We start from the raw sequence: 112,669 nt of genomic DNA, 5'->3' as shown, positions 1-112,669 counted from the left end.
AATCTGGCCTATCTTTCTGTTTTTCGAGCACAATTGACGTCATGACCGCGCCGATCGCCATCATCATGGGAAGCCAGTCGGACTGGGAGACGATGCGGCACGCCGCCGACACACTCACAGCGCTTGGCGTCACCTCCGACACCCGCATCGTTTCGGCACACCGCACCCCCGACCGGCTGTTTAGTTTCGCCAGGGGCGCCAAGGCCGCCGGGTTCAAGGTCATCATCGCCGGTGCCGGCGGCGCCGCGCATCTGCCCGGCATGGCCGCGGCGCTGACGGAACTGCCGGTGTTCGGCGTGCCCGTCGAGTCCAGGACACTCAAGGGCATCGATTCGCTCTATTCGATTGTTCAGATGCCCGCCGGCATTCCGGTCGGGACGCTCGCGATCGGCAAGGCGGGCGCGATCAACGCGGCGCTGCTCGCGGCATCCGTGCTGGCGCTGTCCGATCCGGCGCTGTCCGACCGCCTCGCCGCCTGGCGCAAGGCGCAGACCGAGGCGGTCGCCGAGCGCCCGGAGGACAAGGCGTGACTGACGCGAAGCAGGTGAAGCTGAAGCCCGGCGACACCATCGGAATCCTCGGCGGCGGACAACTCGGTCGGATGCTGGCCATGGCCGCGGCACGGCTCGGCCTGCGCTGCCAGGTGTTCTCGCCCGATCCGGATTCGCCGGCCTTCGACGTCGTGCTGAACGCGACCTGCGCAGAATATGCCGATGTCGAGGCGCTCGAGCTGTTCGCCCACGACGTCGACGTGATCACCTACGAATTCGAGAACGTGCCGGCCGCTGCCGCCATGGTGCTGGACGCACGCCGCCCGGTGCTGCCCAATCGCAAGATCCTCGAGACCACCCAGGACCGCCTCGCCGAGAAGGACTTCGTGAGCCGGCTCGGCATCGGCACCGCCGCTTACGCCGACGTCACCTCGGTCGCATCGTTGCGCGAGGCGATCGCCAGGATCGGCCTTCCCGCCGTGCTGAAGACCCGCCGCTTCGGCTATGACGGCAAGGGCCAGGCCATCATCCGCGAGGGCGACGACATCGCGAAGGTCTGGACCAGCCTCGCCACCAAATCGGCGATCCTGGAAGCCTTCGTGCCGTTCGAGCGCGAGATCTCCGTGATTGCGGCACGCTCGGTCGCAGGTCAGGTCGAATGCTTCGACGTCACCGAGAACGAGCATCGCGACCACATCCTGAAGATTTCCCGCGCGCCCGCGCTGATCCCGGATGCGCTGGCCGAAGAGGCGCGCAGCATCGCCGGCAAGATCGCGACCGCGCTCGACTATGTCGGCGTGCTCGCCGTGGAGATGTTCGTGCTCGCGAACGGCGGCGGATCGAAGGTGCTGGTCAACGAGATCGCTCCGCGCGTGCACAATTCAGGACACTGGACGCTCGACGGCGCGTCGGTCTCCCAGTTCGAGCAGCATATCCGCGCCATTGCCGGCTGGCCGCTCGGCAAGCCCGTACGTCACGGTGACGTCGTCACCATGACCAATCTGATCGGCGACGAGATCAGCGATTACGAGACCTGGCTGAGCGTGCCCGGCGCGACCGTGCACATTTACGGCAAGGGCGCGCCGCGCCCCGGCCGCAAGATGGGCCACGTCACCGAAGTCAGGCCTTCAAAAAGCAAGTGAGGGGACCGCAGCAAAAGCTGCGATCCGCTTTTTGGAGTTTTTGTTTTGACGCGTTTTCTTTACGCGAACCGGTATCCACTTCGCTCGAAACCGCTCTAAGCCGTCTTCACGCCCGCGACGACGCCAGAGGGCTCCTCGCTGAGCCAGCGATAGATCACCCCGCCCAGCGTGCCGCCGATCAACGGTGCGACCCAGAACAGCCAGAGCTGCGACAGCGCCCAGCTGCCGACGAACAGCGCGGGACCGGTGCTGCGCGCCGGGTTCACCGAGGTGTTGGTGACGGGGATGCTGACGAGATGGATCATCACCAGCGCGAGTCCGATCGCAAGTGGCGCAAAGCCCGCGGGCGCACGGCCATGAGTCGAGCCCATGATGACGAACAGGAACATCATGGTCATCACCACCTCGGTGACGAAGCAGACGACCATGCTGTACTGGCCGGGCGAATGCGCGGCATAGCCGTTGGAGGCAAAGCCCTTGGTGACGTCGAATCCGGGCGCGCCGCTGGCGATCACATAGAGCAGTTCGGCTGCGACGATCGCACCGCAGACCTGCGCGATCACGTAAGGCAGGATCTGGCCTGCCGGAAAGCGCCCGCCGGCGGCAAGGCCGACCGTGACGGCCGGGTTGAGATGGCAGCCCGAGATATGGCCGATCGCGTAGGCCATGGTGACCACGCTCAAGCCGAAGGCCAGGGACACGCCGACCAGACCGATGCCGACCTGCGGAAAGCCGGCCGCGATGACCGCGCTGCCGCAGCCTGCGAATGTGAGCCAGAACGTGCCGATGGCCTCGGCAGCATATTTCTTCATGTCCATGTGGCGTCTCCCCTGATTTCAAAGATTCCGGAACTATGTCCGTCGCGACCCCCGTCTTGGCGCCAAATCTCCCAAATCGCGGCCGCGAGATAACATTTTCGCCGCATTTAATGGCTGAACTTGGCCCGCGACCCCACTTGGCAGGTGGACATACCGGGTTTTGTCTGATACATCCGCGCCCTCAAGGTTAAGGGCCGGGCGTTTCGCCATCCCCTTAGACTTACCAGAATTCAAATCCGATCCACTGAAGAGGATGCCGCGTGCAGGTTCTCGTTCGCGATAACAATGTCGACCAAGCCCTTAAGGCGCTGAAGAAGAAGATGCAGCGCGAGGGGATTTTCCGCGAGATGAAGCTCCGCGGTCACTACGAGAAGCCCTCCGAGAAGAAGGCCCGCGAAAAGGCCGAAGCAGTGCGCCGTGCGCGCAAGCTGGCCCGCAAGAAGCTGCAGCGCGAAGGCCTGCTGCCGATGAAGCCGAAGCCGGTGTTCGGCGCAGGTCCCGGTGGTGATCGTGGCGGCCGCGGCGGCCCAGGCGCTGGTGCTGGTGCAGGTCCGCGCGGACCGCGCTGATCTTGCCGACATTGCAAGACTGAGGTTTCGATGACGCGGGCCCCGGGCCCGCGTTATTATTTTGTGAGCGGTGCCTTTCTGGGACGGGGCACTACAGATGCGGCACCAGCGCGCGAGCGAACCGTAGATGGCCTCCCCTTTCCCCGAGCCCGGCTTGGCGCGGCTACGCCAGATCTGGCGCCAGCCGCTCGCGCTGACCTTGATGGGGATCGCACTGTGCGGCTGCTCCTTCGATCTGGGCTCTCTGATGCCCGAGAAGGAGAAGCCGCAGGAAGCGCCCAAGGCGGTTGCCGCCCCGGATAGCGCAGTCAGCGCCGGCAATGTCACCGAGGCCCAGACCCGCACGGCAAAAGCCCAGGCCCTGGCCAAGTCGGGCGAGACGCAGGCAGCGCTCGACGAGTTCAATCGCGCCGTCGCGCTCGATCCCTACAATGCGCAGGCGCTCTACGGCCGCGCCCTGCTCTACCAAGGCAATAACGAGCACGACTTCGCGATCGCCGATTTCGGGGCCGCGAGCGGGCTCAATCCGCAAAAGGCCGAACCGCTGCTCGGCCGCGCCGTCAGCTATCTCGCCATCGGCAAGGTCAAGGAAGCTGCGGCCGACCTCGACGAGGCCGCAGAGGCCGATCCGCACAACGCTCAGGTCTGGACGACACGAGGACAGGCCTATGAGCGGCTGGGGGACAAGACCAAGGCGGCGGCGTCCTACAACAAGGCCGTCGCGTTGCGCCCACGCGATGACGCAGCCCGCAGCGGCCTGGCCCGCGTCGGCGGTTAACGGTCTCGGGACGACGGCGCAGGCGCCGTCTTAATCGGGGGTGGCGCTCTTCGGCAGAACCGCGTGGAACATCGACTTCATGCCCGACAGCATTTCGTCGGCGACATTGGTCTTGGGCCGCGGCAAGGGTCCGGTCGCGCCGGCATCGGCGCGCAGATCGAGCGGCGGCGCGATCACAGGTACCGGAATATCGGCGGGCGGCGTCAGCCGATTCGGATTATCGCTGCCGACCGAGGCCGTGTAGGGGGGATTTGCCTGCGACGAGCCGCCATTTCCATAGGCGTCGGGTGACGGCGTCGACACATTGATCGGCGGCGGCAACGGGCGCAGCCCCGACGGCACCGCAGTGACGATTCGGGGCGCCTCGGGCATCCGGGATGCTTCCTGCACCGCAGGCTCCGGCGTCCTCTCGGCCGCCTTGGCCTCGGCAGGCTTGGCCTCGGCAGGCTTGATTTCGGAAGGCCTGATTTCGGAAGGCTTGGTTTCAGTAGATTTCGCCTCGGCTGCCTTCTCAGCGGCCTTGCCCTCAGGCGACTTGCGCAAGCGCTCGATGGCGGCTCGCGCCAGATCGTTGGCGTCGGGGGTCACGATCGGGGAAGCCGCAGCCGGCGCCGAATTGGCCTCCACCACCGGGGCGGCGGCGGTGGGCGCTGCCGGGGTCGACTTGGCAACCGCCTTCTCGTGCGCCGGGGTACGGCCGCGCGAAGCAGCCTCGTCCGCAGCCTTGGTCTCCGTAGCCTTGGTCTCCGTAGCCTTGGTCTCGGCAGGCTTGGTCTCGGCAGCCTTGGTCTCGGCAGGCTTCTCGGCCGCCCGCTTGTCCGACGCGCTCTTCTCGGAAAGACTCTTCTCGGAGACGCCCTTGGCCTTGACGCCGGGGGCCGGGAGATTGGCGACATCGGCCGGCTTGCCGTTCTTGCCGGCATCGGCAGGCGCCACCACCGCGGCTGGCGTATCCGCCGCCGGCCTGGCGTTGATGTAGTGGTTAACGATGTAGGCCCCGATGATCGTCGCGAGCACCGAGGGGAAAATATCCATCGAAATTTTAGCGAGGTATTTCAGCATTTCTCGGCCACTCCCCGCGCGATCTGATGCGGGAACTTTAGGGCATTGTAAGGGATCAACTGCGACAGATCGATGGCAAAGGTTACGCGTGCATTACGGCTTCAGCTCGATCTCAAGGAACACGATCTCGGTTGAGGTTTCGTTAAGTACGTCGTGTTGGACACCGGCTTTGCGGAAGTAGGATTTTCCGGCCGCAAGCTGCGCCTTGGAACGCTCCCCGCTGGGCGCCACGATGGTCATTTCGCCGGCCACGACGGGAACGATGACATAGTCCATTCCGTGGGTGTGATGCCCGGTCGCGCTGCCCGAGGCAAGCCGCCATTCGGTCACCCGGACCTGCTCGTTGTCGACCTGAACCTCGGACTTGGCGGCAAGCATCGGAACTCTCCTGGGGGAATCGGTTCAGGGTATGAAAACCATGAACACGTAGACGGCAAATACCACCATATGGACCAGTCCGAACAGGACATTGGTCCTGCCGGTGCCGAAGGTCAGCATGCTCAGCAAGAATGTCAGGAACAGCAGCGCCGTGTTCTGGGGATTGAGGCCCAGCACCAGGGGCTGGTCGAGCGCATAGGTGGCGAGCCCGACCGCCGGGATGGTCAGGCCGATGGTTGCCAGCGAGGAACCGAGCGCCAGGTTGATGCTCTTCTGGAGATCGTTCTTGCGGGCTGCCGTGATCGCGGAGACGCCCTCCGGCATCAGGATCAGGAGCGCGACCAGGAGACCCGCAAACGCCGGCGGGGCGCCGATCCGATCGGCGACGGCGTCCACCACCAGCGAGAATTTCTTGGCGAGGAGAACCACGGCCAGGAGCGAGATCAGGAGCAGCGCGATGCTCAGCGCCAGCATCTTGCCCGACATATAGGCCTCCCCGCCCTCGCCGTCCGCCCGCTCGTGGACGAAATAGTCCTTGTGCAGGACGGTCTGGGTGTAGAGGAACACGCCGTAGAGCACGATCGTCACGAGGTCGACGAAGCCGAGCTGAAGCGTCGAATAGATCGGCCCCGGCGTCGTCATGGTGTAATTGGGCATGATCAGCGTAATGGTAGCCATCGCCGTCAGCACGCTGAGATAGACGTTGGCGCCCGAGACCTGAAAGCCCTGCTCGCGGTAGCGCATGCCGCCGATGAATACGCACAGGCCGACGAGGCCGTTGCAGACGATCATCACGACCGCAAAGACAGTGTCGCGCGCCAGCGTCGGCGCGGGCTTGTCGCCGAGCATGATCGTGGTGATCAGCGCGACCTCGATGATGGTCACCGCCAGCGTGAGCAGCAGCGTGCCGTAGGGCTCGCCGATCCGCTCCGCGATCACCTCGGAATGATGCACAGCGGCGAATACGGTGCCGAACAGGATCACCAGCAGGACGACCGCGAACAGGCCGCCGCCGGCCGACAGGGTGAAGCCGTAGCCGGTCACGCTGACGATCAGGAACAGCAGCACCGCCAGAGCGGGGAAGATCCAGGACGACCGCGGTATCGGTCCGTGTGCACTCATGCCAACAATTCCTTCAAGCGAGCGAAAAGGCGATTATGCGCGAGAACATCGCGCCCGTCAGCCCTCAGGCACCATTGATGAATTGTCGCGCGATCTCGATGGCACCGAAGCTGGCGAGGTCGTCGTGGCCACCGCCGGGAATACGAACGAACCGCTTCGGCTCGTGAGCCAGTGCGAACAGCCGCTCGCCGAGGGCGAAGGGAATCACGGGGTCGTTTGTGCCATGCATGATCAGCAGCGGCGCTGTGACGTGCGCGATGCGCCGGTCGGAATGAAATGGGTCGCGCATCAGGAGGCGGACCGGGGCAAACCAGTAACGCGGAGCCACGACATCGGCGATCGATGTATAGGGAGCTTCAAGAACGAGCTTCCCTATCTCGTGCTCCGATGCGATTGCGACCGCAACGCCCGTCCCGAGCGAGAAGCCCCATGCGACGATGCGTTGCGGCTCGTAGTGGGCCGTCGTGAATGAATAGGCCGCGGCGGCGTCACGCAGCAGGCCATCCTCGCTCGGCGCGCCGGTCGAACCGGCATAACCGCGATAAGACAGCGCGACGAGACCAGTGCCGTCAGCCGTCATGGCCTTGAAGCGACCGACCAGGCCGGCGAGAGAATCGCCATTGCCGTGGAAATAAAGGATCACCGGGCGGCCGGGTCGCGCCGGCGCGTGCCAGACGATGACCTTTTCGCCGTCGGACGCCGCCAGGACGTGCTCTTCGGCTTCCGGAAAGCCGGCGGCAGCGGGCGCCGTGCGCTCGATGGTCGGGATCGGAAACAGCATATCGCGCTGCCTGAGAAAGAGCAGCACGAGGCCGGCGAGATAGCCGGCCGCAAGTATGATGGCGATCCACCTGATGACGGTCATGCCGGCCGGAATCTCGCGTCAGCCGTCAACCGCCGCATGGACGGCGCGCCGATTGACGCGCCGTTCCCGCGCAATGCTACATCGCCTTGACGATGTTCTCGGTGACCTTCTTGGCGTCGCCGAGCAGCATCATGGTGTTGTCGCGGTAGAACAGCGGATTGTCGATACCGGCATAACCCGACGCCAGTGACCGCTTGATGAACATCACCGTGCCGGCCTTCCAGACCTGAAGCACCGGCATGCCATAGATCGGCGAGGTCTTGTCTTCTTCGGCCGCCGGGTTGGTGACGTCGTTGGCGCCGATCACGAAGGCGATGTCGGCCTGCGCGAATTCGGAGTTGATGTCCTCGAGCTCGAACACCTCGTCGTAAGGCACGTTGGCCTCGGCGAGCAGCACGTTCATGTGGCCGGGCATGCGGCCCGCGACCGGGTGAATGGCGTACTTCACCTCGACGCCTTCCTTCTTCAGGATATCGCCCATTTCACGCAGCGCGTGCTGCGCCTGCGCCACCGCCATGCCGTAGCCCGGCACGATGATGACCTTGGAGGCGTTCTTCATGATGAAGGCCGCATCGTCCGCCGAGCCGAGCTTGGCCGGCTTCTGCTCGCCGCCCGCTCCGCCGGCGGCTGCCGCGGTCTCGCCGCCGAAGCCGCCAAGGATGACCGAGATGAAGGACCGGTTCATCGCGTGGCACATGATGTAGGACAGGATCGCGCCGGAGGAACCGACCAGCGCGCCGGTGATGATCAGCGCGGAGTTGCCCAGCGTGAAGCCGATGCCGGCCGCGGCCCAGCCCGAGTAGGAGTTCAGCATCGAGATCACGACCGGCATGTCGGCGCCGCCGATCGGGATGATCATGAGCACGCCGAGCGCCAGAGCCACGATGACGATCATCCAGAAGTTAAACGCGCTGCCCGACATCACCAGCCCGACGATGAAGACGACGAGCGCGATCGCCAGCGCGATGTTGATGACGTGGCGGAACGGCAGGATGATCGGGGCGCCACTCATGCGCGCCGACAGCTTCAGGAACGCGATCACCGAGCCGGTGAAGGTCAGCGCGCCGATGGCGACGCCGAGCGACATTTCGACCAGGCTCTGCGCGTGGATGTTGCCGGGAGTGCCGATGTCGAAGGCCTCGGGCGCGTAGAACGCGCCGGCGGCGACCAGCACCGCGGCCATGCCGACCAGCGAGTGGAAGGCGGCGACCAGTTCCGGCATCGACGTCATCGGCACGCGACGCGCGATCACCGCGCCGATGCCGCCGCCGATCGCGATCGCGAGGATGACCAGCAGCCAGGCCACGCCGTCAGCCGGCGGATGGCTCGCCAGCGTGGTGGCGACCGCGATGGCCATGCCGATCATGCCGAACAGATTGCCCTGGCGCGACGACGCCGGGCTGGAAAGTCCGCGCAGCGACAGGATGAACAGCACCCCCGCCACGAGATACAAGAATGCAGAGAGGTTAGCGCTCATCTCAGGTCCCCATTGATCCCATCAGCCCGAGGTGGCCGCTTACTTCGACTTCTTCTTGTACATCGCCAGCATGCGCTGGGTGACAAGGAAGCCGCCAAAGATGTTGACGCAGGCGAAGATGAGCGCGACGAAGCCGAAGCCGCGCGCCCAGCCCGAACCGCTCGATACGTTGGCGACGCCGACCGCAAGCAGCGCACCGACCACGATCACCGAGGAGATCGCGTTGGTCACGCTCATCAGCGGCGTGTGCAGCGCAGGCGTCACCGACCACACCACGAAATAGCCGACAAAGACGGCGAGGACGAAGATCGACAGCCGGAAGATAAAGGGGTCGACAAGTTGTGCAGCATGCTCCATGGCGGCTCTCCTTTGGCCCAATCAAGCCGACTTGGGCTGGAAGTTCGGGTGGATCACTGCGCCATCCCTGGTCAGCGCGGTGGCCTTGACGAGCTCGTCGTCCCAGTTGACGGCGAGCTTCTTGTTGGCCTTGTCGACCATCGTTTCGATGAAGTTGAACAGGTTACGCGCGTAAAGGTTCGACGCCGAGGCCGCGACGCGGCCGGCGACATTGGTGTAGCCGACGATCTTGATGCCATCGACCTCAGCGACTTCACCGGCCCTGGCGCCCTCGACATTGCCGCCGCGCTCGACCGCGAGGTCGACCAGCACCGAACCGGGCTTCATCGACTTGACCATCTCGGCCGAAATGAGCTTTGGCGCCGGCCGGCCCGGGATCAGCGCGGTCGTGATCACGATGTCCTGCTTCTTGATGTGCTCGGCGGTGAGCGCGGCCTGCTTGGCCTGGTACTCCCTGGACATTTCCTTGGCGTAGCCACCGGCGGTCTGGGCGTTCTTGAACTCCTCGTCCTCGACGGCGAGGAATTTCGCACCGAGCGATTCGACCTGCTCCTTGGTCGCGGGCCGCACGTCGGTCGCGGTGACGATGGCGCCGAGACGGCGCGCGGTCGCGATCGCCTGGAGGCCGGCGACGCCGACGCCCATCACGAACACTTTTGCGGCGGGCACGGTGCCGGCGGCGGTCATCATCATCGGGAAGGCGCGGCCGAAAGCCTCGGCGCCTTCGATCACGGCGCGGTAGCCGGCGAGGTTGGCCTGCGACGACAGCACGTCCATCACCTGCGCGCGGGTGATGCGCGGCATCAATTCCATCGCGAAGGCGGAGACGCCGGCATCGGCGATCGTCTGCAGCGAGGCCTCGTTGCCGTAGGGATCCATGATGGCGATGACGAGCGCGCCGCGCTTGTATTGCGAAAGCTCGGACGCCTCGGGGCGCTTCACCTTGATGATGATGTCGGCGTCCTTCAGCGCGTCGGCACTGACCGTGGCGCCCACGGCGGTGAACTCGGAATCCGGCAGGCCCGATTTCAGGCCGGCGCCCGGCTCGACGGCGATCTCGGCGCCCAACGCCTTGAACTTCTTCACCGTATCAGGCGAAGCGGCGACACGCGGCTCCGACGGATCGATTTCCTTGGCAACGGCGATCTTCATAGGCCCTCCGGCGACGCGGGAAAAAGCGCGCGAACAAACTTAGCGTTACTCCCGCAACGTTGCATACCGGCTTTGGAACCGGCTTGTTTGCAAATTTCGTGGGCAGCTGCCGCCGCAGATGTAGGCAGCCGCCGAAGACGATTTAGGTGAGGAAGATCGCCATCAGAATGACGATGAGCGCGACCGAGGCCGTGCCGTACTTCACGAGCTTGATGAAGCCCTCATAGGTCTGCTCGTGGGCAACGTAGTCGTTGCCGTCGGCGGTGGTGTACGCCACTTCGCTATGGTCAGCCATGGAATGTCCCCAGTCGGAAGTCGAATTCTTCGGCTGGGATACCTTAAACCTTCGGGCAGGGCAACGGCACGAAAGCGCGGTTTTCCGGCAAATCAGGTCATTTGGAATCCAGATTATCGCGGATCCAGCGGGCGAGGCTCTGCTCGCTGACTTCACCGGGGGCGAGGGAGAGGATAATGGTCGTTGCTTCTGCTGGATCAGGACTAAAAGCCACAGCATTTCGGTGCAGAAAGACCATCATCGCCATGAAAGCGATGCGCTTGTTTCCATCAACGAATGCGTGATTTTTGGCGAGCCCGAATGCATAAGCAGCAGCCAGTTCGTCGAGCTGCGCCTGCTCATAGCGCCATTTGTTGATGGGCCGCTCCAACGCTGAACGCAACATGCCTTCGTCGCGCAATCCCGGCGCACCACCGAAACGGCGGAGTTGTCGGCCATGAATTGCGACAGCCTGCTCGTAGGTGATCCAGAGCGGCTCTTCGGGCTCGCTCATTGGAACAAGCCCCTACTTCGCTAGCGCAGCGAGAGTGTCGCGATATTTGTCCATGATCTCGTCGGCGATTTCCATCGTCCGCTCGAAATCGGGATCGTACGGCAGAAGCTGGAAACCGCCGCCAGGCAATTCCACGATGTGGAGTTGCTGGCCGCGCTTGAGGTCGAGCCGCTGCATCAACTCGCGCGGCAGCAACAGACCATCCGAATTACCGATCTTCTTGATCTCGATCTTCATGGCCTTCCTGCCATCTCGATGTGTTATACATGTGTATAACATCAGCGGGGCGGAGGTTCAACAGATGTTTTACGTGACCTCCGCTCGCGCCGAGCCCGTCCCCGCTCAGCCCATTGCCTCCAGCTCGTCGATCATCCCGGCGATCACCGAGAGCCCGCCGTCCCAGAACTTCGGGTCCTTGGCATCGAGACCGAACGGCCGCAGCAGCTCGGAATAATGCTTGGTGCCGCCGGCAGCGAGCATGTCGAGATAGCGCTCGGCAAAGCCTTCGGCCGCGTTCTCGTAGACGGCATAGAGCGAGTTCACGAGGCAATCGCCGAAGGCATAGGCATAGACGTAAAACGGCGAATGGATGAAGTGCGGGATATACATCCAGTAGTTCTCGTAGCCCGCCTTGATCTCGATCGCCGGCCCCAGGCTCTCGCCCTGCACCGACAGCCAGAGCTCGCCGAGCCGCGTCGCGGTGAGTTCGCCGTTCTTGCGCTCGGTGTGGACGGCTCGCTCGAACGAATAGAATGCGATTTGCCGCACCACGGTATTGATCATGTCCTCGACCTTGCCGGCGAGCAGCGCCTGGCGCTGCCTTGCGCTCTTGGTCTGGGCCAGCAGCCGCTGGAAGGTCAGCATCTCGCCGAACACGCTGGCGGTCTCGGCCAGCGTCAGCGGCGTCGGCGCCATCAGCGCGCCGTTCTTCGCGGCCAGCACCTGGTGCACGCCGTGGCCGAGCTCATGCGCAAGCGTCATCACGTCGCGCGGCTTGCCCTGGTAGTTCATAAGCACGTAGGGATGCGCCGACGGCGTGGTCGGATGCGAGAAGGCGCCGGGCGCCTTGCCCGGACGTACCGGCGCATCGATCCAGCGATCGGTGAAGAAGCGCTCGGCGATATCGGCCATTCTTGGCGAGAAGCCGCGATAGGCCGTCAGCACCATGTTGCGCGCATCGGGCCAGCCGATGACGTCAGTCGCGGCGAAGGGCAGCGGGGCGTTGCGGTCCCAATAAGCCAGCCGCTTCCTGCCGAACCACTTCGCCTTCAGCGCGTAATAGCGATGCGACAATTTTGGATAGGCCGCACGCACGGAGGTGACCAGCGCATCCACCACCTCGCGCTCGACGCGGTTGTTCAGATGGCGTGAATCCGCGACATCCTTGAAACCGCGCCAGCGGTCGGAGATGTCCTTGTCCTTGGCGAGCGTGTTGGTGATCAGCGCGAAGGTGCGCTCATTGGCCTTGAAGGTCTTCGCCAGAGCCTCCGCCGCAGCTTTGCGCTTGGCGCCGTCGCGGTCCTGCAGGAAATTCAGCGTCGGCTCGATCGCGAGCTCCTTGGGCCCGACCTTGAAGCGCAGGCCGGAGATAGTCTGGTCGAACAGCCGGTTGAACGCGGAATAGCCGGTCTGTGCTTTCTCCAGGAAGAGCTGCTCGAGCTTGTCGTCGAGCTGATACGGCTTCTCCTTGCGCAGATCCTCGATCCACGGACGGTAGTGTGCAAGTTCGGCGGCTTGCATCGCGCGGTTCAAAATATCGTCATCGACGCGATTGAGTTCGAGCGCGAAGAACAGAAGATGCGTCGACGCGGCCGTCAGCCGCTCCGAGACGTCGCCGTAAAACTTTGAAATCGCAGGGTCCACGCTGTCGCCGGCGTGGACGAGGCCGGCATAGGAGCCGAGACGGCCGGCGAGATCGTCGATCGCTTCATAGCGCCGCACGGCTTCCGCGAGCCATTTTCCGCCATCTTCGTTTGCTGTGCCTGTTGCGAGCTTGCCCTTGTAGTCCGTCTCGAACGCGACGCAATCGGCATCCATGGTTTCGAGATCGCGCGCCACTTCCGGCGCATCGATCCCGGAATAGAGATCGGCAAGGTTCCACTCCGGAAGCTTGCTAGTCTTGCTCGCAGGCTTGGCGAGTGAAGGCTTGGCGAGTGAAGGCTTGGCGGAGGATTTTGCCTTGGCGGCGGATTTCCTGGTGCTTGGCTTGCGGAGAGCGGGCTTACGAAGAGCGGGCTTTTTGAGAGCAGTCTTCTTTTTGAGAGCAGTCTTGGAGCGCGAAGTCATTGTGTGGGAAACCTGTGTTCAACAAACGCTGCGGCGGGCGGGGGCATCAAGGTTTAAGAGTGCGTTAATCGGCTTCGGCCAGAGTGACCCGATTCGAGACAGATAGTAGTAGCGTGCGGGGAGCACCATGGCTGCCAGTATTTTGATTGCCGATGACGACGCCGTGGCACGCCGCCTGGTCGAGAACATGGTGCAGAAATGCGGCTATGACACGATCGTCGTCGAGTCCGGCGACGCTGCGATCGCCGCCCTCACCGCCCCCGACGCACAGGCGATCGACGCCGTGATCCTCGATCTCGTGATGCCCGGCCTGGATGGCATGGGCGTGCTGGCGAAAATCCGCGAAGCCGGCCTCAGCGTCCCCGTCATCGTGCAGACCGCCCATGGCGGCATCGACAACGTGATCTCGGCGATGCGCGCGGGCGCTGCCGACTTCGTAGTCAAGCCGGTCGGTGTGGAGCGGCTCCAGGTCAGCTTACGCAACGCGCTCAACGCCTCCGCGCTGAAGGGCGAGTTGCAGCGGATCCGTCACAGCCGCGAGGGCCGGCTGACCTTCGCCGACATCATCACGCGCGCTGAGGCCATGGCAACGGTGATGCGCGCGGCGCAGAAGGCGGCGAACTCATCGATTCCCGTCCTGATCGAAGGCGAGTCCGGCGTCGGCAAGGAGATGTTCGCACGCGCCATCCACGGCAGCGGCGAGCGCAAGGCTAAGCCGTTCGTCGCAGTCAATTGCGGCGCGATCCCCGACAACCTCGTCGAGTCCATTCTGTTCGGCCACGAGAAGGGCGCCTTCACCGGCGCGACCGAGCGGCATACCGGCAAGTTCGTCGAGGCCAATGGCGGCACGCTGTTTCTGGACGAGGTCAGCGAGCTGCCGCTGACTGCGCAGGTCAAGCTGTTGCGCGCGCTTCAGGAGGGTGCAGTCGAAGCCGTCGGCGGCCGCAAGCCGGTGAAGGTTGACGTCCGCATCATCTCCGCGACCAATCGCAAGCTGCTCGAACGGGTGAAGCAGGGGCATTTCCGCGAGGACTTGTTTTACCGCCTGCATGTGCTGCCGCTGACGATTCCTTCGCTCAGGGCCCGGCGCGAGGACATCCCGCATCTCCTCCGGCATTTCCTGGCGCGCTTTGCCGCCGAGGAGAACCGCCCGATCTCCGGCGTCAGCGGCGAAGCCATGGCACATCTCGCTCAGCTCGACTGGCCCGGCAACATCCGCCAGCTCGAAAACGCGGTCTACCGCGCGGTGGTGATGAGCGAGGGCGACCAGCTCGGTCTCGACGATTTCCCGCTGCTGGCGTCGCATCCGCATTCCACGTTGGACATTCCGACCGCGCCGCTGATGATCGAGCCGATGGCGGCGCCCTCGGTGGTGTCGGGTAGTGAAATACCAATCGCTCCGCTGCCCCTGGCAGGGTCTCTCTCGATGCTGACCCCCACCGGCGATGTCCGATCGTTGGAGGACATGGAGAACGAGATCATCCGCTTCGCGATCTCGCACTACCGCGGACAGATGTCCGAGGTGGCGCGTCGTCTCAAGATCGGCAGGTCCACGCTCTACCGCAAACTCGACGAAGCCGGTGTTCCCGGCCATGGCGGGAAAAGCGGTGAGGAGACGCACTGAACCTCATGCGAACGAAGGTTCGCGCGAATGGACATTGCGTCCGCAACCCATTGAATTACGGCAAAATTCGGCTGCGGCTGAAACCGTGACTTGGAAGTGACAGACACCGGGAAAAGCCGCGGTGAAACCGCACAATCCGTTGCAAACGGGCTTTCTTGAAGTCAGTTTGTCGTGAGTTGTCCCGGGTAGCGCTGGCTGCAAAATCGGGGCCTGTATATCGTCTGCGTAAGAATCGTTGCGTGCAGGCGTGCAACTTTCGAGAGGCCGGCGCGGTTTAGCCGAAACTCAATCAATTAGGCGATAACGAAAGCTGTTCCACGAGGGACAGTTCACCCGAGGGGTGCGACACAATGCGTGACTGTTTGAACCACCGTGCAGGCTTTGACCGTGTCTTGATGACGGTCGCGGCGACCTTCTTCACGGTATCGGCCAGCTCGGCGCTGGCGCAGGATCAGGCGCGCAGCAGCGCCGCGGAGCTCGCGATCGAAGCCGCGATCCCTCGCCCCGAGCCTGCAAACGTCCCGCCTCCGACCGCATCCGACATCAAGCTCGACACCACCGCCACGGTGCAGGACGCGCCGAAGGAAGCGGCCAAGGAAACTGCGAAGGAGCCCGTGAAGGCCGAGGCAGCGCCGGCCCCCGACAAGGTCGAGACCAAGCCCTCCGACGTCGCCACGACGCCCACAGTTGAAGCGCCGAAGAGCGAGACGGCCAACACCGAGCCTGCGAAGACCGAACCCGCCAAATCCGAGCCTGCAAAGGCTGACGCCGCAGCGGCGCCGGCCCCGGCTGCGGCCGCCGAGCCGGTGAAGGCCGCGAGCAACATTCCCGCCGCCGACCAGCCGGTCGCCGACAGGCTCAAGGACATCATCGGCGCCAAGACGTCGCGCCATTTCGACCGCAAGAACGAGCGTGCGGCGATCGAGAAATTCTACGGTGCCCGCGACTTCGCGCCAGTCTGGACGCAAGCCGGCAGCCTGACTGCCGCAGCCAAGGGCGTGATCGCACGGCTGAAGGATGCGGCCTCCGACGGTCTCAATCCCGCCGACTATCCGGTGCCGGATTTCGCCGCCGCCACCACGCCCGACGCGCTCGCCGACGCCGAGCTGAAGCTGACCGCCAGCATGTTCGACTATGCGCGCCAGGCGCAGAGCGGCCGCGTGCATTGGTCCCAGGTCAGTGCCGACATCCTCTATCCCGAGCATCCGGTCGATCCGAACGAGGTGCTCACCAAGGTCACCACGGCGGCCGACGCCTCCGCCGCGCTCGACAGCTACAACCCGCCGCAGAAGCTTTACAAGGAGCTGAAGGCAAAGCTCGCCCAGCTGCGCGGCCAGGGCGACGGCCCGGTGATCGAGATCACCGACGGCCCGGCGCTGAAATACACGCCCGCCAAGGGCAAGAAGCAGGCTGAGATCGTGGTGCAGGATCCGCGCGTGCCGCAGCTCCGCACCAAGCTCGGCATGACCGAGAACGCCAGCGACGACCACTATGACGCAGCAGTCGCGGAAGCGGTGCGCAAATTCCAGGACGGCGCCGAGATCAAGGCGACCGGCATCCTCGACGACAAGACGGTCAAGGCGCTGAATAGCCCGAAGCGCGACAAGCAGATCGACGCCGTGCTGGTGAACATGGAGCGCTGGCGCTGGCTGCCGCGCGACCTCGGCGTGCCCTCGCTGGGCGATGCCTATGTCATCCTCAACATTCCCGACTACACGCTGAAGGTGATGCAGCGCGGCCAGCAGGTCTGGAGCACCCGCGTCGTCACCGGCAAGCCGGGCCAGCACGCCACGCCACTGCTGACCGAAACGATGAAATACATCACAGTCAACCCGACCTGGAACGTGCCGCCGTCGATCGTCTATGGCGAATATCTGCCGGCGCTGCAGCAGGACCCGACCGTGCTTCAGCGCATGGGCCTGAAGCTCGAGCAGAACCGCGACGGCTCGGTTCACATCTCGCAGCCGCCCGGCGAAGCCAACGCGCTCGGCCGCATCCGCTTCAACTTCCCGAACAAGTTCCTGGTCTATCAGCACGACACGCCGGACAAGAACCTGTTCGCACGGGAAGATCGCGCCTTCAGCCACGGCTGCATGCGCGTCCAATATCCGGATCAGTATGCATCGGTGCTGCTCAACATCGCCCTGCCGAACGAGAAGTACACGCCGGAGCGCGTGCGCAGCATGTACGGTTCGGGTGAGGTCGACCTGAAATTCCCGACGCCGATCCCGGTCAACATCACCTACCAGACCGCGTTCGTTGACGACGGCGGCAGGCTGCAATTCCGCAAGGACGTCTATGGCCGCGACGCGACCATGATCAACATCCTGAAGAACGGCCGCGGCAAGGACCTCGAGACCGTCGTCGCTCACTCGCAACCAAGCTACTCGCGCCCGGCAACGACGCTGCCGTCCGGCGTGGCGATCGCCAATAATGGCGGCGGCTTTGGCTCCTCGGGGCCGAACTTCTTCGAGCGGCTGTTCGGGGCCCCGACCCCGCCGCCGGCCCCGGTCGGCCGCCGGCCCCAGCAACAGCGGGTATTCACCCGCTGAGCCTCGGCCCAGCGCCTGAACTTCTAAAATTCTTCAATGAAATCAGCGACCCCGCCTCATGGACGGGGTCGCTTAACGTTAACCATTCTCCATCCGGATTCGGGTAGCGGGCGTTTTTTCGCCACACTAAGCCGCTTAGGATCGTAATCTGACTTGGTTTGGGGGCGGGAAGGTCAACCTCGAATTAACCTTCTCGCTTTAACAAAGCGTTCACCCTCTTTCGCGCGCTAACGGGGTTGGCGGGAGAGTCCATTTTGAACGCTCGTCGACTGGGTGGGCTCATACGTGCTGGCTGGTTTCGCACGCCAATTCGCTGCGGTGTCGTTGTCCCATGCGGGAGTGAAGGTCGGATCTCGGATCGGCCTCGCCTCGCTGATGCTGCTTGCGGCTGCCGGTTCGGTTCATAACGCCGCCGCGCTGAACGAAACCAAGACGCTCTCCTTCCACCACACCCATTCCGGCGAAGACCTCACCGTCACCTTCAAGCGCGATGGCCGCTACGACGAAGCCGCGCTGAAGACGCTCAACCACTTTCTGCGCGACTGGCGCACCCAGGACGAGACGGTCATGGACCGTCACCTCTTCGACATCCTCTGGGAAGTCTATCGCGACGTCGACGGCAAGCAGCCGATCCAGATCATCTCCTCCTATCGCTCCCCCGCCACCAACGCCATGCTCCGCCGCCGCTCCTCGGGCGTGGCGCGCTTCAGCCAGCACATGCTGGGCCATGCGATGGACTTCTACATCCCGAACGTGCCGCTGGAGCAGATCCGCTTCGCCGGCCTGCGCCTGCAGCGCGGCGGCGTCGGCTTCTACCCGACCTCCGGCTCGCCCTTCGTGCATCTCGACACCGGCAGCATCCGGCACTGGCCGCGCATGACGCATGACCAGCTCGCCCGCGTCTTCCCGAACGGTCGCACGGTCCACGTCCCGACGGACGGCACGCCGCTGAAAGGTTACGAGCTCGCCAAGGCCGACATCGAGCGGCGTGGCAATGGCGACGACGCTGCCACGATCGGCAAGCCGAGCTTCCTCGCCGCTTTGTTCAAGGGCAAGTCGGCTCCCGCCAGCAACGACGAGGACGACGAGGGTGCGCCCGCCGCATCCGAGAAGCCGGCAGCGCCGACCGTGGTCGCGGCCGCCGCGAAACCGGCCGATCCGGTGCCGACGCCGCGGGCCAAGCCGCAGATCGCCGCCGCGATCCAGCTCGCTTCGGCCGATGCCCAGCTCGTTGCGCCGCCCAAGCCGAAGCCCGCCCCTGTGGCTGACAAGCCGCCGGCCGGAAAGCCCGAGACCCCCGCCGACATCATCAATGCCCGCGGCTTCTGGGATGCACCCGCCACGCCGCAGCAGGCGACGCCGGCCCAGGTCGCAGCGCTGAGGGCGCGCCAGGCGCTTGCCGCGGCTACCGACCCGCAACCGACCGCGAGCGTCTCCAACGCAACCCTTCAGGCGCTGGCTTACGCGCCGGCCGCCTCCCCGGTCGATCGCGCCAAGGTCGTCGCCGCCTCCGCGCCGATCCCGCGTGGCGTGCGTCCGGCGGCCGCGGCCCGCAACGCCGCGCCGGCCACCGAGATCAACACCGTCGTCAGCAAGAGCACCGACGGCATGATCGCAACCGCAACCCGGCTCTCCGCGGCCAAGGGCGAGAGCATCTGGCTCAAGATCGTGATGCTGTCGCCAAGCGCCAGCCGCGCGATGTCGGTGACGCTGATGGGCGAGCTCGATACGGTTGCGTTGCGCGGCTATTTCGTCAAGCCGCAGGCCGTGATCGCAATGGGCTTCACCGACGATCCGATGCAGGGCCTGTCCTGCGACAGTTTCTCGGGCAGCGCCACCGCCAAGCTCGAGACGACGTCGTTCGTCATGCGCACTGCCGCGCTGCGCTGAGGCTGATCGCCTAACGCGCCTTCTTGCCTCGCCGATCCAGATGATAGGTCAGTGCCAGCGACAGGCAGACCGACAGCTCCTGCTTCGGCAGCTTGCCGGCCACCGGCAGCAACAACGCCCTTGTCTGCCGATATTCGAACTGATCGGGAAAGCGCTCACGAAACGTGTCGACGAGTGTCGTCTTGCAGTTGAACAGAATGGCGGCGTGGTCTGAATCCTTGAGGCGGCCGAGCCGGATCGTCGAGCCGCTGCCGGTCTCGTCGGTCAGATAAGCAGGCTCGCCCCATTTGAGCGTTTCGGTGAGCCGGCCGACGTTGTCATAGGCCGCGGCAGTCGCGAAGATCAGATCGCGCACCTGAAGCAGCCGCTTGCCGATCGGCGCCGGGAAGGCGTCGAAGGCACGGTTCACGTCACGCGGCAGCGTTGGCGCAGTCACTGATGTCTCCCTCGATGCTTCCACAATACCGGTGTCGTCCTGGCGAAAGCCAGGACCCATACCGCGGAAACTATCGATGAAGCGCGGTGCCAGTCCCGCACAAGGGTAATGAAACTGCTGGCCTTCGCAAATAACCACGGCTTGTGGTTATGGATCCTGGCCTTCGCCAGGACGACAGCGAGGCCTCAGAGCATCCCCAAGGCCTGCATGTAGGTCTCGAGAATCGTCTCGGCCTCGGCGCGCTCGTTCGGGTCCTGCTTGCGCATCCGCACGATGGTGCGCAGCGCCTTGACGTCGTAGCCGTTGCCCTTGCTCTCGGCATAGACGTCGCGGATGTCGTCGGAGATCGCCTTCTTCTCTTCCTCCAGCCGCTCGATGCGCTCGATGATGGATTTGAGCTGGTCCTTGGCAAATTTCGTCGCGGGCTCGTCGTCGCGGACGGCGGCGGAGGTGGCCATCTTGGTACTCCCAATGAAACTGGCAAAACGAGGTGACGCCGGCATCCTCACCGCGCGTGCTACGAGAACCCTTAGGGTTGGCGTCGACTGCGTTCAAGCAAGCATCGCGCTCGTCCACAGCGCGCCCACACCTTCCTGCCGGGAAGCAAAGAAAGCCGTTGAGTGGTTGCGACTCAGCGTGCCCCGGACAGTGCCTCAGTGATTGTGGGGATGGACTTTCTTCATCGCCTCGATCTGCTCGGGCGCGGCCGTGCCCTGGTATTTCGACTTCCAGGTCTCGTAGGGCATGCCGTAGACGGCCTCCCGGCTTTCGTCCTTGCTGAGAGCGACGCCTTGCGCGTCGGCCGCGTCCTTGAGCCAATTGGACAGGCAGTTGCGGCAGAAGCCGGCCAGATTCATCAGATCGATGTTCTGGACGTCGGTCCGCGTCCTCAGATGATCGACGAGGCGCCGGAAAGCGGCTGCCTCGAGCTCCGTTCTGGTTTTGTCGTCGATTGCCATGGCTGGACCCCTCGGCTGTAACTCGGCTCTGACCTTGATGGCGGTCACCCTTACGGGATCAGGTGGGGTTCTGTCACAGATTTTGCCATATCGCGGCGCAAACGGCCGCTGAGCAACCATCGGGCAGTTCCCCGGCCCTACGCCAAATCGTCAATCATCTGGTATACGTTCCGCGACAATGATCGCCGAATCTCCCCGCTCCCCCCTTCGCCTGCTCGCCCGGTTGGTCCCGGTGCTGGTGGTTGGCCTGTTGTGCATCTGGGCCAGCCCGGCCTCGGCCGATTTCCGGCTTTGCAACAACACGTCAAGCCGGGTCGGCATTGCGCTCGGCTACAAGGACGCCGACGGCTGGACCACCGAAGGCTGGTGGAACATCTCGTCCCGCTCCTGCGAGACCCTGCTGCGGGGGACGCTGGTCGCCCGTTACTATTACATCTACGCGATCGACTATGACCGCGGCGGCGAGTGGTCGGGGCAGGCCTTCATGTGCTCGCGCGACAAGGAATTCACCATCCGCGGCACCGAGGACTGCCTGGCGCGCGGCTACGACCGGACCGGCTATTTCGAGGTCGATACGGGCGAGCAGCGAGCCTGGACGGTGCAGCTCACCGACGCCAACGAGCAGCCTGCCCAGCAACGTGTCCCCGGGATGCCCGGCCCTGTCGGCCCCGGTGGCGGCGTTCCGGGTTTGCCCAATAGTCCGCCCGGTGGTACGCCCCCCGCCGCACCTGGCCTCCCGCCAGCCCCCTCGCCACCGTCTGGGAATAAGCCATGAGGCGTCTTCGCCGTATCAAGATTCTCGCGACCCTGGGACCTGCCTCTTCGGATCTCGCGATGATCCGCCGCCTGTTCGAGGCCGGCGCCGACGTGTTCCGCATCAATATGAGCCACACCCCGCATGACAAGATGCGGGAGCTGGTGGCGACGATCCGCAATGTCGAATCGAGCTACGGCCGCCCGATCGGCATCCTGGTCGATCTCCAGGGCCCAAAACTCCGGCTCGGCGCCTTCGCCGAAGGCTCGGTCCAGCTCCAGAACGGGCAGACCTTTACGCTGGATTCCGACAAGACCCCAGGCGACGCCAACCGCGTCAATCTTCCTCACCCGGAGATTCTTGCTGCGCTGCGGCCCGGTCATGCCCTGCTGCTTGACGACGGCAAGGTGCGGCTGATCGCGGAGGAGACCACGAAGGAGCACGCGGTGACGCGCGTCGTGGTCGGCGGCAAGATGTCCGACCGCAAGGGCGTCAGCCTGCCCGACACCGATTTGCCGGTCTCGGCGATGACGTCGAAGGACCGCGCCGACCTCGAGGCCGCGCTCGTCACCGGCATCGACTGGATTGCGCTGTCCTTCGTGCAGCGCGCCGATGACGTGCTCGAAGCCAAGAAGATGATCCGCGGCCGCGCCGCTGTGATGGCCAAGATCGAGAAGCCGCAGGCGATCGACCGCCTCGCCGACATCATCGAGGCCTCCGACGCGCTGATGGTGGCGCGCGGCGACCTCGGCGTGGAGCTGCCGCTGGAGCGCGTGCCGGGCCTGCAAAAGCAAATGACGCGCATGGCACGCCGTGCCGGCAAGCCGGTGGTGATCGCAACGCAGATGCTGGAATCGATGATCCAGTCGCCGGTGCCGACTCGCGCCGAAGTCTCCGACGTCGCCACCGCCGTCTATGAGGGCGCCGACGCCATCATGCTGTCGGCGGAATCGGCGGCCGGCAAATTCCCGGTCGAGGCGGTCTCGACCATGAACCGCATCGGCGAGGAGGTCGAGCGCGACCCGATCTACCGGTCAGTGATCACGGCCCAGCGCCCCGCGCCGGAATCCACCGCGGGCGACGCCATCGCCGACGCTGCGCGGCAGATCGCCGAGACGCTCGACCTGCCCGCCCTGATCTGCTGGACCAGCTCCGGCTCGACCGCGGTGCGCGTGGCGCGCGAGCGGCCGAAGCCGCCGGTCGTCGCGATCACGCCGAACATTCAGGCCGGCCGCCGGCTCGCCGTCGTGTGGGGCGTGCATTGCGTGGTGGCGGAGGATGCGCGCGACCAGGACGACATGGTGAGCCGCGCCGGCCAGATCGCCTTCCGCGACGGTTTCGTCCGCGCCGGCCAGCGCGTGATCATCGTCGCCGGCGTCCCGCTCGGCATTCCCGGCACCACGAACATGGTGCGTATCGCCTCCGTCGGCCCCGAGGGCGACGCGAATATCTGAGGCGGCCGGTGCCGGCCAACAAAACCGCGAAACAACCCCATGCACCGTAGCCGGCCGGTTCGGCTGCTTTGCTCGGGTTTTGCGAAAAGGCGTGCTCAGGCAACAGCCTGAGCATGATCAGGCCGCAGCCCCGATCGCACCGGCGTTTTAAGCCCCGACCAGCGCCTTGGCCGTCGGCAGCAGCGTCTGCTGCACCACCAGACCGCGGGCGCGGGCGTCCATGACGCCGACGGCGCGCAGCGCCAGTAGCGTCACGGTCTGCACCGCATCGCGCATCTTGACGGGATCCTCGAGATTGTCCGGCGCAAGCGGGCCGACGAGCGCCTCGTGCAGCGCACCCAGCAGCGCAGTCGCGGCCAACGCGGTGTCTTGCGCCGGCAGATGGCCGGCGCGCACCGCGGCGTCGATCCGCCCGGCGATCTCGCCGGCAATCTCGCGGCGACTGGCAAGCCGTGAGGCGCTGACATCGACATCGACAGGCTCAGCCAAAATGCCCCAGGCCAGCCGGCGCTGCGACAGCGTATGGACGGCCACCGTGGTCACGGCCGCCGCCAGCGCGGAGGACGGGCCAGGCGCGGCATCGGCCGCGCGCCGGATCGCCGCGAGCTCGTCGCGGGAGACCTCGGAGATCAATTCGGAGATCAGCTCGGCCTTGGAGGGGAAGTAGCGGTAGACGGTGCCGGCCGCCACGCTGGCCCGGACCGCGACCGGCGCGATCTGCACCGCCGCCATGCCGCCTTCGGCCGCGGCTTCCCTTGCCGCCGCCAGGATGGCGCTGCGCCGAGCCGCAAGGCGCTTAACCACTTGATGCGTTCGCCGATAAACCATGGCGCGCTTCCTGTCCCACACGCCTGCCGCACGCCCGCGGCCCAACGCTTCGTCACTGCAAGAGATGCAAATCGCCCCGCAAGGACTGAACAACTATTCAGGAGGGATGACAAGAACCAAATGCGTGATGGATCGCGCGCGTCACGCCGCGGGCGAGAATGGATGCTCCCTGCAAGGACAAGCCGCTCCTACGCGCCAGGCAACCGGTTCCTGCATTGATTCATGCAACCTTAACTGGCTGGTCATAGTCCTACGGGGATCAACCGGAATCCGGCAATGCGCCCCACAAGCTTACTTTCTGCGTCGCATCCTGTTTTCGAAAAAGGGCTGCGACCATCAGCCGTGGCGCCTTGATGCTGCAGCGCACGACAACCACTGCCGATTTGCCCGAAGCCCTTTCCATGCCTGCGGCCGGAGGCCTGCGCCGGCCATGGACGACGAACCTGCGCGGGACGGCGTTAGCCATCGCCATTGTCGTGTGCTCGATGCTGGCAGGCGCGCTCTACACCTTCGCGATGGGCGAGGACGTCAACTGGGATTGGCAGAACTACCACGAATACAATGTCTGGGCCGTGCTCAACGGCCGCTATGGCGTCGATGCGGTCCCGCCGGGCTTTCAGACCTACTTCAATCCGATCGTCTATTTTCCGGTCTATTACCTCCGCCACTTCCTGCCGTCGCCGTATGGGCTGGTGATCATCGGTGCAATTCACGGCCTCAACCTCGCGCTCATCTACCTGTTTGCACGCCTGGTCCTGCGCCAGGCCGCAACCGTCGCGGCGATCGCGGCGGCGGTCGCAATCGCGGCCGCAGGTCCGATGACGCTCTCGGAAGTGGGCACGAGCTTTTCCGACGTGCTGCTGGCCTTGCCCGTGATCGGCGGTTTCCTTCTGATCCTGGTTGCGGATCGCCGGCCCGCAGTTCGCTATCTGCTGGCCGGGCTCCTGATTGGCGCCGCGGTCGGGTTGAAGCTGACCAATGTCGTCTACGCGATAGGTGCTGCCACGGCAGTGCTCGCCGCCGCGCGTCCGCTTCGGGCGACTGCCCTGCTTGGACTCGGCGGGATTGTCGGCGCGGCGCTCACCGGCGGCGAATGGTGCCTGATCGCCTGGCGTGACACCGGCAATCCGATCTTCCCGCTGTTCAATGCCGTCTTCCAGTCGGGCGAGGTGGCGGCCATCAATCTGATGGACGCGCAGTTCATGCCCCACAGCGTGCTCGACGCACTGGCCTACCCGTTCTACTGGCTGGTGGGCGATCACAGAGGCGCGGAGCATCCGTTCCGCGACGCGCGCTTCGCGGTCGTGACGGTCCTGCTCGTGCTCGGCCTGTTTGTGCGCATGAGGCGCGACAGCGCGATCCTCACACGACGTGACGTGCAGTTCGTGGTGCTGTTTGCAGTCTCGTACCTGGTGTGGCTCGGCCTGTTCTCGATCCAGCGCTATGCGGTCGTTCTGGAATTGTTGTGCGGCCCGATCATCGTTCTGCTGCTCGCGCGCCTCGCCGCGAGCGTGGGGCCGGCATTGCCCAAGATGTCTCCCGTTGCGCTGAACGCGCTGATGTTGACGGTTGCAGCCGCGATCGCATTGTGGTCGCAGCCGGCGGACTGGTGGCATCGCCCCTGGTCCGACATCTACCGGCCAAAGATCGCCGACGAGCTCCGTCAGCCCGCAACCTACTTGATCCTCGGCAAGCCGCTCGCCTATATCGCGCCGCAGCTCCCCTCCCAGTCACGCTTCTACCTGCTCGCCGATATCGGTGTTCCCATCGTCCCCGGCGGCATCTTCGACCAGCGCATCCGCGCCGGGCTGAAGGCTCCGCTGCCCGGCGGTGTCCGCGAATTGCACATGCGCGGTGAACCGGATCGTAGCGCGCTGCTGGATCGCTACGCACTTGCCATCGATCGCTCCCGGCCCTGTGTCGCCATTGAGGGCGCCCGCCCCGGCACCACGCTCGAAAGCTGCCCGCTCATTGAGCGGACCTCGCGTTAGAACGTGTACTCACAAAGGCAATGTCGGCTGCCGATGGCCGAGCGGAAAACATCTGCTCGGGAAAACTTTATCGGTTTTGACCCTAAGAGACATTCCGGTCGTGCTCGCTTGGTTCAGGAACATGCGGCTGCTACTGTTCGTGCAGGAACCTTGCTCCACCTGATATGTTTGAAAGCAATGCAATAACTCAGGAGGAGGCTCATATGAGAACCCTGTTACTGGCTGGCATATTGGCGGTTGCTGGATTCGCTATCGCCACGCCGATCTCTATTGCACCGGCATCAGCTCAAGTTGCCGTTGATACTCCGCTTGGCGGCGTAAGAGTGGGGCCGGAGCGGCGTTACTACCGAGAGTACGATCGACCTGCTTATCGCGCCTACGGATATGATCGCGGATATCGCGGTGGATGCCGCACCGTCACGATCGAGCGCGACGACGGTTCGGTCCGCAGGGTCCGCCGTTGCGACTAGCGGTGCCGGACTAGAAGATTGACCTCGGGCGCTTACAAAGAGGACCCGAAGGAATTGGGAGCTATCCACTAAGGCCGCTTCAGTTGGCGGCCTCTTTCATTTCGTGAAGTCGCCTGTTCGACCAAGAGTTGGACTACAGATGCGCGTTCGCAAGATCGATGCGGTCCAATCACCGCCGCGAGCGCACGCTGAGGGCCATGTCGCCTCTTGGCCCCTAGCCAAACAAGGTTGCCCCCGTTGCTATATCGGCTATCGGTGGCAGACCGGACGCCGCGCCGCCGCTTGCCCGGACCGCTGGTTGTGACCCTTTGCGGACATATCGAAATCAAAACAGACCGAAACGGCCGAGACGAGAAGCACTGCGGCTCAGCTAGGGAAGTCCTTTTGTCATCGTAAAGGGATTGAGCCCACGTTCCGCGAGGGCAGCCCACGAAGCTGCGCCAAGATGTGACAATCGGAAATAGTGTCGCGGCTTGGTCGGGTCGGTGTCCAACACGAACCCCGTCGGTAACGCGCGGACAGTCGTGGCATAGAACCCACCATCGGGCGACCTCTGGGATTCGATGATAGCGATCAACGATTCTGCCCTCTCAGTCCTGCCGAGCAATTTCATCAAGAGAGCCATTTGGCCCGTCCCTTCGGTCCACACACCGTCCCGGTCTTCACCGTAAGAAAAGCCTCCGCCAACACTCATTCGCTGTTCGGCGGTCGTCATCGCCGATGCAAATTTCCCGGCCGCTCCGTGAAGTGCTGTTAAAGGCCAGATCTGGGCATCCAGTGCCAAAATCGGATTATGCGTGACACCGTCTTCAGCGGTCCCTGCGGCGAAACAGGCGCACCCCGGATCCCACATCGTATTTACGAAGTACTCAGCAACCATTGCCTTATCGCGCCAGCGCGAATCGCCTGTACGGATGGCAAGAAGGCCAAACGCGGCGGCGAGGTCAGTATTATGTTCAGTCGATTTCCATGTCCGCACTTCCGGCGTCGGCTCGTGCCCAAACGTACCGCCCGTGAAACCGCCAGTACCGCGCGTATCGGCCCATTGCGCGACCCAGGCGCCAAGCCGTGCGGCACCATCGAGGAATCGAGAGCCGGTGTTCACATCAATCGACAGCAACGCCAACATGGCCCATGCCATGTTACCAACATCGCTGCCCACCTGATATCGATCCTCTAACCATTTGTTCTGAGTATTGTCCCACCAACCTGGAAGTTTTACGGGCCCATTCGCCACCAAACCCGCGGCGTAAGCGTTCCTGAGCCGTCCATCATGCCAGGTGCGGTCGTTGTCGATGGCCCAGAGAATCGCCGAGCCAATCCGATATGCTTTGTCTTGCTCACCGCAACCGACCAATGCGATGGCGGCTACCGCATTGTCATAGAGGTAGGCGGCGCCATGCAGAGGCCCCGGTTCGACGGTCGGATAGCTGGGCAGGAACAACGGCCATGATGGCGGTGCCTTATCAATTAGACCAGTGAGGTATCCGCACGCTGACATTTTTGGTGCTGTTGAAGCCTGCAGTGGGGCGGAGGCCATCATGATTGCGAAAGTCGGGACGACCCAAGTGTGAAGGCAGAGCCCGCGACAACGGTAGAAGCAGTAAGTGATTGGTGACGGTAGCATTTCGCTGCCTCTCGTGCCTTTCAACCAAGATAGACTTTAGGACATCGGGAAGAAAGCCGGTCGGGATCGAGTAAATGTGCCTTCGTCTTCAATGGCAGCTTATGACCCCAAGCAGACCTCGCGAAATTCGTCTCTCACAGCTAGTTTGGGCGCTCATCGTGGCAGCAAATCGTAAACCGGCGACAAGTAATGAGGAGTCTGCAGCCCTTCTTAGGTCGCTCCTTGCTTACACCGGAAAGTTTATGATCGAAGGAGACCATGGTAGACATATCGGGGAATGGGCTTCTCACCGGATAGGACCAAATACGATTTTTCAAGCTGGAAGGTGATAAGCTGACCATTCGAACGGCTGAACAAGTCAGCTCCGTTTTTCCCGGAAAAAGAGTGATAGGAAGCCTTACTTGGGAACGCGAGCGCTGAGGGTGCTGGGCTGGGAATTTGTGTTCTGCTTCGCCCGTGTAAATGATGCATGAAGCCGGTTGCCCGATTCTTGGCGCTTCCAAGGATCGATGCGCCAAGGATTGACGGAATCCGCCCGTCCACCATACCCTCCCGCGACTGCCATCGATGACTCCGCCGTGAGGGAATAGGGGAGGCGCCACGTGAAAATGCTTATGTTCGCGATTCCGGTCTTCATGGTCACGATCCTCGTCGAGGCGGCGATCGCGTGGCGGATGGGGCGTCGCGGGGTATACGACGTACCCGACGCCATCACGAGCCTGCACCACGGCGTACTGAGCCAGGCCATCGGCGGCTTCGCCAAGCTCATCGACGTCGCCCTCTATGTCGCGGTCTACGAGGCCTTCCACCTCGTCGAATGGAGCCGCGACAGCTTCCTGCCCTGGGTTGCCGCGTTGCTGCTCTACGACTTCTCTCACTACTGGTACCACCGCTTCAGCCACGAGATTCCCGTGCTCTGGGGCAGCCATGTGGTCCATCATTCGTCGGAATATTTCAACCTTTCGACCGCGTTGCGGCAGCCCGCGACCGCCGCGCTGTTCACCTGGATCTTTCACCTGCCGATGGCCGTGCTGGGCGTTCCGCCGATGATGTATCTCATCGTCGGGCTGGTCGATCTGCTGTACCAGTATTGGGTCCACACCGAACTCATCGGCCGGCTCGGCGTGCTCGACCGCATCCTGGTCACTCCGTCGAACCATCGCGTGCATCACGGTCAGAACGACTACTGCATCGACAGGAACTACGGCGGGATCTTCGTCCTCTGGGACCGGATGTTCGGCACCTTCGTCGACGAGCGCGACGGCGAAAAGATCGCCTACGGAGTGCGCAAACCGCTGCGGAGCCTGAACCCGCTCTGGAGCAACCTTCAGGTGTATGCGGATCTGATCCGGCAGACCCGCGCGGCTCGCGGGCTCGCCGGCAAGTTAGCCGTCTGGTTCGGAAGGATGCAGGCGCCGGAACCAATGGATCCGTCGGTCGTGCGTCGTTACGACCCCGAGACGCCGCGGGCGGTCGCCACCTACGGCGCGGTCCAGTATACGCTCACGATGGCGATGCTTCTGCATTTCCTTTCCGGCTTCCAAGCCTTTCCGGTGCAGGTCTCCGTCACCTATTCCATTGTCATCTTGGTTTCATGCGTGACCATCGGCGGCGTCATGGAAGGAAGTCGGATCGCCTTCGCCGCCGAAACGGTGCGACTGGGCGCGCTCGCGCTGGCCTCGATGACGTTGCCGGACTGGTTCGGCCTGCCGCTGCCGACGGCGGCCCGCGCCGTCGCGACAGCGGGCGCGCTCGCCGCCGGAATCTGGTTGCTCGCGCTTCGCCGCGAGCGACGGTCCGCCCCAGCGGCGGCCTGACCTATCGGAGGCCGGAACGAAACCCAGGCGGCCCCGTCGCGACGAACCGCGCTCGTTCTCCGGAAGGAGGGCCAGCGCCGGCGCCGTGCCGGAGCCGGGTCCTGATGGAAGAGCAGGCCCGAATCGTCTGCGCGATGATGGGCGTAAGCTTCGCCGGGGACCGGCATATTCGTGATTGAGGCGCTCCCCGATTGAAAGCGGCCCTTAGGCCGCGCCTTCCTCGACCGCCGGAGCCGACCGGGGCGCGGAAACCAGCGCGGCGAAGCCCCCGAGCAGCGGCATGGCGACCAAAAGAGCGACCGCAGCGACGTCGAAGGCGATGCCCGCACCGCCGGCGCGGTGCGCGAAGACGCCCGCGATCGGCGGCAACGCCAGCATGCTCCCGTAGAACGCGGAGAAGAAGATTCCCATTCCGACCGCGCGCGCCTGGACGGGAAGCGCCCATGACGGCAGACTGGCGAACGTCGCTCCGGATAGGCCGGCCACCAGCCCCAGTCCTGCGAAGATGAGAACGTCGTGGTCGGACACCGGAATGGCTGCCATCCCGACTGCGGCGAGCAGCAGGGATGCGGCAGCGATCCAGATGCCGGGGCCTCGCCGGATCGCAAGCGCGCCGCCGACTGGGATGGCCGCGATGGTGACCCACAGCGCGACGCTGACGTGAGAGGCGGCGATCTCAGCCGTATAGCCCCTCTCGGTGAGAAGCAACGGACCGAACGCAAACGCATTGGCGAAAGTGGCGTTGGCAGTGCCACCGACGAGGCCTGCAAGGGCCACCGCGGCCGTGACGGCCGCGCTTGGGAAGGCTGCGGACAACGGCGCGCCCGGTCGCGCCTGCTTCGGCAGCGCGAACAATAGGATTAGCGCCATCAGGGTCAGGATCACCAGTGCTACCGACGCCCCGATCAGCCCGAACTTGTCCGCGATCGGCGGCAACGCGATCAACGCCAGCGCTATCCCGCACGGCCATGAGCCGGCGAGAGCCGCCATCGCAAGGCCGAACTGCCTACCAGCGAATATATCGGCGATCATCTTGGTGCCAGCGATGGTAAACACCACCCCGCCCGTGCCCGCGATGACTCTGGCCAGCAGGCGCGCGTTCCAGTCGCTCGACAGATCGACGACGGCGCCAGCGAACATCAGCGCCGCGCACAGGAGAAGCGTAGTTCGTTCGCCGAGCCTTTGGACCACTATTCCTCCAGGAAGCGCAACTAGGACGCTGGGCGCCAGATAGGCGCCAACCAGGATGCCGAGCCGGGCATAATCGAGGCCCTCCGCTCGAAGCAGCGGGCCGAGCGCTCCGACGCTTTCGAACTGCATGCCCATGACGCAACGCGCCGTGAAAAGCAGCGCTAGAATTCGCCATTTCGATTCCACGGGGTCCTCCGGATCCGACAATTGCATCCAGCCAGTGTCACGTCGAAGCTCCCGCGAAGCAAGCCGCGATCTCGGCTTGACCAAAGGATCCTGAGCTCAAAAATCGAAAACGACGGGTCAACCGGGATGAAAATCCAATCGGTGTTATCGGCATACGTCGCCAATTTCTGCCTTCGGGCCCCGGTCGCGGCTTCAGTCAGGCATAGATGCGTAGTTGTCGCCATCATACTGCGCAGCTAAGTCGCCTTCTGGCCCCTAGCGGCGGTTGAGGGATCTCCGCAATTCCGCCGCTGTCGAGCGGTGAAGCAAACATCGATGCGCGGACGGCGAGCGTTTACGGGTACACGCCCTAGCGTCTCGCGCCAGGCCGCGATCAGAGCCTGGTCGCGCGGCTCAATTCGGTTGCGTGATTGCGAGCTGCGCCGAGGCAGCCTCGGCCGTCCGCCAGGCTGCGCAGCGGGCGAGGATCAGCGCGAAGACGATGAGGATCGCCGGGAAGCCCACCGGTTGTCCGAGAAACAGGAAGGTCGCAAGCAGCGCGAAGACGAGCGCCAAGGCCATCACCTCATGGCGCGCGAAACCTTCATCGAGCCCGGCGCGGATGAGAAACGCCACCGCGATGCCCAGCACAACCAGATCATACATGAAGAGATAGGGCGTCGTGAGCAGCGTTGCCGCCGCAAGCATCGCCGCTTTCAGCGCGTAGGGCAGCCTGCTCCGCCACATCACGACCAGCACGACGGCAATTGCTGTCGTCAACACCCACTGGAAGATCCATCCGAGCTGCTCGGTGCCGCCGACATAGCGCACGAACGCAAAGATGCTCTGCATCTTGAACCAGGGTGCTCGTCCTTCGGTCAGAAAGGCCTGCGAGAACATCGGGATCCAGTGGAAGAAGGCCTGCCAGCTTTCCGTCCCGAATGCGAGCCAGGACGCCCCTGCGATCGTCACAGTGACGATGGCGGCGGTGAAAAGCACCGTCCACTCGGCGGCGGCGATCAGCACCAGCGGAAACAGCAGTCCATATTGGGGCTTGTAGCTCAGAAGTCCCAGGCAGATTCCAGCCAGCACCGGTCGCGTCGGCAGCAGATAAAGCATGCCGCCGATCAGAGACGCGGTGAGGAAACCGTTCTGCCCGACCAGGATGTTGATGAAGGTGGCGGGAAATCCAATCGCAAGCACCAGGCCCGCGTTGCGCCCGATGATCGCGCGCATCACGGCGAGATAGGGCACCATGCTGAACGCGGCCCAGCCGATGAAAGCCACCGCATAGGGAAACTGCGCGAGGAGAGAGGCGACGAACAGAAAGGGCGGCGGATAGTGCCAGGCGAAATGGCCGACGAAATCCTGCTTGAGCAGCGCAAGCTCGACCTGCTTCTGGATGTCCCAATCCCAGGCCAGCGCGGGATGGCCCTCCAGCGCCAGTTTTCCGGCCGCCCAGACATTGACGAAGTCGGTCGGGATGCCGCGTCCATCCGCGCCAAAGATCCACACATGCGTGAGATAGGCCGTCGGAAAATACGCCAGCGTGACGATCGCCAGCACGAAGGAGATGTTGAGGAGCGTCGCAGGGAGTGCGCCGTGACGAGCAACAGCAGGCGGGGCGGACGAGGCTTCGGCCATGCGGCTTCCTTTGACGCAATACGGTGACGCAGATGCGTTCAAGCCATACACCCGAGGGACTTGAAGGAGGCTTAAGCCCGATTGTCGAATGCCCCGCGCCGATGCTGCGGGCAAAGCAAAAGAGCCCCGTCGATGACGGGGCTCTTCGCTATTCCGGTGATCGTCGAGCTTACTTGAGGCTGGACGAGATCGAGCCGAACTTGGCGTTCAGCGTGGTGCCGAGGTTGTTGACGACGGTGATGATCGCCAGCGCGATGCCGGCGGCGATCAGGCCGTATTCGATGGCGGTGGCGCCGGATTCGTCGTTCACGAAACGCGAAACGAGGTTCTTCATAGATTGCTCCAAAGGATACACGTGGCTTCAACTGGTCTGGTCTTTCCGGCTTCCCAGCGCCGCCCGACCATGGAACCGAACGTAAGGGCAAAGACTTGCGCCGCAGTTAATTCGACTGCGTAAATGCGGAACCGTTTGTGGGTATTCGCCGATGGTAAACCGAAATCTAAAACAATCGGTTAAATTGCGGGGACACAGCGGCGCTCTTTCCGTTCCCTCCCCCCTTTGTGGAGCAGGGCAATCGCATATGAAAACTTGTCCCTGCGGCCATCCTTCGAGACGCCCGCTTTGGGCGGGCTCCTCAGATGAGGGCGGAGTATGCGGCAGCAGTTTCAAGGGGGCACTGACGCTGGTTAGCCTCATCCTGAGGAGGCGCGTAAGCGCCGTCTCGAAGGACGAGGCGTGCGCGCAGGTCGCCGCAAGGAAGTCATATGCGATTGCCCTGCTATTGTGGGGGAGGGGCAGGGAGGGGGTGCCACACGGGGATTTTTTCCATCGCGCACCGTCCTCGGTGCATCATCAACAACCGGCACCTTTTCCTGAGCTACCCCCTCCCTAGCCCTCCCCCACAAGGGGGGAGGGAACGGACCTATGTCGTGGCGCCGGTCGAGTCTCGTCGTAGCGTTCTCGTCCGCCGATTTACTGGAAGTTATGACCGCCATGGTCAAATGCCGCCCGCTCGGCCAACAGGACCAAGAACAAGACGAGGCGGCATGTCCCTATCCTTCACCAACAGCATTACGCTGCAGAGCCGCGCGCGAGCGCTGGTGCCGCTGTGTGTCGGCGCGGGTGCCTATCTGTTCTTCCTCTATATCGGCGACACGCTGCTTCAGGACTCCGACTCGTTCTGGCAGATCAAGATCGGCCAGTGGATCCTCGATCACCACGCCCTGCCCTATACCGACTTCTATTCCTTTACGCGCCCCGGCGAGCCCTGGATCTCGACGTCCTGGCTGTCGCAAGTCCTGTTCGCGGTCTCCTACACACAATGGGACTGGGCGGGGCCGGTGATCCTTACCGCGCTCGCGATCGCGGCGTCGGCTGCCGTGTTCGTTTACCTGCTCGACGCGCATCTCGAAATTCCGCGCTCGGTGCTGTTCGCGATGCTGGCCGTGCTGTTGTCGCTGCACCACATCCTGACGCGGCCGCACATCCTGGCGCTGCCGGTGATGATCGCCTGGGTCGGCGTGCTGATGAATGCGGCCGACCGCAAGGTCACGCCGTCCTGGGGCTGGCTGCCCCTGATGTCGCTATGGGCGAACCTGCATGGCGGCTTCGTGCTCGGCCTCGCGCTGATCGGCCCGATGGCGCTTGAGGCGATCTGGACGCTGGAGTCCGGGAAGCAGATCCGGCTGCTCGCGCGCTGGTTCCTGTTCGGCGTCGCCGCGATGGCGGCCGCCTGCGTCACGCCCTATGGCTGGCGCACGCTGCTGGGCGCGACCAACATCCTCAATCTCGGTGAATTGCTCTCGGTCATCTCGGAATGGATGCCGGCGAATTTCGCCTCGTTCTCCGCGTTCGAAGGCGCGATCCTCGGTCTCATCGCGATCGGCCTGTTTCGCGGCCTGACGCTGTCGCCGCCGCGTATCCTTCTGATCCTGCTGTTCACCTGGATGGGCCTCACCCATGTCAGGAGCATCGAGGCTTTTGCCTTCCTGGTGCCGCTGGTGCTGGCCAAGCCGCTCGGCGAGACATCCCCGCTGCCGCAGGTTGACGCGCAAGCCACCGAGAGCTGGGCAGCGCGCTACGTCACCATCACAGGCGCGCTGATGATCGCCGTCGCGGCCTGGACCTCGACCTCGATCTACATGTCGCATCACCGCTTCACCTTCACGATGGACCAGACGCCGGTCGCCGCCGTCGACCTGCTCCGAGAGCGCAAGGCGCAGCGCATCTTCAACGGCTACCAGTTCGGCGGCTATCTGATCTCGCGCGACATCCCGGTCTTCGTCGACGGCCGCGCCGAACTCTATGGAGAGAAGTTCGTGATGGACTTCTTCAAGGCCACCGAGGGCAAGAAGCCCGAGCTGCTGCCGCGCCTGCTGGACGAATACAAGATCGACGCGACACTGCTGGGGGCCGATACGCCGGGACCGCAATTCCTGGATCACGTCAAGGGCTGGAAGCGGCTCTATGCCGACGACATCGCCGTGATCCATGTGCGTGACGGCGAGCCGCCGGCGGCCGCGCCGGCCAAGCCATGACCATCGCGGCCAGCCTTCCGATCGCGCGAGCCCAGCGCAATCTGGCGCCGCTCTGCGTCACGGCCGCGACATTCCTGCTGCTGCTGGTGAGCGGCGACAGCCTGCTGCACGATCCCGATACGCTCTGGCAGATCAAGGTCGGCGAGTGGATCCTCGATCATCGTGCCGTGCCCTGGACCGACCTCTATTCGCTGACGCACCAGGGTGAGGTCTGGCTCTCGACCTCCTGGCTGTCACAGGTGCTGTTCGCGACGGCCTATGCCCATTGGGGCTGGGCCGGGCCCGTCGTGCTGACTGCGGCCGCGATCGCGCTGGCGATGGGATGGCTGCTGACCTTCCTGCAACGGCATCTCGACCTGCCCTATGCGCTGGTGTTCTGCCTGCTGGCGATGACGCTGGCCGCGCCGCATCTGCTGGCCCGCCCACACGTGCTGGCGTTGCCGGTCATGGTCGCCTGGACCGGCGCCTTGATGGCCGCAGCCGATCGCGGCCGCGCGCCGTCCTTCCTGCTGCTGCCGCTGATGGCTCTGTGGGCCAATCTTCACGGCGGCTTCGTGCTCGGGCTCGCCTTGATCGGCGCAATCGGCCTCGAAGCGCTCTGGCGCGCAGCGCCGCCGCGCCGGCTGGCGCTCGCGATGCGCTTGGCCGCGTTCGGGCTTGGCGCACTGGCGGCGAGCTGCTGCACGCCCTACGGCCTGGACACGCTGCTCGGTGCCGCCCGCATCCTCAGCCTCGGCAAATCGTTCTCCGTCATCGCCGAATGGCGTCCGGCCGATTTCAGTTCGTTCAGCCCGTTCGCGGGCGCGCTGCTCGGACTGCTCGGTCTGGCGCTGACGCGTGGGCTAGCGCTGTCGCCGCCGCGCGTGCTGCTGATCCTCGGCGCCACCTGGATGGCGCTGGCGCATGTCCGCAGCATTGAGACGTTCGGCGTGCTCGTTCCCCTGGTGCTGGCGCAACCGCTGAGCGGCTGGTTCAGGGCCGTCTCCGATTCACCGCGTGGCTTGCGGATGGCGCCTGGCGCCCCGGCGGCGCTGGCCGCGTTGGCAATCGTGCTAGCGACCGCAAGCGCGACAGCGGGATTTTCAAGCCGCCACACCTTCGAATTCTCCACGGCGCAGACGCCAGTTGCGGCGGTCGATGTGCTGACCGAGCGCAAGGCCGCGCGCATCTTCAATTCCTACGGTTTTGGCGGCTACCTGATCATTCGCGACATCAGGCCTTTCGTCGACGGACGATCGGAGCTCTACGGCGAAAAATTCCTGATGGACTATTTTGCGGCCGAAGACGGCCGTGACGTGTCAGGCCTGCTGCGCATGCTCGACGACAACAGGATCGACGCGACGCTGCTGACCCCGGATTCGCCTGCGGCGCAGATGCTGGATCATATCAAGGGGTGGAAGCGGATCTACGGTGACAAGATCGCGGTGGTCCATGTGCGCGACGATGCCGAAGGCGTGGCTGCCATGACATCGAAGTGAAGACGCAGCTCCAGGAGAGCCGGATATTCATCTTCGATTACGAAAACAGAAAGGTCCCAATCAGCAGGCCCGCAGCGAAAGCGAGAAGCCCCAAAGTGGAGGCTGAAACGATGCGGATGAGGATGCGAACTTGCTCCTCGTACTGCTCTTCTGCGGTCTTGTGGGACTGAGCCGTCATTGCAACTGCCCTGCCATCGCCCAGATCGGGCGAATGTACGCTCGAAATCATGGCCAACAAGAGGCATTTTAGCCCCGCCGCGATGCCCTGTTCATGATCTGGCGGGCATCTCTTCGACGGGCAGGATCATAGTCCGATTGGAGCGTGGCGTAATCCGGGACTCACCGAGCAGATAGACCCCGGATTTCGCTTCCGCTCCATCCGGGCTACAAGTGAGCGCGCGGTGCGCCGTCAATTCCCCGTCTGCAACTCGCCGAAACGCTCCCAGGTCTTGCCGTTGAAGCGCATGAACTGCATCTGGTCGACCGGGACATGGTCGCCTGGGCTGGTGTTGATCTTGATGCCGGGCAGCAGCATCGGCAATTCGAGATCGTGAATCGAAAATGCCTGCTTGAGGATGTTCGCGGTCGACAGATCGTCGCCGCACGCCTTCAGCACCGCCTCCAGGGCCATCGCGCTGTTATAGGAGTTGACGTAATTGGTGTCGTGCTGGTCGGCCTCCGGTACATATTTCGTCATGAAGTCGCGCCACGCCTTGACGCCGGGATCGTCCTTCCAGGCGGGATCGTCGGGGTCCTTCACATAAGCGGTGGAGAGAATGCCGGTGCCGGCTTCCACGCCGGCGGGCTCCATCACGGTCGAGATCCACACGGCGACGTTGGACAGGAATGTCATCGGCCGCCAGCCGATCTCGAAGGATTTTCGGATCGCTTGCGCCGCGAATTTCGGCGTCGCGGCGATCACGAACACGTCGGCGCCCGAGGCCTTCAATTTCACGATCTGGGAATCGATGGTCGGATCCTGGATCTCGTAGGTCGCATTGGTGACGACGGAATCGTATTTCTCGCCGAGCACGTCCTTGAGGCCGGCGAGATAGTCGCGGCCGTAATCGTCGTTCTGCGAGATCACGGCGAATTTCGTGTTCGGGTTCCTGGCGAGCGCATAGCGCGCATAGAGCCGCGCCTCGTAGCGGAACGGCGCCTGCACCCCCATCGTCGCCTGCGGATATTGCGCGTTGTCGGCAAATTTGGAAGCGCCGGAGCCGATGAAAAGCTGCGGCACGTTCTTGCTCTGGAGATATTTTGCGATCGCGGTGTTATGCGCGGTGCCGATCGAGGAGAAGATCAGCGCGACCTCGTCGCTCTCCACCAGCCTGCGGGTCTGCTCGACCGATTTCGGCGGCGCATAGCTATCATCGAGCGAGATCAGATTGACCTTGCGGCCGTTGATGCCGCCCTTGTCGTTGAGCATCTTGAAATAGCCGACCTCGCCCTTGCCGAGCGCGCCGAAGGCAGAGACCGGCCCACTATAGGGCATGGTCTGGCCGATTTTGATCTCGGTGGCGGTGACGCCGCGCATCTCGGCGGCGATGGAAGCGCTGAATGTTGCAAATGAAACGGCGCAAAACGCGCCCAATGCCGCCGTCAAGCGCATCGGCTTCCCTTCCCCATTTGCTGGTGCGATTGCCGCACCGTTATTTGAAGGGAGCATGCCATGACATCGCGGCTAACTCCAATCATTATCGGGAGGCGATCGCAGGGTGACGTCCGATCGCCCAACAGGAAGGCGCGTCATGCTGCTTCGCAATCTCTTCGTCGCGTGTCTCGTGGCGGTTTCAATCAATGCAGCTCATTCGGCGCCGCGATGGCTGAACCTGCCGCCGACGCCGACCTTGCCCAAGGCAACGCAAAGCGGCTTCGCGCCCGTCAACGGCATCAAGATCTGGTATGCCGTGTTCGGCCGCGGCGAGCCGGTCGTGCTGCTGCATGGCGGCCTCGCCAATGCCAATTACTGGGGCCACCAGGTCCGCGCGCTGCAACGGCATTATCAGGTCATCGTCATGGACAGCCGCGGCCACGGGCGCAGCAGCCGCAATCAGGAGCCGTATGGCTACGACCTGATGGCCTCGGATGTGATCGCCCTGCTCGACCATCTCAAGATCAGCAAGGCTGCGATCGTCGGCTGGAGCGACGGCGCGATCATCGGCCTCGACATCGCGATGAAGCACCCGGAGCGGGTGAGCAGGCTATTCGCGTTCGCGGCGAATTCGGATCCGTCGGGCGTTGCCGATATTGCGTCGAGCGACGTCTTCAACGCCTACATCGCGCGGGCGGGCGAGGAGTACAAGCGCCTCTCGCCGACGGCCACCGAATACAAGAGCTTCGTCGCGGAGATTACCAAGATGTGGGAGAGCCAGCCGAAATGGACGGCCTCCGATCTCGCGGCGATCAAGGTGCCGACCTGGATCGTCGACGGCGACCACGACGAGGCAATCAAGCGCGAGAACACCGCGTTCATGGCGGCGAACATTCCCGGCGCCGGCCTGCTGATCCAGCCGGAGGTCAGCCACTTCTCGTTCCTGCAGGACCCCAAGCAGTTTGACGACGACGTGCTGCATTTTCTGGGGCGTGGCGGTGCAGCGGCGAAGTGAGAATATCGTAGGTGGGTTAGCCGAAAGCGTAACCCACCACTGTCCATCGCCGCGGAAACAGAAGAGGTGGGTTACGCCGAGCAGCCTGCGCTTCGCGCAGTCCGCACGGCTAACCCACCCTACGGCGCCGGCGCTATTTCGCGAGCTTCGCGCGGTCCTTCACGGGGATCACGAGCTTCAGGCCGGACCAGATGTCGTCGACGGCGCAGATCTTGATATCGACGAGACCGTTCGCGAGCGCGGCCTCGCGCACCAATGCTTCCGTCACGTCTGTCGCGACGCCCGATGCCTTCTTCGGCCAGGACGCCCAGATCATTCCATCGGGCGCGATCGCCTTGCGGTAGCCGCGCAGCTTGGCGGCGAGACCTTTGGCCTCGGCTGCGAAGACATGCACCATGTCGAGCGGCGCCTTCGCGGTCTTGGCGATAGTCACATCGTCCGGCAATTCGCCGACGACATCGCGATAGGCAACCGAAAGCCCATCCACGAAAATACAAAAGCCCGGCTTGATGCCGAGCTTTTGCACTAACGATTTGCCGGAGTAGCCGGCCATACGCGCGAGGCGTTACGCCTGCGGCTGCGGCTCCAGGCCGGGATCCGGATCGGGCCGCGGGCGCGACTTGCCGGCAGGGGGCACGGCGGAGGCGCGCGGCGTGGCCGGCTCGAGCACGGACTCGCGGTTCGGCTTCTTGCCCTTGAGCAGATCGACGATCTCGTCGCCGGAGAGCGTTTCGAACTCGAGCAGGCCCTTGGCCAGGGCTTCGAGATCGGCGCGCTTCTCGGTGAGAATGCGCGTCGCCTCGTTGTAGCCTTCTTCCACGAACCGCCGGATCTCGGTGTCGATCTTCTGGACCGTGGCTTCCGATGCGTTCTGGGTGCGCGACACCGACATGCCGAGGAAAACCTCGTCCTGGTTTTCGCCATAGGACACGGTGCCGAGCGCCTCGGACAGGCCCCAGCGCGTCACCATCATACGGGCGAGGCGCGTGGCCTGCTCGATGTCGGACGACGCACCCGAGGTCACCTTCTCGCGGCCGAAGATCAGCTCTTCGGCGACACGGCCGCCCATCATGATGGCGAGGCGCGAGGTCATCTGCTCCAGAGACATCGACAGCTTGTCGCGCTCGGGAAGTTGCATGACCATGCCCAGCGCACGGCCGCGGGGGATGATGGTCGCCTTGTGGATCGGATCGGTCGCGACGACGTTGAGGCCGACGATGGCGTGACCGCCCTCGTGATAGGCCGTCAACAGCTTCTCTTCCTCGGTCATGACGAGCGACTTGCGCTCGGCGCCCATCATCACCTTGTCCTTGGCTTCCTCGAACTCGGCCTGGGTCACCATGCGCTTGTTGCGGCGGGCGGCGGTCAGCGCGGCTTCGTTGACGAGGTTCATCAGGTCGGCGCCGGAGAATCCAGGCGTACCGCGCGCGATGGTCTTGAGGTTGATATCCGGGGCCAGCGGCACCTTGCGGACGTGGACCTTGAGGATCTGCTCGCGGCCGACGACGTCGGGGTTGGGCACCACGACCTGGCGGTCGAAGCGGCCCGGACGCAGCAGCGCGGGATCGAGCACGTCGGGACGGTTGGTCGCGGCGATCAGGATCACGCCCTCGTTCGCCTCGAAGCCGTCCATCTCGACCAGCAGCTGGTTCAGCGTCTGCTCGCGCTCGTCATTGCCGCCGCCGAGACCGGCGCCACGGTGACGACCGACCGCGTCGATTTCGTCGATGAAGATGATGCAGGGCGCGTTCTTCTTCGCCTGCTCGAACATGTCGCGGACGCGGCTGGCGCCGACGCCGACGAACATTTCGACGAAGTCCGAACCCGAAATGGTGAAGAACGGCACGTTGGCTTCGCCCGCGACCGCGCGCGCGATCAGGGTTTTGCCGGTGCCGGGAGGGCCGACCAGCAGCACGCCGCGCGGAATGCGGCCGCCGAGGCGCTGGAATTTGCCGGGGTCGCGGAGGAATTCGACGATCTCCTGCAGGTCCTGCTTGGCCTCATCCACGCCGGCGACGTCCTCGAACGTGACGCGGCCATGGGCCTCGGTCAGCATCTTCGCACGCGACTTGCCGAAGCCCATCGCCTTGCCGGCGCCGCCCTGCATCTGCCGCGACAGGAAGATCCAGACGCCGATCAGCGCGATGAACGGGAGCCAGGAGACCAGCAGCGAGACGAACCACGGCACGTTGTCGCCGGGCGGCTTCGCGGTGATCTGCACCTTGCTGTCATACAGGCGCTTCACCAGCGTCGGGTCGCTCGGTGCATAGGTCTGGAAGCTCGAACCGTTGGTGAAGGTGCCGTGGATGTCCGGCCCCTGGATCACGACGTCGCGGACGTGGCCCTGGTCGACCTCGCTCAGGAGCTGCGAGAAGGCGATGTCCTGCGAGGACGCCCGCTGACCCGGATTCTGGAAGAGCGTGAACAACGCCAACAGCAGCAAAACAATGATGACCCAGAGGGCGAAATTGCGCAGATTGGCGTTCATCGATCTTCCTTCGTGGTCGCGCGGATCGCGGCCTCATCCTTGGGCAAGCTAGAGAAAATCCCCAAGGAATCCTCTCGGTTAGACGTATACAATTTAGGTGCCGCCCCGCTCGCTGCCAAGGGAACGAGATGGGACTATTTATCCCATCTTAGAGCGATTCCCGCTGAAATAATGGCATCAAGGCTCGGCTTTTTCCTGCCTGGTTAAGGTGTCCTGACGGCGGGACGTCGAAACGGCCGGTGTCATGATCCGCCCTCATCCGCCCTTCAAGCCCCCTTTTACGTTTCCTTGGGACCGCCGGGCCGGCGCAGGCGCGATGTGGATACGCCCCCCGACAAGGCTGATCAAGGCTCCCGCGAGGGTCTGCTTCAGGATGGCGCGGCCATTTGCGGGTGAACGCCGCCGCTCGGCCATAGCCTGATCGTGCATGGCCCGATCGAGCGCAGCCAGGAGGGTTTCGACCTTGCCGAGTTCCGCCGGCCCTTCGTGCCCGAGCGCGTCGATGGCCCGCAGCAAGAGCCGCAGCCGGACTTCTTCCGGCAGGGTGGCGAAGGCCGCGGCCTCGAAACTGCGAACGCCCGGCTGCGGCGCATCGCCGCGATCCCGCAAACGGAGGAAGCGCTCGGCGCCGTCGGTCAGCACCTCGACGGCCGCGTTCGCCCGGGCAAGCCGCGACGACAGCCGCGCCAGCGTGCGGGCATCGCCGCCCTCGGCTGCGAGCCGCGGCAGCAGCGCCCGCAACCGCGGCCGCGTGAAGGACGCGTCGCGGTTGGTGGGATCGTCGGCGAAGTCGATCCTGGCCCGCTTCAGGGTGGCGATGAGCTGCGATTTCGGAACGTCGAGCAGCGGGCGCGCCAGCACGATGCCGTCGCGCGTCGTGAGCCGCGCCATCGCCGACAGCCCGGCAATGCCGCTGCCACGGAGCAGCCGCATCAAGAGCGTCTCGGCCTGGTCGTCGCGGGTATGTGCGGTCAGCACATGGCTCGCGCCGGCTGAGCGCGCGGCCTGCGCGAGCAGGCGGTAGCGGGCTTCGCGCGCGGCGGCCGGCAATCCTGTTGCAGGCTTTGGACCGCGCCAGCGCAGGGTCCGGTGCGTCAATCCGAGCTCGGCGGCGAGCCGTTTGACCTCGCGCGCCTCGCGCGCCGCCTCCACCCGCAGGCCATGATCGACAGTGACGACAGTCAGCTCCGGGCCCCGCGCAAGGTTGCGCCGCCAGCGCGCCGCGAGCCACATCAGCGCGACCGAGTCGGGTCCGCCGGAGACCGCGAGCACCAGCGCCGGCGCAGCCTTCAGTTCGGCGAAGAGCTGCTTCGCCGCGCGTGCGGAGATCGGAGAATTGTCGTCGTCGGACATGACGCTATAATTTAGCGCAGCGCCATCCGCGTTGTCAGGCTCAAACGCCGCAGATCAGCACTTCACCCGCTTCTGCTCGCGGTCGACGGCGGCTTTGACGCCAGCCGAGGCGCGCGGATATTTGCGGCCGACCTCGCCGAAGGCGGCGCAGGCGGCCTCCTTCTCCTTCAGCGCGGCGAGCGACTGGCCGAGCCGCAGCAGCGCATCCGGCGCCTTGGCCGATTTGTCGTACTTGGTGGTGACGGCGAGGAAGGCTTCGGCGGAATCACGGTATTGCTGGCGCTGGAAATAGCTTTCGCCGAGCCAGTATTGCGCATCACCAAGCAGCGGGTCGCTCGGATATTTCGCCGCAAAGTTCTTCATGGTCTGCTCGGCAAGCGCGTAGTCCTTGCGCTGCATGTAGCCGATGCCGAGGTCGAATTCGTCGCGCGGCGTTGCCGAGGGCGGCAGGGTCGCGAGAGCCGGACCACCGGCCTGCGCGGGAGAGCCCTGCTGCGCGGGCGGATAGCCCGGCTGGGCCGGCGCCGCCGCCTGCGGATAGCGGCCGCCATTGTGGGAGAGATCGAGCGGCTCGCCGGCGCCACGGCCACCGGGCGCGCCGCCCTGAGCCCCGGCCGACATCGGCTGCTGGCCGCCACCGAGCGCGCGCGGCGCGCCGGGCGCATTCGGGGTCTGGCTCGGATCGAAGGCATCGCCGCGACGGCGCGTGCCGGGCGCGCCGGGGCCTGGCTGTTCCTGAATGATCGGCGCGGGAGCCGCGATCTGCGGCTGCTCGTAATTCGGCTGCGCAGCCTGTTGCGGCGGCTGCTGGCGATAGGCCGGCGCGACCTGAGCGGGCGGCATGGCCGCAACATTAGGCTGTGCCGGCGCCTGCCCGGGCGCGCCGCCCTCGAGCGCCCGCAACCGGTCTTCGAGCTGGCGGTTGCGATATTGCAGCTCTTCGTTCTGGCCGGTGAGCTGGCGCAGCTGGTTCTCCAGCCGCTCGATCCGCATCTCGGGGTCGCCATCGTCCGACTGCGCGAATGCGGGCGCGCACACAGATAGCAGCGCAGCGAACGCCACGGTGCCGGTAATTGCCTTGAATTTGGATGACATCTTGCCCTGACGACGAAAGCGAACTGGCCTGCGACGGAACATTCGACGCGCCACACATTGAAGTGGAGTACGCCAAAAATGTGACTGGAACAAACGGGTTTCTGTCACAGATCGCTGAAACGAAACCGGCGCCCGAGAGGGCGCCGGCATCATCGGTTTCTGAAGATGAACAGCGGCTGACTAGACGTCAGGAGCTCGCGTTCAGCACGGTCACAGCGCGACGGTTCTGCGACCAGCAGGAGATATCGTTACAGACGGCGACCGGGCGCTCCTTGCCGTAGGAGATCGTGCGCATGCGGTTCGCATCGATGCCGCGCGAGGCGAGGAACGAACGCACCGACTGGGCGCGGCGGGCGCCGAGCGCGATGTTGTATTCGCGGGTGCCGCGCTCGTCGGCGTGACCTTCGATGGTGAAGGAGTAGCGCGGATAGGTCTGGAGCCACTGCGCCTGCTTCTCGAGGGTCACGATCGCCTGCGGGGTCAGATCGGTCTGGTCGCTCTCGAAGAACACGCGGTCGCCCACGTTCACCACGAAATCCTGCTGGCTGCCCGGCGTCGCCGCGCTCGCATTGGCGTCCATGCCCAAATTCTTGTTGGCGCAGGCGCCCATCGACAGGGCAATGGCAAGCACCGCGGCCAGCTTCAATCCCTGGAGGATACGCATAGGATATTTCATTCCGGAGCCTCCACGCTCACGTTCGTCCACTGCTGTCCGGTCTACAGGGGGTTGGTTAAGCGAACGTTCCGTCAACCTTGACGGAACCTTGCCTCAGCCGGTCAAATGCCCCCAACCAGCGAAAAGTAACCGCCATGGTTAATGGGTTGTAAATGTGGCGCGAGGGTGAAGGCAAGCCGCGTTAACCGCCAAAAACGCCTGCTTTGCTTGAATTCTGGGCCTTGGCCCAGGCGGGACCCCGGAAGGCTGCCAATGTATCGGAACCGCAACCGCCGGTCAGCCCAGGGTGGCCACCGGAGCAGGGCTGAGAGGGGCTGAAACGAGAACCGGCCGGGACCCAGCCTGGCGCTGATCATTGCGCTCGAACAGCATTCGCCGTTCGAACGCGTTCGAACGCATGATGGGAAAGCGTGTCAGCACCTTTTCCCGGAGGTTCCGGAAATCGGACGCCATCAACGACGTCTTCATCGTGTGCCAGCCCGGAAACGCGCGCGGTTCGGCGACGGGTTCATGCAAAAACACGCGGCGGTAAAATGGCTGGTGATCGGGACGCACCATCGCGAGGCCCGTATCAGCATTGAAATACTCGCACGCCAGATAGGCCAGCCGCAGGGTCAGGTAGGGGAGCTCTGGAAGTCGCTTGGCTTTGTCCGGATCGGCAGCAAGCCGCGCTGGATCGACGAAAACCTCTCCCCGATCGAGCCGCCCGTGGAGAACATCGCCATACAATTCGGTCGAATAGGATAAGCGGCATTCCCGCGTCAGGAGATGGATACGGACGGAGCTGCATAGCTCTCCATCGACGTAAACGCCGAATATCCAGACATTGGGCGCGTCGTCATAGACGTCGCGGACCTGACATGTCTCTGAGGGTAAGATCAATCCGCTGTTCAGATACGCCTTGTAGCGCAGGTGGTAGATCGAATCTCTGTCTTCGGGAGTCTCGATCGGGCGGTAGTCGATACGATCGAACAGCGCTGCCCCGCGCACTGGCGAAGGCCCGCGTAGCTCGACTTGAGACGACATCCGATACTCCCAAACTTCCAAACAACTTCTGCGAGTACTGAAAGATTAATGGTTCCTTAATATAATTGCAAAGCCTTAGAAGGGTTAGGGTTAACCTTTTGGGACCCGGAAAACCACCGATACGGCCCGATACATCGAGACAAGATCGAGCGTCGCGTGAAGCTATGCGAGTGATCGCGAGGAGACGACGATCAACTGCTCCTGCAAGCGATTGCCGTGCGAAGCATTGAGCAATTGACGGACCCGCACGGCCGGGACCGGACGGCTAAACAGATAGCCTTGTCCTTCCGTGACTGTGCCATCGGCGCTGACGAGCTCAAGCTGCTCGCTGGTCTCGATGCCTTCGACCACGACCGCCATGCCGAGGTCGGCCGACAGCCGCGCGACGCCGCGCAACAGCGTCAGCGGACGGTCGGTATCGATGCCCTCGAGGAAAGAGCGATCGATCTTGACCTTCTGCATCGGAAAGTTGTGCAGATAACTGAGGCTCGAATAGCCGGTGCCGAAATCGTCCAGCGAGATGCGCACGCCGAGCGCGTGCAGCTGCGACAGGATATCGTGGGTGAGCTGGGTGTTGCGCAGCAGCGAGGATTCGGTGATCTCGATCTCGAGGCGATGCGCCGGCAGGCCCGACACTTCGAGCGCGTAGCGGATCTCGCTCAGCACGTCGCGCTGGTGGAATTGCTGCGGCGAGAAGTTGACGGCAACGTTGACGCCTCCCGGCCACTTCATGCATTCCATACAGGCGCGGCGCAGGATCCAGCGGCCGAGATCGACGATCAGGCCCATGTCCTCGGCGACCGGGATGATGTCGACCGGCGAGACCGTGCCTCGCACCGGGTGATTCCAGCGCAGCAGCGCCTCGCAGGTGGTGATCTTGCCGGACTTCAGATTGACCAGCGGCTGGTAGAACAGCTCGAACTCCTCGTTGGCGAGCGCCTTGCGCAGATCGAGCTCGAGGATGCGGCGGGCCTCGACGGTCGCCGCCATCTCGTCGCGGAAGAAGCAGAAGGTGCCGCGGCCGTCGGCCTTGGCCCGGTAGAGCGCCATATCGGCGTTCTTGAGCAGCGTGTCAGCGCTGACGCCCTGCGGCGAGGTCAGCGCGATTCCGACGCTGGCGCCGATCTCGACCAGATGACTGTCGATGCGGTAACGCTCGCTCAGCCGCTCGACGATGCGGCGGGCGAGGCTGGCGGCATCCTCGGCCGCGTTGATATTCTGCTGGAACACGACGAACTCGTCGCCGCCGAAGCGGGCGACGAAATCCTCCGGCCGCAGCATCTCGCGCAGGCGGTTGGCGACCGCGCACAGCAGCTGGTCGCCGCAGGGATGGCCGAGCGTGTCGTTGACCTGCTTGAACTGGTCGAGGTCGACGAACAGCAGCGCGGAGAGCCGCTCGGAATGATGCGAGGCCGCCAGCAGAGATTCGATCTCGTTGCGGAAATGAACGCGGTTGGGAAGCGCCGTCAATTCGTCGTAACGGGCGAGATGGGTGATCTTGGCCTCGGCATTGCGCCGCTCGGTCACGTCCTCGAGCAGCAGCACTGCGCCGCCGTCGGCCATCGGCTGGACCGTCCAGGAGAATGACCGGTTTCTCTCCGCGTCGGGATCGACGGTCACGATCTCGTTCGCATGCGAATTCTCGATCTCGGCGACGATCATCTCGCCGCTCGCGGCCGAGATGGAGCCGGAGCTGACGCACGCTGCCAGGATGTCACGCGCGCTGATGCCGCTCCGCGCGAGATCGTTGGGGAGGTCCAGCATTTCGCTGAACCGGTGATTCATCACCACGAGCTGCCTGTCGACGCGGAACATGCACAGGCCGTGCGGCATGTTGTTCAAGGCGGTGTCGAACTGGCCGGCAAGCGCGGCTTCGCGTTCACGAGCCACAACCGCCCGCATGAATATCTTGTGCAGATTGGCCGAGAGTTGCATGATCGCGAGCAGGAATGCGGCGCTTACAAACGCCATGGCGATGTAATAAGGCGTGCCGCGCAGCGCCAACGCGATCACCGGCGGACCAAATTGAAGCACGGCCTGCTGATGAAATATCGATGGTCGCCCGTACGCCCTGCACGCTCCTCCCGCCACGATCCCCGTGGTGACCGACAGGGCAATCAGGTGGACGACTGCATCATCAGTGCTCAACAGGGCGGTCGAGCACCATGTTCCGATCGCAGCGGCCTGGATCAGCGCTCCGATTCGATAGCGCTTCTGCCACCTGTCGGCTTCTTCGGCGGTGAGAGCCGACTTGCGGGGGTTGAAGCGCCGGAGATCGAACACCCGGATGGCGCCCCCGACGACAAGAAACAGGACGCAAGACCAAAGCAGGCTTTGCCCCGTCTTCAGCGCGGTCAGGCTTGCTGCAAAAGCGACGAAGACGATGCCTGCGAACAACGGGCCGGACGCCTCAAACAGTGAATCGATCAACGCCGCCGAAAGATTCGGCGAGGGCTTTTGATTGATTTCTCCGTTCTGGTTCGAGAGTTGCATTTGAGTTTGTTTACGCGTCCTGTTTGGCGCGTACTTTTACCCAGACCAGATGAAGCCTTTCTGAGGGAACATCGTTAAAGTCGAGTTGTTTTTCGGCAATAGCGAAACTGTTTCTACTGAAATATCAAGCAACTAGGCAAGCCTTGCCGGGCACAAGGTGAAGGAAACCTTGCCGCGCACGCAGAAACGCGAAAAATCGGCGCTTCTTTTTCGAAAACATCGCGCGTTGCAGGGCGCGCGCGGTCTATTGGCCTGCGGTCGCGGACAGCAGCGGCGACCACGCCGGATCGGAGGCGAAGCCCGGCGTCGGCACCTTCAACTCGTTTCGGCCGGAGATGTCGACGGAGAACAGCGACGGTCCGCCATTGCCGCCGGGATCGCGGAAGAACATCAGCACGCGGCCGTTCGGCGAGAAGGTCGGGCCTTCATTGTGAAAGCCTGACGTGAGGAGCCGTTCGCCGGAGCCATCAGGCTTCATGACGCCGATCGAGAATTGCCCGCCGCCTTGCCTAGTGAAGGCGATGTAATCGCCGCGCGGCGACCACACCGGTGTCGAATAGGTGGCGTTGTTGTCGTCCTTGGAGAAGGAGATGCGCTGCGCCTGTCCACCGCCCGCCGCCATCACATAGATCTGTGACCTGCCGCCGCGATCGGACTCGAAGCAGATCCGGGTGCCGTCCGGCGAGTAGGACGGAGACGTGTCGATCGCCGGCGTGTCGGTGAGGCGCGTGGTCGAGCGCGAGCGCAGATCCATCACGAACAGGTTGGAATTGCCGCCCTGCTGCAGGCTCATGATCACGCGCTGGCCGTCCGGAGAGAACCTGGGAGCAAAGGTCATGCCGGGGAAATTGCCGACGATCTCGCGCTGGCCGGTCTCGATGTTGAACAGATAGACCTTCGGATCGCCCTGGCCAAACTCCATGTAGGTGATCTCTTGCGAGTTCGGCGAGAAGCGCGGCGTCAGCACGAGGTCGGCGCCGCGAGTCAGATAGCGCACATTGGCGCCGTCCTGGTCCATCATCGCGAGCCGCTTGACGCGGCGCTCCTTCGGCCCGGACTCGTCGACGAACACCACGCGGCTGTCGAAATAGCCCTTTTCGCCGGTCATCTGCTCGTAGATCTGGTCGGAGATGATGTGGGCGATCCGGCGCCAATATTCCGGCGAGGTGAAATATTGCTGGCCGGCGAGCTGCTGGCCTGTGACCACGTCCCACAGGCGGAATTCGGCCTTGAGGCGGCCGTCCTGCTGCCGCGTCATGCGGCCGGTAACGAGCGCCTGCGCGTTGAGGGTCTTCCAGTTCTGGAATTGCGGCGCGACGTCGATGTTGCTGATGCGCTCGATGAAGGCGGCCTGGTCGATCGGGGCAAACAGGCCCGAGCGCTTCAGATTGTTGGTGATGACCTGCGTGACACCATTGCTGACATCGCCGTCGGCGGGCGACCCCGGCACGAAATTGGTGATCGCGATCGGGATCGGACGAAACTCCGTCGGATCGATGCGGAGCCGCCCCTGCTGGGGCTGTTGGGCGAAGGCTTGTCCGCCCCCGAGCAACGCGAGCGTCGACCCGGTCAGGGTCATGAAGCGGCGGCGGTTCATCAATCGAACGTCATTCATCGCAAAATTCTTTTGTTCGGATGTCACAACATGTCTTTCAGGCCGAAAGTCATCGGAATGACCTTCCAGCTCTCGTATTGCTGCTTCGGCATGAATGAATAGACCTGGCACTGCACGATGGCGCGCTTGGCGCTTTCTGCAACCGCCTGGGCGATCGAGCGCGACGGTCCTCGCACCGCGACGATGACGGGCTCGGAGGCGAGCGATCCGTCGATCCTCATGGGAATGTCGATGTCGGCTTCGTACTGGTTGGCGTCCTGCCCGTTATAGGTGGGCGTGAAGCAGCGCTTGACCGCGCCCTGGAATGCACCTTGCCAGGTCGCGACATTGGTGGCGGCTGTCCCGGACGTCGAGCCCAACGAGGCGGACGCATTCAGCGCCGTGCCGGCGAGCTCGTGCCGGGTCGCGGCGCGCTTGTCGAGGTCGCGCTGAATCTGCGCTGGGTCGAAGCTGCGCTCCTTGGGCTTCGGCTGTTGCTGCGGCTGTACCGCCGCAACCTTTTGCTCCACCGGCTTGGGCGGCGGCTTCTTGGTGTCCAGCTTCTTCTGCAGCTCGGCGATCGGATCTTCCTTGGCCGGATCAGGCTTCTTCTCCTGCGGCTTCGGCTCCTCCTTGGGCTTGGTCTCGGCGACCGGCTTCGGCGGATCGGGCTTCTTCTCGACCGGCTTTTCGACAGGCTTCGGCGGCGTATCGGGGGTCGAGTTGGTCTTGATCAGCTCTTTCTTCTCGGTGACCTTGCCGACGGAATCTTCCTCGGGCTTGGCCTCGGCGATCTTCTCGACCTTGGGCTTCGGCTCTTCCTTCTTGCCGGTCTTCTGCCCGTTGGTGATCTGCGCGAGCTGGTCGGTGGAGATGATGTCGATCGGCAGCGACTCTTCCGGCGCGATGAAGGCCTTGCTGCTAAAGGTGAGCAAGCCCCATCCAATCACGAGGACATGGAGGGCAATCGACGCTACGAGTGTCTTGTCGACGTTCACCTTCACCGGCCTAGGACCCCTGATCCGCTTCCGTGACGAGCGCCAGCTTCTTGAATCCTGCGCCCGACAACTGGCCCATCACCTTGGCCACGGTGCCGTAATCCGCCTTCTTGTCGGCGCGCAGGTAGATGCGCTCCTCAAGCCCGCCGCGCGCGTCCGTGATCGCCTTCAGCTTCGGGATCAGCTCGTTCAGCGCAATCTCGGCGTCGTTGATGAACACCTTGCCTTTGATGTCGACCGACATCTGGATCGGCTTCTGATCGTTGGTCTCAAGGCTCTTGGCCTGGGTCTGGGGCAAATCGAGCGGCACGCCCACGGTGAGCAGCGGCGCCGATACCATGAAGATAATAAGCAGCACCAGCATCACGTCGACCATCGGCGTGACGTTGATCTCGGCCATGACCGGCTTGCGCCGGCTGCGGCGTCCGCCGCCTCCGGACGAACTGGCTACGTTCATGCCCATGGCTTGGTGCCCAATCTCGCCTTCACACTATACATGCCGTCCGTCAGCCCCGCTCGTCGATCTGACGGGACAGAATGGCCGAAAATTCATCAGCGAAGCCCTCGAGCCGCTGGGCCTGCCGGTTCACCTCGGAAGTGAACTTATTGTAGAAAATAGTGGCAGGAATGGCGGCGATAAGGCCGACGGCGGTCGCAAACAGCGCTTCCGCGATGCCGGGCGCCACCACCGCCAGAGAGGTATTTTTCGACGCCGCGATCGACTGGAAGCTCGACATGATGCCCCAGACCGTGCCGAACAGGCCGACGAAGGGACCGGCGGAGCCGACGGTCGCGAGCACGAGGAGCCGGCGTTCCAGCCGCTCGACCTCGCGGGCGATCGAGACGTTCATGACCTTGTCAATGCGCATCTGCAGGCCGGCGACCGAGCGTGCGTGGCTCTCGAAAGAGCGCTTCCATTCGCGCATCGCAGCGACGAAACAGGCCGCCATGGAATGGGTCGGCTTGGCCGAGAGCGTGCGATAGAGCTCCTCGATCGACTCGCCGGACCAGAACGCCTGCTCGAACCGATCCATCGAGCGCCGCGTGCGCGCGTAAAGAAAGATCTTGTCGATCGCGATGGCCCAGACCCAGACCGAGCAGGACAGCAGACCCAGCATGACGCATTTCACGATCCAGTGAGCCTGCCAGAACAGCGCGATCAGCGACACGTCGGCGGAGGCGGCAACCGGAAGGGCGGACTGAGCCACGTCGGCCGGATTCATCAGCAGTATCCTCTCAAGGCGATCGTTACCTATGTCCCGGCCCGCAAATGGCGGCCAATTCCCCAGCAGCCGCGCTAGAACCGGCGCGGCCGGCAAGCCCGCTCAAAGCCTTGTCTTTCTGGGGTGCAGGGGCTTGTCCGAAGCCGCCGCCTGCATTCCCTGCCAAGATGTCAAAACTAAGGGCCTCGACGACAGCTCCGGGCGCGATTGTCCATCATCAGCAGAGCCCGGCGATGGTTAATGCCGGGTTACCGGCGGCTAATTTCGCTGCGAGAAAGGGAGGCGGCGCAGGGGGATGCGGTCGAGGAGACGGAAGCGGAACTGGCGACACGGCATTACCCAGATTCATCGCAGGTGCAGGACGAGGAGGCTGCCTTCGTGTCTGAAGGAACCGGCTCTCATCGAAAAAAATTGTCCCAAAAATCGCATTCGGCAAGGATTTGCCATGAGTATCAACCCCAAGACAACCGCGGCGATCGGCGATCATCCGTTGCATCCCATGATCATCCCGTTCCCCGTGGCGTTCCTGGTCGGCGCGCCCCTCGCCGATCTAGCCTTTATTGGAACCGGTGACAATTTCTGGGCCAGGGCCGCGATGTGGCTGCTCGGCGCCGGCATCGTCATGGCCCTCGCGGCCGCCGCGGCCGGCTTTACCGACTTCTTCAGCGAGCCCCGCATCCGCCGCCTCAACGAGGCCTGGTATCACATGGCCGGCAATCTCGCGGCGGTCGTGCTGGCCCTGATCAATGTCTATCTCCGCTACGTGCAAGGCGCCGAGGCCGCGATCAAACCGTGGGGTGTGGTGCTCTCCCTGATCGTGGTCGGCATCCTGCTGTTCACGGGATGGAAGGGATGGGAGATGGTCCACCGGCATCACGTCGCGGTGGTGGACGCGCCGGGCCAGACCAGCTCGGAGCCGGTAACGCCGCATCACGGCGGCGAGAGCCATCGCCGCGCCGCCTGAGTGAGAGAAACCGCCGCATGACGACGCCTCACGCCGCCGAGGCGGGCTCGGAGCAGTTGGTCAATCGCGCGGGATTGCCGACCGCGGTGCAGCCGCCAGGTACATCTGATGTCACGACCGTGCCGGCGCCGATCTTGGCGAAATCGCCGATGCTGATGTCACCGAGAATGGCCGCGCCGGCGCCGATGTAGACGCCGCGGCCGACGCGGGGCGAGCGCGTCGGCAGTTCGCCGCTGCGGCCGATGCTGACGTTCTGCAGGATAGTGACCTCGTCGCCGATCACGACATTGGCGCCGATCACGATGCCGGTGGCGTGATCGAGATAGACGGGCGAGCCGATCTGTGCGGCCGGATGGATGCTGACCTGCAGAACATTCGACGCCTCGTTCTGAAACAGCAGCGCCGCATCGCGATGGTCATGACGCCAGAGCCAGTGCGAGACGCGCCAGGCCTGCAGCGCGACATAGCCCTTGAAATGCAGCAACGGCGCCAACGGGCTGGCGATGGCTGGATCGCTGCGCGTGATGGCCTGCAAGTCGCGGCTTGCCGCTTCGATCAATTCGGGCGAGCCGCGAAAGGCGTTGAAGGCAAACAAGGTGAAACGCGCACGCTCTGCGGCATCGCCACCAAGCCTGCGCCCGATCAGATCGGCCAGGGCGGCGGCAAAATCGTCATGGACGAGCACGGCATCGGCAAGGGATTTGCCGAAGACAGGATCGGCCGCCGTCGCGCGCTGCGCCTCGTCGCGTATAGTCTGCCAGAGACTGTCGTTGGTCGCGGTCTCGGCTGCCATCGTCGCCGCCTCCGGCATGTTAACACTGCCACATGGAATGTAGGCCGTGGGCAGGCCGCGCGCCACACCGCGTCGGCGGGATCCCGCGCACGATGCCGCAGCCCCCGTGAGGCTACGTGCTTGCATGGCCGCTATCCGCGACCATATAATTGGTCGGATTTTCAAGCCCCGCGGTGGTCCGCCATCCGCGGGTTTTTCGTACCCGGCAGCCGTCGGCGCTGCCGACACGAATCCCCCTCACCCAAGGTCACGCCAAGACATGTCGCCCAACGCGCCCGCCGACGACCACCACCACGACGTCATGTACCCCTCCGCCATACCGTTCGTGCTGGTCCATCTCGGCTGTCTTGCGGCGATCTGGACAGGTGTCACCTGGCAGGCCGTCGCGATCTGCGGTTCACTGTATGTCGTGCGCATGTTCGCGATCGGAGCAGGCTACCACCGGTATTTCTCGCATAAGGCTTTTGCCACCGGCCGGGTGTTTCAGTTCATCCTGGCTTGCCTCGCGCAAAGCACCGCGCAGAAGAGCGTGTTGTGGTGGGCAGCCAAGCATCGGCACCATCATCTGCATTCCGATACCGAATTGGACGTGCATTCGCCGCGTCAGCGCGGCTTCCTGTACAGCCATCTCGGCTGGATTTTTTACTGGGAACACGATGCGACCGACCTCGTGAAGGTCGGCGATCTCGCGGTCTATCCGGAACTGATGTGGCTGCATCGGCTGGAGCTTCTGCCGGCCGTGACGCTTGCGGTGCTCTGCTTCCTGGTTGCGGGCTGGTCGGGCCTGGTCGTCGGCTTCCTGTGGAGCACGGTGCTGGTCTATCACGCGACCTTCTGCATCAATTCCCTCGCCCACGTGCATGGACGCAAGCGCTACGTGACGGGCGACGATTCCCGCAACAACTGGCTGCTGGCGCTGTTCACCATGGGTGAAGGCTGGCACAACAACCACCACGCCTACCAGAGCAGTGTGCGACAAGGCTTTTACTGGTGGGAGATCGACCCGACCTATTACATCCTGAAGGTCCTGTCCTGGCTCGGAATCGTCTGGAACATGAAGGCGCCGCCTGAGCAGGTGCTGCGCAACGAGCAGCAGCTCGGCGCACGCGTCATCAATCGCGCAGCCCGCGAGCTTGCCGGCCGGTTTGATGCGCAGAAGCTGGCGGATGCGATCTCGTCGGCGCGGCGCCGAGCTGACCTGGCCCAATTGCAACTGCCGACGCTGCACGAGATCCTCCATCGCGCCCATGAAGGCGTCGATGCGCTGACGCATCTGCATCTGCCGACGATCCCGACCCGCGAAGAGTTTCTGGCCGAGGCCAGGGCGATCTTCGCGCGGACGCGGTCGCTCAACGAGATCGTGGATCACGCCTACGAGCACTTTCTGGCGTCGGTTCGCGCGCGGGTCGCCACGGTGATCTGAACACGACGCCAGTCAGCCACCTCACTGCGCCTGCCCGTTCGTTTGATCGCCGTGATCGAGATAGGCCAGCGCCCGCTTGAGCTGAGCGTCATCGGGTTTGCCGATCAGCTCTGCCTTGATCGGCGGTGAAGAGATCGGCTTGGCCTGCCCGGCTTGCGGCTGCGCCGGTCTCTCGTTGATCGAGCCCGGATTGGCAAGAGCCCCGGTCAGCGAGCTCTCCCGCAGCACGACACCGCCCGCTATCTGCTGCTCCTTGGGCACCTCGGCAAAGACGTCGGGCGCAATTCCTTCATCCTGGATCGAGCGTCCGGACGGCGTGTAATAGAGCGCTGTCGTCAGCCTGACTGCACCATGCCCCTTGAGCGGGATCAATGTTTGCACCGATCCTTTGCCAAAGCTCTGCGTACCCATCACCTTCCCGCGATGACGATCCTGCAGAGCGCCGGCCACGATTTCAGAGGCCGAGGCGGAAGCGCCGTTGATGAGCACCACGACCGGAACGCCGGCAAGCATGTCACCGTGGGCCGGCGCGCCAAAGCTCTGGCTCTCGCTGGCATCCCGTCCGCGGATGCTCACCACGGTGCCGCCGTCGAGCAGGTCGCCTGCGACATCGATCGCGGCGGTCAGCAGTCCACCGGGATCGTTGCGCAGGTCGAGCACAAGCCCTTTCAGCTTGCCATTGGACTCGCGCTCGAGATTCTGCAGGGCATTCTTGAATCCACCGGACGTGTCTTCGCCGAACTGGCTGATGCGAATGTAGCCGACGCCATCCGGCTTCAGGTTCGACTTGACCGATTCCACCTTGATGATTTCCCGCGTCAACGTGACGTCCAGCGGCTCCTGCTTGGCGCGGAGCAGCGTCAGCGTCACGGTCGAGCCGGGATCGCCGCGCAATACCGCGACCACCTTGCTCAGAGGCATCCCACGCGCGCTGGCATGGTCGATCAGGAGGATCTGGTCACCCGGCTCGATGCCGGCTCGCGCCGCCGGCGTGCCGTCAATCGGCGAAATCACCTTCGGCAAACCATCCTGTTCGCTGATCTGGATGCCCAGCCCGCCGAACCGGCCGGCCATGTCGGCCTGCGACTGCTTGAATTCACCTTCGTCCATGTAGTCGGAGTGCGGGTCGAGACGGTTGAGCATGCCCTTGAGCACGTCATTCGTCAGCTCGTCCGAGCCGATCGGATGAACGTAGGCGCGATGCACGAGTTGCATGACGCTCGCGATCAGGCCGAGCTCGGCGACGTCGGGCTCATTGCGCTGCATGGCGATAGCGGTGACGAGTGGAAGGGCAACAAGGCAGGCGCAGAGCGAAGTCGCGATCAGCAGGCGGGCTTTTTTCATCATGGGGCCTCGGTTCGCAGGAGATGGCGCGGAGGCGCGGCTGGCATTCGCGGCGCGACGGCAGAACGGTCCCGGCCCGCGCCTCCAATACACTGAACGCAGTTGGGAGCCGGACGTTTCAGCCGCCGCAGACCTCGTGCACCGACATCGATCTTGACTGCCCCTTCAGGCGCGCCGTGACGAGGAGTCCGGATGCGGTGCCCCAGAAGCCAAACCGCCCGCCTGCGGGGTGCGCAGGCGGGCGGCTCGGGGCCATCAGGACTTCGGGGGCATGCGCCTGAAGGCTTTGAGAGGTATCAGCCCTGCTGCTGGTCGGTCGGCGGCGGGGTCGGACGTGTCTTGTGCTGGGCCATGAACTGGTCGAACTCTTCCTTGTCCTTGGCGTGGCGCAGACGGTCGAGGAAGTTCTTGAACTCGACCTGCTCTTCCTCGAGCCGCTGCAGGGTTTCAGTGCGGTACTCGTCGAAGGCGCGGTTGCCCGAGGACGGCGGGCCGAAGCCAAAGCCGAAGCCACGGCGCTCCATGCGACCGCGCATGCGGTCCATCTTGTACTGCATCCGCTCCATCTTGTTCTGCCAGCGATCCTGGTTGCTCCAGCACGACATTCTTCTGCTCCCGAGTGTGAAAAAGAGAAGGGCAAGTCCGATCGGCCACCAGATGATGAAGCCGAGGATGGTCACGGCAATCCAGCCAGGATGCCAGGGCGTATCGAGCATGTGGGGCCGCTCGTACTGTTGCTGTTGGTCCGAGGGGCCGCGCCAGCGATTGACATCAGCGGTGTAGGCCATTTCCCTTCTCCATCACGGCATCAGCGCCGTTGTGAATGTAAATAACATTTACATAGCTAGACCATCCCGCGATTTTGTCAAGCTGGCGGCCTGACAGGGTCGCGCAATTATTTGCGCAACTTTATTTCGGCTTGCCCCAGGGGCCGCCAGAACCGGAGGGAGCCTCCGGCGGCACCGGCGGCGGCTCGGCGCTTTTCGCCTGCGGCCTGCGATCGGTCGGGAAGCCGAGGCCGCGCAGATAGATCAGCACCTCGGCTTCTAACAGCTCGTCCGGCGACATCGGCAGTTTGCGTCGTGCCGCGTCACCGCGCGAGAACAGCGAGGCGACGCCGTGCGCCATCGACCAGATGTGCAGCGCCATCATCATCGCCGGCGGACGCGGCGCGCCGGGCGGGGCCAGCGCCGCGAGGCGCTCCGCGGCGGCGCGAATGACGTTAAAAGCGCGCTCGCTTGCGGCCTGCAGCGCTGCGTTGGCATCGACCGGCAGGCCGGATTCGAACATTGCATTGTAGAAAGCGGGCTCCTCGCGGGCGAAGGCGAGATAGGCCCGGCCCACACGCTCGAACGCAGTGACGGTGTCGGGGCGCCCGTCGTCCCAGGCTGCCGTGAGCCGCTGCTCGAACTGCTCGAAACCGCGCTGGGCGATCGAGGACAATAGCTCGTCACGGTCGCGAAAATGCCGGTAGGGCGCCGCGGCGCTGACGCCGGCCATGCGCGCGGCATCGGCAAAGGTGAAGCCGGCCGCGCCCTTCTCGGCGATCAATCCGAGGGCGGCCTGCAACAGGGCTTCCTTCAGATTGCCGTGGTGATAGCCGCGCTCGGCGCGGCTCTGCTCCTTGCGCCAGCTCATGTGAACGACTTTTACATGAGCCGGCGGTGAAGGTCACTAGCGGGAACGGGTTTTGGTGAACCCGTACTTCCGTATCCAACGGTTCGATGAGCCCTAGCCGCCCGGGATCGGCAGCACCGGCATGATCTCGACGCGCTCGCCGGGGAAGATCGCAAAATGCGGGTGGTTCTCGAACATCTTGGCGGCCGCCTCGTGCGAGGCGGCGCGGACAACGGTGAAGGCGCCCATCTCGTTGGCGATGTCGGCGGTGCCCGTGCCGTCGACGCGCTTGGTCTTGCCGAGCGGACCGCCCATGGCCTGGATCGCACCCTGGTGCTTCTCGACCCAGCCCTTCCAGGCCGCCATGCCCTCCATCTCCTTCGCCTTGCGCTCGGCCTCGGGCATCGCATTCCACGCAGCCCATTTCGGATTGGTCTTGCTGCCGAGGAAGACGGCGAGATAGGTATCGGTGCTCATCGGTTCTCTCCCTTGTTGATGGATTGACGAAGCCGCGAAGTTTCCGCGGCCCTTTCGGCTAGTTCTTCAGGTTTTCGAAGCCGGCGGCGGCCGCCTGCACCTCCGGCGGAAAGTCGGACATTTCCTGCACCTGGCGGATCTCGATGATCTCATTGGCCGAGGCCGGGCACTTCTTCGCCCAGGCGATCGCCTCCTCGCGCGAGCCGACCTCGATCATCCAATAGCCGCCCAGCACTTCCTTGGCCTCAGTGAAGGGACCGTCGGTCACGACAGGCACACCGGTCGCAAACGAGACGCGGGCGCCCATCGACGGCGGATGCAGGCCGTCCAGCGTGATCAGCACGCCGGCATCCTTCAGCGCCTCGTTGTAGCGCATCATCGCGGCGACGCGTTCGGGATCAAGTTGCACGTCCGCCGGCGCGGTCTCGTAGCCGAGCGGGATCATCAGCATCATGAATCGCATGGGGGTTCCTATGTCCCAGGTCATTCCCGGATGCGCCATAAGACGCAGGCCCGGAATCCATTCATCAACAGTCTCTGCGGCCCGATGGATTCCGGACCTGCCTTAGGGCGCGACCCGAGCTCACTTGTAAGACGAAGGTCCTCTTACGGAACCGACACCGGGTCGGAAATAATTTTAGCGGTCATTATTTGGAGGTCATTCTTTTGAAGGTCATGGCAGCCCGCTAACGCGACTGCGGCACGAACCTGCCGTCCTGGAAGGCGGCGCCGAAATAGACCTCAATGCGGCGTACCTTGTCACCGGCGAAGGTGAAGAACTCGGTGTTGCGAAAGCTCTTGCCATCTGTTGCCAGGCAGCGATAGGTGACGAAGGCCTCGTCACCCCGGACGAAGATCCGCTCGATGTCGTGGCGCGCGATCCAGCCGGCGTCGCGCCAGCAGCGTTCGAAATAGGTCGCCTTGTCGAGGTCGTCGTCGAACGGGCTGGTGAAGCGGAAGTCCTCGGCCAGCACATCGCTCACTTTTTGCCGGTCGTTGGCGAGATAGGCGGCGAACAGATTTCGGATCAGGTGCTCGTGGTCATCAGGCATTCGTCATGCCTCCTCTGGAACAATGGCCCGATGGAAGACGAAGTCGACATGCTCGAACCGACACGACATTGCGCTGGGATCGATCGGCATGATGCGAAGCCCTTCTTTGCCGGGACGAAAGCGAAGTAAAAGGGGCCGTCGCGCGCCGCACCCCTTTCGGACACAGGACAGATTAGCAAATGCCGCAAGTCTCGCAAAAAGTCGCCCTCGTCACCGGAGCCGCGCGCGGCATCGGGTTTGCGACTGCGAAAAAGTTCCTGGCCGAGGGCTGGCGTGTGGCGCTGCTCGATATCGAGGGCGAGCTGCTCGGCCGCGCGGTCGCCGAGATCGGCCAAAGCGAGGCGACGCTGGCGCTGACCTGCGACGTCTCGGACAGCGCCGCGGTCGGCGCCGCGATGAAAGCGGTCGAGCAGCGTTTCGGCCGGCTCGATGCACTGGTCAACAATGCCGGCATTGCGGTGTTCGCACCGCTGATGGAGACATCGGAGGCCGACTGGCGCCGCGTGCTCGAAGTCAACCTCACGGGTCCGTTCCTCTGCACCAAGGCCGCGGTGCCGATAATGCGTGACGGCAATGGCGGCGCTATCGTCAACATCACCTCGATCTCGGCCGTGCGCGCCTCGACGCTGCGCTCGGCCTACGGCACCAGCAAGGCTGGTCTCGCGCACCTCACCAAGCAGCTCGCGGTCGAGCTCGCCTCGCTCAACATCCGCGTCAATGCGGTAGCACCAGGGCCAGTCGACACCGCGATGGCGAAGCAGGTGCACACCAAGGAGATCCGCGCCGACTATCACGACGCCATCCCGCTCAACCGCTATGGCCTGGAGGAGGAACTCGCGGAAGCGATCTTCTTCCTGTGCTCGGAGCGCGCGAGCTACATCACCGGCCAAATTTTGGCCGTCGATGGCGGCTTCGATGCGGCCGGCATCGGCCTGCCGACGCTGCGCGGCGAACGGCGGAACGGGTAGGCACGGGATTTGTAGCGCAGACAAAGGCGCGACGCGCCGTGCCCACCATCGTTCCAGACTCGCGGCGCTTTGGTGGGCACGCGGAGCCTGTCATCGGGCGCGCATCCGCGCGCCCCGGTGGCTTTGCCCACTCTACGGGATCGAATGTGTGGAGTACTCGATGCGACGCGTCACCCTGCTCAAAGCCCTGATGCTCGCGGCAGCGCTGCTCGCTTCCGTCCCGGCCAGGGCCGAGATCCGCATCATCCAGAGCCCCGGCGGACAGGTCGGACCGTTCCTCGATCTGTTCGAGAAGGTGCGCGAGAGCGGCGAGCGCGTGGTGATCGACGGTCCCTGCCTGTCCGCCTGCACGCTGGTGCTCAGCATCGTGCCAAGCGAGCGCATCTGCGTCACCAAGCGCGCCGTGCTCGGCTTTCATGCCGCACGTTCGGTCGACCGGCGCGGGCGCTTCTACGCCGAGCCGGAAGCATCCGAAGCCGTGCTAGCGGCCTATCCCGGCCCCGTTCGCGACTGGATCAGCCGCCGCGGCGGCCTCACCCCCCGGTTACTGTTGCTGAAGGGGCGCGACCTCGCCGCGATCTATCCGCGCTGTCGATGACGATTCGATTTGCAGGCGGCAGTGTGACCGCGATGAATCCTCCGCTGTCCGACGATTAGGCAGTTCCCCGCGATTTCGGCCCTGCCCGGCCGTCGCGAACTGGCTGCTCCTTTAGTGGAAAACGATCTGAACGACCGGCGCGAGCTTCACGCTGGCGCAGATCAGCATTCCCCACAGCGCAAAATTAATTTGTAGCGCCGCCACCATCGGTCGCTCCCTTCCCAGTCACGCCCCACCCTAATTTGTAGTTATTGTGAAATAAATTAGCGATTCTGATGCGAAGTGCACAGCCTAATCTTGCGCCAGTTGTTGTGCGATGCAATTCGCTTCATGTCACAAACCCGCGCGCGCTGTTTTCACAAAGTGAATCGAGCGCACGAATCTCCTTTCGGCCATGCTGGCGACGTCGTTTTCCCTCAAGTGCCAGGTAAGTGTCGCGACGCAAAGTTTTCCACGCGAATTTGTGCGGCGTACCGCACGGCAGGTCCGGCATGGCTCGACACATTCTCGTCTTGCTTAGTTTTTGCGCAGCGCTCGCAGGCTGCACAAGCGCGCCGGCGGCGGCGCGTCGTCCGATCGCGTGGGACGGACTCGGTCAGAATCCCAATCGTCCTGCTGTCACAAAACACCGCCTTGCCAATCACGCAGCACCAGAGAGCGATCCAAATCTGGAGCGGCAAAGGGTGCTGGCCACACTGCGTCCCTATTCCGACGCTTGGTGGGCTGTCCAAGACGAGATCGAGGCCGAGAACGACAGGCGACTCGGCTCGAAGCTCGTGATCTGCCGCAGCTGCGTGACGCAGCCGCCGGGCGAGGACGTGACCGGATCGATCCGCTGACGAAGCGTGCTCCCTCTCTCGCGACAAAGGAGAGAGGAAGCCGCAGCTCAGGGCATCATCGGAGCGTCGCGCTCACATTCCTTCGGCCGGGCAGTTCACCATCCAGGGAATGCCGAACTTGTCGACGCACATGCCGAAGCCCTTGGCCCAGAACGTCTTGCTGAAGGGCATGGTGACGGTGCCGCCGTCAGAGAGCGCGTTGAACTTGCGCTCGCCCTCCGCGGGGTCCGTGACCGTGACCGAGATCGAAAAGCCCTGCGGCTTTTGAACATGCTCGGGCGGGGCGTCGGAGCCCATCAACACGCTGCCGTCGGGCAACGACAGCCGCGCATGCATGATTGTCTTCTCGCGGCCAGGCGCGCCCGGCACGTCCGCCGGCGCATCCGAGACACGCATCATGGCGTCGATCTTGCCGCCCAAGACCTTGGCGTAGAAGTTGAACGCCGCTTCGCATGTGTCCTGATAGAACAGATAGGGATTGAGCATCGTTTCTCTCCTCTTCGCTTCCTTGGCAGTTCCTTTGGCAGATCCTTGGGCGGTGTCTGACGTTACTTCTCGGTGAGCTTCTTCAGGCTGGCGAGGCCGGCTTCGAAATCCTTGCCGATCATGGTGTCCATATTGATGAAAACCTGCATCACCTTGGACATCAAGGGAGCCGGACCGTACATCGCCCATGTGACCAGTGTGGCATCGCCTTGCGGCACAAACGTGAACTCGGCGGTGTTGTGGCCTTCGAAGGGCCGCTCGAAGTCGAGCTTGATGCGGAGTTTCGACGGCGTGCTTGCTTCGAGGATCTCCATATGGCCGGCACCGACATTGTTGTTGCCGTCCCAGGCATAGGTCGCTCCCTTCCCTGCCGCAGTTCGTCCGAAGGTGCGCTTCATGGCGGGATCGCGCCCCTCATAGGGCGACCAGCTGGTCCAGAAGTGGAAATCGGAGACGAGCGGATAGATCGCCTCGGCCGGCGCCTTCAGCGCGAGCGAGCGCTCGACACGAAACGTGTCGGGTTTCGTGAGGGCAAAGACGAAGATGCCCGCGATCCCGACCGCGAGCACGGCAGCAACGATGACAATGGCTTTCAGCATGAATGGCTCCCTGAATACGTGATTAAGACGAAGGGAGACGGCGGGGGCCGACATGGGACGGAACGAAATTTCGCCGTCACTTCACCTTCGCGCCCTGCCGGGCACCGCCATTGGCCCCCTTCGGCTGACTGTCCCTGATCAGGCGATCAATGTGCATGCGAATGTGGGCGGCCTCGGCCGAGGTGTTGGCCAGCGCGATGGCGCGGTCGAAGGCGATGCGGGCTTCGTCGTTGCGGCCGAGCTGCATCAGGAAGGCGCCGCGCACGCCGTAGAAATGGAAGTAGTTGGCAAGTTTCGGCGCGAGCGGCTCGATCAAATCGAGCGCGGCTTGCGGCCCGCGCACCTTGGAGACCGCGACCGCGCGGTTGAGCGTCACCACGGGCGAGGGCTGCACCAGTTCGAGCGCGCCGTAGAGCAGGTCGATCTGGGTCCAGTCGGTCTCCTCCGGCGTCGACGCGCGCGCATGCAGCGCGGCGATCGCGGCCTGGATCTGGTAAGGCCCGCTGCGGCGATGGCGCATCGCCTTGTCGATCAGCGCCAGCCCTTCCGCGATCATGGTGCGGTTCCACAGCGAGCGGTCTTGGTCATCCAGCAGGATCAGCGAGCCATCTGCGGCAATGCGCGCGGCGCTGCGGGCGTGCTGCAACAGGATCAGAGCCGTCAGCCCCATGATCTCAGGCTCGCTCTGGAACAAGCGCAGCAACAGCCGCGCCAGCCGGATCGCTTCCTCGCAGAGCGGCTTGCGTATCTCGGCGGTGTCGCCGCTCGCCGAATAGCCCTCATTGAAGATCAGATAGATCATCGCGGCAACGCCGGCGAGCCGCTCCGAGCGCTCAATCGGGCCTGGCGTTTCGAACGGCGTCCCCGCCTCCGCCACCTTGGCCTTGGCGCGGGTGATGCGCTGCTCCATCGCGGCGTCCGAAACCAGGAAGGCGCGCGCGATCTGCTTCACGGTGAGACCGGAGACGATGCGCAGGGCGAGTGCGATCTGCTGCGTCGCTGGCAGTTGCGGATGGCAGCAGATGAACATCAGCCGCAAAATGTCGTCGCGATAGTGCGAGCCGTCGAGCCGCTCAGCGAGCGCGCCTTCGGCGTCGTCGAGATCGGAGATCGCCTGGTCGTCATCAGGCAGCGGCTGCTGCTTACGGGTACGGCGGACCTCGTCGATCGCGACGTTGCGGCCGACCATGATCAGCCAGGCCGCGGGGTCGCGCGGCGGTCCGTTCTGCGGCCAGGTTTTCAGCGCCCGCAGGCAGGCGTTCTGAAACGCCTCTTCGGCTGTATCGAGATCGCGGAAATAGCGCAGCAGCGCGCCGACCGCCTGCGGACGCGCCGAGGTCAGCGCGGTCTCGATCCAGGCGGTATCAGTGTCGCTCACGCCGAAATTCCTCCGGGCCGGAACACGCCGACGGGACGCACCTCATAGGCACCGCCGGGGTTGGCCGCGCCGAGATCGCGCGCAACATCGAGCGCCTCGTCAAGGTTCTTGCAGTCGACGATGTAGAAGCCGAGCAACTGCTCCTTGGTCTCGGCATAGGGGCCGTCGAGCACCAGCGGCGGGTCTTCCTTGCGCAAGGTCGCCGCCGCGGTGGTCGGCAGCAGCCGCGCCACCGGCCCGAGCCGGCCCTGCTGCGTGAGCTTATCCTGCACCACGGCGAGCTTCTTCATCACGGACTCGTCCTGGTCTTTGCTCCAGGAGCCGACGAAGTCCTCGTCATGATAGCAAAGGATCGCATAAAGCATGGGCAGCACCTTCCCTGAACGCTTGTTTTAAAGACGATCCACTATGCGCCGCCCCGACAGGGCTGCGGAAAAAATTTGCGAGAAAAATCCGACAGATCATGCCAAGGAGGGGCGTCAAAAGCGGAACCCGACGAGGCACTTGGAATGACCGTGGGCATACTGGCCGTCCTGATCAACAGCACGCAGCAGAACTGGCTGCCGGAGCGCTGGAAGGCCCGGTTCGACGCGGTCTGCGGCGGCCGCCGTGTGGTGCTGTTGCCCGATGCCGGGCTCGATCCGGCCGACGTGCACTATGCCGCGGTGTGGAAGCCGGTGCCGGGCGATCTCGGCTCCCTTCCGAATCTGCGGGCCATCTTCAATCTCGGCGCCGGTGTCGATGCGCTGATGGCGGACAAGAGCCTGCCCAACGTGCCGCTGGTCCGCGTCGCCGTGCCTGATCTCACCAACCGCATGACCGAATATGTCATGCTGCACGTTCTGATGCACCACCGCCAGGAGCTCTACCTGCGCGACTCGCAGCGCGCGAGACGCTGGGAGCCGAAATATCAATGGCCGGCGAGCGCGGTCACTGTCGGCGTCATGGGATTGGGCACGCTGGGCGCCGACGCGGCCGATGTGCTGCGGCGGCTCGGCTTCCGCGTCGCCGGCTGGAGCCGTAGCCCGCGCACCATCGACGGCATCGAATGCTTCCACGGCACGGCTGGAATGGACACGTTCCTGCGCAAGACCGACATCCTGGTATCACTGCTGCCGCTGACACCGGATACACAGGGCATCCTCAACCGCGACGTCTTCGCAAAGCTCAACCGCACGGGCCCCTTCGGTGCACCGGTGCTGATCAATGCCGGCCGCGGGGCCTTGCAGAACGAAGCCGACATCCTGGCCTGCCTCGACGACGGCACGCTGGGCGCCGCCTCGCTCGACGTCTTCGTGCAGGAGCCGCAGCCGGCGGACAGCCGGTTCTGGACCCATCCCAGGGTGGTGCTGACCCCGCACAACGCCGCCGACACGGATGCGGATGCGATCTCGGCCTATGTCGCCGAACAGATCGCGCGGTTCGAGGCCGGTGGCGCGCTGGAGAACGTGGTGGATCGCGGGCGGGGGTATTAGGCTTCGCTCGCGCAACTTACTCGGTGTCGTCCCGGCGAAGGCCGGGACCCATAACCACAGAATGCAGTTTGGCGGAGGATCGCAGTTCGGTACTGCGAGCGATCACTATCGATAGATTCCGCGGTATGGGTCCCGGCCTTCGCCGGGACGACACCGATGTTTTGGCCAATAGCCCGCCCCCAAAGCCCTCGCTCCACGCTCCTCGTTCACCCTCTCTTAGCGAGAAGTTGATAGGCGTTGTTAATCGACGCTCAACGAACGAGTCGGACATGCGCTCGCCCCTCGGCCTCAGGATGCGGATCACGGTTGCACTGGCGCTGACGGCGGCGGCCACCGCGCTGATTGCCGTGCTCGGCGCCATGTGGATCATCGCAGGCATCATCGACCGCGCCGACCAACGCGAGCTGCGCAGCCATTATGACGCGCTGCTGTCGCGGATCGCGGAAGAGTCCCATCGCGCCGCTGCCATGAGCGCGGTGGTGGCCGCGATGCCGGCGACGCAGGAGGCGATGGCCAAGCAGGACCGCGAGGCGCTGGTGCGCCTGTTCGGGCCGGTGTTCGCCGCCACCAAATCGGAGTACGGCGTCGAGCAGTTCCAGTTCCACACGCCACCGGCGACGTCTTTCCTGCGCGTGCACCAGCCGGCGAAGTTCGGCGACGACCTCTCGAGTTTCCGCAAGACCGTCGTCGACGCCAATCAAGCGCACAAGGTCGTCGTCGGCCTCGAAGGCGGCGTCGCCGGGCTCGGTATCCGCGGCGTGGTGCCGATCGCGCAAGCCGGCAGACATCTCGGCTCGGTGGAATTCGGCCTGACCTTCGGCCAGTCCTTCCTCGACGATTTCAAGACCAACCGCCATGTCGACATCGCCTTCCATCTCGCTGACGGCGCGAGCTTCAAGCTGTTCGGCGGCACGCTGAAGGGCATGAGCTTCTTCGACGCGGCGGATTATGGCCGCGCCGCCGGTGGCGATTTCACGGTGCGGCAGGCCAAGCTCGACACCATGCCGATCGCCGCACTGCTCGGCCCCGTCAAGGACTTTTCCGGAAAGCCGCTCGGTGCCGTCGAGCTGGTGATGGACAACGCCGAATACGTGGCCTCGGCCGACCGCGCCTGGATGCTCGCAATCGCCATCGCCGCGCTCGGGCTCGTGCTGGCTGCGATCGTCGGCTATCTCATCGCCCGCGGCATCTCGCGGCCGATCCTCTCCATCACGAGCGTGATGCGCGAGCTCGCGGACGGACGGCTCGACGTCGCTGTTCCCGAAAGCAAGGCGAACGACGAAGTCGGCGCGATGGTGAAGGCGGTCGCGGTGTTCCGCGACAATGCGGTGAATTTCAGCAAGCTCCAGGACGATCAACGCGAGGCCAAGACACAGTCCGAGGCCGAGAAGCGGCGCGCCTTTGCCGCCCTCGCCGACAATTTCGAGGCCAGCATCCGCGATGTCGTCACCACGGTGTCCTCGGCCGCGGTCGAGATGGAGCACACTGCGCGCTCGATGTCCGATATCGTCGACCAGTCGCGCAATCAGACCCGCGCGGTCTCCTCGGCCTCGGCGCTGGCCTCGGAGAACGTGCAGACGGTCGCGGCCGCGGCGGAGGAATTGTCCTCGTCGATGACCGAGATCAGCCGCCGTCTCGCGCATGCGACCGAGGTGGTGGGCAAGGCCGCGAGCGACGGACGACAGTCCAACGAACGGGTGCAGAGCCTGGCGGATGCCGCTCAGAAATCGGCGACGTCGTCTCCTTCATCAACGGTATCGCCGGACAGACCAATCTGTTGGCGCTGAATGCGACGATCGAAGCGGCGCGCGCGGGTGAAGCCGGCCGCGGCTTCGCGGTGGTCGCCTCCGAAGTCAAGGCGCTCGCGACCCAGACCGCCAAGGCGACGGAAGAAATCGGCGCACAGGTGACGGCCGTTCAGGGCGAGACCACCGGCGCCGTCGAGGGCATCCAGTCGATCTGCGCGACGATCCAGCAGGTCGACGAAATCTCCGCAGCGATCGCGGCGGCCGTTGGCCAGCAGGGCACGGCGACGCAGGAGATCGCGCAGAACGTTCAGCAGGCCGCCGCGCGCACCGGCGAGGTCTCGCAGAACATCGCCGGCGTCACCGACGGCATCGCCGCCACGGGCACGGCCGCGGAAGAGGTGCTGGTCTCGGCGATCGAATTGTCAAAACAGTCGCAGCGGCTGCGCGACGAGGTGGATCGTTTCCTCGCGCAGATTCGCGCAGCGTAGCCCTATCCCTTAACACCTACCATCACATCGATAGCGCCTTTCACGATCGCCTCGAGATCCTTGCGCGAGACGCGCGCGCGGGAGCGGATCGCGATGGTGTGGACGGTTGCTGATGCCAGCTGCGCCAGCGCGGCCGGATCGGCGCTTTCCGGCAACTCGCCCTTTTCCTTGGCGCGGCGGAAGCAACTCGCGAATGCCTTGTCGAGGTCGGCGAGCCCCTCCAGCACCATGGCGCGAATCTCCGGATCGCCGACCGCTTCGGACGCGGCCGTCACCACCGTGAAGCAGCCGCGCGGGCCGGTCTCGCCGGAGAGATAGATGTCCAGCGCCGCGGCATAGATGCGCTCCAACCGCTGGCGCACCGGCATCTCCTGGCGAAAGATATCGACCATGCGCGCGCGCGCGTCCTCGCGGTAGCGCTGATAGCTCTTGATGTAGAGTTCGCGCTTGTCGCCGAAGGCACCGTAAAGGCTCGGCCGGTTCATGCCGGTGGCCTCGCTGAGATCGTCGAGCGACGTCGCGGCAAAGCCCTGCCTGCGGAAGAGATCCAGCGCCTTGCCGAGCGCGACGTCGGGCTCATAGGCGCGCGGCCGTCCGCGGCGCTTAGGTTCAGCACGGCGCTCGGATTCATTGGCAGCAGCTGGCGGCTTTGATTTTTGTACCATCTCGCAAATTAATCCTTGACCAACCCCATATTATGCAAGATAGTACAAAAATCAATCTGGCCAGGTTGAGCGACACTCACAAAAGAGAATTGCCCAAGGAGGCCCACGATGGATCTTTATTTCTCGCCACTCGCCTGCTCCATGGCGACGCGCATCGCGCTCTATGAGGCCGGCGCCGAGGCGAATTATCTCGAAGTCGATCCGCCGACCAAGAAAGTACTCAATGACGGCTCCGACTTTCGCACTGTCAACCCGATCGGCCTGGTGCCGACGCTGCGCACCGGCGACGGCGTGGTGCTGACCGAGAACGCGGCGATCCTGCAATATGTCGCCGAGCGTTTTCCGCAATCGGGTCTCGGCGCGAGCGCTGGCATCGAGCGGAGCCGGCTGCATCAATGGCTCTGCTTCATCGGCACCGAGCTGCACAAGGGCCTGTTCATACCCGTGCTCGACCGCAAGGCGCCGCAGGAAGCGAAGGCCTATGTGCTGGAGAAGAACCTGTCGCGGCTCGACTATCTCGACAACTATCTAAAGGGACGCGAGTTCCTGCTCGATCATTTCAGCGTGGCGGACGCTTATCTCGTCACGGTCATCAATTGGACCATGGCGACGCCGCCGATCGAACTCGCCAAATGGCCGAACGTGAAGGCGTATTACGAGCGCCTGCGCCAGCGGCCGTCGATTGCGAAAGCGATCGCGGAGGAGTTCGAGCTGTACAAGGCCGAACAGGCGCGGAAGAAGGCGGCGGCGTAAGGCCAGTTCATCAGGACATCGTCCCGGCCGCCAAGGCCGGGACGAAACATTTTCAGTGGCTCACCGCGCATAGCCATACACAGCGGCGGCATTTTCTGAAGACACGAGACCGCTCTCGATATCCTCCTTGACGGCCGCACGATCGCGCTCCGCTGGCGCACCGATGCCGGCACCACCGGGCGTCAGCACGACGAGGCGATCATCCGGCGGCACCTGCTGAAAGCCCTTGCCGCGCAGCTTCTTTCCGGACTTGAGTCCGACATAGCCGGCCTCGCCGTTCTGGCCGCCATCGCGGCCGCGCGGCGGATGATCGATCCGATCGAACGCGGCTAGGATGTCGAACGGCGCATCGACGCCGCTGCCGACCTCGATGATCTGGCCAAGGCCGCCGCGGGTGCGCCCCGCCCCGCCGGAATCGGGGCGCAGCTCCTTGCGCCAGAAGATCAGCGGCGTCTGCGTCTCCGCAATCTCGACCGGCGTGCCACGCACGCCGCTCGGATATGCGGTCGCGGACAGGCCATCCTTGCCGAACCGCGCGCCGGTGCCGCCGTTCGAGGTCACCGCCATGGAGAATCCGTAATTGCCACCAACGCCCGACCGGGTCTGTCCGCGCACGTTGAGATTCCACAGGCACGAGGTGCCTTCCGCGGGCACGCGCTCCGGAATGATCTGGCGCAGGCAGCCGAACACGACGTCCGGCAGCATCTGACCAACGATGTGGCGCGAGGCGACCGGCGCAGGTTTTGGCGCGTTCAGGATCGCGCCCGCTGGCGCCGACACCGTCAGCGGCGACAGCGAGCCGGCATTGTTCGGAATCTGGGAAGCAACGACGCAGCCGAGGCCGAACACGGTGTAGGCCGTGGTGTAGGACAAGGGCACGTTGATGCCGAACTTGGAGGCGGGCGAGGTGCCGTCAAAATCGACGTGAATGCCTTCGTCCGAAATCGTCAGGGTCGCCGCCAGCGTCACCGGCGCGTCGTAGCCGTCGACCACCATGGTATTTCGCCAACTGCCCTTCGGCAGCTTGGCGATCTCGGCAAGCACCGCCTCGCGCGAGCGGTCGCAGATGTAGTCGCCGAGCGCGTCGAGCGTGTCGATGCCGAACTCGGTCATCATCTCGACCAGCCGCTCGCAGCCGACGTCGTTGCAGCCGGCGAGCGAATAGGTGTCGCCCTCGGTGTCTACAGGCAGCCGCGTGTTGGTGCGGATCATCGCCATCAGCGTCTCGTTGACGACGCCCTGGTCGATCAGCTTCAGCATCGGGATATAAAGCCCCTCCATGAACACGTCGGTGGCATCAGGCCCGAAGCCGATGCCGCCGATGTCCATGAGGTGGCTGGTGCAGGAGAACAGCGCGACGACCTTGCCGTGCTTGAAGCAGGGCGTGGTGACGACGAAGTCGTTGAGATGGCCGGTGCCCATCCAAGGATCGTTGGTGATGTAGGCGTCGCCCTCCTTCATTGTGTCGAGCGGGAAGTGGTTGATGAAGTGCTTGACCGATTCCGCCATCGAGTTGACGTGGCCGGGCGTGCCGGTCACCGCCTGCGCCAGCATCCGCCCCCTGAGGTCGAACACGCCGGCCGAGAGATCGCCGCATTCGCGCACGATCGGGCTGAATGCGGTGCGGAGCAGCACCTGCGCCTGCTCCTCGACCACGGCGATCAGCCGGTGCCACATGATCTGAAGGTCGATCAGGCTCGCGCCATTTGCCTTGCTCATGATCAGGCCGCCTTCCGTTCCATGACGATGCTGCCGGCGCCGTCGATATGGGCGTCAAAACTGGTGGAGACGAAGGTGGAGGTTTCATCCTCCGCAATCACGGCGGGACCCGCAATCGTCGCGCCCGGCGCCATGTCCTCGCGGCGGTAGAGCGGGATCTCGATCACCTCCCCTGCCCGGCCGTCGAAAAATTTGCGGCTGCCTGACGCTTTGCCCGCGGGCTTGCGCGTGACGGCCGCAACCGTGGGAGGATTGCGCGCTTCGGTGGTCGCAAGCACCGACCAGCTTAGCACCTCGATCGCAGCACCCGGGATCGGCCGCTCGAACATGGCCGAATAATCCGCCTCGAACTTCTGGCGCAGGCCGGCGAGATCCGCTGATGTCAGCGGCCGGTTCGGCAATTCAACCGTGATCTCGTGGCCCTGGCCGACATAGCGCATGAACGCCGCACGGCGCTCGCGCACCGGTGCGCCGGCAGCGCCGGGCTCGACCAGCGCACGCGCTTCGGTCACCATCTCCTGAAGCAGGTCGGAGACTGCACCCGTGTCGAAATCGTCAAGCCTGACGTGGCGGCTGCGCACGAGTTCATAGGCGATGGGCGCCGCGAGGAAGCCGACCGCCGAGCCGACGCCGGCATTGGACGGCACGATCACACGGGACACGCCGATCTTCTCGGCAACACGCGCGGCATGCAGGGGTGCTGCGCCACCAAAGGCGATCAGCGTGTGCTGGCCGACGATCTCGCCGCGTTCGACGGCGTGCACGCGGGCCGCACTGGCCATGTTCTCGCAGACGACTTCGTGCACGGCATAGGCCGCGGTTTCCGCCGACAGGCCCAGCGGCTCACCGACGCTGCGTAGCAGTGCCTGCTTCGAAAGCCCCGGATCAAGCTTGATCGTGCCGCCGGCAAAAGCGTCGGGATCGATCATGCCGAGCGCAACGTCGGCATCCGTCACGGCCGGGCGCTGGCCGCCGCGGCCATAGCAGGCAGGGCCCGGATCCGATGATGCACTTTCGGGGCCGACGGTGACACGCTTCATGGCATCGACATGCGCGATCGAGCCGCCGCCGGCGCCGATCTCGACCATCTCGATCACGGGAATGCGCACCGGCAGGCCCGAGCCTTTGAGGAAGCGCGCCGCGCGATCGACCTCGAACACGCGCGAGGTCTCGGGCTGATATTTCTCGATCAGGCATATCTTTGCAGTGGTGCCGCCCATGTCGAAGGAAAGCACTTTGCTCTCGCCGAGCCGCGCTGCGATCTGCGCCGCGAAAATGGCGCCGCCGGCAGGGCCGGATTCGACGAGGCGCACCGGAAAGCGCCGCGCCGTTTCGATCGAGGTAACGCCTCCGCCGGAGGTGACGAGATAGATGGCGCCACGGAACTGCTCGACCTGCAAGGCGTCGGCCATGCGGGCGAGATAGCCGTCGATCAGCGGCTGCACATAGGCATTCGCAACCGCGGTGGACGTGCGCTCGTATTCGCGAATCTCCGGACACACGGCCGATGACACCGTTACCGAAATGCCGGGCATCTCTTCACTGATGATCGCGGCTGCCCGGCGTTCGTGCTCGGGATTGGCGTAAGAGTGCAGGAAGGCGATCGCGACGCTCTCGACCTTCAGCTCACGCAATTTCGGCGCGAGCGCGCGCACGGCTGCTTCATCGAGCGGGAGGCGAACCGCGCCATGCGCGTCAATGCGCTCAGGCACGGTGAAGCGCAGGCTGCGCGGCGCCAGCGGCTTCGGCTTGTCGATGCCGAGATCGTACTGGTCGTAGCGGCTTTCGGTGCCGATATCGAGCACATCGCGAAAGCCGTCGGTCGCAATCAATGCAGTCCTGGCGCCGCGTCGCTCGATGATGGCGTTGGTCGCCAGCGTCGTGCCGTGAATGAAGACATCGATGTCGCTGGTATGCGCGCGCGCATCGGTGAGAATGAGGCGCATCCCATCCAGCACTGCCTGCTCCGGCCGTTGCGGCGTCGTCAGCACTTTGCGGGTTTTGCGCACCTCGCCCACGTCCAGCACGATGTCGGTGAACGTGCCACCGATATCGACGGCAAGCCGCACTTCGGCTCCCTCAAGCATTCCAAATTCTCCGTGCTGATCGTCAAAACTCAGGGCGAAAATGCAGCAATTCCCATGCCATCGGTCGTGATGGCAATGCTGCGCCAAGCCATTCTGCTTGGCACCTATGCGATAAGCAAGGCATGTTCGCCGCTCGCGTGATCAGAGCAGGAATGCAAGCGCCGCCTCGCAGCGCTCCTCGACCTTGAGCGTGAGGAGATCGTCGGCGCGGGTGCGTCCGAGATTGACCGCCGCGATCGGGATCTGCCGATCCGCCGCAGCCCTTACGAAGCGGAAGCCGGAATAAACCATCAGCGATGAGCCGACGATCAGCATCGCATCAGCCTGCGCCAGATGGTCCTGCGCGGTCGCGACCACGTCACGCGGAACGTTCTCGCCGAAGAACACGACGTCGGGCTTGAGGATGCCGCCGCAGGCCTCGCAAGGAGGCACGTTGAACGACGAGAATTCTGCATGCTCCAGATCGGCGTCGCCATCAGGCGCATCGGCGGCGTCGAGCGTCAACCATTCCGCGTTGGCGCGGCCGAGCGCAGCCTGGAATTCGTTGCGCGGCGTCTTGCGGCCGCAGCCCATGCAGTGAACCAGGTCGAGCCGTCCGTGCAAATCGATCACTTGCCGGTGGCCGGCGGATTGATGCAGCCGGTCGACATTCTGGGTCAGCAGCATCTCGCACCGCCCGCTCGCCTCGAGCTGGGCGAGCGCATGATGCGCATCGTTCGGCCGGGCCTGGCCGAACCGCCGCCATCCGATCAAGCTGCGCGCCCAATAGCGCTGGCGCGTATGCTCTTCCGACATGAAGGCCTGGAAATTGACCGGCTGGGTCCGCTTCCAATTGCCGTGGCTGTCGCGATAGTCGGGAATGCCCGAATTGGTGCTGCAGCCCGCACCGGTCAGCACGAACAGACGTTCGTGCCGGCCGACGAAATCTTGAAGCGCAGGGTTTGTCATGGCGCAGATGTAGTCTGCGGCGCGGCATTTTGCCAGATCACCCGCGCTCCACCCCGCTCACCTTGATGACGGCGTCGATCAGGCGGATTTCGCTCGTCATGAGCTTGTAGAGCTTGGCGAGCGCTGCGGGGCATTGGCGCCTTCAATCACACACTATAACAATGAACATGCCGGCTGCGAAACTTCAACCGTATGAATGATGCAAGGCTCCGTGCGCGAAGCGGCGGTGTGCAGTTGCGGATGGCTTACGTTGTGATCGATTTGTCGTTTCGTTGAGCAGCATTGCGCGACATCGCAACGGCCGGTGATTATTTCGAAGGGACACTCGGCTTTGGTGGCGAAGCCTGCTTTTGCGAGACCACGGCCTTGCCGGGCGCGGCTTCAGGCGCGGCAGGTGCGACCGGCGCGGACTGTCCGACTGACAGCGACACGCCGAACACGCGCCATTGTCCTTCGACCGGCGCGAACAGCAGTTCGAAATTCACCTGAGACGGCACAGACGGGAAAAATCCTGCCATGTGCAACAATCCGTTCGGCTCGATCTGCGGCAACAACGACAATTGCGGATCGATGACGGCAACGCCGGAGAGATCGAGCTTGTCGCCGCGCTGCTTGGCAAAGATTTCCGCAAGCCTGGCTGCGGTGTTGATCTGGAAGCCGGGAGCGCCGAGGTCGCGCAGCACGGTGTAGTTCCCGGTCTTGTTGGCTTGGTCGAGCGCCAGCAGCGTCGAGCGGATCAGCATCAGCACGCCGTTGCGGTCGATGTTGGCGGGCTTGGGCGCCGGTTGCTGTTGTGGCGACGCCTGATGCGGCTGCGGCGGCGTCTGCTGCGCGGATGATGTCGTCACCACCCCCAGGATCAGCAGCGCGAGAATCACAAGCCCAAGTCCTGCCCCAAGTCCCGCACTCAGCCAACGCAGCGTCATGACGAACGCGTTCTTCCTACCACTGGATCGAGACCGCACCGCGCCCGCCCGCAACATTGCGCTCGAGCCCAATGCCGCCGCCGGCATTGGCAATGACCGCATAGCTCTTGCCGTCATAAAGCAGCGCGGTGGCGCCGAGCGCAAACGCATTGGCGCCCTCGAAATTGCCGTAGCCGGCGGAGAGCGCGAATTTGCGGCCCGGCTGCAGCGCCGGCATCGAACCGGCCGCGAGAGCGACGGCGGTACCGCTGCGCGCCTCGAGCCGGTTATCCATCACCTGCGACTGCAACGAGGTCACCTGCGACTGGAGCGAGGTGATGCTCGCCGGGTTGAAGCTCGATGTCGCGAGATTACCTGCTGCGTCGGTGGTGACGAAGGACACCGGACCGCTCTGCGCTGCAAGGCTCGCCGCGGACGTCACGCCGGCCATGCGATAGGTGTTGCCTGCGGTGCCGATCGCGACCTGGTTGGCGGCGGTGGCCGTTGCGCCGGATCCGATGGCGGTGGAGTTCGCAAAGCCTGTGGTGGCGCCAGTCCCGATCGCGGTGGCATTGGATGCCGAGGCGACCGCACCATTGCCGAATGCGGAACTGCCCGCGGCGGCACTTGCCTTCGCCCCATCGCCGACGGCGGTGTTGCCGAGCGCGGCCGCCGAATTTGCGCCGATCGCGATCGATCCGGTCGCGACCGCGCCGGTGCCGATGGCAATCGCATTCGCGCCGGTGCCGGCATTCGCGCCATCGCCGATCGCGACGGCACTCGCCCCGGTGGCATGGGAGTTGTTGCCGGCTGCGAAGGAATTGCCGCCGGTTGCGGTGGTCGTGTTGCCCATGGCGACAGCATTTGCGGCGCCGGCGCTGGCGCCGCTCCCAAGGGCCATCGAGGACGCTCCCGCCGACGCACTGTTAATGCCGATCGCTATCGATCTGTCGCCGGAAGACTGTGCACCCAGGCCGGTCGTTCCGTCGCCGCCACCTCCGATCGCGACACCAAAGTTTCCTGTGGAAATGGCCGAGTAGTTTACACCTGCCGTTATGACGCCGGAGCCGATTGCAGTGCTGTATTGGCCGGCTCCGAACAAGCTGCTGTTGGCGTTTGCGCCGATGCTCGTTGCGCCTACCCCGCTCCCGAAGCCGGCGCCAGCTCCCACCGAAGTGCCTCCGGCTGCGGCGGTAGCCACAGAGCCAATCGCTGTCGCGCCCAGGCTGGCGCTGCCGTTTGCGACCGCGTTACCACACGCAAGATCGCGAGGACCTACGGCGACCCCGCTGCCGCAATTCTGTTGGGCCGAGGCTGGACCGGCTAAAGTCACAGATGCCGCGACAAACGCTATTGCGGCAATCGAGCGGACAGAAATGCTCAAAAATTGAGCGGCACTCGCGGCAGATCTGACAAGGCCATAGTGAAAGAGGGCTCTCGGGTCTAAGACCGAGATGGCGAGCGCGGCCGCGCCACCAGCGGATCTGATCAGACGAAACATTGCTTCAGTGATCACACGGGGCATTTGCGAATCTCAACTCCAAGGCGGTTGGCCGGGCCCGACCGCGCGACTGTGGGCCAAGGCGACGGGCCCGACATCAACCATTCGGTTGAAGTCGGCAGTGAACCTGCCGCTGGGGATCTTGCTTTTTGCAGACTGTTGCTGAATGGCATCGGAATGCGTCGCGATAGGAAACATCTGTCACAATGCCCAAGGAAGCGGCAGGAAGGCATCAGCAAACAAACCGATCTTCACGATCTCGCGCTTTGAACTTCGAAAACAATTTGCGATGTTCGCGCAGATCAAATTGCGGCCGTATGTTATGCTGCAGTAGTCAGGCGCGAATGCCGAGAATACCCGGAAATGCATGCTCGATACGATTTGGGTTGGCCGTGACGTCTGAGGCCTCAATGCTCTCAGAGCTGATCGGCGAAATTTACGACGCGGCACTTGATCCGACCTTGTGGATGCGGGCGCTGGAGCGCTCCTGCAATTTCGTCGGCGGCTCTTCGGCCGTACTGTATTGGCACGATGTCGCCAGCGAAAGTTCGGCCGCACTGCATTTGTTCAACGACGACCCACATTACACGCGGCTATATTTCGAGAAATACATGCCGATGAACCCGGTATTCCCGGCGGCAACCTTCATCGAATCCGGATTGATCTATACGCCGACCGACATCGTTCCCGAACCTGAGCTTCTCGATACACGCTTCCACAGGGAATGGGTCGAGCCGCAGGGGATCGCCGACGTCATCTGCGTCAACCTGGAAAAGGGGACGACGAGTTCCTCGGTGCTCAACATCCGCAGGGATAACACGCACGGGATCGTCGATGACGCGGCGAGACAGCGGGCGGCGCTGATCGTGCCGCATTTTCAGCGCGCGGTTGCGATCGGCCGCTTGTTCGATCAACGCAAGACTGCACAGGCGGTCCTCACCGAAACTCTCGACAATGTCGAAGCCGCCATCTTCCTGTTGGGGCTGAACGGCCGGATCGTCTTCGTGAACGGGCTGGCGCGTGCCATGCTCGACGAGGGCGCGCTGCTGTACGAGCGGCGCGGAGCGTTGACGGCCGTCGCGCCCGACGCGCAGCGCATGCTCCGCGACCTCGTGGCGGCAGCCGAGAGCGGCGACCTGATGGCTGGCGGCCAAGGCGCGGCGATACCGCTTTCGGATTCACCAGCACGCCGCTGGTTCGCGCATGTTTTGCCTCTGACGGCAGGCGACCGCCAACGGGCCGGCGCGGTGCATTCGGCGGTTGCGGCGGTGTTCGTTCGCCGGACGTCGCCGTCCAGCCCGCCGCCGCTGGAAGCGCTGGGAAAGCTGTACAGCCTCACGGCGAGCGAAATCCGCGTGCTCGACGCCATCATGAAGGTTAGCGGTGTGCAGGCTCTGGCCGATCGACTGGGATTGTCGCAGGCGACTGTGAAAACCCACCTTCACAATATCTTCCGCAAGACCGGAACCGCACGCCAGAGTGAACTGGTGAAGCTGATTGCCGGCTTCGAACAGCCGACTACCCGTTGATCTTCAGCGGAGATTGTCAGCGCACGCCTAGCTCGCCCAGTTCTCCCTGAACTCAGGGAACAGTGTCAGGCCTCCGCAGGCATAGATCGTCTGCCCGGTGATGTAGCTGGCATCATCCGAGGCGAGGAACGCGAACACGGCCGCGATCTCTTCCGGCGTGCCGACGCGACCGAGCGGGATGTGGCTGGTGACGTCGCCGCGCTTGTCGGCGTCGCCGGTCCAGGCCGCATTGATCGGCGTGTCGATGGCGCCGGGCCCGACCGCATTGACGCGGATGCCGCGGCCAGCAAATTCCAGCGCCAGCGTGCGCGTCAGGTTGGCCATGCCGCCCTTGCTGATCGAATAAGCGAGATAGCCGGGTTTTGGAATGATCTGGTGGACGCTGGAGCAGTTGATGATGCTGCCGCCTCCGCCACGCGCGACGAAATGCGCGAGCGCCTTCTGCGCGCAGAGCACGGCACCGTTGAGATTGACGTCGATGATGCGGCGGTAGGTTTCGATGTCGAGCGCCTCGCTCGGCGATTCCCGCTGGAAACCGGCATTGTTGACGAGACAGTCGAGGCGCTTCCAGCGCGCCAGCACCGTCTCGAACATCGCACCGACCTCATGCTCGCTGCTGACATCGGCCTTGACGATGACATGGTCGAGCTTGCCGTGGCCGCGATCGCCCGATCCCGTCCTTGCCAGCGCCAGCGTCTCCTCGGCCTTCCCGGGATGATCGAGATAGTTGATGGCCACGGTCGCGCCTTCCTGGGCGAGCCTGACAGCAACGGCGCGGCCGATGCCCTGGGACGCACCGGTCACCAGCGCATATCGGCCGAGGAGGCGAGAGGGAAAGGTGGTTGAGAGATCGGTCTGTGGCATGAGTTGTCTCCGGTGTGCCTCATCATGGACGGAACCAGAGTTTTGTTCCATCCGCCAGTGCATCCCTGGGATTCATTCCGCGCGGCGCGCGATCGGAGAGGTCAGGATCTGATAGAGAATGATCGCGCCGAAGGTGGCGGTGCCGATTCCGCCGATCGTGAATGCACCGAATTTCAGTGTGAGATCGCCGGCGCCTGCGGTCAGCGCCACGGCGACGGTGATCAGGTTCGCAGGGTTGGCGAAATCGACCTTGTTCTCGACCCAGATTCGGCCCGCCATTGCCGCGATCAATCCGAACAGCACGATCGAAAGGCCGCCAATGACGGGACCGGGGATCGACAGGATCAGCGCGCCGAATTTCGGCGAGAAGCCGAGCAGGACCGAGACGCTCGCGGCGAAGGCAAACAGCAAGGTCGAATAGACCTTCGTCGCCGCCATGACGCCGATGTTCTCGGCATAGGTGGTCACCCCGGTGCCGCCGCCGCAAGCGGCCACGATGGTCGCGAGGCTGTCGGCGAACAGCGCGCGGCCGAGATAGCCATCGAGGCTCCGGCCCGTCATGGCGCCGACGGCCTTGATGTGACCGAGGTTCTCGGCGACGAGGATGACCGCAACCGGCGCAATCAGGAAGATCGCATCGGCGTGGAAGGTCGGCGTCGTGAAGTTCGGCAGGCCGAACCACGGCGCGGCCGAGAGCTGCGTGAAGTCGATCGGTTTGCCGAAGCCCAGGCCGTTCGCGAACAACAGATACAAAAGATATCCGCCGATCGCGCCAAGGATGATCGGCAGACGGCGCCACAGGCCCGGCGCGGCCACGGCGACCACGCCGATGACCAGAACGGTCGCGAGCCCGATCCAGGTCTCGAACGCGTTCGCGCTTACCGCCTTGACGGCCACGGGCGCGAGGTTGAGGCCGATCGCGGCGACCACGGCGCCGGTGACGGCCGGCGGCATCAGGCGCTCGACCCAGCCGATTCCCGCCCACATCACGACCAGCGCGATCACACCGTACAGCACACCAGCCGCGACGATGCCGCCGAGCGCAACCGACAGGTTCGGATTCGGCCCATGCCCGGCATAGCCGGTGGCGGCGAGGACGACGGCGATGAACGCGAAGCTCGAGCCGAGATAGCTCGGCACGCGCCCGGCGACGATGACGAAGAAGATCAGCGTGCCGATGCCGGAGAACAGGACCGCAACATTGGGATCGAACCCCATCAGCAACGGCGCGATGATCGTCGACCCCGACATTGCAACGCAATGCTGGAGACCGGAGACAATGGTCTGGCCCCATGACAGCCGCTCCTCCGGCATGATCACGCCGGAGGTCTTCAGCTTCCAACGCGGAAAATAGCTATGCGCCTGCTCGTTCGAGCTCGTTGCGTTCGACATGTTCCCCCCCAATTGCGGTGCAGCGATTGATCTTCGTGCGATCCGACAAAAATGTGATTGTTGCTTATGCGGCGAACATCACATGATGTAAATCATGCAAGATCAATGCGTTCCGGGGCTTATCCTATGACACAGATTGCGATCCAGCCAGCCGTTCACCGCCGGCACCAGCCCTGGTACAAGATCCTCTACATCCAGGTGCTGATCGCGATCGTGCTCGGCGTGCTGATCGGCTATTTCTATCCGGACCTGGGCAAGGCGCTGAAGCCGCTCGGAGACGGCTTCATCGCGCTGATCAAGATGATGATCGCGCCGGTGATCTTCTGCACCGTGGTGCACGGCATCTCCTCGATGGGCGACCTCAAGCGCGTCGGCCGGGTCGGACTGAAGTCGCTGATTTACTTCGAGACGGTCTCGACAGTCGCGCTCGCCATCGGCCTGCTGGTCGGCGAGATTCTCCAGCCCGGGCGCGGCTTCAACATCGATCCCGCCACCATCGATCCGAAATCAGTGGCAACCTACGTGACCAAGGCCCACGAAGATGGCATCGTCGCCCATCTGATGGCCATCATCCCCGACAGCTATGTGGGCGCGATCGCGCGCGGCGACCTCTTGCAGGTGCTGCTGGTCTCGATCCTCTCGGGCTTCGCGATCGCCTTCCTCGGCAAGGCCGGCGAGCCGATCGCGGAGGCGATCGACAAAGCCGCAAAGATGTTCTTCGGCATCATCCGCATCATCGTGCGCGTGGCGCCGATCGGCGCCTTCGGCGCGATGGCGTTCACCGTCGGCGCCTACGGCCTCGGCTCGCTGCTCAACCTCGCCGCCCTGATCGGCACGTTCTACCTCACCAGCATCCTGTTCGTGCTCATCGTGCTCGGTTCGATCGCGCGGCTTGCCGGATTCTCGATCATCCGCTTCATCGCCTACATCAAGGACGAGCTACTGATCGTGCTCGGCACCTCGTCCTCGGAGACGGTGCTGCCGCAGATGATCCAGAAGATGGAGCATCTCGGCGCCTCGCGCTCGGTGGTCGGCCTCGTGATCCCGACCGGTTACAGCTTCAACCTCGACGGCACCAACATCTACATGACGCTGGCGACGCTGTTCCTGGCGCAGGCGACCAACACGCATCTGACCATCTGGCAGGAGCTCGGCATTCTGGGCATCGCCATGATCACCTCGAAGGGCGCATCCGGCGTGACGGGTGCCGGCTTCATCACGCTCGCCGCGACGCTCTCGATCGTGCCTGATATACCGATCCAGTCGATCGCGATTTTGGTCGGCATCGACAAATTCATGAGCGAGTGCCGCGCGCTGACCAACCTGATCGGCAATGGCGTCGCCTGCGTCGTCATCAGCATCTCCGAGGGCGAGCTGGATCGAGAGGCGCTACACGAGACGATGGCGCATCCGCTGGAGATGGGCGAAGCGTTGGAGCCTGGCGGCAGCGCCTAGGCGCTGCGACGCGCAGGCAGGCGCAACTCGGTTCCGATGCGGTAGTTTCCCGGAGTGGTCAATTGGTGAGGCACGCGTCACAACAGCGGTGTTGGGATCACCGATTGATACTCATTCATTCCACCCGACGCGCTGGGGGCAGAGCGTCGGGTTTTTGAAAGATTGCCAGCACGATCCGCGAGCCGGGATCAGATGATCCCGCCATTGGCGCGCAGCACCTGCCCGTTGATCCAGCCACCATCGGGGCCAGCGAGGAACGAGACCGCGGCAGCGACGTCCGTGGGCTGACCGAGCCGCTCCAAGGGCGGGAGCTTGGCGAGGTGATCGATCACCTCCGGCGTCTTGCCATCCAGAAACAGCTTCGTTGCGGTCGGCCCGGGTGCCACGGCATTCACAGTAAGATTGCGGCCGCGCAGCTCCTTGGCCAGCACATGGGTCAGAGCCTCGACCGCCGCCTTGGTCGCGGCATAGATGCCGTAGGTCGGCGACAAGAGACCGGCCTGGCTCGACGACAGATTGACGATGCGGCCGCCATGGCGCAGCCGACGCGCCGCCTCGCGCAGCGTGTTGAATGTGCCTTTCAGGTTGATCGCGATCTGGCTGTCGAAGGCGGCATCGTCGGCATCGGCAATCGCCGCCAGCCGCATGACACCGGCATTGTTGACGAGCACATCGACGCCGCCGAACGCGCTCTCCGCCGCGTCGAACATGTGCGTCACGGCGGCTGCGTCGCTGACGTCGGCCTGCGCGGTGATGGCCCGGCCGCCGGCCTGCGCGATCTTGCCGGCCACCGCCTCTGCTTCAGCTGCACTGCCGGCATAGTTGATCACGACTGCAAAGCCGTCGCCGGCGAGCCGCTCGGCAATCGCCGCGCCAATGCCGCGCGAGCTACCGGTGACGATTGCGACCTTCTTGCTTGCGTTGGACATTTGCCTTCTCCGTGGTTCCCGGCCGCTGCTTGCGGCTGACACGAGAGGATTTGCCCCTTATCCGGCGAAAGATAATCAGTCGGCGGCCGGTATCATTGTTCTGCCAGGTCGAACAATCACCCTGAGGCGGCGAGATCGACCCGGCGCGTGACCCCGATGGCCTGCAGGAACGCCTCGTCATGGCTGACGACGAGCAGTGCGCCGTCGTAGGCCCTCAGGCCAGCTTCCACGGCTTCGATCGACTCGAGATCCAGATGATTGGTCGGCTCATCCAGGATCAGCAGCGACGGCGGCGTCGATCCGCCAAGTACGCAGGCGAGCCCCGCACGAAACAGCTGCCCGCCGCTCAGGCTGCCGACGATCTGCAAGGCCGCACTGGCGCGGAACATGAAGCGCGCCAGCGCGGCATAACATTCGTTTGCACCCGCCTTCGGATTGATGCGCCCGAAATTGTCGAAGATCGATATCGAGGGATCGAGCAGGCTGACATTCTGGTCAAACAGCGCGAAGTCCGGCCTGACCCGCACGTTGCCAGAGACAGGGCGCAGTTCTCCTGCGATCAGTCTCAGTAGCGTCGTCTTGCCGGAGCCGTTGGGCCCGACAAGCGCGACGCGCTCCGGACCGACGATGGTGAGCGAGAGATCGCGCAGGACCGGTTGCTCCGGCTGGTAGAAGGCACTGACGCGATCGAGCCAAACCACCTCCCGCCCCGCCGGCAGCTGGGTCGAGGGCAGTTTCACGGACAGCGGCTGAAGGATCTCGATGCGCCGCCGCGCGGTGTCGACCGCTTCAAGCGCCTCCGCGCACCGCCGCTCAGTGATCTGCGCAGTCTTGCCGCCGCTGTCTTCGCTGCGATCCCTGCGCGCGCCCGCCAGGATGCGCGGCATATCGCCTTTGGCGCGCTTCTTCTTGCCGCCGCTGTCCTTGCGCGCCTTGCGTTCGATGGCCTCCTGCGCCTTGCCGTCGATCTCGGACAGGTGCTTCTCGGCATGCGCGAGGTCGTGCCTGACGGCCGCGAGCTCGACGGACTTCTGCGCGCGAAAGCTGCTCCAGTTGCCGCCATAGCGCGTCGCTCCGAGCGAGGTCAGCTCGACGATGGCATCCATCGTCTCGAGCAGGGCCCGGTCATGGCTGACGACAATCGCGCCACCGCGCCAGGCGGCCAGCAGATCGATCACGGCACGGCGTCCGTCCCGATCGAGATTGTTGGTGGGCTCGTCCAGCAGCAGGAAGTCCGGCTCGGCAAACAGCAGCGCGGCGAGACGAACGCGCGTGACCTGCCCGCCCGACAAGCGGTCCAATTCCGTGCCGGGCGCGATATCGAACCCAACGCGGGCTAGGGCGGATGCGAGCCGGGTCTCGAGAGTCCAGTCGACATCGGCAACATCTTCGGTCGAGGCATCGCCGCACTCGGCACGGCGAAGCAGGTCCAAGGCATCGCGCGCGCCGAAGAGGTCGACGACCGTCGCACCGGCACGGAGCTGGGCGTCCTGACGCAGAAGCCCGACCGTTCCGTTGACGATCACACGCCCCGACTGCGGAACGTGCTCGCCCGTGATCGCGCCGAGCAGAGTTGTCTTGCCGACGCCATTGCGGCCGACGAGGCCGGCTCGTTCGGCGCCGAAGGTCAGATCGATGTTGGAGAGGAGAGAACGGCCGTCAGGCGTGGACTGTGACAGGCGCGACAGGATAATTGAAGCAGGCATGGAATTCCCCGTGAGCAAAGCGGATCGGCGTTGCGGTCGGGGTAAAATCCATGGCTGCGAATATCCCTGTTGAGAGACTGTCTTACTAATCCCGCAAAGGGGCGAGATCAAGTCGCGGTTGGTCCTCTTAGAGCGTGGAGGGATGAAAGCGATCGATGCCGAGTTCACTGATTCGGGTCTGGGTGCCGCCGTTGACGATCAGCTCCGCCATCACGGCACCGGCGCCGGGGCCGAGCTGAAAACCGTGCAGTGAGAAGCCGAACTGGTGATAGAGACCCTTGTGGCGGCTGCTCGGCCCGAACACGGGAATGTCGTCCTTCATCTTTGCCTCGATGCCGGCCCAGGCGCGCACGATGGTGGCGCTGCGCATCACTGGAAACAGCTCGAACACGGTACGCGCGCTGGTCGCGAGGCTCTTCCAGTCCAGCACCGTCTCGTTGCGGTCCTGGTACGGCGTCGCCAGATGACCGCCACCGATCAGCACGGTGCCATTGGTGAATTGCTTGAAGGAGAGCTTTCGCCCGCGGAGGATCACGACGGGGTCGATGAAGTGCGGCACGCGCGAGGTGATCATCAGCATCGGCGCCACGGTCTCGACCGGCACGGGTTCGCCGAGTGCGGCTGCGATCTTGCCGGCCCAGGCACCGGCGGCGTTGACGAGCACCGGCGCGGCAAAGGTTTCAGCGCCGACAGCGACGTACCAGAGACCGTCGCTGTAGCGGATGTTGCTAGCGGCTACGCCCTCGCGCACGGTCGCGCCAAGCTGCTGGGCCTTGCGCCGGAACGCCGTCGTCGTCTGCGCCGGATTGGCCGCGCCATCACGGCGCGAGACCACGCCGCCGGGACAGGTTTCGGCGACCGCAGGCACGAGCCTCCGCAGTTCAGTCGCGTCGATCAGCTCTTCATGGGTGAAGCCGAGCGCGTTGAGCTCGGCGACGCGCGCGCGGCAGACCGCGAGTTCCTCCTCGTTTTCCGCGACCAGCACCTGACCGTGGCTTTCAAAGCTGCAATCGTCGTCGAGGAGATCCTTGATCTTCTCCCAGATTCCCATCGAGCGGATCGAGAGCGGGATTTCGGGAATATGCCGCGCGAGCTGGCGCACGCCGCCGGCATTGACGCCGGACGCGTGGCGGCCGGCATAGTCCTTCTCGATCAGCACCGGCTTCAGGCCGGCAAGGCACAGATGCAGCGCGGTCGAGCATCCGTGGATGCCGCCGCCGACGACGATCGCATCCACGGTCTGGGTCATCCGCGCACCACGGCCTTGATATCGGCCTCGCTCTTCGGAACGGCGGCAAGCTCGGCGAGCGTGATCGGCTTCACCGGCGCGCGCAGCCGGTAATAGCCGATCTCCTGTGGAGTCTTGCCGCGCGCCTGCGCCATCAGCTCGGTCACGGTAAGGCCGCAGAGCCGGCCCTGGCACGGGCCCATGCCGGTGCGGCGATAGGCCTTGAGCTGATTGGGCCCGGTCGCGCCGATCGCAACGGAATCGAGAACGTCCTTTGCGGTGACCTCCTCGCAGCGGCAGACGATGGTGTCGCCGGAGGGAATGCGGAACTGCGGCGACGGGCGGAACAGCGTGTCGAGGAAGACGCGGCCGCGCTCGGCCTTGGCGAGATCGGCGCGGAGCGTCGCCATCGCGGGAAGCTTCGCAGCGGCGGCGGCCGCCAGTGCTTCCACCGCCGCGCGCGCCGCGATGCGACCGCGGACCACGGCGGCATTCGCGCCGCCAATGCCGGCGCCGTCGCCGGCGATCGCGATGCCGGGAACGGACGAATTGCCGCTGGCATCGAGGACTGGCGACCAGCACAACTGCAAATCGTCCCAGCGATGCTCAACGTCTGCGGACATCGCAAGGTTGACATTGGGCACGACGCCCTGATGCAACAGCAGGAGATCCGCAGGGATGGTCTCGCGCTTGCCGCCCGCGACATAGCTGACGCTCGTGAGCTGACCATCGCCGGTCGCGGCAAGCTCGGTGACCCCAGAGACGACCCGCACCTTCGCCTTCACTTCGCGCATCATCGACAGGCCCTTGGTGAAATAGGGCGAGGTCAGGAAGGCGAAGGCGTGCGGCAGCGCGGCCAAGTAATTGCCGCGCTCGGTGGTGTCGAGGATGCGGTCGATGCGGCCGCCGAGGCGCAAAATCTGCGCGGCGAGCAGCCAGAGCAGCGGCCCCTGCCCCGCGATCACGGTGCGGCCATCAGGCACCAGCGCCGACGATTTCAGCATGGTCTGCGCCGCGCCCGCGGTCATCACGCCCGGCAATGTCCAGCCTGGAATCGGAAACGGCCGCTCCAGCGCACCGGTGGCAAGGATCACGCGCTTCGCCCTGACGAAGGCGGACGCGCCACCGATCGAGACGGCGATATCGAGGTTGCGGTCGAGGCTCCAGACCGTGGCACGATGGATGACCTCAGCACTGCTCGCGCGGAGCGACTGCACGAGATCGGCACCGGCCCAATAGTCGGCACCAAGCTGGCTGCGCTCGGTCACCGGCGTGGACGAGATGGCGCGAAACACCTGGCCACCGGGACCGATGTTCTCGTCGAGCAGCAGCGTCGTGAGACCTGCTTCGGCGGAGGTCGCGGCGGCCGCGAGGCCCGCAGGCCCGGCGCCGATCACCACGACATCGTAGGCTTCGCGCTTGGGAGCCACAGTCATCTTCCGATCTCCCGCTTGCCCTTCTGAATCTCGATCTGCATGCCCTCGGCGACGGGCACGAGGCAGCCTTGTCTGTTGCCGACGCCATCGATGGTGACGAGGCAGTCGAAGCACACGCCCATCATGCAATAGGGCAACCGCGGCGCGCCGCTCACTGCCGTGGAACGTCGCACGTCCCGACCGGAAGCCAATAGCGCGGCGGAGACGGTGTCGCCCACGCGTGCCGCGACGGCAACGCCGTCGACGAAGATTTGGACCTGCGGTCGGTTGTCCTGTTCGGATCGTCTAAACATGGGATGCCTCTTGGCTCCTTCAGTATCTCTAGTAGCCGCTGCTGTTCGCCGCGCCCGCGCCGCCAAAGCGGCTGGCCGAGAACGCGCCGACCAGCTCCGGCTCGAGCGCGCCTTGCGCGACCATGCGTGCGATCTCGAAGGCGTGGTTGGAGGCCAGCGTCACGCCGGAATGGCAGCAGGCGACGAAGGCGCCGGGATAGGTCTCGGACTGGTCGTAGATCGGAAAGCCGTCCTGCGGCATGACGCGGATGCCGGCCCAGCTCCTGACAATGTTGAGCCGCGCGAGATGTGGAAACATCCGCTGCGCGCGATCGGTCATCACCGCGCTGATCGGATGTTTCAGCGCGCGGTCGTCGAGCTCATCCTCCTTGCTGTCGCCGATCATCACCGTGCCCTCGTCGGTCTGGCGGATCGTGGTCAGCGGATGCGGCAGGAACGGCATGGTGCGCTCGGTGACCACGATCTGGCCGCGGGTCGGCCCCATCGGCGCGTAAAGACCGACCATTGGCGCGAGCGTCTGGTTGGCATTGCCGGCCGCGAGCACGATTTTGGCGGCGCGCAGTTCGCCCTTCGGCGTGGTCAGGCGGAATTCGCCGCCACTCTTGCTGATCGCCGAAACCGGCTGCTCCGGGAAATAGTCGATGCCGAATGCCTTGAAGCCGGTGTGGAAGGCGCGGAAGGTGCGCAGCGAATTGACGTGGCCATCGAGCGGACAATAGCTGCCGCCGGAGACTTCGGGGCCGATCAGCGGCAGCGCTTTCTTCACTTCGGACGCGGACAGCATCTCCATCTTGTAGTCGGCCGCACCGGTCTGGTTGTGCATGCGCCTGACCAGCTCGGCGCGCTGGCCGAATTCGTCATCGCCGAGCGTGAGATGGAAGCCGCCATTTTGTTGGAGCGAAACATCGAGGCCGGTTTGTTGCTTCAACTCGGACGCAAGCCCGCCCCACGCCTGCGACGCCTGCACGGTCCAGACCGTATAGGCCGGCATGCCCAAGCCTTTGCTCTGGACCCAGACCAGCGCAAAATTCGCGCGGGAGGCCCGCTTGGTGATGTCGCCTTCGTCGAGCACGGCGACGCTCTTGCCGAGCCGGCCGAGGCCCCAGGCAATTGCGGAGCCGAGCAATCCGCCGCCGACGACGGCGACGTCATAGTCCCTGGACATGGGTTCTCCTATCGTCCCGGATCGCCCTTGCCGGCGAGCACACGGTCGAGCCCGTAGAAACGGTCGAGCAGAATGAGGGCGGTCATGGTGATCGCGATCACGCAGGCCGAGACCGACGTCACCAGCGGATCGATGTTGTCCTGGATATAAAGAAACATGCGCACCGGCAACGTCTCGGTGCCGGGTGCCGCGAGAAAGACAGTCATGGTGAGATCGTCGAAGGACTGGATGAAGGCAAGCGCCCAGCCGCTGATGACGCCGGGCAGGATCAGCGGCAGCGTCACGCGCCGAAATAGCGTCCAGCCGCCCGCGCCGAGCGAGACCGCGGCCATCTCGACCGAAAGATCCATGCCGGTCGCCGCCGCCAGCGTCAGCCGCAGCGCGAACGGAAACACGATGATGACATGCGCGATGATCAGCGCGGCAAAACTGCCGCCGAGGCCAGCCGAGGTGAAGAAGCGCAGGAAGGCGATGCCGAGCACGACATGAGGGATCATCAGCGGCGACAGGAACAGCGCCGCGAGCGCATCGCGGCCGCGGAAGCGATAGCGCGCGATCGCCAGTGCCGCGGGCACCGCGAATAGAAGCGCGACAAACGACGACAGCGCACCGAGCCCAAGGCTGACCCAGAAGGCGTGGATGAATTCGGGATAGTTCGCGATCGCCCTGAACCAGCGCAGCGAAAAGCCGTTGCTCGGCAGCGACAGAAAACCCTCGGGCGTGAAGGCGACGAGGCAGACCACCAGGATCGGCGCCACCATGACGATGACGAAGATGGCGTGGAAGATCAGTGCGAGCGGGCCATTCCGTCTCATCGGAACACCTCCGCGTAGCGGCGCTCGATCAGCGCGTTGCTGCCGACGACGATCAGCACCAGCGCCACCAGCAGCAATGTGGCCACAGCGGCGCCAAGCGGCCAGTTCAGCGTATTGAGGAATTCGTCATAGGCGAGCGTCGCCGCGACCTTGAGCCGGCGGCCGCCGATGATCGCCGGTGTCGCGAAGGCGCTGGCCGAGAGCGAGAACACGATGATCGCGCCCGACAGCACGCCCGGCATGATCTGCGGCATGATGATGCGGCGGATGATGGTGACCGGGCCCGCGCCGAGCGACATCGCGGCATTCTCGATCTGCGGATCGAGCCGCTGCAGCGCCGCCCACACCGACAGCACCATGAACGGCATCATCACATGGGCAAGCGCAACGACCATGCCCGTTTCGGTGAACATGAAGGGAATGGGTGAGCGGATTACGCCGAGCGACATCAGCAGCTTGTTGACGAGGCCGTTGTTGCCGCCGAACAGCAGCGCCCAGCCGAGCGTGCGCGCCACCACGGAGATCAAGAGCGGCCCGAGAATGACCAGCAGGAAAAAGCTCTTCCAGCGGCCGCTCATGCGATTGAGGATGTAGGCCTCGGGTGCGCCGAGCAAAGCCGTGAGCAGCGTGGTCAGGATCGCGATGCGAAACGTCCGCCGGAACATCTCAGCGTAATAGGGATCGGTCGCGATCTCCTGCCAGTTCTTGAGGATGAAGACCGGTTCGATGCCCTTGTACTGGCCCCAATCGTGGAACGACAGCATGACGGTCATCGCCAGCGGGATCAGCAGCACGCCAACGAACAGCATCAAGGCAGGCGCCGTCAGCGCCCACGGCGCACGCGCGTTGCGCTCCTCGGCGACAGTGCTCATCCCCCGGTCCTCGCACGCACGCTCATGTCTTCGGGCCGCCAGGTGAGGCGAACGGCCTCGCCTTCAGTCGGCTGCGGCTTACCGTCATTCTGACGGATCACGATCGCCGGGCCGCATTCGCTGTCGCACTGGAAGAGCCAGTGATTGCCCTGAAAGATGCGCGTGAGAATCTTTGCGCCGAGGCCCGCATCGCCAAAGCCGATTCTTTCAGGACGAATGCTGACGGTGACGGGGCCGCTAAGCCCCGCTGGCGCCGGCGCGCTCCAGGAGCCCGCCACCAACCGCACCGGGGTCGCAGTCCGATCGATCGTCCCGGCAAAATCGTTGGTCTTGCCCAAAAACTGCGAGACGAAGGCGGAGGCCGGCTTCTCATAGGTCTCCTGCGGCGTGCCGATCTGCTCGATGCGGCCCTGGCTCATCACCACGATGCGGTCGGACAGCGACATCGCCTCGTTCTGGTCGTGGGTGACCAGGATCGTGGTGGTGCCGATGGTGCGCTGGATCTGGCGCAGCTCGATCTGCATCTCCTCGCGCAGCTTTGCGTCGAGATTGGACAGCGGCTCGTCGAGCAGCAGCACGCTCGGCTTGATCACCAGCGCACGCGCCAGCGCCACGCGCTGCTGCTGACCGCCGGACATGCGGCGCGGATGGCGGTCCTCGTAACCGGCGAGGCCCACCATCGCGAGCGCGGCGCGAACACGCTCGGCCCTGTCAGCGCGCGGCACATTGCGCATCTCGAGGCCGAAGGCGACATTCTCCGCCGCAGTCATGTGCGGAAACAACGCGTAGCTCTGGAACACGATGCCGAGCCCGCGCTTGGCCGGATGGATCGCGGTGAGATCCTTGTCCTCCAGGCGGATTGCGCCGCGCGTGGGATCGAGGAAGCCCGCGATCATCTGCAACGTCGTGGTCTTGCCGCAGCCGGACGGGCCAAGGAAGGAGATGAACTCCCCCTTGCCCACCGCGAGACTGAAGTCATCGACCACAGTCTGCGCGCCGAACTGTTTGGCGACCCGATCGAGCTCGAGATAGGCCATACGCTGTCTCCGCTGCAGATGATCAGATCAGCGCTCGACCTCGCGATTCCAGCGCTTGGTCCATTCCTCGCGCTTTTCGTTGATGACCGTCCAGTCCGGATTATAGAGCTTTGCCGCGCGCTCGCCGATCGGCGCCATCTTGCCAAGCTCCGGCGGCACCACCAGCGATTTTAGCACCGGGCCGTAGCCATAGTCCTTCAGCATCACGAGCTGGATTTTTGGATCGAGCAGCATCTTCACGAAGCTGGACGCCAGCGGCGACGCATTGGGCTTCGAGATCGGACACGCCGTGGTCAACAGCGTCGCCGCGCCCTCCTTCGGATAGACGAAGTCGACGGGAAAGCCGGTATTGGCAAAGCTCTGCACGCGGCCGGTGCCCCACACCGCGATCACCGCCTGGCCGGACTGGAACAGCTCAGTCATCTTGCCAGGCGACGGCTCATAGGCGAGCACGTTCGGATTGATCTGCTCCTTGAAGATCTTGAAGCCGGAATCGACGTTGGACTCGCCGCCGCCATTCATCTTCGACAGCATCACCAACGCTTCGAGGCCATAGGTATTGTTGATCGGCGGAATGACCAGCTGCTTGGCGTATTTCGTGTCCTTCAGATCATTCCACGAGGTCGGCGGCGCCCAGCCTTTCTCGACGAACACCTTGGTGTTGTACATCAGACCGGTCGCGACGATGCCGATCGCGACCGCGCGATCGTCCTTGAAGCGCGCGGTGTCGTAGAGATCGGCCGGCAGGCCGTCGAGCTTGCCGCAGAAGCCGAGCTGGATCGCTTGGTACATCGGGCCGTCGTCGACGATGGCGACGTCGATCTGCTGGTTGCCCTTCTGCGCCTGCAGCTTCGCCAGCGTGTCGGTGGAGTTGCCGGCGACGTATTCGACCTTGACGCCGTTCTCCCTCTCGAAGGTCGGAATCACCTCGTCGCGGATCGTCTTCTCGAACGAGCCGCCATAGCCGGCGACGTAGAGCGTCTTTTGCTGGGCCGAAGCAGGGGCGGCGATGAGCGTCGCGATGATAACCGCTGTCAGAAGGCTGAGAGTCTTCATGTGGTCCGATCTCCAATGCCGGAATGAGGTGACGTGCCGACGAGTCTCGCTGGCTGAAGTGCCGTCCGCATTTCCTTCCGCGCAAAACCCTCTCCGATCAGGGCTCCGGCCCCCGCTCGGCGGTTTGGGCCCGATCCGGAGGTTTGAACCCCTCCAATCTGCCGAAAAAGCGGGCTGCCTCCAGCTCTGATGAAAAAGATCGCAAACCCTGGCTTCCATCGTCCAATGAATAATGGCACCCTCTGCATGCTGAAATGTTATGAATGGAATTTTGGATGGCGCGGATCAATTCGCGGCAGGTGGAGGCCTTCCGCGCGACGATGCTGACCGGCAGCGTGACCGAGGCCGCGGCGCTGATGACCGTCACGCAACCAGCGGTCAGCCGGTTGCTGCGCGACCTCCAGGCGCTGTTGAAAATGGAGCTGTTCGAGCGGCGCGGCACTGGCCTTGTGCCAACCGCAGCGGCGATGGCGCTCTATACCGAAGTGGAGCGTTCCTTCGTCGGCCTCGAACGCATCACCGCCGCCGCGGAGGAGATCCGCGGCCGCCGCACTGGCTCGCTGCGGATCGCGGCACTGCCGGCGCTGTCGAACGGCTATCTGCCGCGGCTCACCGGTCACTTCCTGAAGGAGCGACCCAATCTCAACCTCGCCTTCTTCGGCGTGATCTCGCCGATCGTGGTCGACTGGGTGCTGAACAATCAGTGCGACGTCGGGTTTGCCGAAGTGCCGATCGCGCATTCCGGCCTGCCGAGCCAGAAGTTGCCGGCGCCCGCGCGCGTCGCGGTGCTGCCGACAGGTCATCGCCTTGCGGAAAAGGAAGTTCTGGAGCCACGCGATTTCGAGGGCGAGACGTTCATCTCACTGTCGGCGGGATCGTCGAGCCGTCACCTCGTGGACCAGGTCTTCCATCGTCACGACGTTCGCCGTGTGCTGCGGGTGGAGACCGCGCTGTCCGAGATCATGTGCGGCATGGTGTCGTCGGGGCTTGGCGTCGCGATCTGCGATCCCTTCACCGCGCAGGAATTCTCCACGCGCGGCGTCGTCGTGCGCCGCTTCCTGCCGCGCATCGACTTTGAATTCTCCGCCGTATTTCCCGCGCAGCGCAGCCCCTCGCCGGTTGCACTCGATCTCGTCGAGACCATGCGCAAGTCGCTCGCCGAATTCGATAACTAGCCGTTGAACGCGGCCTGCGCCTCCGGCAAGTCCCAGATCTTGCCGATCGCGGCCGTGCCTGCCGCCGTGATCGCGGCTTCATCCGCACCGAGATAGCGGCCGGCATCGACCAGCACGCGGCCGTCGACCATGACCTGGTCGATGTTGGCGCGGTTGGCGAGCGCGATCAGCGCGCGGCGCGGATCGAACAGCGGCTGAAGATGTGGATGGGTGAGATCGACGACGGTGAGATCGGCGGTGGCGCCGGGCACGATCCGGCCGAGGTCCGGCCGCTTGATGACGTCGGCGGCGACCACCGTGTTCGCCTCGATCAGCTCGGGTGAGTTCGCGACATCGGCGCGTTGCGAGGTCACCTTGGAGATCAGCGACGCCGCATTGAGCTCGCCGAGCAGATCCATGTTGTAGCCATCGGTACCGACCACCGTGCGCACGCCGTGCTCGGCGAACCGACTGAACGCCGCGGTGACGCCCGCGCGCGCGAATACGCGCGGGCAATTCAGCACGGTCATGCCGCGCGCGGCCATCAGCTTGAGATCGTTGTCGCTGCTGAACATGCAGTGTGCCGCCATGAGATCGGGCGCAAGCAAGCCGAGCCAGTCCAGATACTCCGCCGGCGTGCGACCGCCATAGCGCTTGCCGATGGTCTCGACCTCGGCGCGGCTCTGCGCCATGTGCGTCGTGATGGGCACGCCGAGCTCGCGCGCCCGCGTGGCGCAGGCCTTCAGCAAATCGGGGCCGCAGGTGTCGGTGGCATGCGGGCTCATGGCAAGGCTGATGCGGCCATCGCCGCGATTGTTCCAGCGCTGATAGAGCGCATCCCATGTCGCCATGTCGGCGGTGCCGTCATCACCGGAGTAGCGGACCACGCCATCGGCGCCGGCCTTGGCGTCCGACGTCGAGAACAGATAGGGCGCGCCGTGGAAACGAATGCCCATCTCTTCGGCCGCATCAAACATTTCGGGGATCGAATTGCGGAACGGCTCCATCACCGTGGTGGCGCCGCCCTTGAGGAGCTGAAGAATGCCGAGCCGCGCCACAGCCATGCGCTCCTCGGCCGACAGAATATCCGCACCGCGCTTGGTCAGCGGCAGCAGCACCGTGTAGACGATGCTCTGGTTGTTGCGGCGGCCATTGCCGTCCTCGCTGTGACTGCGCGCCACCGCTTCCGAAAAGCAGTGATTATGCAGGTTCAACAGGCCAGGCAGGACGAAGCGGCCGGGACGGTCGTAGACCTCGTCCGCGCGCGGTCTGTCGCGCATGACCGCGGCGATTGTCTTGCCTTCGACCAAGACCCAATGATCGCGCAGCACATCCTGCGCGCCGTCCTTGCGTGACAGCACATAGCTGCCGAAAATCGCTGTGGTGCTCATGCGGGGCGTACGTTCCAGAAGACGGCGGTGCCGTCGAGAATACCGGTAATGTCTTTGCGATAGGCGGTCGGCTGCTTGTACAGGCCGATCGGAATATAGGGGATTTCCTCGAAGGCGACTGCCTGGATCTCGCGGCAGATGCGCTGCTGCTCCGCGAGCTCCGACGCCGCCAGCCATTGGCTGCGCAAGGGCTCCATCTTCTCGCTCGCATACCAGCCGGCGACCTTGCCTTCGCCGCGGATGTTGGTATTGCCGGCCGGGTTGAGCCAGTCGATGCCCTGCCAATTGCCGACCGCAGCACTCCAGCCGCCCTGCCCGATCGGGTCTTTCTTGAGCTGGCGCTGCAACACGACGGCGAAATCGAGCCCGGCATATTCGACGTTCATGCCGGCCTTGCGCAGCGAGTCGACGGCTATTTCACCGAGCGGCTTCTGCGCCAGCGAATTGGTGGGAACGAGCACCACGATCTTCTCGCCATTGTAGCCGGCGGATTTCAGGTCGGCCTTGACCTTGTCGTAGTTGCGCGGACCGCGGAACACGTCAAGGCCAACATCGCTCGCCATCGCCGTTCCCGGCGCGAAGAAGCCGATCGGCGACACCTGAAACGCTGGCTCAGTGCCGGCGACCGCAGTCATGAAAGCGGACTGGTCAATCGCGCCGAGCAGCGCACGGCGGACGGCAGGATTATCGAACGGCGGCTGCAGATGATTGAGGCGCAGCATGCAGGCGTAGCCACGGGGATCGAGAATCCGCGTCTCGATGTCGCCGGCGGCCTTGATGATCGGCAACAGATCGTGCGGCGTGGTCTCCTGCCAGTCCTGCTCGCCGGTCTGCAGCGCGGCAACGCCGGTGCCGGCGTCGGGCGTGGTGGTCCAGACCACGCGATCATAATGCACGATCTTCGGCCCCGCAGTCCAATCCGGCTTGCCGTCGGTGCGCGGCTGGTAGCGCTCGAATTTTGCGTAGGCATTGCGGGCGCCCTGCACGCGCTCGTCGGCGAGATAGCGGAACGGACCGCTGCCGATGACTTCGGTCAGCGGCTTGAACGGGTCCTGGCTCGCCAGCCGCTCCGGCATCATGAAGCAGGCATTGATGGCGGCCTTGCCGAGCGCCTGCGGCAGCAGCGGGAACGGACGCTTGAGCCGGAAGCGGATGGTGCGGTCGTCCGCCGCCGACAATTCAGCGGTCGTCTCCATCAGCTCACCGCCAAAGCCGTCGCGCGCCGCCCAGCGGCGAATGCTGGCGACGCAGTCACGCGCCAGCACGCGCTCGCCGTCATGCCAGAACAGGCCGTCGCGCAAGCTGAGATCCCACTGCAGTTGGTCACCGGAGATGGCCTGGCCCGACAGCATCTGCGGCGAGACCTGGAGCGAGGAGCTCATGCCGTAAAGCGTGTCGTAGACCATAAAACCGTGGTTTCGCGACACCTGCGCGGTCGAATAGATGGGATCGACGAAGGCGAGGTCGATGACAGGGATGAAACGCAGCGTGGTCTGGGATTCAGCGCGGACGATGCCCGGCAGTGAGAGAGCCGGTACTGTTGCTGCGGCCTTGAGGAGCGAGCGGCGGGAGATGGGCATTACAAGAGGCTCCTGAAGAGATCGACCTTTACGTATTCAACAAGACCGCGTCGATCGCAGCGGCAACCGCCTGCTGCGCCGGCTCGACCACGGGCACGCCGATCGCATCCGCAATCGCTGCGCGGTGCGAGGCCATGCCGGCACAGCCCATCACCACGACATCGGCGCGGCACTGCGTCACCAATGCGCGGCCGGCCTCGATCAAGCGGCCCCGAATATCCGCGCCCGCCGTCTCGGCCGCGCTCGCGCCAACCGACCAGCTTCCGGCGTAGCGGCTATCGACACCCATCACCCGCACCATGCGCTGCTGACGGCGGATGCTCGACGGCGACAGCGCGATGACGCCAAAACGCTCCCCCAACATCAGCGCGCGAAAGACGCCGCATTCGGCGATGCCCATCACGGGACGGCCGCCGGCCGCCTCTCGCACCGCATGCAGGCCGGGATCACTGAAGCAGGCGAGTACGAAAGCGTCCGCGTCGTCGCGCGACACGCGATTGACCAGCGGCATCACGACGCTGTCGGCATCGCGCTGCGAGCTGATGCCGGGCGGCCCTTCGGCGAGGCCAACCACCTCGATGTCAGGCCCGCCTGCGATGCGCAGCGGCGCGACTGCGTCGTCGATCGCCGCCGTCACCGACGCCGAGGAGTTGGGGTTGATGACGAGGATACGGCGACGGGTCATGGCATGGCTCAACGGTTGGCCGCCTCGTGGCGCAGGAAGTTTTCCGCGATCTTCTCGCCGGTGGTGATCCAGACGTCCGGGCACGATTTTGCGTAGGTCAGGAATTCGCGCAGCAGGCGCAGCCGCATCGGACGGCCGCTGCATTGCGGATGCAGCACCGTCGTCACCATCGCACCCCAGTCGCGGACTTCGTCGAGCTCGTCCTTCCACATCGAGAGCACATGCTCCTTGGGAAAGATCGAGCGCGGGCTGAACCGCGCAGAGAGGCCGTGCATCCAGTCGTCATAGCTCGCGGTCACCGGCAGCTCGATCGTGCCGGGCTTGCCGTCAGCGAGGCGATGGCGATAGGGCCGCACATCGTCGCGGAACGAGGACGTATAGACGATGCCGTGACGCACCAGCGCGACACGAAGCTCCTCGGTGAACTCGCCATAGGGCGCACGATAGCCGGTCGGCTTGACGCCGAGCCGGCGCTTCAGCGCCTCGAAACCGCGCTCCAGCTCGTCCTCGATCCAGGGATCGCCGGGATCGGGCAGCAGATGATGATAGCCGTGATGGCCGATCTCGTGACCCGCCCTGAGGATGGATTCGGCCATCGCCGGATGCGCATCGACCGACCAGCCCGTGACGAAGAAGGTCGCCTTGAGATCGAGCTGGTCGAGCAGCTCCAGAAGCTTCGGCGTGCCGACCCGCGCCTCGTAACCGCCATAGCTCATGGTGATGAGCCGCTGCGCGTGCACCGCGTCCTTGCTGGTCCAGGCGCTCTCCGCGTCGACATCGAAGGACAGGAACATCGCCGAATTGTACGGCTTCGGCCAGGAATATTCCGGCGCTGGGTCCGCGGTGTTGGCTGGGGTGAGCGGGATGCTCTGGAGTGCCTTACTGTCCAGCATTGATGGTCGCCTTTTCGAGTGCGTTGTCTGTCAATTTCCACTTGGCAAGCAGGGTACGATAGCTACCGTCGGCGATCAGGGCGTCGACCGCCTCGAGCATGGCCTGCGCAAGCGCCTTTTCCTTGACCGGCAGCGCGATGCCGGTGAATTGCTGCGAGATGGGCGTACCGACCGGTGCATAGGCGCCGGGCTCGAGGTCCATGATGTAGGGCAGCGTCTCGTTGCCCTGCACGGCGGCATCGATGCGGCCCTGCTTGAGCTGGGTACGGGCATCGGCCGAGCCGTCGGTGCCGACGAAGACGATCGGAGTGCTGCCGCAGTTCTTCTCGCTCCAGGTCGCGATCTCGCCCGGAAACTTGGTGCGGCGGCTGGCGCCGACCTTCTTGCCGCAGAGCGCGGCCATGTCATTGAACTCGGCCGCGCGCGACTGCTGCACGAAGAAGTTCGGGCCGCTCTTGAGATAATCGACGAAAGACGCGGTCTCGTGCCGGCTCGCATAATCGGTGAAGCCGGAGAGAATCGCATCGACACGGCCGGTCGAAATCGATGGCATGAACTCAGCGAAGCTCGTCTCCTGCCAGTCGATCTTGACGCCGAGCTTGCGCCCGATCGCCTCGCCGAGATCGATGTCGAAGCCAGACAGCGCGTTGGTGGCGGGATCGCGGAACTCCATCGGCGGATAGTTCGGCACTAGCCCCACCTTGATGCTGCCACGCTTGGCGATCTCCGCGGGCAGCTCGATCGCTGGTGCCGCAACGGTCATGGCTCCCAAAAGCGCCGTCGCAACCAAAACTCTCTTCATCAACTCGCCCCCAATTTCCATTAGTGCTCAGATCACTGCCGAAAGAAATGCCTTGGTCCGCTCCTCGCGCGGCGCGCCCAGCACGTCCGAGGCGTGGCCCTGCTCGACGATCGCGCCCTGGTCCATGTAGACGACGCGGTCGGCGACCTCGCGGGCAAAGCCAAGCTCGTGCGTCACCACCATCATGGTCATGCCGCTCTTCGCCAGCTCCTTCATCACCGCAAGCACCTCGCCGACCAGCTCCGGGTCGAGCGCGCTGGTCGGCTCGTCGAACAGCATCAGCATCGGCTTCATTGCGAGCGCCCGCGCGATCGCGACGCGTTGTTGTTGACCGCCGGAGAGCTGCGCGGGATACGAATTGGCCTTGGTCGACAAGCCGACGCGTCGCAGCAGCTCGAGCGCCTCGGTGCGCACCTCGCCGGCTTTGCGGCCCTGAACCTGGAGCGGGCCTTCGGCGATGTTTTCCAGCGCGGTCTTGTGCGGAAACAGGTTGAAGCGCTGGAACACCATGCCGGTCTTCAGCCGCTGCCGCCCGATCTCGCTTTCGCTGAGGCGATGCAGTCGCCCACCTTGCTCGCGCACACCCAACAGCTCGCCGTCGAGCCAGATGCCGCCGCTATCGATGACGGCGAGCTGATTGATGCAGCGAAGCAGCGTGGTCTTGCCCGAGCCGGAGGCGCCGATCAGACACATCACCTCGCCGGGCCAGACGTCGAGCGAGACGTTTTTGAGAGCCTGGAACTCTCCAAAATTCTTGGCTACGAAGCGGATGGCGACGAGGGGCTTTGTCATCGCGCAAACCGCAATGTGCCGCGTGCAAAACGGCGTTCGAGCAGCATCTGGAGCGGCGTCAGGATCGAGACGACGAGCAGGTACCAGAGCCCGGCGACGATCAGCAGCTCAATCACCCGGGAGTTGGCGTAATAGATGTTCTCGGCGTTGTGCAGCACTTCCGGATATTGGATGACGCTCGCAAGCGAGGTCGCCTTCACCATGCCGATGAACTCGTTGCCGAGCGGCGGGATCACCACGCGCATCGCCTGCGGCAAAATGATCCGGCGCAGCGCGCGTAGCCGTCCCATGCCGATCGCCTGCGCCGCCTCATATTGCCCGATATCGACCGACAGCATGCCGGCGCGCATCACCTCGGACGTATAGGCGCCCTGGTTGATGCCGAGCCCGAGCAGCGCCGCAAGGAACGGCGTCATGATTTCGACGGCGCGCGCGCTCCACAGGCCGGGAATGCCAATGGTCGGAAACACCAGCGCGAGGTTGAACCACAGCAGCAGCTGCAGGATCAGGGGCGTGCCGCGGAACAGCCAGGTGTAGCCGGCCGCCACCGTCTTCAGCACGGGATTGGGCGACAGCCGCATGATGGCGACGACAATACCGAGAAAGATGCCGAGCGCCATCGCCAGCACCGCCATCACCATGGTGTTGACGATGCCTTCGAGAATGACCTTTGCGGCGATGAAGCGGCTGACATAGGACCATTCGATCTGGCCATTGGCGAAGGCACGCGCGATCGCCGCCAGCACGAGGACGATCAGGGCCGCGCTCAGCCAGCGAAACCAGTGCGGCTCGCGCGCGATCCGCATCCCCGACAGATCGGGAAAACCTTCGGCGAGTGCCGGCGCCGGCTTCATTGCGGCGCCGCGTTCAGCATGGGCTGCGTGACTGCATTCGTACCCAGGCCCCATTTGTCGAGAACCGCTTTGTAGGACCCGTCGGCAATCATCGCCGTGAGCTTTTCCGTCACGACTTCACGGAGCGCCGCATCGTCCTTGCGGAACATGATGCCCTGATAGCCTTTCGCAAAGGACTCGCCGACGACGCGGTACTTGCCGGGCTCCTGCGTTTGCGCATAAGGCAGCGTCTCGCTGCCCTGCACGGCGGCGTCGATGCGGCCCTGCTTGAGCTGGTTGCGGACGTCGATCGAGTTCTCGCCCGGCACGTATTGAATGGCTGGCTTGCCGCCCGCCTCGCAATTCTGCTTGCTCCACTTCTCGATCTCGACCGGGAAGCTGGTGCTCCGGGTGGTGCCGACCTTCTTGCCGCAAAGGTCAGTCGCGGCCTTCGCCTCGCTCTCCGCCATCACGAAGAACTGCGGGCCGGTCGTGAGGTAATCGACGAAATCGGCGCTCTCGCGCCGCGAGGCGCGATCGGAGATGCCAGAGATGATGAAATCGGCGCGTTTGGTCTGGAGCGAGGGGATCAGCTCGGCGAACGGTGTCTCGCTCCAGACGATCTTGAGGCCGCCAAGCCGCTTGGCGAGCTCGTTTGCGAGATCGATGTCGAGCCCGACCAGCTCGTTGCTGGCGGGATCGCGATATTCCATCGGCGCGTAGGTGGAATTGACCGTGAGCTTCAGCGTGCCCGCCTGCTTGATCTCCGCCGGAAGCTCGGCGGCCTGCACTGAGGTCACGGCAGCCAGGGCTGCAAGCCCAAGGAAATGCGAGAGGCGTGTCATGTCAGCTCCTTTGCCAACCCTTTGCTTTACCGATCCATTGCCAGCGCCGTGCCAAAGTCAATCCGCGTCGAGCACCGCCGGCTCGATGACGCCGGCGCGTTCGGTGATCACCCGGTATTGCTCCGGCCGCCGGTGGGCGGCGAAATTGAACATCTTGTCCTTGCCCTGACGGCAGAGGTCGAGATCGATGTCGGCGACGATCACCTCGTCGGTCAGGGTCGCGGCCTGCGCGACGATGCGGCCATTGGGATCGACGATGCAGGAGCCGCCGATCAGGCCCGAGCCGTCCTCGTCGCCGGCCTTGGCGACCGAGATCGCCCAGGTCGCATTCATATAGGCGTTGGCCTGCGTCACCAGCGTCGAGTGGAAGGTGCGCAGCGAGGCGTCTTCGGTGGCGCCGCCATTGGGATCATAGGCCGCAGAATTGTAGCCGATGCAGACGAGCTCGACGCCCTGCAGCCCGAGCACCCGCCAGGATTCCGGCCAGCGGCGATCGTTGCAGATCATCATGCCCATGATCGCATGCGCCCAGGCCGAGCCGGCACGGAAGGCGGGAAAGCCGAGGTCGCCATATTCGAAATAGCGCTTCTCGAGCTGCTGATAGCGCGCGCCCTCGCGCGGCTCGACCGAGCCCGGCAGATGCACCTTGCGATAGCGGCCGAGAATCTCGCCGTCGCGATCGACCAGGATCGCACAATTGTAGCGGCGGCCTTCGGCGGTCTGCTCGGCATAGCCGACATAGAAGCCGACGCGCAGCGCCCGCGCGCGATCGAACAGCTTTGCCACGGCGGGGTTCGGCATGCCGTGCTCGAAATATCCGTCGAGCGCTTCGTCTTCGAGCAGCCAGCGCGGAAAGAAGGTGGTGAAGGCGAGCTCGGGAAACACCACGAGGCTGGCGCCGCGGCTCGCCGCTTCCTCCAGCATGGCAAGCATCCGCGATAGCGTATGCTCACGCGTATCGGCTCTTTGCGTCGGCCCCATCTGGGCGGCGGCGGCGCGAAGGACACGAACCAAGATTGCCTCCAATGTGTGCGCAATGCTGCCTCAATGGGCGAATGAACCCTTTGATCCAGCATGCAAATCCGCGACCATTAGGCGCACGGAGGGCTGCAAAAGCAATTCATCGTGCTATGATGTTTTGGCCCTGAGTATAATCGGCAGTGATATGAACCTGCGCCAGCTCGAGATCCTGCGTGCCGTCATCCGCCACCGCACCACGGTGGCGGCGGCCGACGAGCTGGCACTGTCGCAGCCCGCGGTCAGCAACGCGCTGAAGACGATGGAGGCGCAGGCGGGCTTTGCGCTGTTCGAGCGCGTCAACAACCGGCTGTTTCCGACCGCGGAAGCGATGGCGCTCTACAAGGAGAGCGAGGCGATCTTCGCGCTGCACGCAAAACTCGAGAACCGCGTGCGCGACCTCCGTGAGAACCGCTCAGGGCATCTTGCTATCGTGGCGACGCCGCCGCTCGCCTACAGCATCATTCCCTCCGCGCTATCAGGCTTCCTGCGCCGGCGCCCGGAGACACGGGTGTTCTTCGACGTCCGCCGTTATGAAGGCATCATCGAGGGCGTGCTGAGCCGCGTCGCCGAGCTCGGCTTCGCGCTTGGGCTGACGCATCATCCCGGCATCGCGCATGAGGTGGTGCACACCGGCGAGATGGTCTGCGTCCTGCCGCCGCAGCACCCGCTCGCCGACAGACCGGTGATCTCTGCCGCGGATCTGTCCGGCCTGCCCTTTATCGGGCTCGAACGCGGCACCCGGCTCGGAGAGGCCGTGCGCGACAGTTTTGCCCGCGCGGGCGCGCCGTTCCAGCCGACGGTCGAGGTGCGCTATTGCAACACGGCCTGCGTGCTCGCAGCAGCCGGCGTCGGCGCCGCCGTGGTCGATCCCTTCTCGCCACGCCAGAACGGCGGCCACGGTCTCGCCGTGCGGCCGTTCACGCCGACGACGCGCGCGGTCGCCTACATGCTATGGTCGGAGGCGGAGCCGCTGTCGCGTCTGGCCAAGGCCTTTCTCGGCGAAATCCGCAAGGAGAGCGCGCTGTTGGAGCGCACAGCGCCACACCAGCAACATGGGGCAGGAAGCGACTGAGCTTCGCAAGCTTTGACCTGAGGGGCACATGGCACGCATCACCATCATCGAGACCGGACTGGTTCCGCAAAAGTATCGCGAGCAGCACGGCTCCTTTCCCGACATGTTCGAGCGCATGGTGCGCGCCGAGGATCCGACAGCCACGGTTGACGTGGTCAGCATCCCCAATGGCGATGCGCTGCCCGATCCCGGCAAGCTCGAGGCCGTGCTGATCACTGGCGCGGCCGCCGGCGTCTATGACGGTCTCGACTGGATCGCGCCGCTGGAAGATTTCGTGCGCACCGCCTATGCCAACAAGACGCCGATGGTCGGCGTCTGCTTCGGCCATCAGCTGATCGCGCAGGCCTTGGGCGGCACCGTGCGCAAGTCGGACAAGGGCTGGGGCATCGGCCGGCACATCTATCAGGTGCTGCCGGAGAACGGCGTCGTCGACGGCGAAGCGGTCGCGATCGCCTGCTCGCATCAGGACCAGGTGATCGAGGCGCCCGATGATGCGCTGACGATCCTCTCGTCCGAGTTCACGCCCCATGCCGGCCTGCTCTACGCCAACGGCGCAACGCTGACGGTGCAGCCGCATCCGGAGTTCGATGTGGAGTTTGCGCAAGTGTGCTGCGAGCTGCGCGACGGCAAGGCACCGGAGGATGTCGTCGCAACGGCAAGGGCGTCGCTGGCGCAGCCGATGGACCACGCCAAGCTCGGTGGGGCGATTACGAGATTTCTAGCGCGCAAATCCATCCCCTCATCTTGAGGAGCGCGCTTTTGCGCGCGTCTCGAAGGATCGAGGCCTAGAGGCGGCAGCGGGGGCCTGCATGGTTCGAGACGCCGCTTCGTGGCTCCTCACCATGAGGGGTGAGAGTTAGTCAGAACGGATCCGTTCCCAGCCCCGGCACATCGGCCGGCCGCGGCCCCGGCGCGGCCCAGTGAAACCGGCGATCCTTCTCGGCAATCGCGATGTCGTTGATCGAGGCCTCGCGCCGCCGCATCAGGCCGTGCTCGTCGAACTCCCACTGCTCGTTGCCGTAGGAGCGATACCACTGGCCGGCCGCGTCGTGCCATTCGTACTGGAAGCGCACCGCGATGCGGTTCTCGTCGAAGGCCCAGAGGTCCTTGATCAGGCGGTAGGCATGCTCCTTCTCCCATTTGCGGGTGAGGAACGCGATGATGGCCTCGCGGCCCTGAAACACTTCCGCGCGATTGCGCCAGCGGCTGTCCTCGGTGTAGGCGAGCGAAACACGCACCGGATCGCGCGAATTCCAGGCGTCCTCGGCCATGCGCGCCTTCTGCGCAGCGGTCTCTCGGGTGAAGGGCGGAAGCGGCGGGCGCGACATGATGGCCTCATCGGTTAGCAGGAGCGGCAATTTATCGCCGCACGTGCCGGAGTCGATAGGCCTTTGCCTATCGGGCGATCACGAAATCAGATCGGCCTTCATCAGTCTGCGGATCGATTTCGGGATCGGTTGCGCCCGGCCGCCGCTGATGAAGGCGACGCGCACCTCGGCCTTGACCAGTACGTCCTCACCACGCCGCACCTCCTGCGCCAGCATGATGGAGGCGCCCTTCACCGCGACCGGCCAGGTCACGATGTCGAGCACGTCGTCCATCCGTGCAGGCCTGAGAAAATCCAGATGCATTGAGCGCACAACGAAAGCAAAGCCGGCGCCTTCAGTCTCGGGCTGCTCGAACAGCGCCTGCTGCTCCGCCCCCATCAACCGCAGATGATTGGTGCGCCCGCGCTCCATGTAGCGCAGATAATTGGCGTGATAGACGATGCCTGAAAACTCTGGTTTGACGATATCGCAACAGGATATTAACTGCTTGATTCCGTTGGGGCGCTGGAGGGCGACAGCGTGAATAAGCGTAGATTTTTCTACGCCCCTTCCATGGCGAGCCGCAGCGCCTTCGGGATACGTTGCGCCTTTCCGCCTGAGATAAAGGCGAGGCGCACGCGGGCCGTGACTAAAAGATCGTCTCCACGCCTGCATTCCTGCAGCAGCATAATCGACGCGCCCCTCACGTCTTCTGGAACCGTGATAACCTCAAGCAGGTCATCTAAGATTGCCGGCTTTAGAAAGTCGATAGTCATTGAACGGACAACGAAGGCAAAGCCCGGCACATCTCCCCGCGCTTCTTTCAGAAACTCCTGCTGATTCATTCCGAGCAAACGCAAGTAATTTGTTCTGCCGCGTTCCATGAAGCGCAAAAAATTGGCGTGATAAACAATCTGGCCGGAGTCAGTGTCTTCGAAATAAACGCGGACGCGCATTTGATGACGACCGTCGCGAATTTCGCCATCAAGAGAGCCTGTCACAGGAAGATTCCTCCTATCGCACTTCGGGAGCATGCACCTCGCTCGCGGCAGAAATCGAATGAGGTTCTGGGAGTCAACAAAAACAGCTTGAACCTCACGTTGCGTTACGTTGTAGGCTTGAAAAATGTTGCCAAAAGCCACACCCCCGCAGGCGCGTCGATTACTCATTGGCAACTCACATTTGAGTGCAACGCCACGTGAGCATTGAGAGATTCATGTCTTCGAACGAATGAAGCGCGGGCATCCTCGTGACGCATTCAGTCAGCATGCTTTTCGAGAGCCCACGTCACTTCGCTTGATGGCAAGCCGAAACAGATCGGAGTCAAGGCAGATCGAAGATCTCACAAAGCCAAGAGGGCCCGTAGTGGTGCATCGTGGCGGTTAATCAGTCCGTGGAAGCGCTTGGGCGGCGAGCCGCCCGTAACGCGGGGTCACCTATGTGGGTGAGGCGTGCGCCGCACTGGGTGGTCGCGTGGCACGTTGCGGCCCTCTTAGGTCCGCGCACGCGCGCAGCCTATCTTAGCAAGTGGCGACAGCGCCGCCTTCTTTGAAGCGAAGGAGTTGAACTTCCGTGATGTCTTACCGTTTTCTCCTCGCCTCGTGGGGCACGTTGGGAAACCTCAGTCCGCTGCTCACCGCGGCCCGGCGGTTGCGCGGGCATGGTCACCATGTTCGGGTCATTGCGGACCCCGCCATGCGTGCAGAAGTCGACGCCGCCGATTTCGAGTTCGTATCATGGCGAAGCGCCCCAATCGGGAAGGCTGCGGATCCAACAGATGTCTCGAACCTGCAAGATCGGATGCGCAGGGTCGTCTTTGAGCCTTGCTCTGCTTACGCGACAGATATTCGGGACGAAATTGGCCGCTTACCAGCGGATGCCGTCCTTAGCCTCGATTTTCTGTTCGGAGCGGCACTTGGGGCGGAAGCGTCCGGTGTACCTTTCGCGTTTCTTTCGCCTCACGTCAGCCTTCGGATCCTGCCGGGAATGCCGCCAGCTACGTCTGGATTGGGCCAGCCGAAAACGCCAGAGGAGCACGCCGAGGTGGCAGCAGCCTGTGCCGCTCTCGATGGCGCGATGAATGCGTCTCTTCCTATCCTCAATCGGGCCCGCGTTGATTGCGGACTTCCCGTTCTTCCTGACGTTATGGATCTGTTCGACCGGGCTGACCGAGTTCTGCTCGCGACCAGTCGGGCCTTTGACTTTGAAGCCACCTCTCTTCCGGACAACTTTCGCTATATTGGACCGTTGCTCGATGTGCCGAATTGGTCCAAGTCGTGGCAGGCTCCATGGCGCGGGCAGCCTGATCGTTCTCGCGCGCTGATCGCCTGTAGCACGGGCGCGCAGAACCAGCGCGATCTGTTTCAGCGTGTCATCGACGCCGTCGGAAAGGTTGACATCGACGCTGTGTTTACAACAGGTCCGAGTCTGGACGTGGCCGACTTTCGAGCTCCGCAGAACGTGCGTTTGGTGCGCGGTGCTCCCCATGACTCCATCATGAGGGACGTTTCCATGGTCATATCACAAGGGGGCCACGGCACCGTCACCCGTTCACTGATCAACGCTTTGCCGCAACTCGTTCTGCCAATGGCGCGAGACCAGTTGGCCAACGCTGCGCGCGTCGAGGCGAAGGGGGTCGGACTTCGATTGGGGCCGACGGCTTCTGAACCGGATATTGCGGCAGCCATAAACCGGCTGATCACGGAACCGCAATTCAAAGTCGCGGCCCGGAAGCTTGGCGAGGCTATTAAGGCCGATATCGATACATCTGGTCTTGTCAACGAGATGGAGCTTCTCGCCGCTGTCGGACGTCAGCGACGTAGCCACTCATGAATTTGGGTCCATTGCGGACCGGCCAAACGATCAACGAAACGGCTACTGCTCGATGAATTGCCTCTTGCTGGTGAAAACATCTCCACGCGCCGGCTGGCGCAATCGCCGATCAAAGAGAAGGATGCCTTGCGCATTTATCCCGATTCATTCGCCTTCACCTTGTTACATGGTCTTATGGCTTCCTTGCCGACGTTTGGCATTGACGCGCCCCTCCCAAGCCTTTCGGCGACGAGAGACGATCTCGGAACGACCTCGGCCGAACTGGGTTTGGCGACGAGCGTTTATCTCATGAGCTTGGGAGCGCCCCCTCTCGCTTATGGGCCGATATCGGATTGCGTCGGCCGCAACCCGATCGTTTTGTTTGGCTGTGCACTTGTTGGCATCGCAAGCTTGGGCTTCATCTTGTCCATTTCGCTGTCGAGGGAGCCGATGCTTCCGCTACTGCAATTGCTGCCTTTGCAATTGTCGGGAACATCTTCGACGGCGAGGCCGGAGGCGCAAAGATGGCCAACGTGATTTTGGCAATCTACATCGTCCCGATGATTGCACCAACCGTCGGCGCAGCGCTCCTCGCCCTCAGTAGCTGGCGGGCTATCTACCTCGTGCCAATCGCAGGAGGGCTGATGTTGCTTATTGCAATGTCCGGCATGAGCGAGAGCGCAAAGATTGATCCGTACGCTAGGCTCGGCCCTACGCCGATCGTCCGGAACTATCTTCGGATTCAGCGGCATCCCGTCTGCGTGGGCAACATCGTTTGCAATGCAGCGGCTATTGGATCCATGTTTGCTTATTTCACCGGCTCATCCCTGTTCTTCATCGATACTCTGTGTCTCAAGCCGTATGAATATGGTGTGATCTTCGGAGCAAGTTCGCTGTGGGTCATGGCCGGCGCTCGGGGCAGCAGCAAACTCAGCGGTCGGGGGCTATCGCTCGCGCAAGTGATTAAGGTGGAGCTCGCACTCTCGACTATCCTGGCCACATCTCTACTTCTGATAGGAGGCAAATCGGCTGTTGTCGTGGTGTTGGTGATGGTCGGTGTCGCATTGTCGTTCGGCTTGATCTCGCCGTATGCCACGAAGGAGGCACTGCGGCAGATACCGGAAATCATGGGGTCCATCAGTGCCGCAAGAACTTTCGTGCAAATGATCGGCGCCGCCTCGTCCAGCGCAATCGACGGGCATTCCGTATTTTCGATGGCGGTAGTGATGTTTGCTTTCTGCTTGTTGTCGGGGGCGGCTTGCGTGGGCATCGTTCTTCCGGCCGAAGGCTGAGCCGAAGTCCACGGAAGGCAAGCCCAGCTCGGGAGGAACGCGACCGTGATCTCTTATCACAAGTTGAGGCCCATTCTGTTGAGCCGCGACGGTGTACGTTTGGCACATGTTGAGGCCGGACCTGTAGCCGCGCAACTCCCTCCGCTGCTCCTTGTCAATGGCTGGACAGGTGACCACGGCATCTTCACGCCCCAGATCGCCCACTTCTCTCAAAGCCGTCGCGTCGTGGCCGTCAATCTTCGCGGTCACGGCTCCAGCGATGCACCCCAGCAAGACTACACCATGGCAGGATTTGCGGACGACATCGCCTGGCAATGCGCTCAACTGGAACTGCACAAGCCGGTTGTGATTGGCCACAGCATGGGAGGCCGGATCGCGCTCGAACTGTGCGGCCGTTATCCGGATCTGGCCTCAGGCATGGTGATGATCGATACGATTGTCATGCCGCCCCCGATCTTGCGCGAATCTCCCGGAGTTCGAGCGCTTCTGGAAGGTATCGGCGGGCCCGACTATCTGGCGGTCTTAAAGGCGAACGCATGGGAGCTTGGCTGCGATTTCGAAGGTCCTGCCCGACGAAAGATGATCTACGAAACCTATGTACTTCCGCCCTGCGAGAGAACGCCACAGCATGTGGCTCATTCAATGATGCGGAACGCTATCCTGAACTATGATCCGGTCCCGGCTGCAGAGGCCTGCTGGATTCCCATGGCTTATATTTCGGCCGATGTTCCGCTGGTGAACATGGCGCGCGATCTCGATCGGCTCCAGGAGATCTGTCCACAGCTGGTCATAGCGAAGACGATGCTCGCCGGACATTACAACACGATCGAGGTTGCAGATCAGGTCAATGCTATGCTCGATCGCTTCCTAACCGTCGGCCTCCACCGGTGCCGAGACTGACGCGGAAGCCTTGAGCAGATCCGGCCATGTGAAGCGGTTTTGCCTGGCAACGGAATGACGATCCGTTCCGGTAGATGCGGTGCCCGAGACGCAAAGTTGGCATCATACAAGTTCAAGCCGCGCCATCGAAGTTGATGTGAAGTCGCAGCCCCAGAGGTAGAGCCTGGATGTCGATGTCGCAACAGAAGTCCAACGGGTTGCTTGCATTGGTCGCTGGACGGCTGGGCGTGAATGAGGAGCCGATTTAATCTATACCCTTGCATAGCAAGCGAGCCGCATGGGACACGGCCCGTTTAAGACCGCTTCCCTTTTCCGCTTCGCTTCACCCATGGCTGCGCATTGGAGATCGAAATGTGATGGCGGTGGCCCGACGAGCTAGGTTTTATTACGAGTTTCTGCATAGTCAGGCTTAGCAAATTTGCAAATCTATAAACTTGCCTTGGTTTGAAATTATGCCATATTACTAAGCATGACTGAGCCTTTCGAACGAAAGCTAAACTTCCTCGAACATACCCTCCCGGATGGCCTATTGGTCGATGCCAGGTGGATGACGAAGCATGGCTATTCGACCGGTTTGCGCAGCCAGTACGTCTCGGCTGGCTGGCTGGTTCAGCCGACGCGTGGGACCTTCAAGCGTCCGCTTGGCACCCTGACATGGCAGAAGGCCGTCATATCGCTTCAGACGCTGCTTGAGCGCCCCCTGATCGTCGGAGGGCGAACCGCGCTCGAACTTCAAGGCTTTTCGCACTACCTCCGGGCTGAAGGGCCGACCGTCGTTTATCTGTACGGTCCCGATGCCCCGCCCGGATGGCTCTTCAAGCTTCCGCTCAAAGAGCGCTTCACATTCCGCAAGAGCACAACGCTCTTCAAGGCCGATCCGGTGACGAAGGGGCTCAAGAACTTCGCCTGGAATGTCCAGAACAATACCGGCGCAGCCGCAGATGAATTCCAGGCAGGCCCATTCAAGCAGATATCGGGCGAGGGCGAATGGCCGCTGATCGTCTCATCGCCCGAGCGTGCGTTGCTTGAACTGCTCGACGAGCTGCCGAATAGCGAGAGCTTCCACCAGGCTGACATGCTTGTTGAGGGCTTGCGCAACCTCAGTCCCCGCAAGCTGCAAAAACTGCTAGACGATTGCCGAAGCGTGAAAGTCAAAAGGTTGTTCTTCTGGTTCGCTGACCGCCACAACCATTCATGGCTGAAGCAGATAGACCGCGACCAGGTCGATCTGGGGAAGGGAAAGCGCATGCTGGTGAAAGGCGGAAGGCTCGATTCGAAATATTTGATCACCGTGCCGGAGGATCTCAGTGCCCCTGTCTGAACGCTATCGGCATCAGGTCGCGCTGCTGATCGAGACCTTGCCATTCGTTGCGGCGGAACGGGATTTTGCCCTCAAAGGCGGCACCGCGATTAATCTGTTCGTGCGTGATATGCCGCGTTTGTCAGTCGATATCGACCTGACCTATCTGCCTGTCGCCGGCCGGACGGAATCACTGGCCGCGATCGATGCGGGCATGAAAAGAATGGCTGTCGCCATTGGCAAGGGAATTCCGGGCGTCAAGGTGAATGAGGTCCTGAACCGCGCGGAAGGCATCGTTACCAAGCTGACACTTCAAAGGGCTGACGCTCAGATCAAGATCGAAGTCATTCCCGTTCTTCGCGGCTGCGTCTTCGATCCCGAAATGCGATCCGTACGTCCGAACGTCGAGGAGACCTTTGGTTTTGCGGAGACACAAGTCGTCTCGTTTTCCGACCTTTACGCAGGAAAAATCGTCGCCGCCCTTGACCGCCAACATCCTCGCGATCTTTTTGACATCCGCGATCTTCTGGCGAATGAGGGCATCAGCGACGACCTGAGGCGCGCTTTTATCGTCTATCTCATCAGCCATGACCGGCCCATTTCCGAAGTTGTGGTGCCGCGGCGAAAGGATATCCGCCAGGAATTCGAGCACGGCTTCGAGGGTATGACCTCAGATCCAGTCTCGCTAAACGAGCTATTGAAGGCCCGGGAGGACTTGATCGCCGAGGTATCTGGAAAGATGCCGAAGAAGCATCGGGAATTTCTGATCGGATTCAAGCTCGGGAAGCCAGATTGGGCTCTGTTGGGCGTCGATGGAGCGGCAGAGCTTCCCGCAGTCCGATGGAAGCAGATCAATCTTGATAAGCTGCGTGCCGCAGATCGCGAAAAGCTCGTGTCTCAGTTGATCGCAGTGCTTAAGTGACTGCATCGTGGTGCATTNGGGNCGTAAGCAGACGGGCATGCAGTAGGGCTGTGGAGTAGGCTCGGTCGCTAAAGGATAAAGCGGGAGCCTTCATCGTATGGGTCGATGGACGATCAGGGCGTGAACGAGGAGCAGATTTTATCTATGCGCTTCCATAGCAAGCCGCAGCGTCTTGGGAATGCGCTGCGCTCTTCCGCCTGCGACAAAC

107 protein-coding genes and 1 pseudogene are annotated in these 112,669 nt (G+C 63.9%); 34 read left to right on the top strand and 74 right to left on the bottom strand.

Going from position 1 to position 112,669, the window contains the following annotated elements; translation table 11 throughout:
• The first annotated feature begins 41 nt into the window (after window positions 1-41).
• Entirely contained in the window at window positions 42-530 is a 489-nt protein-coding gene (purE, locus tag YUA_RS0120935; protein ID WP_027532472.1) for a 5-(carboxyamino)imidazole ribonucleotide mutase, read from the top strand.
• Window positions 527-1,633: a 5-(carboxyamino)imidazole ribonucleotide synthase gene (locus YUA_RS0120930; RefSeq protein WP_027532471.1), complete on the top strand. Its 1,107-nt coding sequence runs from the start codon at window positions 527-529 to the stop codon at window positions 1,631-1,633. Before purE ends, YUA_RS0120930 begins: the two co-directional genes overlap by 4 nt.
• Before the next feature lie 95 nt (window positions 1,634-1,728).
• Here the strand turns inward: YUA_RS0120930 and aqpZ are convergent, their stop codons facing one another.
• The gene (gene aqpZ, locus YUA_RS0120925; RefSeq protein ID WP_027532470.1) at window positions 1,729-2,451 is read right to left on the bottom strand and encodes an aquaporin Z; all 723 of its coding nucleotides are present in this window, start codon (window positions 2,449-2,451) and stop codon (window positions 1,729-1,731) included.
• 260 nt (window positions 2,452-2,711) lie between these two features.
• Here aqpZ and rpsU point away from each other — a divergent pair, with 260 nt between their 5' ends.
• Together rpsU and YUA_RS0120915 are read left to right on the top strand one after the other, a co-directional pair.
• Complete coding sequence (gene rpsU / locus YUA_RS0120920; protein WP_014439827.1) at window positions 2,712-3,020, top strand: 30S ribosomal protein S21; 309 nt, start codon at window positions 2,712-2,714, stop codon at window positions 3,018-3,020.
• Between the two features lie 127 nt (window positions 3,021-3,147).
• Window positions 3,148-3,798 carry a tetratricopeptide repeat protein gene (locus YUA_RS0120915; protein WP_027532469.1) on the top strand — a complete coding sequence of 217 codons (651 nt, stop codon included), beginning with the start codon at window positions 3,148-3,150 and terminating at the stop codon, window positions 3,796-3,798.
• Between the two features lie 30 nt (window positions 3,799-3,828).
• Here the strand turns inward: YUA_RS0120915 and YUA_RS0120910 are convergent, their stop codons facing one another.
• From YUA_RS0120910 to YUA_RS0120860, 11 genes are all read right to left on the bottom strand, one after another.
• Window positions 3,829-4,860, bottom strand: coding sequence for a hypothetical protein (locus YUA_RS0120910; RefSeq protein WP_027532468.1), 1,032 nt, complete (start codon window positions 4,858-4,860; stop codon window positions 3,829-3,831).
• A gap of 93 nt (window positions 4,861-4,953) precedes the next feature.
• Window positions 4,954-5,238: a cupin domain-containing protein gene (locus YUA_RS0120905; RefSeq protein ID WP_027532467.1), complete on the bottom strand. Its 285-nt coding sequence runs from the start codon at window positions 5,236-5,238 to the stop codon at window positions 4,954-4,956.
• Between the two features lie 24 nt (window positions 5,239-5,262).
• Complete coding sequence (locus tag YUA_RS0120900) at window positions 5,263-6,360, bottom strand: calcium:proton antiporter (protein ID WP_027532466.1); 1,098 nt, start codon at window positions 6,358-6,360, stop codon at window positions 5,263-5,265.
• Window positions 6,361-6,424: 64 nt separating this feature from the next.
• Window positions 6,425-7,225, bottom strand: coding sequence for an alpha/beta hydrolase (locus tag YUA_RS0120895; protein WP_027532465.1), 801 nt, complete (start codon window positions 7,223-7,225; stop codon window positions 6,425-6,427).
• Window positions 7,226-7,301: 76 nt separating this feature from the next.
• Window positions 7,302-8,702, bottom strand: coding sequence for an NAD(P)(+) transhydrogenase (Re/Si-specific) subunit beta (locus tag YUA_RS0120890; RefSeq protein WP_027532464.1), 1,401 nt, complete (start codon window positions 8,700-8,702; stop codon window positions 7,302-7,304).
• A gap of 39 nt (window positions 8,703-8,741) precedes the next feature.
• A complete protein-coding gene (locus YUA_RS0120885) occupies window positions 8,742-9,059 on the bottom strand; it encodes a proton-translocating transhydrogenase family protein (RefSeq protein WP_027532463.1) in 318 nt (105 codons plus the stop codon).
• Window positions 9,060-9,080: 21 nt separating this feature from the next.
• Complete coding sequence (locus tag YUA_RS0120880) at window positions 9,081-10,211, bottom strand: Re/Si-specific NAD(P)(+) transhydrogenase subunit alpha (RefSeq protein WP_027532462.1); 1,131 nt, start codon at window positions 10,209-10,211, stop codon at window positions 9,081-9,083.
• A 142-nt stretch (window positions 10,212-10,353) separates the two neighbouring features.
• The gene (locus YUA_RS0120875) at window positions 10,354-10,506 is read right to left on the bottom strand and encodes an aa3-type cytochrome c oxidase subunit IV (RefSeq protein WP_008136857.1); all 153 of its coding nucleotides are present in this window, start codon (window positions 10,504-10,506) and stop codon (window positions 10,354-10,356) included.
• A 97-nt stretch (window positions 10,507-10,603) separates the two neighbouring features.
• Window positions 10,604-10,999, bottom strand: coding sequence for a type II toxin-antitoxin system death-on-curing family toxin (locus tag YUA_RS0120870; protein ID WP_027532461.1), 396 nt, complete (start codon window positions 10,997-10,999; stop codon window positions 10,604-10,606).
• Between the two features lie 12 nt (window positions 11,000-11,011).
• The gene (locus tag YUA_RS0120865) at window positions 11,012-11,236 is read right to left on the bottom strand and encodes an AbrB family transcriptional regulator (protein WP_027532460.1); all 225 of its coding nucleotides are present in this window, start codon (window positions 11,234-11,236) and stop codon (window positions 11,012-11,014) included.
• 105 nt (window positions 11,237-11,341) lie between these two features.
• Window positions 11,342-13,285: a M3 family oligoendopeptidase gene (locus tag YUA_RS0120860; protein WP_027532459.1), complete on the bottom strand. Its 1,944-nt coding sequence runs from the start codon at window positions 13,283-13,285 to the stop codon at window positions 11,342-11,344.
• 127 nt (window positions 13,286-13,412) lie between these two features.
• On the opposite strand from YUA_RS0120860, the gene YUA_RS0120855 reads away from it, so the two are divergent.
• From YUA_RS0120855 to YUA_RS0120845, 3 genes are all read left to right on the top strand, one after another.
• Window positions 13,413-14,909, top strand: coding sequence for a sigma-54 dependent transcriptional regulator (locus YUA_RS0120855; RefSeq protein WP_027532458.1), 1,497 nt, complete (start codon window positions 13,413-13,415; stop codon window positions 14,907-14,909).
• 350 nt (window positions 14,910-15,259) lie between these two features.
• Entirely contained in the window at window positions 15,260-17,461 is a 2,202-nt protein-coding gene (locus YUA_RS0120850; RefSeq protein ID WP_027532457.1) for a L,D-transpeptidase family protein, read from the top strand.
• 273 nt (window positions 17,462-17,734) lie between these two features.
• Entirely contained in the window at window positions 17,735-19,351 is a 1,617-nt protein-coding gene (locus YUA_RS0120845) for a DUF882 domain-containing protein (protein WP_027532456.1), read from the top strand.
• Window positions 19,352-19,361: 10 nt separating this feature from the next.
• On the opposite strand, the gene YUA_RS0120840 is transcribed toward YUA_RS0120845, so the two are convergent.
• The 3 genes from YUA_RS0120840 to YUA_RS0120830 all read right to left on the bottom strand — a co-directional run bounded on the left by YUA_RS0120840 (window position 19,362) and on the right by YUA_RS0120830 (window position 20,746).
• Window positions 19,362-19,787 carry a DUF1801 domain-containing protein gene (locus YUA_RS0120840; RefSeq protein ID WP_027532455.1) on the bottom strand — a complete coding sequence of 142 codons (426 nt, stop codon included), beginning with the start codon at window positions 19,785-19,787 and terminating at the stop codon, window positions 19,362-19,364.
• 185 nt (window positions 19,788-19,972) lie between these two features.
• Window positions 19,973-20,245 (bottom strand): DUF2312 domain-containing protein, encoded by a 273-nt coding sequence (locus YUA_RS0120835; RefSeq protein ID WP_014492426.1) that lies wholly within the window; start codon window positions 20,243-20,245, stop codon window positions 19,973-19,975.
• Window positions 20,246-20,440: 195 nt separating this feature from the next.
• Window positions 20,441-20,746 (bottom strand): DUF1244 domain-containing protein, encoded by a 306-nt coding sequence (locus tag YUA_RS0120830; RefSeq protein ID WP_027532454.1) that lies wholly within the window; start codon window positions 20,744-20,746, stop codon window positions 20,441-20,443.
• A gap of 178 nt (window positions 20,747-20,924) precedes the next feature.
• Between YUA_RS0120830 and YUA_RS0120825 the strand changes: the two genes are divergently transcribed.
• Complete coding sequence (locus YUA_RS0120825) at window positions 20,925-21,521, top strand: DUF1036 domain-containing protein (RefSeq protein WP_027532453.1); 597 nt, start codon at window positions 20,925-20,927, stop codon at window positions 21,519-21,521.
• Window positions 21,518-22,954 (top strand): pyruvate kinase, encoded by a 1,437-nt coding sequence (gene pyk, locus YUA_RS0120820; protein ID WP_027532452.1) that lies wholly within the window; start codon window positions 21,518-21,520, stop codon window positions 22,952-22,954. Before YUA_RS0120825 ends, pyk begins: the two co-directional genes overlap by 4 nt.
• Window positions 22,955-23,101: 147 nt before the next feature.
• Here pyk and YUA_RS0120815 read toward each other — a convergent pair whose 3' ends face one another.
• Window positions 23,102-23,782 carry a TetR/AcrR family transcriptional regulator gene (locus YUA_RS0120815; protein WP_027532451.1) on the bottom strand — a complete coding sequence of 227 codons (681 nt, stop codon included), beginning with the start codon at window positions 23,780-23,782 and terminating at the stop codon, window positions 23,102-23,104.
• Between the two features lie 401 nt (window positions 23,783-24,183).
• Here YUA_RS0120815 and YUA_RS44520 point away from each other — a divergent pair, with 401 nt between their 5' ends.
• Entirely contained in the window at window positions 24,184-25,773 is a 1,590-nt protein-coding gene (locus tag YUA_RS44520) for a glycosyltransferase 87 family protein (protein ID WP_198029467.1), read from the top strand.
• A gap of 840 nt (window positions 25,774-26,613) precedes the next feature.
• On the opposite strand, the gene YUA_RS0120805 is transcribed toward YUA_RS44520, so the two are convergent.
• Entirely contained in the window at window positions 26,614-27,786 is a 1,173-nt protein-coding gene (locus YUA_RS0120805) for a hypothetical protein (RefSeq protein WP_245285212.1), read from the bottom strand.
• 698 nt (window positions 27,787-28,484) lie between these two features.
• Between YUA_RS0120805 and YUA_RS0120800 the strand changes: the two genes are divergently transcribed.
• Window positions 28,485-29,687: a sterol desaturase family protein gene (locus YUA_RS0120800; RefSeq protein WP_051383284.1), complete on the top strand. Its 1,203-nt coding sequence runs from the start codon at window positions 28,485-28,487 to the stop codon at window positions 29,685-29,687.
• A gap of 204 nt (window positions 29,688-29,891) precedes the next feature.
• Here YUA_RS0120800 and YUA_RS0120795 read toward each other — a convergent pair whose 3' ends face one another.
• From YUA_RS0120795 to YUA_RS0120785, 3 genes are all read right to left on the bottom strand, one after another.
• The gene (locus YUA_RS0120795; RefSeq protein WP_198029466.1) at window positions 29,892-31,064 is read right to left on the bottom strand and encodes an MFS transporter; all 1,173 of its coding nucleotides are present in this window, start codon (window positions 31,062-31,064) and stop codon (window positions 29,892-29,894) included.
• A gap of 393 nt (window positions 31,065-31,457) precedes the next feature.
• Window positions 31,458-32,687, bottom strand: coding sequence for a glycosyltransferase family 87 protein (locus tag YUA_RS0120790; RefSeq protein ID WP_027532447.1), 1,230 nt, complete (start codon window positions 32,685-32,687; stop codon window positions 31,458-31,460).
• Between the two features lie 169 nt (window positions 32,688-32,856).
• Entirely contained in the window at window positions 32,857-33,021 is a 165-nt protein-coding gene (locus YUA_RS0120785) for a Flp family type IVb pilin (protein WP_027532446.1), read from the bottom strand.
• Window positions 33,022-33,734: 713 nt separating this feature from the next.
• On the opposite strand from YUA_RS0120785, the gene YUA_RS0120780 reads away from it, so the two are divergent.
• Together YUA_RS0120780 and YUA_RS0120775 are read left to right on the top strand one after the other, a co-directional pair.
• Window positions 33,735-35,225, top strand: coding sequence for a hypothetical protein (locus tag YUA_RS0120780; protein WP_027532445.1), 1,491 nt, complete (start codon window positions 33,735-33,737; stop codon window positions 35,223-35,225).
• The gene (locus YUA_RS0120775) at window positions 35,222-36,703 is read left to right on the top strand and encodes a hypothetical protein (RefSeq protein WP_027532444.1); all 1,482 of its coding nucleotides are present in this window, start codon (window positions 35,222-35,224) and stop codon (window positions 36,701-36,703) included. The genes YUA_RS0120780 and YUA_RS0120775 overlap by 4 nt, the downstream gene beginning before the upstream one ends.
• Before the next feature lie 37 nt (window positions 36,704-36,740).
• Here YUA_RS0120775 and YUA_RS0120770 read toward each other — a convergent pair whose 3' ends face one another.
• On the bottom strand, window positions 36,741-36,938 hold the full coding sequence (locus tag YUA_RS0120770) for a hypothetical protein (RefSeq protein WP_156947178.1): 198 nt from the start codon (window positions 36,936-36,938) through the stop codon (window positions 36,741-36,743).
• A 174-nt stretch (window positions 36,939-37,112) separates the two neighbouring features.
• Window positions 37,113-38,240 (bottom strand): ABC transporter substrate-binding protein, encoded by a 1,128-nt coding sequence (locus YUA_RS0120765; protein ID WP_245285211.1) that lies wholly within the window; start codon window positions 38,238-38,240, stop codon window positions 37,113-37,115.
• Here YUA_RS0120765 and YUA_RS51770 point away from each other — a divergent pair.
• Both YUA_RS51770 and YUA_RS0120760 read left to right on the top strand, forming a co-directional pair.
• A complete protein-coding gene (locus tag YUA_RS51770) occupies window positions 38,227-38,379 on the top strand; it encodes a hypothetical protein (protein ID WP_245285210.1) in 153 nt (50 codons plus the stop codon). The two genes, YUA_RS0120765 and YUA_RS51770, sit on opposite strands and share 14 nt — an antisense overlap.
• A 75-nt stretch (window positions 38,380-38,454) precedes the next feature.
• A complete protein-coding gene (locus YUA_RS0120760) occupies window positions 38,455-39,312 on the top strand; it encodes an alpha/beta fold hydrolase (protein WP_084292729.1) in 858 nt (285 codons plus the stop codon).
• 133 nt (window positions 39,313-39,445) lie between these two features.
• Here the strand turns inward: YUA_RS0120760 and YUA_RS0120755 are convergent, their stop codons facing one another.
• The 11 genes from YUA_RS0120755 to tolQ form a co-directional block, all read right to left on the bottom strand.
• Window positions 39,446-39,865, bottom strand: a complete 420-nt coding sequence (locus tag YUA_RS0120755) for a DUF3052 family protein (RefSeq protein ID WP_027532440.1) — start codon at window positions 39,863-39,865, stop codon at window positions 39,446-39,448.
• Between the two features lie 12 nt (window positions 39,866-39,877).
• Window positions 39,878-41,800, bottom strand: a complete 1,923-nt coding sequence (gene ftsH, locus YUA_RS0120750) for an ATP-dependent zinc metalloprotease FtsH (protein ID WP_027532439.1) — start codon at window positions 41,798-41,800, stop codon at window positions 39,878-39,880.
• A 255-nt stretch (window positions 41,801-42,055) separates the two neighbouring features.
• Window positions 42,056-43,153: a tRNA lysidine(34) synthetase TilS gene (gene tilS / locus YUA_RS0120745; RefSeq protein WP_027532438.1), complete on the bottom strand. Its 1,098-nt coding sequence runs from the start codon at window positions 43,151-43,153 to the stop codon at window positions 42,056-42,058.
• A 54-nt stretch (window positions 43,154-43,207) separates the two neighbouring features.
• Complete coding sequence (ybgF, locus tag YUA_RS0120740; RefSeq protein WP_027532437.1) at window positions 43,208-44,248, bottom strand: tol-pal system protein YbgF; 1,041 nt, start codon at window positions 44,246-44,248, stop codon at window positions 43,208-43,210.
• 187 nt (window positions 44,249-44,435) lie between these two features.
• Complete coding sequence (pal, locus tag YUA_RS0120735) at window positions 44,436-44,924, bottom strand: peptidoglycan-associated lipoprotein Pal (protein WP_027532436.1); 489 nt, start codon at window positions 44,922-44,924, stop codon at window positions 44,436-44,438.
• A gap of 276 nt (window positions 44,925-45,200) precedes the next feature.
• Complete coding sequence (locus YUA_RS0120730) at window positions 45,201-45,950, bottom strand: hypothetical protein (RefSeq protein WP_027532435.1); 750 nt, start codon at window positions 45,948-45,950, stop codon at window positions 45,201-45,203.
• A 162-nt stretch (window positions 45,951-46,112) separates the two neighbouring features.
• Entirely contained in the window at window positions 46,113-48,443 is a 2,331-nt protein-coding gene (locus YUA_RS0120725; protein WP_027532434.1) for a bifunctional diguanylate cyclase/phosphodiesterase, read from the bottom strand.
• 244 nt (window positions 48,444-48,687) lie between these two features.
• Window positions 48,688-50,040 (bottom strand): Tol-Pal system beta propeller repeat protein TolB, encoded by a 1,353-nt coding sequence (tolB, locus tag YUA_RS0120720; protein WP_027532433.1) that lies wholly within the window; start codon window positions 50,038-50,040, stop codon window positions 48,688-48,690.
• A gap of 41 nt (window positions 50,041-50,081) precedes the next feature.
• On the bottom strand, window positions 50,082-51,041 hold the full coding sequence (locus YUA_RS0120715) for a hypothetical protein (RefSeq protein ID WP_027532432.1): 960 nt from the start codon (window positions 51,039-51,041) through the stop codon (window positions 50,082-50,084).
• A gap of 4 nt (window positions 51,042-51,045) precedes the next feature.
• A complete protein-coding gene (gene tolR / locus YUA_RS0120710; protein ID WP_027532431.1) occupies window positions 51,046-51,498 on the bottom strand; it encodes a protein TolR in 453 nt (150 codons plus the stop codon).
• 43 nt (window positions 51,499-51,541) lie between these two features.
• On the bottom strand, window positions 51,542-52,258 hold the full coding sequence (tolQ, locus tag YUA_RS0120705; RefSeq protein ID WP_027532430.1) for a protein TolQ: 717 nt from the start codon (window positions 52,256-52,258) through the stop codon (window positions 51,542-51,544).
• 445 nt (window positions 52,259-52,703) lie between these two features.
• Between tolQ and YUA_RS0120700 the strand changes: the two genes are divergently transcribed.
• On the top strand, window positions 52,704-53,222 hold the full coding sequence (locus YUA_RS0120700) for a DUF2231 domain-containing protein (RefSeq protein ID WP_027532429.1): 519 nt from the start codon (window positions 52,704-52,706) through the stop codon (window positions 53,220-53,222).
• 28 nt (window positions 53,223-53,250) lie between these two features.
• Here YUA_RS0120700 and YUA_RS0120695 read toward each other — a convergent pair whose 3' ends face one another.
• Window positions 53,251-54,033, bottom strand: a complete 783-nt coding sequence (locus YUA_RS0120695; protein WP_027532428.1) for a serine acetyltransferase — start codon at window positions 54,031-54,033, stop codon at window positions 53,251-53,253.
• 241 nt (window positions 54,034-54,274) lie between these two features.
• Between YUA_RS0120695 and YUA_RS0120690 the strand changes: the two genes are divergently transcribed.
• Complete coding sequence (locus YUA_RS0120690) at window positions 54,275-55,438, top strand: acyl-CoA desaturase (protein WP_027532427.1); 1,164 nt, start codon at window positions 54,275-54,277, stop codon at window positions 55,436-55,438.
• A gap of 21 nt (window positions 55,439-55,459) precedes the next feature.
• Here the strand turns inward: YUA_RS0120690 and YUA_RS44515 are convergent, their stop codons facing one another.
• The 6 genes from YUA_RS44515 to YUA_RS0120660 all read right to left on the bottom strand — a co-directional run bounded on the left by YUA_RS44515 (window position 55,460) and on the right by YUA_RS0120660 (window position 59,928).
• Window positions 55,460-56,785 (bottom strand): S41 family peptidase, encoded by a 1,326-nt coding sequence (locus YUA_RS44515; RefSeq protein WP_245285209.1) that lies wholly within the window; start codon window positions 56,783-56,785, stop codon window positions 55,460-55,462.
• A 293-nt stretch (window positions 56,786-57,078) separates the two neighbouring features.
• Complete coding sequence (locus YUA_RS0120680; RefSeq protein WP_027532426.1) at window positions 57,079-57,570, bottom strand: DUF2852 domain-containing protein; 492 nt, start codon at window positions 57,568-57,570, stop codon at window positions 57,079-57,081.
• A 121-nt stretch (window positions 57,571-57,691) separates the two neighbouring features.
• Window positions 57,692-58,420, bottom strand: a complete 729-nt coding sequence (locus tag YUA_RS0120675; RefSeq protein WP_027532425.1) for a TetR/AcrR family transcriptional regulator — start codon at window positions 58,418-58,420, stop codon at window positions 57,692-57,694.
• A 93-nt stretch (window positions 58,421-58,513) separates the two neighbouring features.
• Window positions 58,514-58,876 (bottom strand): YciI family protein, encoded by a 363-nt coding sequence (locus YUA_RS0120670; RefSeq protein WP_027532424.1) that lies wholly within the window; start codon window positions 58,874-58,876, stop codon window positions 58,514-58,516.
• 58 nt (window positions 58,877-58,934) lie between these two features.
• Window positions 58,935-59,339: a YciI family protein gene (locus YUA_RS0120665; protein ID WP_027532423.1), complete on the bottom strand. Its 405-nt coding sequence runs from the start codon at window positions 59,337-59,339 to the stop codon at window positions 58,935-58,937.
• 223 nt (window positions 59,340-59,562) lie between these two features.
• Window positions 59,563-59,928 carry a nuclear transport factor 2 family protein gene (locus YUA_RS0120660; protein WP_027532422.1) on the bottom strand — a complete coding sequence of 122 codons (366 nt, stop codon included), beginning with the start codon at window positions 59,926-59,928 and terminating at the stop codon, window positions 59,563-59,565.
• A 179-nt stretch (window positions 59,929-60,107) separates the two neighbouring features.
• Here YUA_RS0120660 and YUA_RS0120650 point away from each other — a divergent pair, with 179 nt between their 5' ends.
• From YUA_RS0120650 to YUA_RS52630, 3 genes are all read left to right on the top strand, one after another.
• Window positions 60,108-60,896, top strand: coding sequence for an SDR family NAD(P)-dependent oxidoreductase (locus YUA_RS0120650; protein ID WP_027532421.1), 789 nt, complete (start codon window positions 60,108-60,110; stop codon window positions 60,894-60,896).
• 160 nt (window positions 60,897-61,056) lie between these two features.
• Window positions 61,057-61,494, top strand: coding sequence for a hypothetical protein (locus YUA_RS0120645; RefSeq protein WP_027532420.1), 438 nt, complete (start codon window positions 61,057-61,059; stop codon window positions 61,492-61,494).
• Window positions 61,495-62,177: 683 nt separating this feature from the next.
• Window positions 62,178-62,333, top strand: coding sequence for a hypothetical protein (locus YUA_RS52630; RefSeq protein ID WP_371259901.1), 156 nt, complete (start codon window positions 62,178-62,180; stop codon window positions 62,331-62,333).
• A 72-nt stretch (window positions 62,334-62,405) separates the two neighbouring features.
• Here YUA_RS52630 and YUA_RS0120630 read toward each other — a convergent pair whose 3' ends face one another.
• From YUA_RS0120630 to YUA_RS0120615, 4 genes are all read right to left on the bottom strand, one after another.
• Entirely contained in the window at window positions 62,406-62,819 is a 414-nt protein-coding gene (locus YUA_RS0120630) for a VOC family protein (protein ID WP_027532418.1), read from the bottom strand.
• A 62-nt stretch (window positions 62,820-62,881) separates the two neighbouring features.
• Window positions 62,882-63,418 carry an SRPBCC family protein gene (locus tag YUA_RS0120625; RefSeq protein WP_027532417.1) on the bottom strand — a complete coding sequence of 179 codons (537 nt, stop codon included), beginning with the start codon at window positions 63,416-63,418 and terminating at the stop codon, window positions 62,882-62,884.
• A gap of 76 nt (window positions 63,419-63,494) precedes the next feature.
• A complete protein-coding gene (locus YUA_RS0120620; RefSeq protein WP_027532416.1) occupies window positions 63,495-64,796 on the bottom strand; it encodes an RNA polymerase sigma factor in 1,302 nt (433 codons plus the stop codon).
• Window positions 64,793-65,161: a YciI family protein gene (locus YUA_RS0120615; RefSeq protein WP_027532415.1), complete on the bottom strand. Its 369-nt coding sequence runs from the start codon at window positions 65,159-65,161 to the stop codon at window positions 64,793-64,795. The genes YUA_RS0120620 and YUA_RS0120615 overlap by 4 nt, the downstream gene beginning before the upstream one ends.
• Window positions 65,162-65,305: 144 nt before the next feature.
• On the opposite strand from YUA_RS0120615, the gene YUA_RS0120610 reads away from it, so the two are divergent.
• Together YUA_RS0120610 and YUA_RS44510 are read left to right on the top strand one after the other, a co-directional pair.
• Window positions 65,306-66,271, top strand: a complete 966-nt coding sequence (locus YUA_RS0120610) for a glyoxylate/hydroxypyruvate reductase A (RefSeq protein ID WP_027532414.1) — start codon at window positions 65,306-65,308, stop codon at window positions 66,269-66,271.
• A gap of 269 nt (window positions 66,272-66,540) precedes the next feature.
• Window positions 66,541-68,507 (top strand): annotated as a pseudogene (locus YUA_RS44510) (cache domain-containing protein).
• Between the two features lie 2 nt (window positions 68,508-68,509).
• Here the strand turns inward: YUA_RS44510 and YUA_RS0120600 are convergent.
• Window positions 68,510-69,172 carry a TetR/AcrR family transcriptional regulator gene (locus YUA_RS0120600; protein ID WP_027532413.1) on the bottom strand — a complete coding sequence of 221 codons (663 nt, stop codon included), beginning with the start codon at window positions 69,170-69,172 and terminating at the stop codon, window positions 68,510-68,512.
• 108 nt (window positions 69,173-69,280) lie between these two features.
• On the opposite strand from YUA_RS0120600, the gene YUA_RS0120595 reads away from it, so the two are divergent.
• Entirely contained in the window at window positions 69,281-69,925 is a 645-nt protein-coding gene (locus YUA_RS0120595; RefSeq protein WP_027532412.1) for a glutathione binding-like protein, read from the top strand.
• 60 nt (window positions 69,926-69,985) lie between these two features.
• Here YUA_RS0120595 and YUA_RS0120590 read toward each other — a convergent pair whose 3' ends face one another.
• Complete coding sequence (locus tag YUA_RS0120590; protein ID WP_027532411.1) at window positions 69,986-71,644, bottom strand: hydantoinase B/oxoprolinase family protein; 1,659 nt, start codon at window positions 71,642-71,644, stop codon at window positions 69,986-69,988.
• A 2-nt stretch (window positions 71,645-71,646) separates the two neighbouring features.
• Window positions 71,647-73,731 (bottom strand): hydantoinase/oxoprolinase family protein, encoded by a 2,085-nt coding sequence (locus tag YUA_RS0120585; RefSeq protein WP_027532410.1) that lies wholly within the window; start codon window positions 73,729-73,731, stop codon window positions 71,647-71,649.
• Between the two features lie 12 nt (window positions 73,732-73,743).
• Between YUA_RS0120585 and YUA_RS52335 the strand changes: the two genes are divergently transcribed.
• Window positions 73,744-73,872 (top strand): hypothetical protein, encoded by a 129-nt coding sequence (locus tag YUA_RS52335; RefSeq protein ID WP_256375378.1) that lies wholly within the window; start codon window positions 73,744-73,746, stop codon window positions 73,870-73,872.
• Here the strand turns inward: YUA_RS52335 and YUA_RS0120575 are convergent, their stop codons facing one another.
• From YUA_RS0120575 to YUA_RS52625, 3 genes are all read right to left on the bottom strand, one after another.
• Window positions 73,873-74,679 (bottom strand): NAD-dependent protein deacetylase, encoded by an 807-nt coding sequence (locus tag YUA_RS0120575; protein ID WP_027532409.1) that lies wholly within the window; start codon window positions 74,677-74,679, stop codon window positions 73,873-73,875. It lies immediately after the preceding gene.
• Between the two features lie 308 nt (window positions 74,680-74,987).
• The gene (locus YUA_RS0120570; protein WP_027532408.1) at window positions 74,988-75,605 is read right to left on the bottom strand and encodes a hypothetical protein; all 618 of its coding nucleotides are present in this window, start codon (window positions 75,603-75,605) and stop codon (window positions 74,988-74,990) included.
• Window positions 75,606-75,621: 16 nt separating this feature from the next.
• Complete coding sequence (locus YUA_RS52625) at window positions 75,622-77,085, bottom strand: YadA family autotransporter adhesin (protein ID WP_371259904.1); 1,464 nt, start codon at window positions 77,083-77,085, stop codon at window positions 75,622-75,624.
• A gap of 467 nt (window positions 77,086-77,552) precedes the next feature.
• Here YUA_RS52625 and YUA_RS0120555 point away from each other — a divergent pair, with 467 nt between their 5' ends.
• Window positions 77,553-78,614, top strand: coding sequence for a helix-turn-helix transcriptional regulator (locus YUA_RS0120555; RefSeq protein ID WP_245285208.1), 1,062 nt, complete (start codon window positions 77,553-77,555; stop codon window positions 78,612-78,614).
• A gap of 27 nt (window positions 78,615-78,641) precedes the next feature.
• On the opposite strand, the gene YUA_RS0120550 is transcribed toward YUA_RS0120555, so the two are convergent.
• Entirely contained in the window at window positions 78,642-79,478 is an 837-nt protein-coding gene (locus tag YUA_RS0120550) for an SDR family oxidoreductase (protein ID WP_027532406.1), read from the bottom strand.
• Between the two features lie 72 nt (window positions 79,479-79,550).
• On the bottom strand, window positions 79,551-80,870 hold the full coding sequence (locus YUA_RS0120545) for a solute carrier family 23 protein (RefSeq protein WP_027532405.1): 1,320 nt from the start codon (window positions 80,868-80,870) through the stop codon (window positions 79,551-79,553).
• A 126-nt stretch (window positions 80,871-80,996) separates the two neighbouring features.
• On the opposite strand from YUA_RS0120545, the gene YUA_RS0120540 reads away from it, so the two are divergent.
• Window positions 80,997-82,325 carry a dicarboxylate/amino acid:cation symporter gene (locus YUA_RS0120540; protein WP_027532404.1) on the top strand — a complete coding sequence of 443 codons (1,329 nt, stop codon included), beginning with the start codon at window positions 80,997-80,999 and terminating at the stop codon, window positions 82,323-82,325.
• Window positions 82,326-82,513: 188 nt separating this feature from the next.
• Here the strand turns inward: YUA_RS0120540 and YUA_RS0120535 are convergent, their stop codons facing one another.
• From YUA_RS0120535 to YUA_RS0120490, 10 genes are all read right to left on the bottom strand, one after another.
• Window positions 82,514-83,254 carry an SDR family oxidoreductase gene (locus tag YUA_RS0120535; protein ID WP_027532403.1) on the bottom strand — a complete coding sequence of 247 codons (741 nt, stop codon included), beginning with the start codon at window positions 83,252-83,254 and terminating at the stop codon, window positions 82,514-82,516.
• 116 nt (window positions 83,255-83,370) lie between these two features.
• On the bottom strand, window positions 83,371-84,960 hold the full coding sequence (locus tag YUA_RS0120530) for an ABC-F family ATP-binding cassette domain-containing protein (RefSeq protein WP_027532402.1): 1,590 nt from the start codon (window positions 84,958-84,960) through the stop codon (window positions 83,371-83,373).
• A 127-nt stretch (window positions 84,961-85,087) separates the two neighbouring features.
• On the bottom strand, window positions 85,088-86,209 hold the full coding sequence (locus YUA_RS0120525; protein ID WP_027532401.1) for an FAD-binding oxidoreductase: 1,122 nt from the start codon (window positions 86,207-86,209) through the stop codon (window positions 85,088-85,090).
• Window positions 86,206-87,624 carry an NAD(P)/FAD-dependent oxidoreductase gene (locus YUA_RS0120520; protein ID WP_027532400.1) on the bottom strand — a complete coding sequence of 473 codons (1,419 nt, stop codon included), beginning with the start codon at window positions 87,622-87,624 and terminating at the stop codon, window positions 86,206-86,208. The genes YUA_RS0120525 and YUA_RS0120520 overlap by 4 nt, the downstream gene beginning before the upstream one ends.
• A complete protein-coding gene (locus tag YUA_RS0120515) occupies window positions 87,621-87,917 on the bottom strand; it encodes a (2Fe-2S)-binding protein (protein WP_027532399.1) in 297 nt (98 codons plus the stop codon). Before YUA_RS0120515 ends, YUA_RS0120520 begins: the two co-directional genes overlap by 4 nt.
• 28 nt (window positions 87,918-87,945) lie before the next feature.
• A complete protein-coding gene (locus YUA_RS0120510) occupies window positions 87,946-89,082 on the bottom strand; it encodes an FAD-binding oxidoreductase (RefSeq protein WP_027532398.1) in 1,137 nt (378 codons plus the stop codon).
• An 8-nt stretch (window positions 89,083-89,090) separates the two neighbouring features.
• The gene (locus YUA_RS0120505) at window positions 89,091-89,897 is read right to left on the bottom strand and encodes an ABC transporter permease (protein WP_027532397.1); all 807 of its coding nucleotides are present in this window, start codon (window positions 89,895-89,897) and stop codon (window positions 89,091-89,093) included.
• Complete coding sequence (locus YUA_RS0120500; protein WP_027532396.1) at window positions 89,894-90,769, bottom strand: ABC transporter permease; 876 nt, start codon at window positions 90,767-90,769, stop codon at window positions 89,894-89,896. Before YUA_RS0120500 ends, YUA_RS0120505 begins: the two co-directional genes overlap by 4 nt.
• Window positions 90,766-91,806, bottom strand: coding sequence for an ABC transporter ATP-binding protein (locus tag YUA_RS0120495; protein ID WP_027532395.1), 1,041 nt, complete (start codon window positions 91,804-91,806; stop codon window positions 90,766-90,768). The genes YUA_RS0120500 and YUA_RS0120495 overlap by 4 nt, the downstream gene beginning before the upstream one ends.
• Window positions 91,807-91,833: 27 nt before the next feature.
• The gene (locus YUA_RS0120490; protein ID WP_027532394.1) at window positions 91,834-92,862 is read right to left on the bottom strand and encodes an ABC transporter substrate-binding protein; all 1,029 of its coding nucleotides are present in this window, start codon (window positions 92,860-92,862) and stop codon (window positions 91,834-91,836) included.
• A 275-nt stretch (window positions 92,863-93,137) separates the two neighbouring features.
• Here YUA_RS0120490 and YUA_RS0120485 point away from each other — a divergent pair, with 275 nt between their 5' ends.
• On the top strand, window positions 93,138-94,037 hold the full coding sequence (locus YUA_RS0120485; protein ID WP_027532393.1) for a LysR substrate-binding domain-containing protein: 900 nt from the start codon (window positions 93,138-93,140) through the stop codon (window positions 94,035-94,037).
• On the opposite strand, the gene YUA_RS0120480 is transcribed toward YUA_RS0120485, so the two are convergent.
• From YUA_RS0120480 to YUA_RS0120440, 9 genes are read right to left on the bottom strand one after another with little or no spacing between them, the layout of a single operon-like run.
• Window positions 94,034-95,407: an amidohydrolase family protein gene (locus YUA_RS0120480; protein ID WP_027532392.1), complete on the bottom strand. Its 1,374-nt coding sequence runs from the start codon at window positions 95,405-95,407 to the stop codon at window positions 94,034-94,036. The genes YUA_RS0120485 and YUA_RS0120480 overlap by 4 nt on opposite strands.
• Window positions 95,404-96,987: an ABC transporter substrate-binding protein gene (locus YUA_RS0120475; RefSeq protein ID WP_027532391.1), complete on the bottom strand. Its 1,584-nt coding sequence runs from the start codon at window positions 96,985-96,987 to the stop codon at window positions 95,404-95,406. Before YUA_RS0120475 ends, YUA_RS0120480 begins: the two co-directional genes overlap by 4 nt.
• Before the next feature lie 28 nt (window positions 96,988-97,015).
• On the bottom strand, window positions 97,016-97,672 hold the full coding sequence (locus YUA_RS0120470; protein ID WP_027532390.1) for an aspartate/glutamate racemase family protein: 657 nt from the start codon (window positions 97,670-97,672) through the stop codon (window positions 97,016-97,018).
• Window positions 97,673-97,680: 8 nt separating this feature from the next.
• Window positions 97,681-98,565 (bottom strand): polysaccharide deacetylase, encoded by an 885-nt coding sequence (locus tag YUA_RS0120465; protein WP_027532389.1) that lies wholly within the window; start codon window positions 98,563-98,565, stop codon window positions 97,681-97,683.
• The gene (locus YUA_RS0120460; RefSeq protein WP_027532388.1) at window positions 98,552-99,367 is read right to left on the bottom strand and encodes an ABC transporter substrate-binding protein; all 816 of its coding nucleotides are present in this window, start codon (window positions 99,365-99,367) and stop codon (window positions 98,552-98,554) included. The genes YUA_RS0120465 and YUA_RS0120460 overlap by 14 nt, the downstream gene beginning before the upstream one ends.
• 27 nt (window positions 99,368-99,394) lie before the next feature.
• The gene (locus YUA_RS0120455) at window positions 99,395-100,159 is read right to left on the bottom strand and encodes an amino acid ABC transporter ATP-binding protein (RefSeq protein WP_027532387.1); all 765 of its coding nucleotides are present in this window, start codon (window positions 100,157-100,159) and stop codon (window positions 99,395-99,397) included.
• Window positions 100,156-101,013 carry an amino acid ABC transporter permease gene (locus YUA_RS0120450; RefSeq protein WP_027532386.1) on the bottom strand — a complete coding sequence of 286 codons (858 nt, stop codon included), beginning with the start codon at window positions 101,011-101,013 and terminating at the stop codon, window positions 100,156-100,158. Before YUA_RS0120450 ends, YUA_RS0120455 begins: the two co-directional genes overlap by 4 nt.
• Window positions 101,010-101,837 carry an ABC transporter substrate-binding protein gene (locus YUA_RS0120445; RefSeq protein WP_027532385.1) on the bottom strand — a complete coding sequence of 276 codons (828 nt, stop codon included), beginning with the start codon at window positions 101,835-101,837 and terminating at the stop codon, window positions 101,010-101,012. The genes YUA_RS0120450 and YUA_RS0120445 overlap by 4 nt, the downstream gene beginning before the upstream one ends.
• 57 nt (window positions 101,838-101,894) lie before the next feature.
• Entirely contained in the window at window positions 101,895-102,851 is a 957-nt protein-coding gene (locus YUA_RS0120440) for an N-carbamoyl-D-amino-acid hydrolase (protein ID WP_084292748.1), read from the bottom strand.
• A gap of 151 nt (window positions 102,852-103,002) precedes the next feature.
• Here YUA_RS0120440 and YUA_RS0120435 point away from each other — a divergent pair, with 151 nt between their 5' ends.
• A complete protein-coding gene (locus YUA_RS0120435) occupies window positions 103,003-103,929 on the top strand; it encodes a LysR family transcriptional regulator (RefSeq protein ID WP_027532383.1) in 927 nt (308 codons plus the stop codon).
• 28 nt (window positions 103,930-103,957) lie between these two features.
• Window positions 103,958-104,677 carry a type 1 glutamine amidotransferase gene (locus YUA_RS0120430; protein ID WP_027532382.1) on the top strand — a complete coding sequence of 240 codons (720 nt, stop codon included), beginning with the start codon at window positions 103,958-103,960 and terminating at the stop codon, window positions 104,675-104,677.
• Between the two features lie 112 nt (window positions 104,678-104,789).
• Here the strand turns inward: YUA_RS0120430 and YUA_RS0120425 are convergent, their stop codons facing one another.
• The 3 genes from YUA_RS0120425 to YUA_RS0120415 all read right to left on the bottom strand — a co-directional run bounded on the left by YUA_RS0120425 (window position 104,790) and on the right by YUA_RS0120415 (window position 106,237).
• The gene (locus YUA_RS0120425; RefSeq protein ID WP_027532381.1) at window positions 104,790-105,257 is read right to left on the bottom strand and encodes a nuclear transport factor 2 family protein; all 468 of its coding nucleotides are present in this window, start codon (window positions 105,255-105,257) and stop codon (window positions 104,790-104,792) included.
• A 78-nt stretch (window positions 105,258-105,335) separates the two neighbouring features.
• Window positions 105,336-105,749, bottom strand: a complete 414-nt coding sequence (locus tag YUA_RS0120420) for a YbgC/FadM family acyl-CoA thioesterase (protein WP_051383292.1) — start codon at window positions 105,747-105,749, stop codon at window positions 105,336-105,338.
• Window positions 105,750-105,796: 47 nt separating this feature from the next.
• On the bottom strand, window positions 105,797-106,237 hold the full coding sequence (locus YUA_RS0120415; RefSeq protein WP_027532379.1) for a YbgC/FadM family acyl-CoA thioesterase: 441 nt from the start codon (window positions 106,235-106,237) through the stop codon (window positions 105,797-105,799).
• A gap of 574 nt (window positions 106,238-106,811) precedes the next feature.
• Between YUA_RS0120415 and YUA_RS0120410 the strand changes: the two genes are divergently transcribed.
• The 5 genes from YUA_RS0120410 (at window position 106,812) to YUA_RS0120390 (ending at window position 112,461) form a co-directional block, all read left to right on the top strand.
• Window positions 106,812-108,068, top strand: a complete 1,257-nt coding sequence (locus YUA_RS0120410; protein ID WP_027532378.1) for a glycosyltransferase — start codon at window positions 106,812-106,814, stop codon at window positions 108,066-108,068.
• Between the two features lie 332 nt (window positions 108,069-108,400).
• Entirely contained in the window at window positions 108,401-109,339 is a 939-nt protein-coding gene (locus tag YUA_RS44500) for an MFS transporter (protein ID WP_198029465.1), read from the top strand.
• Between the two features lie 45 nt (window positions 109,340-109,384).
• Window positions 109,385-110,239, top strand: a complete 855-nt coding sequence (locus YUA_RS0120400; protein WP_245285207.1) for an alpha/beta fold hydrolase — start codon at window positions 109,385-109,387, stop codon at window positions 110,237-110,239.
• A 469-nt stretch (window positions 110,240-110,708) separates the two neighbouring features.
• Entirely contained in the window at window positions 110,709-111,560 is an 852-nt protein-coding gene (locus YUA_RS0120395; RefSeq protein ID WP_027532376.1) for a type IV toxin-antitoxin system AbiEi family antitoxin domain-containing protein, read from the top strand.
• Window positions 111,547-112,461 (top strand): nucleotidyl transferase AbiEii/AbiGii toxin family protein, encoded by a 915-nt coding sequence (locus YUA_RS0120390; protein ID WP_027532375.1) that lies wholly within the window; start codon window positions 111,547-111,549, stop codon window positions 112,459-112,461. The genes YUA_RS0120395 and YUA_RS0120390 overlap by 14 nt, the downstream gene beginning before the upstream one ends.
• Window positions 112,462-112,669: the final 208 nt, after the last annotated feature.

Origin of the sequence: Bradyrhizobium sp. WSM3983 (assembly GCF_000473045.1) — a bacterium.
Taxonomy (GTDB): domain Bacteria; phylum Pseudomonadota; class Alphaproteobacteria; order Rhizobiales; family Xanthobacteraceae; genus Bradyrhizobium.
This window is presented reverse-complemented; position numbering and strand designations above follow the sequence as displayed.

Coding starts and splice junctions, on each gene's coding strand:
- YUA_RS0120460 (WP_027532388.1), bottom strand. CDS start 99,367: ATGAAGAGAGTTTTGGTTGCGACGGCGCTTTTGGGAGCCATGACCGTT.
- YUA_RS0120760 (WP_084292729.1), top strand. CDS start 38,455: ATGCTGCTTCGCAATCTCTTCGTCGCGTGTCTCGTGGCGGTTTCAATC.
- YUA_RS0120550 (WP_027532406.1), bottom strand. CDS start 79,478: ATGCCACAGACCGATCTCTCAACCACCTTTCCCTCTCGCCTCCTCGGC.
- YUA_RS0120675 (WP_027532425.1), bottom strand. CDS start 58,420: ATGAGCTGGCGCAAGGAGCAGAGCCGCGCCGAGCGCGGCTATCACCAC.
- YUA_RS0120600 (WP_027532413.1), bottom strand. CDS start 69,172: ATGGTACAAAAATCAAAGCCGCCAGCTGCTGCCAATGAATCCGAGCGC.
- YUA_RS0120915 (WP_027532469.1), top strand. CDS start 3,148: ATGGCCTCCCCTTTCCCCGAGCCCGGCTTGGCGCGGCTACGCCAGATC.
- YUA_RS0120700 (WP_027532429.1), top strand. CDS start 52,704: ATGAGTATCAACCCCAAGACAACCGCGGCGATCGGCGATCATCCGTTG.
- YUA_RS0120815 (WP_027532451.1), bottom strand. CDS start 23,782: ATGGTTTATCGGCGAACGCATCAAGTGGTTAAGCGCCTTGCGGCTCGG.
- YUA_RS0120445 (WP_027532385.1), bottom strand. CDS start 101,837: ATGACACGCCTCTCGCATTTCCTTGGGCTTGCAGCCCTGGCTGCCGTG.
- tolR (WP_027532431.1), bottom strand. CDS start 51,498: ATGGGCATGAACGTAGCCAGTTCGTCCGGAGGCGGCGGACGCCGCAGC.
- YUA_RS0120530 (WP_027532402.1), bottom strand. CDS start 84,960: ATGCCTGCTTCAATTATCCTGTCGCGCCTGTCACAGTCCACGCCTGAC.
- YUA_RS0120870 (WP_027532461.1), bottom strand. CDS start 10,999: ATGAGCGAGCCCGAAGAGCCGCTCTGGATCACCTACGAGCAGGCTGTC.
- YUA_RS0120630 (WP_027532418.1), bottom strand. CDS start 62,819: ATGCTCAATCCCTATCTGTTCTATCAGGACACATGCGAAGCGGCGTTC.
- YUA_RS0120575 (WP_027532409.1), bottom strand. CDS start 74,679: ATGACAAACCCTGCGCTTCAAGATTTCGTCGGCCGGCACGAACGTCTG.
- YUA_RS0120695 (WP_027532428.1), bottom strand. CDS start 54,033: ATGCCGGAGGCGGCGACGATGGCAGCCGAGACCGCGACCAACGACAGT.
- YUA_RS0120610 (WP_027532414.1), top strand. CDS start 65,306: ATGACCGTGGGCATACTGGCCGTCCTGATCAACAGCACGCAGCAGAAC.
- YUA_RS44520 (WP_198029467.1), top strand. CDS start 24,184: ATGCCTGCGGCCGGAGGCCTGCGCCGGCCATGGACGACGAACCTGCGC.
- YUA_RS0120880 (WP_027532462.1), bottom strand. CDS start 10,211: ATGAAGATCGCCGTTGCCAAGGAAATCGATCCGTCGGAGCCGCGTGTC.
- YUA_RS0120875 (WP_008136857.1), bottom strand. CDS start 10,506: ATGGCTGACCATAGCGAAGTGGCGTACACCACCGCCGACGGCAACGAC.
- YUA_RS0120775 (WP_027532444.1), top strand. CDS start 35,222: ATGACCATCGCGGCCAGCCTTCCGATCGCGCGAGCCCAGCGCAATCTG.
- YUA_RS0120585 (WP_027532410.1), bottom strand. CDS start 73,731: ATGCTTGAGGGAGCCGAAGTGCGGCTTGCCGTCGATATCGGTGGCACG.
- YUA_RS0120905 (WP_027532467.1), bottom strand. CDS start 5,238: ATGCTTGCCGCCAAGTCCGAGGTTCAGGTCGACAACGAGCAGGTCCGG.
- YUA_RS0120895 (WP_027532465.1), bottom strand. CDS start 7,225: ATGACCGTCATCAGGTGGATCGCCATCATACTTGCGGCCGGCTATCTC.
- YUA_RS0120525 (WP_027532401.1), bottom strand. CDS start 86,209: ATGACCCAGACCGTGGATGCGATCGTCGTCGGCGGCGGCATCCACGGA.
- YUA_RS0120475 (WP_027532391.1), bottom strand. CDS start 96,987: ATGCCCATCTCCCGCCGCTCGCTCCTCAAGGCCGCAGCAACAGTACCG.
- YUA_RS0120410 (WP_027532378.1), top strand. CDS start 106,812: ATGTCTTACCGTTTTCTCCTCGCCTCGTGGGGCACGTTGGGAAACCTC.
- YUA_RS0120510 (WP_027532398.1), bottom strand. CDS start 89,082: ATGTCCAGGGACTATGACGTCGCCGTCGTCGGCGGCGGATTGCTCGGC.
- YUA_RS0120480 (WP_027532392.1), bottom strand. CDS start 95,407: ATGAGCACCACAGCGATTTTCGGCAGCTATGTGCTGTCACGCAAGGAC.
- YUA_RS0120485 (WP_027532393.1), top strand. CDS start 93,138: ATGGCGCGGATCAATTCGCGGCAGGTGGAGGCCTTCCGCGCGACGATG.
- YUA_RS0120765 (WP_245285211.1), bottom strand. CDS start 38,240: ATGCGCGGCGTCACCGCCACCGAGATCAAAATCGGCCAGACCATGCCC.
- aqpZ (WP_027532470.1), bottom strand. CDS start 2,451: ATGGACATGAAGAAATATGCTGCCGAGGCCATCGGCACGTTCTGGCTC.
- YUA_RS0120790 (WP_027532447.1), bottom strand. CDS start 32,687: ATGGCCGAAGCCTCGTCCGCCCCGCCTGCTGTTGCTCGTCACGGCGCA.
- pyk (WP_027532452.1), top strand. CDS start 21,518: ATGAGGCGTCTTCGCCGTATCAAGATTCTCGCGACCCTGGGACCTGCC.
- YUA_RS0120855 (WP_027532458.1), top strand. CDS start 13,413: ATGGCTGCCAGTATTTTGATTGCCGATGACGACGCCGTGGCACGCCGC.
- YUA_RS0120590 (WP_027532411.1), bottom strand. CDS start 71,644: ATGAGCAAGGCAAATGGCGCGAGCCTGATCGACCTTCAGATCATGTGG.
- YUA_RS0120490 (WP_027532394.1), bottom strand. CDS start 92,862: ATGAAGACTCTCAGCCTTCTGACAGCGGTTATCATCGCGACGCTCATC.
- YUA_RS0120515 (WP_027532399.1), bottom strand. CDS start 87,917: ATGTTTAGACGATCCGAACAGGACAACCGACCGCAGGTCCAAATCTTC.
- YUA_RS0120470 (WP_027532390.1), bottom strand. CDS start 97,672: ATGACCCGTCGCCGTATCCTCGTCATCAACCCCAACTCCTCGGCGTCG.
- YUA_RS0120800 (WP_051383284.1), top strand. CDS start 28,485: ATGTTCGCGATTCCGGTCTTCATGGTCACGATCCTCGTCGAGGCGGCG.
- YUA_RS0120785 (WP_027532446.1), bottom strand. CDS start 33,021: ATGAAGAACCTCGTTTCGCGTTTCGTGAACGACGAATCCGGCGCCACC.
- pal (WP_027532436.1), bottom strand. CDS start 44,924: ATGAAATATCCTATGCGTATCCTCCAGGGATTGAAGCTGGCCGCGGTG.
- YUA_RS0120495 (WP_027532395.1), bottom strand. CDS start 91,806: ATGGCCTATCTCGAGCTCGATCGGGTCGCCAAACAGTTCGGCGCGCAG.
- YUA_RS0120430 (WP_027532382.1), top strand. CDS start 103,958: ATGGCACGCATCACCATCATCGAGACCGGACTGGTTCCGCAAAAGTAT.
- purE (WP_027532472.1), top strand. CDS start 42: ATGACCGCGCCGATCGCCATCATCATGGGAAGCCAGTCGGACTGGGAG.
- YUA_RS0120780 (WP_027532445.1), top strand. CDS start 33,735: ATGTCCCTATCCTTCACCAACAGCATTACGCTGCAGAGCCGCGCGCGA.
- YUA_RS0120730 (WP_027532435.1), bottom strand. CDS start 45,950: ATGTCGTCTCAAGTCGAGCTACGCGGGCCTTCGCCAGTGCGCGGGGCA.
- YUA_RS0120835 (WP_014492426.1), bottom strand. CDS start 20,245: ATGGCCACCTCCGCCGCCGTCCGCGACGACGAGCCCGCGACGAAATTT.
- YUA_RS0120860 (WP_027532459.1), bottom strand. CDS start 13,285: ATGACTTCGCGCTCCAAGACTGCTCTCAAAAAGAAGACTGCTCTCAAA.
- YUA_RS0120825 (WP_027532453.1), top strand. CDS start 20,925: ATGATCGCCGAATCTCCCCGCTCCCCCCTTCGCCTGCTCGCCCGGTTG.
- YUA_RS0120520 (WP_027532400.1), bottom strand. CDS start 87,624: ATGACTGTGGCTCCCAAGCGCGAAGCCTACGATGTCGTGGTGATCGGC.
- YUA_RS0120615 (WP_027532415.1), bottom strand. CDS start 65,161: ATGCTTTATGCGATCCTTTGCTATCATGACGAGGACTTCGTCGGCTCC.
- YUA_RS0120910 (WP_027532468.1), bottom strand. CDS start 4,860: ATGCTGAAATACCTCGCTAAAATTTCGATGGATATTTTCCCCTCGGTG.
- YUA_RS0120865 (WP_027532460.1), bottom strand. CDS start 11,236: ATGAAGATCGAGATCAAGAAGATCGGTAATTCGGATGGTCTGTTGCTG.
- YUA_RS0120395 (WP_027532376.1), top strand. CDS start 110,709: ATGACTGAGCCTTTCGAACGAAAGCTAAACTTCCTCGAACATACCCTC.
- YUA_RS0120555 (WP_245285208.1), top strand. CDS start 77,553: ATGCGGGCGCTGGAGCGCTCCTGCAATTTCGTCGGCGGCTCTTCGGCC.
- ftsH (WP_027532439.1), bottom strand. CDS start 41,800: ATGAACGCCAATCTGCGCAATTTCGCCCTCTGGGTCATCATTGTTTTG.
- tolQ (WP_027532430.1), bottom strand. CDS start 52,258: ATGAATCCGGCCGACGTGGCTCAGTCCGCCCTTCCGGTTGCCGCCTCC.
- YUA_RS0120450 (WP_027532386.1), bottom strand. CDS start 101,013: ATGAAGCCGGCGCCGGCACTCGCCGAAGGTTTTCCCGATCTGTCGGGG.
- YUA_RS0120805 (WP_245285212.1), bottom strand. CDS start 27,786: ATGATGGCCTCCGCCCCACTGCAGGCTTCAACAGCACCAAAAATGTCA.
- YUA_RS0120650 (WP_027532421.1), top strand. CDS start 60,108: ATGCCGCAAGTCTCGCAAAAAGTCGCCCTCGTCACCGGAGCCGCGCGC.
- YUA_RS0120900 (WP_027532466.1), bottom strand. CDS start 6,360: ATGAGTGCACACGGACCGATACCGCGGTCGTCCTGGATCTTCCCCGCT.
- YUA_RS0120595 (WP_027532412.1), top strand. CDS start 69,281: ATGGATCTTTATTTCTCGCCACTCGCCTGCTCCATGGCGACGCGCATC.
- YUA_RS0120505 (WP_027532397.1), bottom strand. CDS start 89,897: ATGAGACGGAATGGCCCGCTCGCACTGATCTTCCACGCCATCTTCGTC.
- YUA_RS0120500 (WP_027532396.1), bottom strand. CDS start 90,769: ATGAGCACTGTCGCCGAGGAGCGCAACGCGCGTGCGCCGTGGGCGCTG.
- YUA_RS0120535 (WP_027532403.1), bottom strand. CDS start 83,254: ATGTCCAACGCAAGCAAGAAGGTCGCAATCGTCACCGGTAGCTCGCGC.
- YUA_RS0120830 (WP_027532454.1), bottom strand. CDS start 20,746: ATGGCAATCGACGACAAAACCAGAACGGAGCTCGAGGCAGCCGCTTTC.
- YUA_RS0120625 (WP_027532417.1), bottom strand. CDS start 63,418: ATGCTGAAAGCCATTGTCATCGTTGCTGCCGTGCTCGCGGTCGGGATC.
- YUA_RS0120670 (WP_027532424.1), bottom strand. CDS start 58,876: ATGAGCACCGATACCTATCTCGCCGTCTTCCTCGGCAGCAAGACCAAT.
- YUA_RS0120850 (WP_027532457.1), top strand. CDS start 15,260: ATGCGTGACTGTTTGAACCACCGTGCAGGCTTTGACCGTGTCTTGATG.
- YUA_RS0120465 (WP_027532389.1), bottom strand. CDS start 98,565: ATGCTGGACAGTAAGGCACTCCAGAGCATCCCGCTCACCCCAGCCAAC.
- tilS (WP_027532438.1), bottom strand. CDS start 43,153: ATGTCCGACGACGACAATTCTCCGATCTCCGCACGCGCGGCGAAGCAG.
- YUA_RS0120455 (WP_027532387.1), bottom strand. CDS start 100,159: ATGACAAAGCCCCTCGTCGCCATCCGCTTCGTAGCCAAGAATTTTGGA.
- tolB (WP_027532433.1), bottom strand. CDS start 50,040: ATGAACCGCCGCCGCTTCATGACCCTGACCGGGTCGACGCTCGCGTTG.
- YUA_RS0120570 (WP_027532408.1), bottom strand. CDS start 75,605: ATGACGCTGCGTTGGCTGAGTGCGGGACTTGGGGCAGGACTTGGGCTT.
- YUA_RS0120755 (WP_027532440.1), bottom strand. CDS start 39,865: ATGGCCGGCTACTCCGGCAAATCGTTAGTGCAAAAGCTCGGCATCAAG.
- YUA_RS0120725 (WP_027532434.1), bottom strand. CDS start 48,443: ATGCAACTCTCGAACCAGAACGGAGAAATCAATCAAAAGCCCTCGCCG.
- YUA_RS44515 (WP_245285209.1), bottom strand. CDS start 56,785: ATGATGAAAAAAGCCCGCCTGCTGATCGCGACTTCGCTCTGCGCCTGC.
- YUA_RS0120890 (WP_027532464.1), bottom strand. CDS start 8,702: ATGAGCGCTAACCTCTCTGCATTCTTGTATCTCGTGGCGGGGGTGCTG.
- YUA_RS0120690 (WP_027532427.1), top strand. CDS start 54,275: ATGTCGCCCAACGCGCCCGCCGACGACCACCACCACGACGTCATGTAC.
- YUA_RS0120680 (WP_027532426.1), bottom strand. CDS start 57,570: ATGGCCTACACCGCTGATGTCAATCGCTGGCGCGGCCCCTCGGACCAA.
- YUA_RS0120435 (WP_027532383.1), top strand. CDS start 103,003: ATGAACCTGCGCCAGCTCGAGATCCTGCGTGCCGTCATCCGCCACCGC.
- YUA_RS0120660 (WP_027532422.1), bottom strand. CDS start 59,928: ATGCCTGATGACCACGAGCACCTGATCCGAAATCTGTTCGCCGCCTAT.
- YUA_RS52625 (WP_371259904.1), bottom strand. CDS start 77,085: ATGTTTCGTCTGATCAGATCCGCTGGTGGCGCGGCCGCGCTCGCCATC.
- ybgF (WP_027532437.1), bottom strand. CDS start 44,248: ATGTCATCCAAATTCAAGGCAATTACCGGCACCGTGGCGTTCGCTGCG.
- YUA_RS0120645 (WP_027532420.1), top strand. CDS start 61,057: ATGCGACGCGTCACCCTGCTCAAAGCCCTGATGCTCGCGGCAGCGCTG.
- YUA_RS0120540 (WP_027532404.1), top strand. CDS start 80,997: ATGACACAGATTGCGATCCAGCCAGCCGTTCACCGCCGGCACCAGCCC.
- YUA_RS0120665 (WP_027532423.1), bottom strand. CDS start 59,339: ATGCGATTCATGATGCTGATGATCCCGCTCGGCTACGAGACCGCGCCG.
- YUA_RS0120885 (WP_027532463.1), bottom strand. CDS start 9,059: ATGGAGCATGCTGCACAACTTGTCGACCCCTTTATCTTCCGGCTGTCG.
- YUA_RS0120545 (WP_027532405.1), bottom strand. CDS start 80,870: ATGTCGAACGCAACGAGCTCGAACGAGCAGGCGCATAGCTATTTTCCG.
- YUA_RS0120425 (WP_027532381.1), bottom strand. CDS start 105,257: ATGTCGCGCCCGCCGCTTCCGCCCTTCACCCGAGAGACCGCTGCGCAG.